94 protein-coding genes, 1 other RNA gene and 2 pseudogenes (2 of these 97 cut by a window edge) are annotated in these 114,366 nt (G+C 72.7%); 51 read left to right on the plus strand and 46 right to left on the minus strand.

Going from position 1 to position 114,366, the window contains the following annotated elements; translation table 11 throughout:
* Positions 1-311 carry the 3' portion of a hypothetical protein gene (locus tag ACZ4EF_RS05390; RefSeq protein ID WP_467502866.1) on the plus strand. It extends 16 nt beyond the left edge of the window, so only the last 311 of its 327 coding nucleotides appear in the window; its start codon lies off the left edge, out of view; it ends in the stop codon at positions 309-311.
* 254 nt (positions 312-565) lie between these two features.
* Here the strand turns inward: ACZ4EF_RS05390 and ACZ4EF_RS05395 are convergent, their stop codons facing one another.
* From ACZ4EF_RS05395 to ACZ4EF_RS05405, 3 genes are all read right to left on the minus strand, one after another.
* A complete protein-coding gene (locus ACZ4EF_RS05395; RefSeq protein WP_467502868.1) occupies positions 566-1,126 on the minus strand; it encodes a hypothetical protein in 561 nt (186 codons plus the stop codon).
* Positions 1,127-1,212: 86 nt separating this feature from the next.
* Positions 1,213-1,677 carry an SRPBCC family protein gene (locus tag ACZ4EF_RS05400; RefSeq protein ID WP_467503066.1) on the minus strand — a complete coding sequence of 155 codons (465 nt, stop codon included), beginning with the start codon at positions 1,675-1,677 and terminating at the stop codon, positions 1,213-1,215.
* A 103-nt stretch (positions 1,678-1,780) separates the two neighbouring features.
* On the minus strand, positions 1,781-2,770 hold the full coding sequence (locus ACZ4EF_RS05405; RefSeq protein ID WP_467502870.1) for an SDR family oxidoreductase: 990 nt from the start codon (positions 2,768-2,770) through the stop codon (positions 1,781-1,783).
* A 226-nt stretch (positions 2,771-2,996) separates the two neighbouring features.
* Here ACZ4EF_RS05405 and ACZ4EF_RS05410 point away from each other — a divergent pair, with 226 nt between their 5' ends.
* Positions 2,997-3,557: a TetR/AcrR family transcriptional regulator gene (locus ACZ4EF_RS05410; RefSeq protein WP_401715201.1), complete on the plus strand. Its 561-nt coding sequence runs from the start codon at positions 2,997-2,999 to the stop codon at positions 3,555-3,557.
* 4 nt (positions 3,558-3,561) lie between these two features.
* Here the strand turns inward: ACZ4EF_RS05410 and ACZ4EF_RS05415 are convergent, their stop codons facing one another.
* Positions 3,562-4,236, minus strand: coding sequence for a response regulator transcription factor (locus ACZ4EF_RS05415; protein WP_355345359.1), 675 nt, complete (start codon positions 4,234-4,236; stop codon positions 3,562-3,564).
* 134 nt (positions 4,237-4,370) lie between these two features.
* Between ACZ4EF_RS05415 and ACZ4EF_RS05420 the strand changes: the two genes are divergently transcribed.
* Positions 4,371-4,736: a nuclear transport factor 2 family protein gene (locus ACZ4EF_RS05420; protein WP_355345356.1), complete on the plus strand. Its 366-nt coding sequence runs from the start codon at positions 4,371-4,373 to the stop codon at positions 4,734-4,736.
* Here ACZ4EF_RS05420 and ACZ4EF_RS05425 read toward each other — a convergent pair.
* Positions 4,729-5,223, minus strand: coding sequence for a hypothetical protein (locus ACZ4EF_RS05425; protein WP_467502872.1), 495 nt, complete (start codon positions 5,221-5,223; stop codon positions 4,729-4,731). The genes ACZ4EF_RS05420 and ACZ4EF_RS05425 overlap by 8 nt on opposite strands.
* A 72-nt stretch (positions 5,224-5,295) precedes the next feature.
* Between ACZ4EF_RS05425 and ACZ4EF_RS05430 the strand changes: the two genes are divergently transcribed.
* Entirely contained in the window at positions 5,296-5,964 is a 669-nt protein-coding gene (locus tag ACZ4EF_RS05430; RefSeq protein ID WP_467502874.1) for a PRC-barrel domain-containing protein, read from the plus strand.
* 361 nt (positions 5,965-6,325) lie between these two features.
* Positions 6,326-9,988, plus strand: a complete 3,663-nt coding sequence (locus tag ACZ4EF_RS05435) for a LamG-like jellyroll fold domain-containing protein (RefSeq protein WP_467502876.1) — start codon at positions 6,326-6,328, stop codon at positions 9,986-9,988.
* A gap of 27 nt (positions 9,989-10,015) precedes the next feature.
* Here ACZ4EF_RS05435 and ACZ4EF_RS05440 read toward each other — a convergent pair whose 3' ends face one another.
* Genes ACZ4EF_RS05440 through ACZ4EF_RS05450 form a run of 3 tightly spaced genes read right to left on the minus strand, consistent with a single transcriptional unit; the run spans position 10,016 to position 13,172 of the window.
* Entirely contained in the window at positions 10,016-11,404 is a 1,389-nt protein-coding gene (locus ACZ4EF_RS05440; RefSeq protein WP_467502878.1) for a sensor histidine kinase, read from the minus strand.
* On the minus strand, positions 11,401-12,132 hold the full coding sequence (locus tag ACZ4EF_RS05445) for an ABC transporter permease (RefSeq protein WP_355345344.1): 732 nt from the start codon (positions 12,130-12,132) through the stop codon (positions 11,401-11,403). The genes ACZ4EF_RS05440 and ACZ4EF_RS05445 overlap by 4 nt, the downstream gene beginning before the upstream one ends.
* Entirely contained in the window at positions 12,129-13,172 is a 1,044-nt protein-coding gene (locus ACZ4EF_RS05450; protein ID WP_467502880.1) for an ABC transporter ATP-binding protein, read from the minus strand. Before ACZ4EF_RS05450 ends, ACZ4EF_RS05445 begins: the two co-directional genes overlap by 4 nt.
* A gap of 302 nt (positions 13,173-13,474) precedes the next feature.
* Here ACZ4EF_RS05450 and ACZ4EF_RS05455 point away from each other — a divergent pair, with 302 nt between their 5' ends.
* The 3 genes from ACZ4EF_RS05455 (at position 13,475) to ACZ4EF_RS05465 (ending at position 16,509) form a co-directional block, all read left to right on the plus strand.
* Positions 13,475-14,350, plus strand: a complete 876-nt coding sequence (locus tag ACZ4EF_RS05455; protein WP_401304183.1) for a MaoC/PaaZ C-terminal domain-containing protein — start codon at positions 13,475-13,477, stop codon at positions 14,348-14,350.
* A 120-nt stretch (positions 14,351-14,470) separates the two neighbouring features.
* Positions 14,471-15,556 (plus strand): Zn-dependent alcohol dehydrogenase, encoded by a 1,086-nt coding sequence (locus ACZ4EF_RS05460; RefSeq protein ID WP_355345335.1) that lies wholly within the window; start codon positions 14,471-14,473, stop codon positions 15,554-15,556.
* A 14-nt stretch (positions 15,557-15,570) separates the two neighbouring features.
* Complete coding sequence (locus ACZ4EF_RS05465) at positions 15,571-16,509, plus strand: 3-oxoacyl-ACP reductase (protein WP_401304179.1); 939 nt, start codon at positions 15,571-15,573, stop codon at positions 16,507-16,509.
* A gap of 368 nt (positions 16,510-16,877) precedes the next feature.
* On the opposite strand, the gene ACZ4EF_RS05470 is transcribed toward ACZ4EF_RS05465, so the two are convergent.
* Entirely contained in the window at positions 16,878-18,347 is a 1,470-nt protein-coding gene (locus tag ACZ4EF_RS05470; RefSeq protein WP_401304176.1) for an MFS transporter, read from the minus strand.
* A 157-nt stretch (positions 18,348-18,504) separates the two neighbouring features.
* Between ACZ4EF_RS05470 and ACZ4EF_RS05475 the strand changes: the two genes are divergently transcribed.
* On the plus strand, positions 18,505-19,158 hold the full coding sequence (locus ACZ4EF_RS05475; RefSeq protein ID WP_355345326.1) for a TetR/AcrR family transcriptional regulator: 654 nt from the start codon (positions 18,505-18,507) through the stop codon (positions 19,156-19,158).
* An 844-nt stretch (positions 19,159-20,002) separates the two neighbouring features.
* Here ACZ4EF_RS05475 and ACZ4EF_RS05480 read toward each other — a convergent pair.
* Entirely contained in the window at positions 20,003-21,355 is a 1,353-nt protein-coding gene (locus tag ACZ4EF_RS05480) for a hypothetical protein (protein ID WP_467503068.1), read from the minus strand.
* A 359-nt stretch (positions 21,356-21,714) separates the two neighbouring features.
* Between ACZ4EF_RS05480 and ACZ4EF_RS05485 the strand changes: the two genes are divergently transcribed.
* From ACZ4EF_RS05485 to ACZ4EF_RS05495, 3 genes and pseudogenes are all read left to right on the plus strand, one after another.
* Positions 21,715-22,638 carry a Nif3-like dinuclear metal center hexameric protein gene (locus ACZ4EF_RS05485; RefSeq protein WP_467502884.1) on the plus strand — a complete coding sequence of 308 codons (924 nt, stop codon included), beginning with the start codon at positions 21,715-21,717 and terminating at the stop codon, positions 22,636-22,638.
* On the plus strand, positions 22,635-23,378 hold the full coding sequence (locus ACZ4EF_RS05490; protein WP_467503070.1) for a zinc ribbon domain-containing protein: 744 nt from the start codon (positions 22,635-22,637) through the stop codon (positions 23,376-23,378). Before ACZ4EF_RS05485 ends, ACZ4EF_RS05490 begins: the two co-directional genes overlap by 4 nt.
* 32 nt (positions 23,379-23,410) lie before the next feature.
* Positions 23,411-24,130 (plus strand): annotated as a pseudogene (locus tag ACZ4EF_RS05495) (histidine phosphatase family protein); the annotation flags it as partial.
* A 76-nt stretch (positions 24,131-24,206) separates the two neighbouring features.
* On the opposite strand, the gene eda reads toward ACZ4EF_RS05495, so the two are convergent.
* Positions 24,207-24,824: a bifunctional 4-hydroxy-2-oxoglutarate aldolase/2-dehydro-3-deoxy-phosphogluconate aldolase gene (gene eda / locus ACZ4EF_RS05500; RefSeq protein ID WP_467502885.1), complete on the minus strand. Its 618-nt coding sequence runs from the start codon at positions 24,822-24,824 to the stop codon at positions 24,207-24,209.
* 93 nt (positions 24,825-24,917) lie between these two features.
* Entirely contained in the window at positions 24,918-25,703 is a 786-nt protein-coding gene (gene yaaA, locus ACZ4EF_RS05505) for a peroxide stress protein YaaA (RefSeq protein ID WP_355345317.1), read from the minus strand.
* A 254-nt stretch (positions 25,704-25,957) separates the two neighbouring features.
* On the opposite strand from yaaA, the gene rnpB reads away from it, so the two are divergent.
* Positions 25,958-26,363, plus strand: an RNA gene (gene rnpB, locus ACZ4EF_RS05510) — RNase P RNA component class A.
* Positions 26,364-26,647: 284 nt separating this feature from the next.
* Entirely contained in the window at positions 26,648-28,804 is a 2,157-nt protein-coding gene (locus ACZ4EF_RS05515) for an ATP-binding SpoIIE family protein phosphatase (protein ID WP_467502887.1), read from the plus strand.
* Positions 28,805-29,041: 237 nt separating this feature from the next.
* On the opposite strand, the gene ACZ4EF_RS05520 is transcribed toward ACZ4EF_RS05515, so the two are convergent.
* Both ACZ4EF_RS05520 and ACZ4EF_RS05525 read right to left on the minus strand, forming a co-directional pair.
* Positions 29,042-30,208, minus strand: coding sequence for a beta-ketoacyl-[acyl-carrier-protein] synthase family protein (locus ACZ4EF_RS05520; RefSeq protein WP_467502889.1), 1,167 nt, complete (start codon positions 30,206-30,208; stop codon positions 29,042-29,044).
* Between the two features lie 492 nt (positions 30,209-30,700).
* The gene (locus ACZ4EF_RS05525; protein WP_467502891.1) at positions 30,701-31,906 is read right to left on the minus strand and encodes an MFS transporter; all 1,206 of its coding nucleotides are present in this window, start codon (positions 31,904-31,906) and stop codon (positions 30,701-30,703) included.
* Positions 31,907-31,952: 46 nt separating this feature from the next.
* Here ACZ4EF_RS05525 and ACZ4EF_RS05530 point away from each other — a divergent pair, with 46 nt between their 5' ends.
* A complete protein-coding gene (locus tag ACZ4EF_RS05530; RefSeq protein WP_355334659.1) occupies positions 31,953-32,708 on the plus strand; it encodes an AraC family transcriptional regulator in 756 nt (251 codons plus the stop codon).
* 15 nt (positions 32,709-32,723) lie between these two features.
* On the opposite strand, the gene ACZ4EF_RS05535 is transcribed toward ACZ4EF_RS05530, so the two are convergent.
* Positions 32,724-33,614, minus strand: coding sequence for a winged helix-turn-helix transcriptional regulator (locus tag ACZ4EF_RS05535; protein WP_401853139.1), 891 nt, complete (start codon positions 33,612-33,614; stop codon positions 32,724-32,726).
* A gap of 153 nt (positions 33,615-33,767) precedes the next feature.
* Between ACZ4EF_RS05535 and eno the strand changes: the two genes are divergently transcribed.
* Positions 33,768-35,060 (plus strand): phosphopyruvate hydratase, encoded by a 1,293-nt coding sequence (gene eno, locus ACZ4EF_RS05540; protein WP_402712219.1) that lies wholly within the window; start codon positions 33,768-33,770, stop codon positions 35,058-35,060.
* 278 nt (positions 35,061-35,338) lie between these two features.
* Entirely contained in the window at positions 35,339-35,938 is a 600-nt protein-coding gene (locus ACZ4EF_RS05545; protein ID WP_355334647.1) for a molybdopterin-dependent oxidoreductase, read from the plus strand.
* Between the two features lie 40 nt (positions 35,939-35,978).
* On the opposite strand, the gene def is transcribed toward ACZ4EF_RS05545, so the two are convergent.
* Complete coding sequence (def, locus tag ACZ4EF_RS05550) at positions 35,979-36,572, minus strand: peptide deformylase (RefSeq protein WP_355334644.1); 594 nt, start codon at positions 36,570-36,572, stop codon at positions 35,979-35,981.
* 76 nt (positions 36,573-36,648) lie between these two features.
* On the opposite strand from def, the gene ACZ4EF_RS05555 reads away from it, so the two are divergent.
* Positions 36,649-37,200, plus strand: coding sequence for a winged helix-turn-helix domain-containing protein (locus ACZ4EF_RS05555; RefSeq protein ID WP_467502895.1), 552 nt, complete (start codon positions 36,649-36,651; stop codon positions 37,198-37,200).
* A gap of 522 nt (positions 37,201-37,722) precedes the next feature.
* Positions 37,723-37,995, plus strand: a pseudogene (locus ACZ4EF_RS05560) (GNAT family N-acetyltransferase); the annotation flags it as partial.
* A gap of 76 nt (positions 37,996-38,071) precedes the next feature.
* On the opposite strand, the gene ACZ4EF_RS05565 reads toward ACZ4EF_RS05560, so the two are convergent.
* Positions 38,072-38,815 (minus strand): hypothetical protein, encoded by a 744-nt coding sequence (locus ACZ4EF_RS05565; RefSeq protein WP_467502897.1) that lies wholly within the window; start codon positions 38,813-38,815, stop codon positions 38,072-38,074.
* Positions 38,816-38,884: 69 nt separating this feature from the next.
* Here ACZ4EF_RS05565 and ACZ4EF_RS05570 point away from each other — a divergent pair.
* The 5 genes from ACZ4EF_RS05570 to ACZ4EF_RS05590 all read left to right on the plus strand — a co-directional run bounded on the left by ACZ4EF_RS05570 (position 38,885) and on the right by ACZ4EF_RS05590 (position 43,576).
* Positions 38,885-39,819, plus strand: a protein-coding gene (locus tag ACZ4EF_RS05570) for an IS5 family transposase (RefSeq protein WP_467502899.1) whose coding sequence is annotated in 2 segments (ribosomal slippage) — positions 38,885-39,262 and positions 39,265-39,819 — 933 coding nt in all. Because the reading frame shifts where the segments join, the coding sequence is not laid out codon by codon here.
* Between the two features lie 230 nt (positions 39,820-40,049).
* On the plus strand, positions 40,050-40,628 hold the full coding sequence (locus ACZ4EF_RS05575; protein WP_355334633.1) for a TetR/AcrR family transcriptional regulator: 579 nt from the start codon (positions 40,050-40,052) through the stop codon (positions 40,626-40,628).
* A gap of 6 nt (positions 40,629-40,634) precedes the next feature.
* Positions 40,635-41,849: a GDSL-type esterase/lipase family protein gene (locus ACZ4EF_RS05580; RefSeq protein WP_467344392.1), complete on the plus strand. Its 1,215-nt coding sequence runs from the start codon at positions 40,635-40,637 to the stop codon at positions 41,847-41,849.
* A 165-nt stretch (positions 41,850-42,014) separates the two neighbouring features.
* On the plus strand, positions 42,015-42,482 hold the full coding sequence (locus ACZ4EF_RS05585; RefSeq protein WP_467502901.1) for a hypothetical protein: 468 nt from the start codon (positions 42,015-42,017) through the stop codon (positions 42,480-42,482).
* A gap of 29 nt (positions 42,483-42,511) precedes the next feature.
* Entirely contained in the window at positions 42,512-43,576 is a 1,065-nt protein-coding gene (locus ACZ4EF_RS05590) for an MmyB family transcriptional regulator (protein ID WP_467502903.1), read from the plus strand.
* A 52-nt stretch (positions 43,577-43,628) separates the two neighbouring features.
* Here ACZ4EF_RS05590 and ACZ4EF_RS05595 read toward each other — a convergent pair whose 3' ends face one another.
* The gene (locus tag ACZ4EF_RS05595; RefSeq protein WP_467502905.1) at positions 43,629-44,549 is read right to left on the minus strand and encodes a phosphotransferase; all 921 of its coding nucleotides are present in this window, start codon (positions 44,547-44,549) and stop codon (positions 43,629-43,631) included.
* Positions 44,550-45,372: 823 nt separating this feature from the next.
* Here ACZ4EF_RS05595 and ACZ4EF_RS05600 point away from each other — a divergent pair.
* From ACZ4EF_RS05600 to ACZ4EF_RS05635, 8 genes are all read left to right on the plus strand, one after another.
* A complete protein-coding gene (locus tag ACZ4EF_RS05600) occupies positions 45,373-46,431 on the plus strand; it encodes a LacI family DNA-binding transcriptional regulator (protein WP_391043637.1) in 1,059 nt (352 codons plus the stop codon).
* A gap of 226 nt (positions 46,432-46,657) precedes the next feature.
* A complete protein-coding gene (gene araB, locus ACZ4EF_RS05605) occupies positions 46,658-48,334 on the plus strand; it encodes a ribulokinase (protein WP_467502907.1) in 1,677 nt (558 codons plus the stop codon).
* A gap of 75 nt (positions 48,335-48,409) precedes the next feature.
* Positions 48,410-49,267 (plus strand): L-ribulose-5-phosphate 4-epimerase, encoded by an 858-nt coding sequence (locus ACZ4EF_RS05610; RefSeq protein ID WP_467502909.1) that lies wholly within the window; start codon positions 48,410-48,412, stop codon positions 49,265-49,267.
* Positions 49,264-50,769, plus strand: coding sequence for an L-arabinose isomerase (araA, locus tag ACZ4EF_RS05615; protein WP_467502911.1), 1,506 nt, complete (start codon positions 49,264-49,266; stop codon positions 50,767-50,769). Before ACZ4EF_RS05610 ends, araA begins: the two co-directional genes overlap by 4 nt.
* A 453-nt stretch (positions 50,770-51,222) precedes the next feature.
* A complete protein-coding gene (locus tag ACZ4EF_RS05620; RefSeq protein ID WP_467502913.1) occupies positions 51,223-52,320 on the plus strand; it encodes a substrate-binding domain-containing protein in 1,098 nt (365 codons plus the stop codon).
* On the plus strand, positions 52,320-54,092 hold the full coding sequence (locus ACZ4EF_RS05625; protein ID WP_467502915.1) for a sugar ABC transporter ATP-binding protein: 1,773 nt from the start codon (positions 52,320-52,322) through the stop codon (positions 54,090-54,092). The genes ACZ4EF_RS05620 and ACZ4EF_RS05625 overlap by 1 nt, the downstream gene beginning before the upstream one ends.
* Positions 54,093-54,153: 61 nt before the next feature.
* Entirely contained in the window at positions 54,154-55,170 is a 1,017-nt protein-coding gene (locus ACZ4EF_RS05630; RefSeq protein ID WP_401853103.1) for an ABC transporter permease, read from the plus strand.
* Between the two features lie 400 nt (positions 55,171-55,570).
* Complete coding sequence (locus ACZ4EF_RS05635) at positions 55,571-59,713, plus strand: beta-galactosidase (RefSeq protein WP_467502918.1); 4,143 nt, start codon at positions 55,571-55,573, stop codon at positions 59,711-59,713.
* Between the two features lie 160 nt (positions 59,714-59,873).
* On the opposite strand, the gene ACZ4EF_RS05640 is transcribed toward ACZ4EF_RS05635, so the two are convergent.
* Both ACZ4EF_RS05640 and ACZ4EF_RS05645 read right to left on the minus strand, forming a co-directional pair.
* Positions 59,874-60,890 carry an acetylxylan esterase gene (locus ACZ4EF_RS05640; protein WP_355334600.1) on the minus strand — a complete coding sequence of 339 codons (1,017 nt, stop codon included), beginning with the start codon at positions 60,888-60,890 and terminating at the stop codon, positions 59,874-59,876.
* 53 nt (positions 60,891-60,943) lie between these two features.
* Positions 60,944-61,783, minus strand: coding sequence for a polysaccharide deacetylase family protein (locus ACZ4EF_RS05645; RefSeq protein ID WP_467502920.1), 840 nt, complete (start codon positions 61,781-61,783; stop codon positions 60,944-60,946).
* A gap of 199 nt (positions 61,784-61,982) precedes the next feature.
* Between ACZ4EF_RS05645 and ACZ4EF_RS05650 the strand changes: the two genes are divergently transcribed.
* A complete protein-coding gene (locus ACZ4EF_RS05650) occupies positions 61,983-62,867 on the plus strand; it encodes a class I SAM-dependent methyltransferase (protein ID WP_355334596.1) in 885 nt (294 codons plus the stop codon).
* 18 nt (positions 62,868-62,885) lie between these two features.
* On the opposite strand, the gene ACZ4EF_RS05655 is transcribed toward ACZ4EF_RS05650, so the two are convergent.
* The gene (locus ACZ4EF_RS05655) at positions 62,886-63,746 is read right to left on the minus strand and encodes a PhzF family phenazine biosynthesis protein (RefSeq protein ID WP_391160075.1); all 861 of its coding nucleotides are present in this window, start codon (positions 63,744-63,746) and stop codon (positions 62,886-62,888) included.
* A 67-nt stretch (positions 63,747-63,813) separates the two neighbouring features.
* The gene (locus ACZ4EF_RS05660) at positions 63,814-64,569 is read right to left on the minus strand and encodes an SDR family oxidoreductase (RefSeq protein WP_467502923.1); all 756 of its coding nucleotides are present in this window, start codon (positions 64,567-64,569) and stop codon (positions 63,814-63,816) included.
* An 86-nt stretch (positions 64,570-64,655) separates the two neighbouring features.
* Here ACZ4EF_RS05660 and ACZ4EF_RS05665 point away from each other — a divergent pair, with 86 nt between their 5' ends.
* Entirely contained in the window at positions 64,656-64,976 is a 321-nt protein-coding gene (locus ACZ4EF_RS05665; protein WP_355334587.1) for a 4a-hydroxytetrahydrobiopterin dehydratase, read from the plus strand.
* 156 nt (positions 64,977-65,132) lie between these two features.
* On the opposite strand, the gene ACZ4EF_RS05670 is transcribed toward ACZ4EF_RS05665, so the two are convergent.
* A complete protein-coding gene (locus ACZ4EF_RS05670; RefSeq protein ID WP_355334584.1) occupies positions 65,133-66,149 on the minus strand; it encodes a Gfo/Idh/MocA family protein in 1,017 nt (338 codons plus the stop codon).
* 103 nt (positions 66,150-66,252) lie between these two features.
* Between ACZ4EF_RS05670 and ACZ4EF_RS05675 the strand changes: the two genes are divergently transcribed.
* The 3 genes from ACZ4EF_RS05675 to ACZ4EF_RS05685 all read left to right on the plus strand — a co-directional run bounded on the left by ACZ4EF_RS05675 (position 66,253) and on the right by ACZ4EF_RS05685 (position 68,964).
* On the plus strand, positions 66,253-67,557 hold the full coding sequence (locus ACZ4EF_RS05675; RefSeq protein ID WP_401714899.1) for a multidrug effflux MFS transporter: 1,305 nt from the start codon (positions 66,253-66,255) through the stop codon (positions 67,555-67,557).
* Between the two features lie 71 nt (positions 67,558-67,628).
* The gene (locus tag ACZ4EF_RS05680) at positions 67,629-67,898 is read left to right on the plus strand and encodes a hypothetical protein (RefSeq protein ID WP_355334759.1); all 270 of its coding nucleotides are present in this window, start codon (positions 67,629-67,631) and stop codon (positions 67,896-67,898) included.
* Positions 67,864-68,964, plus strand: coding sequence for a serine hydrolase domain-containing protein (locus tag ACZ4EF_RS05685; RefSeq protein ID WP_391160066.1), 1,101 nt, complete (start codon positions 67,864-67,866; stop codon positions 68,962-68,964). Before ACZ4EF_RS05680 ends, ACZ4EF_RS05685 begins: the two co-directional genes overlap by 35 nt.
* A 138-nt stretch (positions 68,965-69,102) precedes the next feature.
* On the opposite strand, the gene ACZ4EF_RS05690 is transcribed toward ACZ4EF_RS05685, so the two are convergent.
* Both ACZ4EF_RS05690 and ACZ4EF_RS05695 read right to left on the minus strand, forming a co-directional pair.
* Positions 69,103-70,380, minus strand: a complete 1,278-nt coding sequence (locus ACZ4EF_RS05690) for a YncE family protein (protein ID WP_355334581.1) — start codon at positions 70,378-70,380, stop codon at positions 69,103-69,105.
* A complete protein-coding gene (locus tag ACZ4EF_RS05695; protein ID WP_467502927.1) occupies positions 70,380-71,204 on the minus strand; it encodes a polysaccharide deacetylase family protein in 825 nt (274 codons plus the stop codon). The genes ACZ4EF_RS05690 and ACZ4EF_RS05695 overlap by 1 nt, the downstream gene beginning before the upstream one ends.
* A gap of 445 nt (positions 71,205-71,649) precedes the next feature.
* On the opposite strand from ACZ4EF_RS05695, the gene ACZ4EF_RS05700 reads away from it, so the two are divergent.
* Complete coding sequence (locus tag ACZ4EF_RS05700) at positions 71,650-72,351, plus strand: CDP-alcohol phosphatidyltransferase family protein (protein WP_467503072.1); 702 nt, start codon at positions 71,650-71,652, stop codon at positions 72,349-72,351.
* Here ACZ4EF_RS05700 and ACZ4EF_RS05705 read toward each other — a convergent pair.
* Positions 72,329-72,787 (minus strand): FAD synthase family protein, encoded by a 459-nt coding sequence (locus tag ACZ4EF_RS05705; RefSeq protein ID WP_355334575.1) that lies wholly within the window; start codon positions 72,785-72,787, stop codon positions 72,329-72,331. The two genes, ACZ4EF_RS05700 and ACZ4EF_RS05705, sit on opposite strands and share 23 nt — an antisense overlap.
* Before the next feature lie 218 nt (positions 72,788-73,005).
* Between ACZ4EF_RS05705 and ACZ4EF_RS05710 the strand changes: the two genes are divergently transcribed.
* From ACZ4EF_RS05710 to ACZ4EF_RS05720, 3 genes are all read left to right on the plus strand, one after another.
* The gene (locus ACZ4EF_RS05710) at positions 73,006-74,322 is read left to right on the plus strand and encodes a glycosyltransferase (protein ID WP_467502929.1); all 1,317 of its coding nucleotides are present in this window, start codon (positions 73,006-73,008) and stop codon (positions 74,320-74,322) included.
* A complete protein-coding gene (locus tag ACZ4EF_RS05715; protein WP_467502931.1) occupies positions 74,319-76,034 on the plus strand; it encodes a P-loop NTPase family protein in 1,716 nt (571 codons plus the stop codon). The genes ACZ4EF_RS05710 and ACZ4EF_RS05715 overlap by 4 nt, the downstream gene beginning before the upstream one ends.
* Before the next feature lie 209 nt (positions 76,035-76,243).
* Positions 76,244-77,494: an MATE family efflux transporter gene (locus ACZ4EF_RS05720; RefSeq protein WP_355334747.1), complete on the plus strand. Its 1,251-nt coding sequence runs from the start codon at positions 76,244-76,246 to the stop codon at positions 77,492-77,494.
* On the opposite strand, the gene ACZ4EF_RS05725 is transcribed toward ACZ4EF_RS05720, so the two are convergent.
* Positions 77,463-78,977 (minus strand): O-antigen polymerase, encoded by a 1,515-nt coding sequence (locus ACZ4EF_RS05725; protein ID WP_355334566.1) that lies wholly within the window; start codon positions 78,975-78,977, stop codon positions 77,463-77,465. The genes ACZ4EF_RS05720 and ACZ4EF_RS05725 overlap by 32 nt on opposite strands.
* Before the next feature lie 152 nt (positions 78,978-79,129).
* Here ACZ4EF_RS05725 and ACZ4EF_RS05730 point away from each other — a divergent pair, with 152 nt between their 5' ends.
* Entirely contained in the window at positions 79,130-80,275 is a 1,146-nt protein-coding gene (locus tag ACZ4EF_RS05730; protein WP_467502933.1) for a glycosyltransferase, read from the plus strand.
* Positions 80,276-80,396: 121 nt separating this feature from the next.
* Here ACZ4EF_RS05730 and ACZ4EF_RS05735 read toward each other — a convergent pair whose 3' ends face one another.
* The 4 genes from ACZ4EF_RS05735 to gmd form a co-directional block, all read right to left on the minus strand.
* A complete protein-coding gene (locus tag ACZ4EF_RS05735; RefSeq protein ID WP_467502935.1) occupies positions 80,397-81,221 on the minus strand; it encodes a glycosyltransferase family 2 protein in 825 nt (274 codons plus the stop codon).
* 50 nt (positions 81,222-81,271) lie between these two features.
* Positions 81,272-82,024: a hypothetical protein gene (locus tag ACZ4EF_RS05740; RefSeq protein ID WP_467502936.1), complete on the minus strand. Its 753-nt coding sequence runs from the start codon at positions 82,022-82,024 to the stop codon at positions 81,272-81,274.
* Entirely contained in the window at positions 82,021-84,243 is a 2,223-nt protein-coding gene (locus tag ACZ4EF_RS05745) for a LamG-like jellyroll fold domain-containing protein (protein ID WP_391043679.1), read from the minus strand. The genes ACZ4EF_RS05740 and ACZ4EF_RS05745 overlap by 4 nt, the downstream gene beginning before the upstream one ends.
* Before the next feature lie 119 nt (positions 84,244-84,362).
* Positions 84,363-85,376 (minus strand): GDP-mannose 4,6-dehydratase, encoded by a 1,014-nt coding sequence (gene gmd, locus ACZ4EF_RS05750; RefSeq protein WP_188285703.1) that lies wholly within the window; start codon positions 85,374-85,376, stop codon positions 84,363-84,365.
* Positions 85,377-85,471: 95 nt separating this feature from the next.
* On the opposite strand from gmd, the gene ACZ4EF_RS05755 reads away from it, so the two are divergent.
* Complete coding sequence (locus tag ACZ4EF_RS05755) at positions 85,472-86,434, plus strand: GDP-L-fucose synthase family protein (RefSeq protein ID WP_355334550.1); 963 nt, start codon at positions 85,472-85,474, stop codon at positions 86,432-86,434.
* On the opposite strand, the gene ACZ4EF_RS05760 is transcribed toward ACZ4EF_RS05755, so the two are convergent.
* Positions 86,431-87,927, minus strand: a complete 1,497-nt coding sequence (locus ACZ4EF_RS05760) for a sugar transferase (protein ID WP_391043682.1) — start codon at positions 87,925-87,927, stop codon at positions 86,431-86,433. The genes ACZ4EF_RS05755 and ACZ4EF_RS05760 overlap by 4 nt on opposite strands.
* Positions 87,928-88,222: 295 nt before the next feature.
* Between ACZ4EF_RS05760 and ACZ4EF_RS05765 the strand changes: the two genes are divergently transcribed.
* On the plus strand, positions 88,223-89,209 hold the full coding sequence (locus ACZ4EF_RS05765; RefSeq protein ID WP_467503075.1) for a small ribosomal subunit Rsm22 family protein: 987 nt from the start codon (positions 88,223-88,225) through the stop codon (positions 89,207-89,209).
* Between the two features lie 4 nt (positions 89,210-89,213).
* On the opposite strand, the gene corA is transcribed toward ACZ4EF_RS05765, so the two are convergent.
* The 6 genes from corA to ACZ4EF_RS05795 form a co-directional block, all read right to left on the minus strand.
* A complete protein-coding gene (gene corA / locus ACZ4EF_RS05770) occupies positions 89,214-90,377 on the minus strand; it encodes a magnesium/cobalt transporter CorA (RefSeq protein ID WP_391043687.1) in 1,164 nt (387 codons plus the stop codon).
* The gene (locus ACZ4EF_RS05775) at positions 90,374-91,951 is read right to left on the minus strand and encodes a phytoene desaturase family protein (RefSeq protein WP_467502940.1); all 1,578 of its coding nucleotides are present in this window, start codon (positions 91,949-91,951) and stop codon (positions 90,374-90,376) included. The genes corA and ACZ4EF_RS05775 overlap by 4 nt, the downstream gene beginning before the upstream one ends.
* Positions 91,952-92,098: 147 nt before the next feature.
* Positions 92,099-92,920, minus strand: a complete 822-nt coding sequence (gene ddaH, locus ACZ4EF_RS05780) for a dimethylargininase (RefSeq protein ID WP_391043693.1) — start codon at positions 92,918-92,920, stop codon at positions 92,099-92,101.
* A 669-nt stretch (positions 92,921-93,589) separates the two neighbouring features.
* Positions 93,590-94,420 (minus strand): heme ABC transporter ATP-binding protein, encoded by an 831-nt coding sequence (locus tag ACZ4EF_RS05785; RefSeq protein ID WP_355334538.1) that lies wholly within the window; start codon positions 94,418-94,420, stop codon positions 93,590-93,592.
* Entirely contained in the window at positions 94,417-95,673 is a 1,257-nt protein-coding gene (locus ACZ4EF_RS05790; protein WP_467502943.1) for a FecCD family ABC transporter permease, read from the minus strand. The genes ACZ4EF_RS05785 and ACZ4EF_RS05790 overlap by 4 nt, the downstream gene beginning before the upstream one ends.
* 8 nt (positions 95,674-95,681) lie before the next feature.
* Entirely contained in the window at positions 95,682-96,716 is a 1,035-nt protein-coding gene (locus ACZ4EF_RS05795) for a heme/hemin ABC transporter substrate-binding protein (RefSeq protein WP_401304064.1), read from the minus strand.
* Between the two features lie 562 nt (positions 96,717-97,278).
* Here ACZ4EF_RS05795 and ACZ4EF_RS05800 point away from each other — a divergent pair.
* Together ACZ4EF_RS05800 and ACZ4EF_RS05805 are read left to right on the plus strand one after the other, a co-directional pair.
* Entirely contained in the window at positions 97,279-98,769 is a 1,491-nt protein-coding gene (locus ACZ4EF_RS05800) for an HtaA domain-containing protein (RefSeq protein WP_467502945.1), read from the plus strand.
* A 208-nt stretch (positions 98,770-98,977) separates the two neighbouring features.
* Positions 98,978-100,540, plus strand: a complete 1,563-nt coding sequence (locus tag ACZ4EF_RS05805) for an HtaA domain-containing protein (RefSeq protein ID WP_467502947.1) — start codon at positions 98,978-98,980, stop codon at positions 100,538-100,540.
* A 154-nt stretch (positions 100,541-100,694) separates the two neighbouring features.
* On the opposite strand, the gene ACZ4EF_RS05810 is transcribed toward ACZ4EF_RS05805, so the two are convergent.
* Entirely contained in the window at positions 100,695-101,393 is a 699-nt protein-coding gene (locus ACZ4EF_RS05810) for a biliverdin-producing heme oxygenase (protein ID WP_391044249.1), read from the minus strand.
* Positions 101,394-101,614: 221 nt separating this feature from the next.
* Between ACZ4EF_RS05810 and ACZ4EF_RS05815 the strand changes: the two genes are divergently transcribed.
* Positions 101,615-102,355 (plus strand): bifunctional DNA primase/polymerase, encoded by a 741-nt coding sequence (locus ACZ4EF_RS05815; RefSeq protein WP_355334526.1) that lies wholly within the window; start codon positions 101,615-101,617, stop codon positions 102,353-102,355.
* Between the two features lie 65 nt (positions 102,356-102,420).
* On the opposite strand, the gene ACZ4EF_RS05820 is transcribed toward ACZ4EF_RS05815, so the two are convergent.
* Complete coding sequence (locus tag ACZ4EF_RS05820) at positions 102,421-103,395, minus strand: SCO2278 family lipoprotein (protein ID WP_401853055.1); 975 nt, start codon at positions 103,393-103,395, stop codon at positions 102,421-102,423.
* The gene (map, locus tag ACZ4EF_RS05825; protein ID WP_355334521.1) at positions 103,392-104,249 is read right to left on the minus strand and encodes a type I methionyl aminopeptidase; all 858 of its coding nucleotides are present in this window, start codon (positions 104,247-104,249) and stop codon (positions 103,392-103,394) included. The genes ACZ4EF_RS05820 and map overlap by 4 nt, the downstream gene beginning before the upstream one ends.
* 81 nt (positions 104,250-104,330) lie before the next feature.
* On the opposite strand from map, the gene ACZ4EF_RS05830 reads away from it, so the two are divergent.
* Entirely contained in the window at positions 104,331-104,588 is a 258-nt protein-coding gene (locus ACZ4EF_RS05830; RefSeq protein ID WP_391160044.1) for a hypothetical protein, read from the plus strand.
* A gap of 25 nt (positions 104,589-104,613) precedes the next feature.
* On the opposite strand, the gene ACZ4EF_RS05835 is transcribed toward ACZ4EF_RS05830, so the two are convergent.
* Positions 104,614-105,903: an MFS transporter gene (locus ACZ4EF_RS05835; RefSeq protein ID WP_355334515.1), complete on the minus strand. Its 1,290-nt coding sequence runs from the start codon at positions 105,901-105,903 to the stop codon at positions 104,614-104,616.
* A 294-nt stretch (positions 105,904-106,197) separates the two neighbouring features.
* Positions 106,198-106,800: a hypothetical protein gene (locus tag ACZ4EF_RS05840; RefSeq protein WP_467502952.1), complete on the minus strand. Its 603-nt coding sequence runs from the start codon at positions 106,798-106,800 to the stop codon at positions 106,198-106,200.
* An 82-nt stretch (positions 106,801-106,882) separates the two neighbouring features.
* On the opposite strand from ACZ4EF_RS05840, the gene npdG reads away from it, so the two are divergent.
* The gene (gene npdG / locus ACZ4EF_RS05845) at positions 106,883-107,596 is read left to right on the plus strand and encodes an NADPH-dependent F420 reductase (protein ID WP_355334512.1); all 714 of its coding nucleotides are present in this window, start codon (positions 106,883-106,885) and stop codon (positions 107,594-107,596) included.
* Between the two features lie 184 nt (positions 107,597-107,780).
* Complete coding sequence (locus ACZ4EF_RS05850; RefSeq protein WP_355334509.1) at positions 107,781-107,984, plus strand: hypothetical protein; 204 nt, start codon at positions 107,781-107,783, stop codon at positions 107,982-107,984.
* A 2-nt stretch (positions 107,985-107,986) separates the two neighbouring features.
* Here the strand turns inward: ACZ4EF_RS05850 and ACZ4EF_RS05855 are convergent, their stop codons facing one another.
* Positions 107,987-108,778 (minus strand): site-2 protease family protein, encoded by a 792-nt coding sequence (locus ACZ4EF_RS05855; protein WP_391160037.1) that lies wholly within the window; start codon positions 108,776-108,778, stop codon positions 107,987-107,989.
* 343 nt (positions 108,779-109,121) lie between these two features.
* Here ACZ4EF_RS05855 and ACZ4EF_RS05860 point away from each other — a divergent pair, with 343 nt between their 5' ends.
* Positions 109,122-112,841 carry an AfsR/SARP family transcriptional regulator gene (locus ACZ4EF_RS05860; protein WP_467502955.1) on the plus strand — a complete coding sequence of 1,240 codons (3,720 nt, stop codon included), beginning with the start codon at positions 109,122-109,124 and terminating at the stop codon, positions 112,839-112,841.
* Between the two features lie 33 nt (positions 112,842-112,874).
* On the opposite strand, the gene ACZ4EF_RS05865 is transcribed toward ACZ4EF_RS05860, so the two are convergent.
* Together ACZ4EF_RS05865 and ACZ4EF_RS05870 are read right to left on the minus strand one after the other, a co-directional pair.
* On the minus strand, positions 112,875-113,708 hold the full coding sequence (locus ACZ4EF_RS05865; RefSeq protein WP_188280623.1) for an ABC transporter permease: 834 nt from the start codon (positions 113,706-113,708) through the stop codon (positions 112,875-112,877).
* Positions 113,705-114,366, minus strand: partial view of an ATP-binding cassette domain-containing protein gene (locus ACZ4EF_RS05870; RefSeq protein ID WP_467502958.1) — the 3' portion only. The gene runs 391 nt beyond the window's last position; the window shows 662 of its 1,053 coding nt (coding positions 392-1,053); its start codon lies off the right edge, out of view; it ends in the stop codon at positions 113,705-113,707. Before ACZ4EF_RS05870 ends, ACZ4EF_RS05865 begins: the two co-directional genes overlap by 4 nt.

Below are 114,366 nucleotides of genomic sequence, written 5' to 3' on the forward strand. Positions count from 1 at the left end.
TGGCGTCGGCGGCCTCCCTGAGCAAGGACACCGAGTTCCCCCTCATAGGCGGCATTCGGGCGAGCAAGACCCTGGCCATCGCCGTGAACTGCAAAGGCACCGGGACACTCACCGTCGCCATCGAACCTTCCGGGCTCAGCTTCCCCCTGCGCTGCATCCCAACGCAGGTGACGCCGACCGTGAACGAAATACGGTTCGCCTCCACCAGCAAGCAGGCACAGATCACGTTCACGCTGTCACCCATGTCCGACCTGGCCTGGTCGTACTCCGCCGGGTGGGACCCGCATCCGGCTCAGCTCGACCAGAGCTAGACCCGCGCCCCGCCCGGCCTCCGTCGATCGTCACAGTTCGGAGGCACCGGAGAGCATCTTCTTGCGCCCCTGCATATGCGTCACCGTGCCCGCCGGATTCACCTTTCCGGTGGGCACGGTCACGTCCCGAACCCGAACCGCGGCCCAAAGACACCACCCCGCGGCGGCTCGGCACGACGGACTCGACCCTGACGTTGTCTGCCCTGACGCAACGGGCGACGGCGTCGTTCGTGTACGCGAGATGCCTGCCCTGGCTACCGCCCGCGGGCGGACGTCGTGTGCGGGAGGCCGCGGATGTAGGGGGCGAAGAGCAGGGACCAGTTGCCCACGGCGTGGTGGGCGCGCAGTGTCTGTTCGGCCTCTTCCGCGTCGGCGGGGAGGTCGGCGGGGACATCGGCCGGGAGGCCGGCTGCTGGGAGGTCCGCGGGGGCGTGGCCGTCCCATTCGGTGGCCGCGTCGAGCAGGTACAGCAGGTGTCCGGCCGCCGGGCCCGCGTCCCCGGCCTCCAACGCGCTCGTGGTGAAGGCGCGCTGTTCGTCGCGCCACACCAGGTCCGAGCTGTCGACGGCGGACGCGACCAGCTCCGCCCAGTACGCCTCGTCGTGGGCGCCGGTGCGCTGCCGCATGTGCCGCGCGGCGAACCGCGCCATGGCTCCCGCGTCGTCGATCAGCGGGGAGAGCACCTGGTCGGAGGTGAAGTCGAAGCCGAACCAGAGGCGGCGGCCGTCGAGGACCAGCGATTCGATCCCGCCGACCACCTCGGTACGCCCGGCCAGCCCGGCCTCCGTATCCGCCGCCGCGCCCTCGACCGCCATGGTGGCCCCCTCATCGCTCGTTCCCGCTACCGCCGGAGTCTGTGAGAAGTTGTCTATCGCACGGCACTGACACCCGCGGGGGCGCCTTACGGCCGTCCGGCCGCTTCGAGCAGGCTCTTGAGCCGGGCCAGGTCGGCGGTGACGGACGCGGCGTCGCGCCGGAATTCGTCGTCGCTCGTCTCCGGCTGTCGCCGAAGCGTGAAGACGACCTCGCTGGCCGGGCCGTCCGCGATCACCCGGACCGGGTTGGAGACGGTCCGCCCGGAGGGCAACGTGACGTCGTGGTCGAGCACGCCCCACTCGTTGGCGGGCGAGAAGGCGACGGTCACCCGCCCCAAGGGGGCGGATCGCGCGACCCATTGACCGTCGATCTCCTCGATCGAGCCGCCCAGCCCGTGCGCCCACTCCGGCAGATTCGCCGGGTTCGAGGCGTAGTCGTAGACGTCCTTGACGGGACGGTTGATACGGATGCCGAGGTGCCGGGATTGCCTGCCTGCGCCCTTCCTGCTTGAGCCGTCCCTGCCTGCGCCGTCCCTGCCTGTGCTGTCCATGCGTGTGCTGTCCATGCCGTTGCTGTTGTCCATGACCGCGACGCTACGGCCGACCGGCGCCGTTTTCTTGAACGAATCGGACATCGCGGGAATCCCGCGGCGCTCAGCCGAAGTAGTGGCCGTCCTTCAGGTCCGCGAGCAGGCCGGGGCGGGTCGGCCGCCAGTCGAGCAGATCGCGCGTGATCCGCGCGGAGGCGGGGCCGTCGACGGCCCAGAAGCGGCCGAGCCAGCCGACGTACTCCCCGGCCTGCTCGGCCGTGACGGAGACGGCGGGGACGCCGAGATGCGCGGCGAAGATCTCGGCGACCTCGCGGATCGGTACGCCCTCGTCGGCGACCGCGTGCAGCACGGAACCGGCGGGCGCGGATTCGAGCGCGAGGCGGAACAGCCGGGCGGCGTCGTCGCGGTGGACGGACGGCCAGCGGTTGGCGCCGTCGCCGACGTAGGCCGCGGCGCCCTTCTCGCGCGCGAAGCCGATCGCGACCGGCATGAACCCGTTGTCGCCGGTGCCGTGCGTGGCGGGCGGGAGGCGTACGACGCTGGAACGGACGCCGTGGCCGGCGAGGGCCTGCACGTAGTGGGCGTTGCCGATCCGGCCGCCGGAGCCGCTGATCGGGGCATCGGTGCTGTCAGTGGCACCGGTGCCGTCACCGCCGTCGGTGCTATCGGTGTCGCCCTCCGTGCTCGCAGCCCGCGCGAGACCGTCGCGTTCGGTGGCGACGACGCCGGGCGCCAGCCCGAGCACGCCGAGGATGCCGGAGGCGATGACGAAAGGCTTGTCCGTACCGGTCAGGGCCTCGCCGAAGGTCTCGATCGCCGCGCGGTCGGCGCCAGTGGCACCGGCGAAGTCGCCCGCGAAGGCGATGTCGTGCTTGAACGCCAGGTGGACGACCCCGTCGGACGACGCGGCGGCATCCCGCAGCGTGCCGAGGTCGTCGAGCGACCCCGGCAGGACCTCGGCGCCCGCGGCCCGCAGGGTCCGGGCGGCGGCATCGGAGCGGGCGAGCCCGACGACCGAGTGACCCGCGGTGATCAGCTCGGGTACGAGCCCGCGGCCGACCCAGCCCGACGCTCCTGTGACGAAAACGCGCATGGGGAACCTCCAGAAAGGGGCGCGCCCGTCCGGCGAATCCGTAGCGGGCGGCCTTGCGGTCACCCTCTATTCTTTGTACGGTCGTGCAAGAAAAGTCAAGCGGTGACGGCGGCCGGTGCGCGAGGGAGGATGGACGACGGCGGACCGCGACGAACAGGACGGACCGCGACGGTCGCGACGGACCGCGACGATCACGAACGACCGCGACGATCAACCGGAGGCAGCGATGGCGGGGCGCCCCGTCGACCACCAGCGGCGCGCGGAACTGCTCGACGCGGTGGTCGACTACACGGTCGAGCACGGCTTCTCCGAGGTGTCGTGGCGGCCGGTCGCCGCCGCCCTCGGGGTGTCGCCCACGACCCTCGTCCACCGCTTCGGCACCAAGGAGCAGATGCTCCAGGCCGTCCTCGGGCGCCTGCGCGAGCGCATCTTCCAGGCCACCAACGAGACGGCCGGACACCAGCCAGATCTGGCGACGTCCGTACGCGCCGTCTGGCGACGCGCCTCGGACCCGCGCCAAGGCGCCGAGTTCCGGCTCTTCTTCGCCGTCTACGGGCGGGCGCTCCAGGCGCCCGAGCAGTTCTCCGACTTCCTCGACCACGTCGTCACCGACTGGATGAACGCCCTGTGCGCCGCCCAAGGGCCCGACGTATCACCCGAGTCGGCAGTGCGTACGGCCACCCTCGTCATCGCCACCGTTCGCGGCCTGCTCCTCGACCTCCTCGCCACCGGCGACCGCGCCCGCGTCGACGACGCGGCCGAAGCGTTCCTCGCCTCGCTGGCGTGAGGGGTCAGAGCCAGCCGTTCTGGCGCGCGTGGCGTACGGCTTCGATGCGGTTACGGGTGCCGGTCTTGCCGATGGCCGCGGAGAGGTAATTGCGCACGGTGGACTCGGAGAGGAAGACGCGGGCCGCGATGTCGGCGACGGTGGAGCCGTCCGCGGCGGCGTTGAGCACGTCGCGCTCACGCGGGGTGAGCGGGCTGGGCCCCGCGCTGAGCGCTGCCGCGGCCAGCGCCGGGTCGATGACGCGCTCGCCGCGCAGGACACGGCGGATGGCATGGGCCAGTTCCTCGACGGGCCCGTCCTTGACCAGGAATCCGGCCGCGCCCGCTTCCATGGCGCGCCGCAGATACCCCGGCCGGCCGAACGTGGTGAGGATGAGCACCTGGCACGACGGCAGCCGCTCGCGCAGCTCCGCAGCCGCGTCGAGCCCGCTGCGCCCCGGCAGTTCGATGTCCAGCAGCGCGATGTCCGGCCGCGCCTCCAGCGCCTCCGCCACGATCCGGTCCCCGGCGGCCACCTGCGCGACGACCTCCAGGTCGTCCTCCAGATTCAGCAACAACGCGAGCGCGCCCCGCATCATCCCCTGGTCCTCCGCGAGCAGCACCCGCGTGAGCGCCCCGTCCCGCCGATCGCCGTGCTCGCCGCCCCGCTCCCCGCCCTGCCCTGTCTCCCCGTCGGTCATCCCCCCACCCTAGACAGCCCTCGCCCTAGGCAGCCGCCACCCTAGACAGCCCCCGCCCGCGCGGTCCGCCCGCCGTGTCCGGGACATGGCTCGCACGGCGACTATTGCCGCGAGTGGGCTGGTACTACTGGTACATGCATGAAGAGACCGCGCAGTCCGCGATCGACACGTTCATCTCCGCGTTCAACGCGTCGGACGACACCTATGTGACCGGGCTGCTCTCCCAGGCCCTGACCTCGGATGTCCTCTTCTGGGGGCCGTTGGGACGCAGCGAGGGGATCGAGGCGGTCGAGCGCTTCGTGCTGGACATCCGGCGCCATCCGGCGGGGGCCGGCACGATGGAGCGCTGCTCGGCGGTGGACATGCCCGACGAGTGGGCCCGGTACGAGTGGGTCTTCACCACTCCCGACGGAGGCCCCCGCCTGACGGGAACCGACGTCGTCCATCTGCGGAGGAGCCTCATCGACCAGGTCATCGTCTTCGCCGGAGAGATCAAGTAGGCCGATTCCCCCGCCGCCCCCGAGTTCCCCACGACGTGACCTCGGCGAGGATGTCGTGCCAGGGGAGGGCACCGGGATCGGCCGTCTCGCCGGAAGAAGCCGCCTCGCCGGAAGCCGCCTTGGAGGGGCGCCCGGACCAGAGCCGTACTCCCGACCGCGCCTCGGACGCGCGGACCGGCTCCCGGGAGTCCACCGAGAACACTCCGGCGAGCTCGTGCACGGCGATGAAGCCGGCCACACCGCCCTCGGAGTCCGTGCGGTCCGGGCGCTCGGTGAGGGCTTGCCACAGGATGTACACGTTCGGCAGCCGCACCTCGGGCCGGAACCGGTACGCGAGGCGTTCCCGCCTGATCGAGCCGATGCGCGGCAGCCGCACCCGGGCGAGCGGGACGACCTCGCGCGCAGATCCGATGATCTGAAAGAAAAGCCCTAGGTGTCCCGCCACGGGGTAGCGGTCGGGATGGGAGAAGGTGGCCTCGTCGGGCACGCGGTTCGCGGGAGGACGGTGCCGCACCTTTTCCGGTTGGGCCGCAGGCACGTCGTAGAGGAGTGAATTCGTATGACGGATGACGTCTTCGGGAGTTCCGAGGCATTGAGGGAACTGACGATCCACGACCGGCACGGGCAATTCATCGGCCGGGTCAGCCATGTGTACGTGGACGACTGGGACCGTCGGCCGCAGTGGGTGACGGTGAGGACCGGGATGCACGGCTTCGAGGAGACGTTCGTCCCCTTGGCCGGCGCCGAGCACGAGATCGGGCGCGACACGGGCGGCGGCGTGCTGCGGGTGGCGTACGACCTCGACACGATCAAGGCCGCGCCGCGCGAGGACGCCGAGCAGCACCTCGGACTCGACCAGGAGCAGGAGTTGTACGCCCACTACGGGCTCCTCCCGCCGGAGGGCCAGGCGTCCGGCGCCCCGGGCGTGGGCGCCGACCGCCCCACCGCCCCCCTCACCGGCCACGACGAGGGCATGGACGACATCCAGGAACTCTCCGACGACCCGGCCCCCGCCCCCACCCGCTCCCGTCTCCGCAAGGCCACCCCCGCCGAAACCACCCCACCCGCATCCACCCCCTCCGAGCCCCCCACCCCTGCGGAGCCCGCCGCCTCCTCCGAGCCCCCCACCCCCTCGGAGCCCACCGCCTCCTCCGAGCCCCCCACCCCGACACCCGAGGCGACCCCCTCCACCCCTCCGCCCCCTCCCGCCCCCGACGACAGGTCCTAGAGATCGACCCCGTTCTTCACCGGCGGCGGCTACGCGTCCGGGGTCGGGGCGCGGGGTGGGCTGGATTGGGCGGGGGTTGTGGCGGCGGACTGACCGGAGGAAAAGCGGATAAAGGGGCTGCGGGGGGAATTCGTCCCGGAATCCGGTCGGCGCAAAGGGTGGCGGGAAAAGGCTGTACGTACCTCGGGGTTCGTGAACCCCGAGGTACGTATCGGAGCAGGTGGCGGCAGGTGCAGAAGGCGGGATTCCACTTAATTTTTTCCTGAAAGGATTGACGCGCTTCGTTAGATGGACACAGAATCCACTTCGCTCATAGGGGAGTTCGGGTGGAACGGGGTGGGGGCGGACTGTGAATATTCGTATGCGGCGCAGAGCGCGGAAGCTGGCGTGGCGGGGGGTCGCGGTGGGGGCGGCGGCCACGGTGGCGTGGGCGGGGCTGACGCCCCTGGACGCGACGGCGGACCCCGCGCCCGTGCCGCAGACCGAGGCACAGCGGGACCTGGACCAGGCGCAGGCGTCCGGGCAGCCGGTGGAGGTGGTGGGGGCGCGTACGGAGAACACGACGACGTACGCGAATCCCGACGGAATCACCATGCGGCTCGACCAGTTCACGGCCCCGGTACGGGTCGCGCGGGCGGACGGCTCCTGGGCCGAGCCGGACGCGACCCTGGCCAGGAAGGCCGACGGGAGCCTGGCTCCGAAGGCGGCCGTGGTGGATCTGGCCTTCTCCGGCGGCGGCACCGCCCCGTTGGTGACGATCGGGCGCAACGGCCGCACGCTGGCCTTCAGTTGGCCCGGCACGCTGCCCGCCCCGACGCTGGACGGCGAGAGCGCCGTGTACGCCGACGTGCTGCCGGGTGTGGACCTGCGCATGACGGCGACCACGCAGGGCTACCGCGAGGTGCTGGTGGTCAAGACGCCGACCGCGGCGGCCAATCCGGCGCTGAAGCGGATCGAGTTCGGGATGCGCGCCTCCGGCCTGGACGTCAGCGACACCGCGAGCGGCGGCCTGAGCGCGGTCGGCCCCGACGGGCAGGAGCTGTTCACGTCCTCGGCCGCCCAGATGTGGGACTCGCTCGGTACGGCGTCCGACCCGGTCGACAACCCGGCGGCGCCCACGGCGAAGACGGCGCCCTCCACAAAGGCCGCGCCCTCCGCGAAGACGGCGCCCAGCGCCGAGGCCCTCGCCCCCGAAGACGGCCCGGCCCCCGGCGCCACCACCGCCACCACCCCGCTGGACGTCACCGGCACCTCCGTCGCCGTCGTCCCCGACCCCCACCTCCTCGCGGCCAAGGACACCGCCGCGTACCCGCTGTACATCGACCCCGACGTGTCGCTCGCCTCGGGCGCCCCGCAGCGCACGCTCCTGCGCAGCGACGGCTACAGCAGCTACGGCTGGGGCAACGGCACCAACGGAGAGGGCGACGGCCACTGCGGCTCCTGGAACGGCTACTACTGCGGTCCCGGCTACACGCAGCGGCTCTACTTCCAGTTCACCCCCGGCGCCCTCAAGGGCAAGAAGGTCCTGAAGGCGACCTTCCGCGTCACCTCGCCCTGGGCGTTCCAGTGCGACGCGCGCTGGACGGACCTGGAGCGCACGAACAACTTCTCGTCGTCCACGACCTGGTCGTCACGCCCCAAGGAACTCGACCTGATGGTCGACCGCTCCTTCTCGGCCGGCCGCGGCTCGACCTGCGACCCCAACTCCCCTGACGCGCCGATCGAATTCGCCGACAACCCGGACGAGACGAATGAGAATCTGACGCCCACGGTCGCGGACTTCGCCGCGGGCAAATTCGCCAAGCTCACCCTCGAACTGCGCGCGCACGACGAGTCCGACACCTCCGCGTGGAAGCGGTTCAAGAACAACGCGGCGCTGTCCGTCAACTACGTGGCCAACCCCGCGCTCCCGACGAAGATCGGTCTGGTCACGGGCAGCGGCGTGGTGTGCTCGACCAAGAGCGCCGACCCGTCGGTGATCTCCGACCCGACGCCCGCGCTGTCGTCGGTGCCGCAGACGGCGGCGGGCGGCGAGTCGGGCGCGCGGCTGCGTTCGGTCTTCAGCATGGACAAGTACACGGCGTCCAGCGCCACCTGGTCGAGCGCGTTTAGCGACATCGTGCGGCCCGCGACCGGATTCGTCGGCGACAACGTCTCACCCGGCGTCGCCACCGCACCGACCCTGACCGACGGCACGCTGTACCGGTACCGCACATGGACCCGTTCGTACTACGACAACCAGAGCAGCTATCTGGCGGGACCGTCCAACGGCTCGACCACCGGCTGGTGTTACTTCAAGGTCGACTCCACCGCCCCCAAGGCGCCGACGGTCACCTTCGCGCGGACCTACAGCGAGTGCCTGCCCAACACCTGTGTTCCGGCGGGCGGTCCCGGCGTGGAGGGCAAGGTCGTCTTCGGGCCCGCGTCCGGTGACACCAACACCGCCTACGAGTACAAGCTGTCCTCGTCCGACGCGTGGATCGCGCTCGCGGCCGGGGTCACCAGCGCGACGATCACCCCGCCCGCCTCCGGCACGTACCACCTGGACGTCCGCGCCAAGGACGTCGTCGGGCGGTGGGGCGCGGAGACGGTGAAGGACTTCCTGGTCGCGGCCGGTGCGGGCCCGGTCGGGCAGTGGAGCTTCGACGAGAGCGCCGGCCAGGCCGTCGACACCTCGACCACCGTGGCGGCGCAGCAGCACAACGCGACGCTGTCCGGCACCGGCGCGGTCCGCGACGCCAACGGCCGCCGCGGCGACCTGCCGGACGGCAACGGCGGCAGCACCCCGGACAAGGGCCTGCACCTGGACGGGACGTCGGGGTACGCCTCGACGGCGGGGCCCGTACTGGAGACCCGCTCGGCGTACACCGTCTCGGCGTGGGTGAAGCTGGACACCACCACGCCCAACGGCATCGTGCTCTCCCAGGACGGGGTGACGTACAGCCCGTTCATCCTCGCCTACGACCACGGCCTGGGCACCTGGTTCTTCGGGGTCAAGCAGCAGGACGCCAACACCGGCACGGCGTACTACGGAGTGGCGGCCAAGTCCCCGCCCAGGACCGGGGTGTGGACCCACCTGCTGGGCAGCTACGACCCGGCGACCTCGCAGAGCGCGCTGTACGTGAACGGCGTGCTCCAGGGCACCGCGACCACCACCGGCTCGTGGTCGGCGACCGGCGCCTTCCAGATCGGGCGGTACAAGTGGGGGACGTACCAGTACAACTTCCCCGGCAGCATCGATGAGGTGAAGGTCTGGCAGCGGACGCTGACCTCGCAGGAAGCCTCCGACGAGGCGCGGCTGCTCGGCACCGACGGCAAGGCCCAGGTCGAACTGACCGCGGCCTGGGACCCGTCGGGCGCCTCCGGCACCACCCTCGCCGACACCGCCTCCGGTTACGGCCGCACCCTGACCACCTCGGGCGGCGCCACCCTCGACGGCGACACCATCGCCCTCGACGGCGCCACCGGTTCGGTCTCCACGCCCGGCTCCGTCGTGGACGACACCGGCTCCTTCACGGTCACCACCCGCACCCAGCTCGACGCGGCGGCCCTGGTCACCCACCCCGTCGGCTACACCGAACAGATCGCGGGGCAGCGCTCGGCCGACGGCTCCTCGTGGGGCGTGTGGTTCAAGTACACCGGCACCACCACCACACTGGACGACGACGGCAACGTCATCACCGTCCCCCAGGGCCAGTGGCTCTTCGGCCGGGTCGCCACCGACGGCACCTTCACCGGCGCCGTCTCGCCCAACGACGACCCCAGCGGCGGCAGCGCCGACGGCACCGTCCAGGTCACCGGCGTCCTCGACGCCCAGTCCGGCACGGTCAGCCTCTACCTCGGCGACAACCTCCAGGACACCCAGCCCTTCACCGCCGTCCAGGGAGCGGGCGACTTCACCGGCGGCCGCGCCTACGTCGGCGCGACCTGGGGGCACTACCTGGCGGGCCAGATCGAGGACATCCGCGTCTGGTCGGGCGCGATGACCGACTCCGACCAGATCACGTCGGTCATCGACGGCTGACCCCGGTCGGACGGCGGCCCCGGCCGGTCAGCGCGCCGACACGGCGTGACCGGCCGGGGCCGCGTCCTCCTCCACCGGGAGGGCGGCCGTCAGGCGGAAGCCGCCGTCGGCGGCCGGGCCCGAGGTGAGGGAGCCGCCGGCGGCGGCGAGGCGTTCGGTCAGGCCACGCAGGCCGGTACCGGTGCGGGTCCTGATGTCGCCGTCCTGACCGGACGGCGGCGGACAGGACCCGCGGCCGTTGTCGCTGATGGTCAGATGGGCCCGGCCGCGCCCGGTGGCGAGTTCGATACGGGTCAGCGTCGCGCCGCTGTGCCGGACGACGTTGGTGACGCCCTCGCGGACGACCCAGCCGAGCAGCGCCTCGGTCTGCGGGGGCAGGGGCGGGCCCGACTCCTGGACGACGACCTCGATGTCGGAGGCGGTCAGGACGGACCGGGCCCGGTCGAGTTCGGTGGACAGGCTGCCCTCGCGGTAGCCGGTGACGGCCTCGCGGATCTCGGTGAGCGCCTGGCGGCCGACCGCCTCGATGTCGGCGACCTGGGCGAGCGCCGCGTCGATGTCGCGCGGCGCGATCCGGCGCGCGGCCTCGGACTTCACCACGACCACCGACAGGGTGTGCCCGAGCAGGTCGTGCAGGTCGCGCGAGAACCGCATCCGCTCCTGGGCGACCGCGCTGCGCGCCAGCTCCTGCCGGGTCTCCCTGAGCTGGGCGACGGCGTAGGAGAGCGTGATGATCACCGAGACGACCAGGCCGGACAGGAAGGTGCCGTACGCCAGGCCCGCCGTGCCCCAGAAGCCCTGGCCGTGCGTGCTCGCGGTGACTCCGGCGGTCGCGCTCAGCGGCGTCAGCATCAGGCCGAGGCCGCGGCGGGTGGAGGCCACGGCCCCGACGCTCAGCGAGACCAGCGTGTACAGCAGCAGGAAATTCCCGCCGTAGGCGATGGCCAGCGTGACCGTACAGACGGCCAGCGCACCCAGCAGACGGTACGGGACCGGCCCCCCGCGCCACCGCTCGTGGAAAGCCGAACGGACCGTGAACACGTACAGGAGGCAGAACAGCGCGAGGCCGCAGCCCGCGAGCCAGGGGGCGGGGACCTGGCCCTGGGCGATGTCGGTGCCGGGGCCGATGACCATCAGCAGCCAGGGGTAAAGCGCGTTGCCGTCGGGAGACTTGATGTGCTCGATCTCGCGGGCGAAGTCGTGCGGTGTGCCGCGCCGCCACCAGGCCCTGCCGCACGGCTTGTCCGTGCTCTCGACCGGGTGGTCCGCCCCGCCGGCCGGGTGGTCCGCCCCGCCTGCCGGGCGGTCGGTCACGCCGTCGGCCATGCCGCTGTTCGCCGTCATGGCGGTCACCGTCCCCGTTCGGTACGCGCTGTACGTGTCCCGGCGGGAGGTCGCCTGCCGCGTCGTCGTCATGCGGTCCGCGCACCCCGCCGGTAGGAGAGGACGGCGTAACCGGCGAAGACGACCAGCCATCCGCCGAGCACGGCCACCGTACCCGCGCCGGGCGCGTGCCGGTCAAGCACGCTCCAGCCGAGCTGGCCGAAGCGCTGGGCGGGCGTCCACTGGGAGATCCGGGCGAGCCAGCGCGGGAAGGCGTCGACCGGAATCCACAGGCCGCCGACGATCGACAGGCCCATCATGCAGGCCATGCTCGTGACGCCGGTGGTCTGCGCGGTCAGCCCGTAGCCGTTGCCGAGGCCGAGCAGGGTGAAGGGGATCGTGCCCACCCACAGCAGCAGGGCGGTGGCGACCCACTGCCACGCGGCCAGGTGCACGCCGTTCACCAGCGCCCCGGCCAGCAGGACGGCGCAGATCGCGGGCAGGACGGTCACCCCGGCGGTCAGCGCCCGGCCGACCACCACACGGAACGGGCTGAGCGGCGTGACGCGGAGCTGCCGCAGCCAGCCCAGACCCTTGTCCTCGGCGACGCCGGTCCCGATGCCCATCGACGCGCCGAGCGCGCCGTACGCCGCCATGCCGACCATGTAGTACCGCGCGTAGTCGATCTTGTCCTGGCCGTCGCCGCCGACCCCGAGGTTGGTGAAGAGCAGGTACATCAGCACGGGCATGGCGAAGCCCATGACGATGAAGCCGGGGTCGCGCAGGGCGCGCCGGACTTCGAGCTTCACGTACTCGGTCATCGGACGGCTTCCTTCTGGAGGGGGTGGGCGGGGGTGGAGCGCGGCGCCGGGGATTCGGCGGCCGGGGTCCTGGTCGCCGGGTGAGGTGCGGTCAGGGTCAGGAAGGCGTCCTCCAGGCTGGCCGGGACGACCTCCAGACGGCGGACGCGGTCGCTCGCCGCGAGGGCGACGACGGTGGCGTCGGAGTCGGAGGTACGCAGCAGGGCCCGGTCGCCGCGGATCTCGACGGCGGTCACACCGGGCAGCGTGCGCAGGCCCGCGGAGCCGGACCCGGCGAGGTCGAACGAGACGAGCGTGCCGCCGACGGCCTGTTTGATCTGCTCGCCGGTGCCGTCGGCGACGGTACGGCCCTGGTCGATCACCAGGATGCGGTCGGCGTGCTCGTCCGCCTCCTCCAGGTAGTGCGTGGAGAACAGCACGGTGTTGCCGCGCGCCGCGTAACCGCGCATCGACCGCCAGAACACCCGCCGCGCCTCCACGTCGAGGGCGGCCGTCGGCTCGTCCAGCACGATCAGCTCGGGGTTGCCCGCGACGGCCAGAGCGAAGCGGAGCCGTTGCGTCTGGCCGCCGGACAGCTTGTCCACGCGGCGGCCCGCCAGCTCCGTGATCCCGGCCAGCGACAGCGCCTCGGCGACGGGCATCGGCCGCGGATACGTGGCCGCCACGAACGTCACCAGCTCCTTGACGGTGGCGCGCGGGATCGGCCGCCCGTCCTGGAGCATCGCGCCGACCCGCCCGGCCCTGACCGCCTCCTGCGGCGGGCCGCCGAACAGCCGCACCTCGCCAGTGTCCGGCCGGTCCAGGCCGAGCAGCAGGCTGATGGTGGTCGACTTCCCGGCTCCGTTACGGCCGAGCAGTGCCATCGTGCCGCCGCGCGCGATCTCCAGGTCGATCCCGGCCACGGCCCTGACCGGTCCGAAGCTCTTGTGGACGGCGGTGAAGCGAACGGCGGGCGAGGTGTCGGACGGGGTGCTTGGCGAGCCGTCGGGCGGGGTGTCGGGCGGGGTGTCGGGCCGGGGCGTGGACGGGGTTTTCTCCATGGCCACGACGCTACGGAGGGGGGAGGGGCGGCGGGCAGAGGGGAATGTCCGCAGGGGGGCAGGACAAATGTCACGGGTGCGGTGCCCCGGCGGGCGGGGCGGCCGGGAATCCGCCGCGTCGGCGGGCGGGAAGGGCAGGGAATCCCTCTAGCTGACGATGTGTCAGCTCTTCTCACTTCCTGGGCTTTGCGTTATACAGGGGCCATCTCTAGAACATGTTCTAGCCAGCGTCCCGGAAGTACCCGTCACCGGAAGTACCCGTCACCGGAAGTAGCCGCCACCGGAAGTGCCCCGGAGGGACCATGCCCATCGACGTCGCCAAGGCCCTCGCGGCCGAGCCGCGCCGCACCGAAATCGCCTGGAACCACAAGGACGTTCTCCTCTACCACCTGGGGATCGGCGCCGGGCGCCCGGCCACCGACGCGGACGAACTGCGCTACACGCTGGAGAGCCGGCTGCACGTCCTGCCGAGTTTCGCCACCGTCGCGGGCGGCGGGCCCGGTTCGGTGGACGGCTCGATCGGCCCCGGCATCGACGTGGACCTCGCCGCCGTCCTGCACGGCGGCCAACGCCTCGTACTCCACCGGCCGTTGCCGGTGAGCGGCCGTGCCGTACGGACCGGATCGGTCGCCGCCGTATACGACAAGGGCAAGGCCGCCGTCATCGTGCTGCGCTCCGAAGTGGCCGACGACGACGGCCCGTTGTGGTCCTCCGACAACGAGATCTTCGTCCGCGGCGAAGGCGGCTTCGGCGGCGAACGCGGTCCCTCCCGCCGCCCGGAACCGCCAACCCGCGCCCCCGACAAGGCCGTTGACGTACCCGTCCGCGAGGACCAGGCGCTGCTCTACCGGCTGTCGGGCGACTGGAACCCGCTGCACGCCGACCCCGAATTCGCCGCCACCGCCGGATTCGACCGCCCGATCCTGCACGGACTGTGCTCGTACGGCGCCACGCTCAAGGCCGTCACCGACACGCTGCTCGGCGGCGACGTCGCCCGGATCCGTTCGTACGCGACGCGCTTCGCGGGCGTCGTCTACCCCGGCGAGACGCTGCGGGTACGGATGTGGGCGGACGGGGACGGCGGCGGCGCGGGTTCCGGCCGGATCGTGGCCGCGGTGTCGGCCGTGGAGCGGGACGAGGCGCCGGTCCTGGCGGACACCGTCATCGAGCACACCTGAGCCCGTGGGGCACACCGGGCCGCGCGCCCGGCGGCTCTCGGCTCAGCAGCTTTCGGCCCGGTCGTCGGCCGGGCCTCCGTAGCGACCACCGTCTTCGCACCATCCGAGGGGAGCCGTACCGTGCGCGCAGCCATCCAGCAGGAGACCGGCCAGGACAAGCTCGAAGTCGTCGACGACATCGAGACCGCGGGCTTCGGGCCCGGCAAGGTACGTATCCGCGTCAAGGCCACCGGACTGTGCCACTCCGACCTGTCCGCGATGAGCGGCGTCCTGCCGCAGCCCGCGCCCTTCGTGCCGGGCCACGAGGGCGCGGGCGAGGTCGCCGAGGTCGGCGAGGGCGTCACGTCCGTCACGGCGGGCGACCGCGTCCTGGTCTGCTGGCTGCCCGCGTGCGGCGAGTGCGCGTCCTGCAAGCGCGGCCAGACCGAGCTGTGCATCGCCGGATTCCTCAACGCGGGCACCGCCAACTACCGTCGCCCCGGCGCCGCTTCACCCGACGTCTTCGGTTTCGCCGGGACCGGCACCTTCGCCGAGGAGGTCGTGGTCGACGCCAGGTGCGCGGTGCCGATCCCCGACGACGTGCCGTACGAGATCGCCGCGCTGATCGGCTGCGGGGTCACCACCGGTATCGGCGCCGCCCTCAACACCGCCCAGGTGGAGGCGGGTTCGTCGGTCGCCGTGATCGGTTGCGGCGGCGTCGGGATCAGCGTCATCCAGGGCGCGCGGGCCTCGGGCGCCGCCGAGATCGTCGCCGTCGACCCGGTCGAGTCCCGCCGCGAGGCCGCCGTCCGCTTCGGCGCCACCGAGTCCGTCGACCCCGACGGCCTCGCCGACGCCAAGAACCGGCTCACCGCGGGCGAGGGCTTCGACTACGTCTTCGAGGTGGTCGGCAAGTCCGCGACGGCGCGCGCCGCGTACGACGCCACCCGGCGCGGCGGCACCCTGTGCATCGTCGGCGCGGGCGCCATGGACGACAACCTCCAGATCAACATGTTCGAGCTGTTCTTCGACGAGAAGCGCATCCTGCCGTCCCTCTACGGCGGCGGCGACGTCCTGCGCTCCTACGACCGCGTCATCCGGCTCTGGCGCGCCGGGCGCATCGACCTCGAAGGGCTGATCACGCACCGCGTGCGACTTGAGGACATCAACGAGGCGATCGACCAGATGCGGACGGGCGTCGCGCTGCGTACGAGCATCACGATCTGATGGGGGATCAGCCAATGCCGAACGGTGAACTCCCGCTCGCCGGGCGGACCGCCGTCGTCACCGGGGCCGGGCGCGGACTCGGGCGCGCCGAAGCGCTCGAACTCGCCCGGCTCGGGGCGCACGTCGTCGTCAACGACTTCGGCCAGCCCGGCCGTGACGGCTCCGGCGCCTCCTCCGCCACCCCGGCGCAGGAGGTCGTCGCCGAGATCGCCGCCGCCGGCGGCAGCGCCGTCGCCCACCACGGCGATGTCGCCGACCACGAACAGGCGTCGGAACTCGTCCAGTTGGCCGTCGAGCACAACGGGCAGCTCGACATCCTCGTCAACAACGCCGGGATTCTCCGCGACCGCATGGTCTTCTCCATGACCGAGGACGAGTGGGACTCCGTCATCCGGGTGCACCTCAAAGGCCACTTCAACACCATTCGGTTCGCCGCCGCGCATTGGCGCTCGCGCGCCAAGTCCTCCGGGGCTCCGGTCTTCGGGCGCATCGTCAACACCGCGTCCGAGGCGTTTCTCGCCGGGTCGGCCGGACAGCCGAATTACGCCGCCGCCAAGGGGGGCATCGTCGGGCTCACGACGTCCACGGCGGAGGCGCTTCGGCGGTACGGGGTCACCGCCAACGCCATTTGTCCGCGGGCGCGGACGCGGATGACTCTTGATGTGTTCGGCTCTGCCGAGCCCGGGGGGCTCGATCCGCTGGCCCCCGAGCATGTCGCTCCGCTGGTCGGGTACCTTGCCGGGCCCGCTGCCGCCGGGGTGTCCGGGCAGGTTTTCGTTGTGCACGGGGGGATGGTGGCCGTTCTGCAACGGCCGGTGGTGGCGGCGCGGTTCGAGACGGCGAAGTCGGTGTTTTCGTATGGGGAGCTTGATGGGGTGTTGACGCCGTATTTCGAAGGGGGTGAGCGGGGCTCTTTCGCTGCCGTTGAGGTGTTGGGGCTGCGTCGCTCGTAGTTTTTCTTTGCCCGCCCGCCCACCCGTGCGGGTGTTTTCTTCGTCTGCGGGTGCCGCTTGTGCCTGGTCGGTGCCGGTCCGGGGTACCTCCTCGAAATCCGTCTCACCTGGTCCTGGGGATTCGGTGCCGTTCCTGTTGACGTATTTCTGCGGGGGCACCCCGGCCCGTCCCCTTCCGGTACGTCGGCGTCCGCCTGTCCGGTGGGGGTGCCGGGAGGGGGGTGGGTGGGCTGAGGTGCGGGGGCGGCCGTCGGTCCGCTGCGGTGCCGGGGCGGGGGTGGGTGGGGGGTCGGCTCGGGTGCGTCGGCGTTCGACGGGCCGCTGTGGTGCTGGTTGCTGCTGGTCGCTGTCGGTAGGGGGCTGGGGGGTCAGGCGGGCGAATCGGTGGGGGGGTCTTCGAGGGTGTGGGAGTTGGTGAGGGTGAGGGCGCCGCCGGCGGCGATGAGGCCGACGAGGAGGGAGAGGAGGGCGTAGGTGACGCGTTCGCCGTGGAAGAAGGAGGCGACGAGGTCGCTGCTCCAGGTGCCGGGCGGGAGTTGGGTGGTGACGAGGGCGGCGATGAGGGTGCCGACCATGGCGGTGCCGACGCTGGAGCCGACTTCTTGGGCGGTGTCGTTGAGGGCGGCGCCGATGGAGGTGCGGTTGCTGGGCATGGCGTCGACGAGGGCGACGGCGCAGATCGTCATGACGGTGCGCAATCCGATGGTCATGATCACCATGCAGACGGCGATGGCGGCGTAGCCGTGGTCGACGCCCCAGGAGAGACCGGCGAGGGCGCCGGCCAGGCAGGCAGCGCCGACGAGGCAGGCGATGCGGTGGCCGAACCGGCGGGCGAGCCATTCGGACAAGGGGGTCGCGGCGAGCATGGTCACGATGATCGGCAGGTTGGCGAGTCCGGCGCGTACCGGGCTCCAGCCGTAGGCGTACTGGAAGTGGAGGATCAGCCCGAACATCACGCTGGCCATCGCGATGGACGTGCCGATCTGGGCGATGGCGGCGCCGCGGACGGTGCCGTTGGAGAAGAGGCTGAGGTCCAGCATGGGCGCCGGGGTGCCGCGCTCGTGGCGGACGAAGGCGATCGCGGCCACGACGGCGCCCGCGATCGACGCGAGGGTGATCGCGGAGAGCCAGCCGTGCTCGACGCCGCTGGTCAGGGAGTAGCAGGCGAGCCCGATGGCGGCGACGCTCAGGACGGCGCCCGGCAGGTCGAGCTTGTCGTGGGTCAGGTCCTCCGGCCGGTCGGCCGGGACGCCGAGCCGGACGCCGACGCACGCGATGACGGCGATGGGGGCGTTGACGACCAGCAGCCATTCCCAGCGCACATGCGCCAGCGCGGTGCCGCCGAGCAGCGGTCCGAGGACGAAGCCGGACATGCCGACGACGATCATCACCGTCATCGCGCGCATGCGCAGGGCCTTGTCGTCGAACAGCCGGAAGACCAGTGAGTTCGTGATCGGCGCCATCGCCGCGGCGGCGACGCCGAGCGCGGCCCGCAGGGCGATGAGTTGGCCCGCCGTGGTGACGAGGACGACGCACAGGCTCAGCGAGCCGAACACGGCGAGTCCGACCAGCAGCACCCGGCGGCGCCCGAGCCGGTCGGCCATCGACCCCGCCGTGAGCAGCAGGCCGCCGAAGGTCAACGAGTACGCCCCGGTGACCCACTGAAGCGCGGTCGTCCCGCTGCCGAGGTCGCGGCCGATCGTCGGCAGCGCGATCGACAGCAGCGTGTTGTCGACCATCTCGACGAAGAAGGCCAGGCAGAGGGCGGCCAGCGGAATCCACGCCGCGCTCAGGGACGGGTAGGTATGTGACGTTTTCTCAAGCGTGGGAGTGGTCATGGCAGTCCTCCAATCGAACGTCATTCGGTTATCGAACAACGTACGATCCGCTACGATAGAACAACGTTCGATACGACGCAAGATCGCGATGGGGATGTGAGCCATGGCACGCCTGCAAGACCGCTCGACCCAGGGACGCCGACGGGCTTCTCACTCGATGGAGTCCGTCCTCACGGAGGCCGTGGCCCTCCTGGACGAGGCCGGGGCGCCCGGCCTGACCTTCCGCGCCCTCGCGCAGCGCCTCGGCGGCGGCGTCGCCAGCATCTACTGGTACGTCGAGAGCAAGGACGAACTACTCGACCGCGCCACCGACCACGCGATGGGCGCGATCCTCGCCGACGTCGAGGCCCTTCCGCGGAGCGACGACCCGATCGACGACCTTCGCGCCATGGCCCTGCGCCTCTTCGACGCGATCGTCCGCCGGCCCTGGCTTGGCGCCTACTTCATGCGCAACACCGACGTGCAGGCCAACTCCCTGCTCGTCTACGAGAAGCTCGGCGAACAGACCCTCCGCCTCGACCTCACGGCCCGGCAGCGCTTCCACGCCGTCTCCGCGATCGTCGGCGTCGTCGTCGGCTCCGCCGTCGACCTCGGCCAGGAACCTCCGCCGGAAGTCCTCAACGGCGCCGTCAACCGCGACGAATTCCTCGGCCGCTTCGCCAAGACCTGGCGCGAACTCGACCCCGCCGACTTCCCCTTCGTCCACGAAATCGTCGACGAATTCGACGGCCACGACGACATCGACCAATTCCGCGCCGCCCTAGACCTCACCCTGACCGGCCTCCGCCTCCAAGCCAAAGCCAAAGCCTGAGTCGGCCCCGCCCCCGAGCATCGAGGACGGCTCCCATAAGCCTGCGGCCCCCCACCCCCGGCCGCCGACCGCCGACGTACCGGAGCCCCTCTCCCGCCTACGCGGGCGGGCCGACGGCGGACAGGCGGAGCGGAGCCCACCCCCTCCCGGCACCCCCACCGGACAGCAGGCCGCCGACGTACCGGAGCCCACCCACCCCCGTCCCGGCAGCACAGCGGACCGCCAGACGCCCCCGTACCGGAGCCCACCCACCCCCGCCCCGGCGCCGCAGCGGACCGTCGGCCGCCCCCGTACCCCAGCCCACCCACCCCCCTCCCGGTAACCCCCACCGGACAGGCGGACGCCGACGTACCGGAAGGGGACGGGCCGGGGTGCCCCCGCAGAAATACGTCAACAGGAACGGCACCGAATCCCCAGGACCAGGTGAGACGGATTTCGAGGAGGTACCCCGGACCGGCACCGACCAGGCACAAGCGGCACCCGCAGACGAAGAAAACACCCGCAGGGGTGGGCGGGCGGGAAAGAAAAACCCGCTAATCGTCCGAAGGACGCCGATGCTTCCCCTGAGGCTGAGCCTCCCCCTCCTCAGAGGAAGAAGCAGGCCCCCGGTGGCGCCCCGAGCTGTCCCCGGACCCCCCGTGGTCGTGAGAGGAACGCGCGTCGGACGTCATCTTCTTGAATCTCCCCGAAATCCCCGTGGAACAACGAACCGGCCTACGCCGAAAGCGCGCGAACAAACTCGACCCGGACTGCGGCGAAGCCGCCCCGCGGTGGTCACGCGGAGTGCCCGGATGCGCGGCTTCGGGTGAGTCTACTGGCGGGGTCGACGTCACGGTCATGGGGGTCACCCCGCCTTGGCGGCAGCCAGCGGCGCCTGCTGAAGCGGCAGCACCCGCCAGGGCAGCCGCGTCGGCGCGGGCAGAGCCGCACCGGAAGAGCCGAGGCCGGCGGAAGAACCGAGGCCACCGGAAGAGCCGAGGCCGGCGGAAGAACCAGGCCCGGGCAGAGCGGCGGGCACCGCACCCCGCCCACGCCGAGACCCCGAAGCCCCGGCCGCAGGCCGCACCCGTGGCGCCTCGTACGGCGCCACCCCGCAAGGCCACTCCGGCACCGAACACGGCAGCCGCAGCAAATCGTCGGCCCCCCAGTACCCCGTCGCCCCCAGCCACCCCGGAGGGGACGCCCGCCAGTGCAGCCGCCGCTCACCCGGCCGCCACAGCGCCAGTGACTCCGCCCCGCCCGGCGCCTCCGCGCGGAGCGCGACCACCGCCGCCTCGGGCATCAGGATCTGCCCCGGTTGCGCGGCGACCGGCGTGAGCAGGATGCCCGGCACCTGGAGCGCGTCGGGGAAACGTACCGGCCGACGGCTGCCGAGGACGCCCCAGCCGAGCCGCGCCTCCCCGGTGGCGTCGCTGCGCAGGAGCAGCAGCCCGCTGTCGGGTTCCGCGAGGACGAGCCGGTCGTCGCTGTCCTCGGTGATCTGGAGGAGCGGGCTGGCCTCGCCGAGTCGCAGGTCGACGGCGACGGCCTTGGTGCGGCCGGCGAGCGTACGGTCGACGGCGAGCAGCCGCCCCGTACGGTCGAGCCAGACGCCGCCGGTGCAGCGGCCGGGCACGCGCATGACGGCGACGGGCCCGTCCTTCCCGGCGCCGTACACCTGCCAGACGGTCGTGACCCCGTCCCCCTCAGCAGAGTCCCCCTCGCCGGAACCCCCATCGGCGGACCCCCCCTCGCCAGAGCCCCCACCAGCGGAGCCCCTCTCGCCGGAACCCCCCTCGTACACGAGCGCGAAAGCCGCCCCACCCAAGGGGCACGGGGGAAGAAGCGTTACTGCATCCCCGCCGAGCGACCCGATCGGCACCTCCCCGGTACCGGCCCCCGCCGGATACAGCAGCGCCAGGTCGTGGCGGTCGGCGACCCGCCGCCGGATCAGGACGCGCCCGTCGGGCAGCGGTACGACCTGCGTCCCGGCCTCCTCCGGCTGGGCGCCGGGCAGCGGCACCGCGTACGGCTCGGGCCCGAGCGTCCACCGCTCGGGGAACCAGCCGCTGACGCCGCCCCCGCCGTACTCGTCCCCGTCCCCGTCCCCCTCCGGCGCGGGTACGCGAGCCTCGGCGAGGCAGGCCGCGTACGACCCGTCCGCGGCGATCGTGAAGCCCGACCGGCGCAGTACGCGGACGGCCGGGGGGATCTCCATGGCACGGGCACTGGCATCTGTACTGGCGCTCATATGACTCACCCACCTCCGGCACAGGACCGTAGTTTTCATTTTTCCGGACGATCAACGCGACTCGGTGCGGTTCACACGTAAGAGTGCGGGTTTTCCCGTTCTGCTCCGCGCGAAGGGGCAGATGTGCTCCGCCCGGCGAGCGGTCGCGCTCCCCGCGGACCTTGGATGCGCCCCGCGCGCCCTTGACTCACGGGTGCCGAACGGGTGCCGAACGGGTGCCGCACGGGTGACGGACCGGCCCGCGCACCCGTTGTGGCACCCCCCGGCACCCGCGGTCACGGCGTACGGCATCCGGCGGACACGGGCGGCCAGGTAACCTTCCTACCGTGCCCACACTGTCCGACGTCATCGCCGCGCTCGACGCCCTCTGGCCCCCGGAGCTGGCCGAGGCGTGGGACGCCGTCGGCCTGGTCTGCGGCGAGCCCGAGGCCGAGGTCGGACGCGTGCTGTTCGCCGTCGACCCGGTGCGGGAAGTCGTCGACGAGGCGGTACGGATCGGCGCGGACCTGCTGGTCACGCACCACCCGCTCTATCTGCGCGGTACGACGACGGTGGCGCCGACCGGCCCGGCCGGTTTCAAGGGCCGCGCCGTCCACGACCTGATCAGGAACGGGGTCGCGCTGCACGTCGCGCACACCAACGCCGACCGCGCCGACCCCGGCGTCTCGGACGCCCTGGCCGCCGCCCTCGGCCTGCGGATCACCGGCCCGCTCGTACCCGACCCCACCGACCCCGCGGGCCGCCGCGGCCTCGGCCGGATCGGCGAGACCGCCGCACCCCTGACGCTGGCCGAATTCGCGCAGCGGGCGGCGCGAGGGCTGCCGCGTACCGCCACCGGGCTGCGGATCGCCGGCGACCCGCAGGCCACGGTCCGTACGGTCGCGGTCTGCGGCGGCTCGGGCGACAGCCTCTTCGCCGAGGTCCGCGCGGCGGGCGTCGACGCGTACGTCACCGCCGACCTGCGCCACCACCCGGTCTCCGAGGCGCGCGAGTCCGGCCCGCCCGCGCTGGTCGACGCCGCGCACTGGGCCACCGAGTGGCCGTGGTGCGAGCAGGCCGCCGCGCAGCTCGACGAGATCTCCGACCGGCGCGGCTGGGCGCTGCGCACCCATGTCTCGTACGCGGTCACCGACCCGTGGACAGCGCACGCCGTCGCCCCGGAGCGCTCGGACACCCCGGAATTCCGGGGCGGCCGGGAACTCCCGCAATCCACTTCCCGCCCTTCCAGCCGCACAGGAGCCCCCCGCTGAACGCCGAGCCCGCCGACCAGATCCGACTTCTCGAAGTCCAGGCCCTCGATTCGCGTATCGCGCAACTCGACCACAAGCGCAAGACCCTGCCCGAGCACGCCGAGCTGGAGCGGCTCGGCGCCGACCTCGCGCAGCTCCGTGACCTGCTGGTCGCCGCGCAGACCGAGGAGAGCGACACCGCGCGCGAGCAGACCAAGGCCGAGCAGGACGTCGACCAGGTACGCCAGCGCTCCGCCCGCGACCAGCAGCGTCTGGACTCCGGCGCGGTCACCTCGCCGAAGGACCTGGAGAACCTCCAGCGCGAGATCACCTCGCTCGCCAAGCGGCAGGGCGACCTGGAGGACGTCGTGCTGGACGTCATGGAGCGCCGCGAGGGCGCCCAGGAGCGCGCCACCGAACTGGCCGCGCGCGTCGAGTCCGTCCAGGCCAAGGTCGCCGAGGCCGAGTCCCGCAAGTCCGCCGCCATCGAGAGCATCGACGCGGAGGGCTTCACGGCGGCCAAGGAGCGCGAGGTCATCGCCGGGACCGTGCCCGACGACCTGATCAAGCTGTACGACAAGCTCCGCGGGCAGCAGGGCGGCGTCGGCGCGGCGCGGCTCTACCAGAAGCGCTGCGAGGGCTGCCGCCTCGAACTCAACATCACCGAGCTGAACGAGGTCAGGGCCGCGCCCGCCAACACCGTCGTACGGTGCGAGAACTGCCGCCGGATCCTGGTGCGTACGGCCGAGTCCGGCCTGTAGTGGCGTTGGTTCACGAGGGTGCGGCGCCCGGCATGGCGGCGCCCACCACCTTCGTCCTGCTGCGGCACGGTGAGACCGCGCTGACGGGGGAGAAGCGGTTCTCCGGGAGCGGCGGAAGCGATCCGTCGCTGTCGGCCGCCGGGCGGCGCCAGGCCGAACGGGCCGCGGCGGCGCTGGCCGTACGCGCCGAAGGGCCGGTGCGCGCCGAGGAGTCGGTGCGTGCCGAAGGACCGGTGCGCGCCGAGGAGTTGGTGCGCGCCGAGGGGCGACTGAGCGAAGGCCACGGCATCGAGGCCGTCGTCAGCTCGCCGCTCGCCCGCTGCCGGGAGACCGCCCGGATCGCCGCCGACCGCCTCGGCCTGGACGTCCACCTCGAAGAGGGCCTGCGCGAAACGGACTTCGGGGCCTGGGACGGCCTCACCTTCGCCGAGGTACGGGACCGGCAGCCCGCCGAACTCACCGCCTGGCTCGGCTCACCCGACGTCCCGCCGCCCGGCGGCGAGAGCTTCACCGACGTCGCCGCCCGCGTCGCCGCGGCCCGCGACGCGCTGCTGACCGCCCACCGCGGCCGTACCGTACTGCTCGTCAGCCACGTCACCCCGATCAAGACGCTCGCGCGCCTCGCCCTGGACGCGCCGCCCGAAGCGCTCTTCCGCATGTACCTCGCCCCGGCGTCGCTCTCGGAGGTGGCGTACTACGCGGACGGCAACGCGTCGCTGCGGTCGCTGAACGAGACGGCCCACCTGCGGTGAACGGGCCTTTCCCGTACGGGCCTTCTCCGTGCGGGCCTTTCCCGTACGGGCCTTCTCCCTACGGCTGTTGAGGGCGTCAGCCCCGCAGCGCCGCCGCCTCGCGCGCCAGGCTCTCCACGAGATCCCACCGCCGGGACCGCACCGCGTCGCCCGGCACCATCCACGTACCGCCGACGCACCCCACGTTCGGCAGCGCCAGGTACTCGGGCGCGCGGGCCGCGTCGATGCCGCCCGTCGGACAGAAGCGGGCCCGGGGGAGCGGTGAGGCCAGGGAGCGGAGGTACGCGACGCCGCCCGCCGCCTCGGCGGGGAAGAACTTCATGTCGGTGACGCCGCGTTCGAGCAGCCCGAGCGCTTCCGAGGCGGTCGAGACGCCCGGCAGGAACGGCACGCCCGCGCCGCGCATCGCGTCGAGGAGGCGGTCCGTCCAGCCGGGGCTGACCAGGAAACGGGCCCCCGCGCCCACGGCCGCGTCCGTCAGCTCGGGCGTCAGCACCGTGCCCGCGCCGACCACCGCGCCGGGGACGCCGTCCGCGACGGCCCGGATCGCGTCCAGGGCGGCGGGCGTCCGCAGCGTGATCTCGATCGCGGGCAGCCCGCCCGCGACCAGCGCCCGCGCCAGCGGTACGGCGTCCGCCGCGTCCTCCAGGACGACCACGGGGATGACGGAGGCGAGGCCGAGCACGGAAGTCATGCCCGTCATCCTGCCTGGCGGGCGCCAGCGTGCGCAACGGCCGTTGCGCACGGTGCAACGAGGGTCTTGCTCCGTACCGTCGCGCCGCGCGCCTCAGTGGATCTCGCGCACCAGGACGTCGAGCCGACCCGTACCCGGCTGCTCCTCCACCGTGAAACCCAGCTTCCGCAGCGTTCGCGCGAGGCCCTTGGGGTCCTTCGGCCGGGCGCCGGACTCCAGCAGGGCGCGGACCAGACGGCCCTTGGTGGCCTTGTTGAAGTGGCTGACGACCGTCCGCTTCTCGACCCCGCCGACCACCGTCACCTGGAGCACGCGGACCGTCGCCGTACGCCCGGCGACCTCCCCGGCCGGCTTCCAGGCGCCCGCGTACGACGACGAGCGCAGGTCGAGCACCAGGCCGTCGCCCGCCTCGGCCGGCAGGACATCGGCCATCTGCCGCCGCCAGTACGCCGCCAGGCCGCCGACGCCGGGCAGCTTCACGCCCATCGAGCAGCGGTAGGAGGGGATGCGGTCGCCGAGCCGTACCGCGCCCCACAGCCCGGAGAACACCAGCAGCGACTCCTCGGCGCGGCGGCGCGCCGCCCGTCCGAGCGTCGCCAGGCCCAGCGCGTCGTACAGCACTCCGGTGTACAGCTCCGCCGCGGGCATCGCGGGCGCCGTCCGCAGCGCCGCGTTCTTGGCGACCTCGCCGCGCAGGCCGGGGCTGAGCCCCAGCACCTCCGCCGCCTTCTCCTCGTCGCCCGAGCACAGCTCCACCAGCTCGTCGAGGACCGTCGCCCGCGCCTCGTTCAGCCCCGGCAGCGACAGCGAGTCCAGCGCGACCGCGGCCCCCGTCCCTCCGGTGGCCTTCCCCTCGGACGGCGGCAACAGGACGAGCACGGCATCTCCTTCATACGGTTCTTGCGGTTCGTACGGTCCAGGCGGTCGTACGGTGCGCGGGGTCGTACGGCTCGCGCTCGGGCCGCCCGCGCCTGGTCGGGGGGCCCGCACCAGAGTAGGACCTGGGCGGGCCGCCCACGGGACCTGTCCGGCCGCGCCCGGCCGGACTGCCCCGGCGGGCGGCCGTACGCTCGCCGCCGACCCCGCGGTGCTCTTCGCCCCCGCGCAGCCACTACCATGGTCCACACGGCAGACGAGCCGAGCGGACGGCCGCGTGGAGCCCTTTCGGGGGCTTCCCGAGGAACGTCCGGGCTCCACAGGGCAGGGTGGTGGCTAACGGCCACCCGGGGTGACCCGCGGGACAGTGCCACAGAAAACAGACCGCCGGGGATCTCGGTCCCCGGTAAGGGTGAAACGGTGGTGTAAGAGACCACCAGCGTCCAGGGTGACCTGGACGGCTAGGTAAACCCCACCCGGAGCAAGGTCAAGAGGGCGTCGTAGCGATACGGCACCCGCGCGGACGTTCGAGGGCTGCCCGCCCGAGTCCGCGGGTAGACCGCACGAGGCCGGTGGCAACGCCGGCCCTAGATGGATGGCCGTCTCCCGGCCGGCCGCGAGGCCGCCCGGCGACAGAACCCGGCGTACAGCTCGACTCGTCTGCCGCCACCGCCCCCTTGGGCTCGCCCGGGGCGCGAGCACGGTCGGGTGAGCCGCGTCGTGCATCGTTGATGCGCTCCTGGGTGCCGCGAGGGCTCTTGCCGGGACGCGGTCCTGGACCGCAGGTGGGGGCGTGCGGGTCCACCGGGAGGGGCTGATCGCGCGGCCCGTACACCGTGTGAGTCATGGTGAACAAAGAGTCGCTTTACCTGCTCTTTATGTTTTTATTGGCTAATTGTCCGTAATGTCTGAAATCAACCGTTGGCGGATGATCGGACTTTGCCGTGATGACCAGCCCCAACTCCAGCCACGCTTCTTCCGAGGGTGCGTCCGGTGCGGGCGGCCGGGTCGGTGCCGTGCTGACGGAGATGATTCCGCAGCAGCCGCCCAGTGCGCTGAGCGCGCCGTCGGGGGCGGGGTCGGACGACACGCTCGGCATCATCGTCGTCGACGAGCGGCTGACCGTGCTGGAGGCCGATCTGGCCGGGACCTGGCTCGACGGGGTGGTCGACGGATCGGGCGCGCGGGCGACCGACCTCTTCCCGACCGAGGACGCGGCGGCGATCGCCGCCCGGGTGGAGCGGGTACTGGCCACCGGCCGCCCGCTGCTGGCGCGGGTCCAGCGCATGATCCGGCCGGACGGAACGCCCGCGGTGGTGTCGCTTTCGGTCCTCCCGGCGGCTCCGGGCCGGGTGGTGATCAGCCTGATCGACGTCAGCGCCCAGCTCGACGTCTTCGCCGCCTCCTCGACCCTGGGCACCTCCCTGGAGATCGAAACGACGGCGCGCCAGCTCGCCGAAGGGCTGCTGCCCTGGGGTGACGCCGTCACGGTGTCGCTGGCGCAGTGCCTGTGGAGCGGGGACCTGCCCGATCGGACCGAGCCGCGGTGCCGCGCCGCGTACGCCCGCGCGGGGAACCGGCCGTGGCCGCGCGGCTTCCTCCGCCTGGGCGAGCGCCTGCCGGACCTGCCCGCCCACCCCGCCTCCGACACCACCGGTCACCCCGGCGTCACCGTGCTGCCCGACCGCGCCGCCATCGAGCGGGCCCTGGGCGACGACCCGGACCTGATACGGGCCCTGGTGCCGGACCACGGCCCGCTCGCGGTGGCCTTCGCGCCGCTGACCGTCCCCGACGCCGACCGGCGGCAGCGCGTACTCGGCACGGTCGCGGTCTGGCGGCGTGAGGACAACCCCCGCGGGGCCTTCGACGGCGACGACCAGCTCGCCGTCCAGGAACTGGCCTTCCGCGCCGCGATGAATCTGGAGCACGGGCGCCGTCATCAGCGGGAGCACCGGCAGGTCCTGGCGCTCCAGCGCAGGCTGCGCCCGCCGCACTCGCCGAGCCGGGCGATGCACACCGCGGGCGCCTACCGGCCCGCCGCACCCGACAGCGCCGGCCTCGGCGGCGACTGGATGGACGTCATCGGCCTGTCGGGCGGCCGGATCGCGCTGGTGATCGGCGACGCCGTCGGACACGGCCTGGCAGCCGCCGCCGTCATGGGCACACTGCGCCAGGCCGCCCAGACCCTGGCCGCCGCCGACCACCCGCCGGTCGAGGTGATGACCCACCTGGACACCCTCGTGGGGAGCCTGCACGCGACCGCCGAGACCGACGGCGAACTGGGCGCCGCGGCGGCGGCGCTGGGCACGACCTGCTGCTACGCCGTGTACGACCCGGCCGCCCGGCGGCTCACCGTGGTCAGCGCCGGGCACCTGCCGCCGGTGCTGGTCCACCCGGACGGGGCCGCGGAACTGCTCGCCCCGCCGCTGCACCCGCCGCTGGGCACGGCCCGCGAGGAACCGTACGAGGCCCTGGAGGTCACCGCCGAGCCGGGCGCCCTGATCGGGCTCTACACCGACGGCCTCGTGGAGCACCCGGGCCGCGACCTCGACGACGGGATGACCGCCCTGCTGGAGGCACTGTCCTGGCACTACGCGACCGGCGACCTGAGCGCCGTCGTCGGCCCGGTCGTCGACCACGTCACCGGGCCGCCGCCGCAGCACGACGACCTCACGCTGCTCCTGGCGCGCATGGACGGCCTGCCCGCGGCCGACATGCCCGCACTCCGCCTGCCCGCGGGCGATCTCACGGCGGTCGCCCGCGCACGGGCGTGGACCGGCGCCCGCACCGCCGAGTGGGGCATCGCCGACCCCCACGGCCGCAGCGCCCTGGTGGTGTCCGAACTCGTCACCAACGCCCTGCGGTTCGGCACCGGCGACCCGGTGACCCTCCGGCTGCTGCACCTGTCCGACCGTCTGATCTGCGAGGTCACCGGCCCCTCGCACGGCAGGCCGCGGGCCGCCCGCCCCGCGGTGTCCGAGACCAGCGGACGCGGGCTCCTCGTCGTCCAGCACACGAGTGCCGCGTGGGGGACGCGGCTCGGGGAGACCGCGGGGGAGCGCACGGTGTGGGCACAACTGGCCGTCACCGGCGGGCAGTTGTGACCAGGGCCGACTGTCGGCGGCGGGTGGGCGTGATCCGCACTGACGGTCGGCGGCGGGCAGCTGTGCCCCGGGCTGAACGCTGGCGGCGGGCAGCTGTGCCCCGGGCTGAACGCTGGCGGCGGGCAGCTGCGCCCCGGACTGAACGCTGGCGGCGAGTAGGTGTCACCCGGACTGACCGTCGGCGGCGGGCAGTTGGGCCCGGACCGGCCCTGTGATCCGCGCGTCCCGGACGGCGGGCTAGAGCCACACTCCGTCCATCGCGGTGGCCGTCAGTCCCGGCGCCGCTCCGTACAGCACGGTCCGGGCTCCGGCGGGTACGCCCGCGCTGAGGGCGCGGTCGAGGACGTCGAATACGGCGGCGCCGCCACGGTTGCCGGTGACGATGCTGCTCCAGGAGTGGTCCAGCAGGTGGTCGGGCCAGGGCCCCGGGACGTCGGGCCAGGAGCTCGGGACGCTCTCCTGGATGAGTTCCAGGACGCGGGTGCCGCCCGGGTGGGCCACCAGCAGGTCCGGGTGCCAGTCCGGGTCGGTGTGACGGCCGCGCACCCACTCCCACATCGGCGGGAGCGTCGACTGCACCCACTTGGGCCCCGAGCGGTCCATCTCGTAGTGCACCCCGTCGGCGCGGGTGTGCAGCCGGTGGATGTCGGCGGTGCCGGGCACCGTGCGGTGCCACGCGGCGTCCAGCCGCAGGAACGCGCCCTGGTCCGGCCGGCCGCGGACGACGGCGGCGACCGCGGTGTCGGCGAACAGCAGCCGCATCAGCAGCGAGTCGATGCCGGTGTCGTCGGGCTGGTAGGTGGTGCTCAGCGCCTCCGCGATGACGATCAGCACCGTCGCGCCGGGGTCGGCGGCCAGCAGTTTCGAAGCGGCGGCCAGCGACCGGGTACCGGCGATGCAGGCCCACTGCGAGAACGGCAGCAGCAGCACGTCCTCGCGCAGCCCGAGCCGGTTGAACAAGGCGATGTCCAGGCCCGGCAGGGCGGGGGTGGTCGAGTTGCTGGTGACCACGTAATCCACCTGGTCAGGGGTGACTCCCGCGGTCTCCAGCGCCTGGCGGGCCGCCCGCTCCGCGCAGTCCTGGACCGTCCCCCACACCGACGCGGTGCGCTCCTCGACGGTCTGCGGCACCGGCGGGCCCGCCTCGGCCGGCGTGCCGGTCTCACCCGTCCCGCCCGCCGCTGAGGCCGCGGGCCCGGGGAAGCCGCTGCGGCTCGGCGCCGTGATCGCCTCCAGGGGCTGCATCCACCGCCGCTCCCCGATCCCGGTGTTCTTGGCCATCCCGTCCGCGCGCTTCAGCCAACTCGCCCCCGGGTGACGGCCGTTGACCTCGGCGAGGATCTCCTCGGTAGTGATGGTGTACGGCCCCGGCACCACGGCGGGAGGCCACATGTACCCGCTCATCCCGCACCCCCTTCCCGGCGCCCGGACGGCGCCGTATCACCGTATTGTCCCTCTCCCCGAAACGGAAGTCCGGATTCCACATTGACCGTTTCGACCTCTATGTCGAGGAATTCGCCGATCTGACCGGTCAACTCGACCGGATTCAGCGGCCCGTGCGGACCGGCCGTTTCCGTGGGTGCGGGGATATGTCTAGAACAAGGGGAGTTGGCCGGGAAAGTCGGGGATGGTGTAGCCGTCCAGGGTGCGTTGGGCGGCGGTGGGGGCGGCGGGGGATTTGGAGCCGGGGCAGGAGACGAGGGTGGCGGTGCGGGGGCCGGGGGGTGGGTCGTGGGGGGGGGGGGGGGGCCCCCCCCCCCCCCCCCCCCCCCCCCCCCCCACGACGGCGATCTCTCGGCCGCACTGGGGGCAGCGGCGGCGGGGGGATGACATGGGGACAGTCTGGTGGGCCGTGGCCCGGGGGCGCGGGAGGCGGCCCGGTCGACGTGTCGCGGATTAGCCCGCGAGGGCGGGGTCGGTGGCCGCGTCCTCCGGCGCGGCGGCGGGGGACGAACGGGGCGCGGTGGGCTCGGGGAGGGACCGGAACAGCAGCCAGCTCAGGGCGGGCATGACGATGAGCGGGGCGAGAGCGGTACGCAGCGAGGTGGCGTCGGCGACCGCGCCGATGACGGGGGTGGCGAGGCCGCCGATGCTGACGGTGAGCCCGAGCGTGATGCCGCTGGCGGTGCCGACACGGGTGGGGAGGTAGTCCTGGCCGAGGGTGACCTGGAGGGAGAAGGGGACGTAGAGGCCGATCGAGGTGAGGGCGACGAAGAGGTAGAGGGCCGGTCCCGGGACGAGGACGACGCCCGCGACGGACGGGATCGAGACCAGATACGACCAGCGGGTGACGGTGACGCGGTCGTAGCGGCCGGCCAGCGAGCCGCCGAGGACGGAGCCGATCGCGCCGCCGATGTAGAGGACGAACAGCGCGGCGGTGCCCGCCACTTCACTGCCGCCCATGCGCTGCTTGGCGTACAGCGAGATGAAGGTGCTCAGGCCGATGAAGACGATCGAGCGGAAGACCACGGCCACGGAGAGCTTCACGAAGGACGCCCTGTCGTCGCGCCCGGCGGCGACGGCGGCCGAGGTCCCGGTGGAGCGCCGCCGTTCCAGCTCGCGCAGCACCGGCAGGCACAGCACGCTGCCGACGAGCGCGGGCAGCACCAGCAGCGGGGTGAGGCGCAGGCCGCCCGTCGCGACGACGGCGGCGACCATGAGCGGGGCCAGCGCGAAGCCGATGTTGCCGCCCACCGAGAACCACCCCATCGCGCTGTGGCTGCCCCCGCTCGCGAGGCGGGCGACGCGCGCGGACTCCGGGTGGTACGCGGCCACGCCGACGCCGGAGACCGCGACGAAGACGAGCGTGAGCGCGTACGAGCCGCTGACGCCGCTGAGCGCGATGCCCGCACCGCCGAGGACGGTGCTCACCGGCAGCAGCCACGGCATCGCCCACCGGTCGGTGAGCAGGCCGAACAGCGGCTGGGCCACGGAGGACAGGACGGACGCGGCGAGCACGATGCCGGAGGCGGCGGCGTAGCTGTAGGCGCGTTCGGCGACGAAGTAGGGGACGAGGGCCGCGACGGCGCCCTGGTAGATGTCGACGCAGGCATGCCCGAAGGACAGCAGCGTGATCGAGGTGTTTTTCGGCACGTCACCCATGGTCTTCAGGCGGTGATATGTCGGGCTTCCGATAAACTGCCAACCAATGACGAAAATCCGCCATGAGCCGGTCGCGCCGACCCGTACCGAGCGGCTGGCCCCCGGCGCGGAGATCGACCCGCACCGGCACGACGACCACCAGATCGTCTACGCCGGACGCGGAGTGCTGGCCATCACCACGAGCGCGGGCTCCTGGGTCGCCCCCGCCACCCGCGCCATCTGGGTCCCCGCCGGTACGGTCCACGCCCACCAGGCCCACGGCGAACTCGAACTCCACCTGGTCGGCCTCCCGGAGAACGAGAACCCGCTCGGCCTCGACACCCCGACCGTCCTGGCCGTTGCCCCCCTGCTGCGCGAACTGCTCCTCGCCCACACCCGCACCCCCGACGACGGCAGCCCCGAACGGGCCCGCCTGCGCGCGGTGTTGCTCGACGAACTGCGCGCCTCACCGCAGCAGCCGCTCCACCTGCCCTGGCCGGCCGCGCCCCAACTCCGGTCCCTGTGCGCGATCCTGCGCGCCGACCCGGCCGACGACCGTACGCTGACCGCCCTCGGCCGCCAGGTCGGCGCCAGTGACCGTACGCTGTCCCGGCTCTTCAAGAGCGACCTCGGCATGACCTTCCCGCAGTGGCGCACCCAACTCCGCCTCCACCACGCCCTGGTGCTGCTCGCCGAGAACACACCGGTCACCGCCGTGGCCCACCGGTGCGGCTGGTCGTCCGCCAGCGCCTTCATCGACGTCTTCCGCCGCACCTTCGGCCATACGCCGGGCGCCCACCAGTCGCGGGACCAGGCCGGATAGTTCCTGCGCGGACGGTCAGGGACCGGCCGTCGCCAGGCGCAGCGTCTCCTCGACGGCCGCCGGAATGTCCTCGACGGGGAAGAGGACGTGCCGCACGGTGCGGTCGGGGGCGAGGACGAGGATGAGCCGTTTGAGGCGGAGCCGCCCGGCCCCGCGGAAGGTCGGCAGCCGCAGGGCGGCGGCCAGACGCTGCTGGGCGTCGGAGAGCAGCGGGTACGGGACGGCTTCGGCGGTGGCGAAGGCCGCCTGTTCGTAGGGGAGTTGGGTGCTGACGCCGTGGACGGCGACGTCGGCGCGGCGGAAGTCGGCGTAGGCGTCGCGGAAGAGCCGGTTCTCCAGTGTGCAGCCGGGCGCGCCGGGGATCGGGTCCTCGCCCCAGTCGACGCCGGTGCCGGGGTAGGTGAACAGGACGGTGGCGGCGGCGTCCGGCGCGACGACGGGGCGCTCGGCACCGTCGCTCGCGGGCAGTCGGAGATCCGCGGGCAGCCGCGCGCCCGTACCCGTACCCGTATCGGTACCGCCGCCCGCCAGGGCGTGTACGCGTGCGTGCTCCGCCCCGTCCGGCGGCGCGGTCGCCGTGGCCGACCCGTCGCCGAGGACCCAGCGGTCGCCCCAGTCCTGCATCGCCACCAGCAGCGGGAGCAGGGCGAGTCCCGAGTCGGTGAGCAGGTATTCGTAGCGGACCGGGCGGCGCTGGTAGAGGCTGCGCCGCAGGACGCCGCGGGCGACGAGCGCGCCGAGCCGTTCGGTGAGCACCTTGCGGGAGAGGCCGAGTTCGGAGGCCAGGGCGTCGAACCGCACGTGGCCGCGCGCGATTTCGCGCAGCACGAGCACGTTCCACCAGTCGGCCATCACCACGGCGGCCTGGGCGATCCCGCAGTCCTCGTCGGCGTTGTGCATCCTCATCCGCACAGAGTACATTCACTTTCTGAACTCACTTTGTTCTCGTTCGGAACTTAATCGTCGCCGTCCGTGTCGTCGCCGTCCGTGTCGTCGCCGTTCGCGTCGTCGTCGTCCGCGTCGTTGTCGTCCGCACCGCACGTGAGGAGCACCACCGCCATGGCCGCAAGGAACACCATCACCCGCGTCGTCGCCCGCGAGATCATCGACAGCCGGGGCCATCCGACCGTCGAGGTCGACGTCGAGCTGGCCGACGGTTCCACCGGCCGCGCGGCCGTACCCTCCGGAGCCTCGACCGGCGCCCGCGAGGCGGTGGAACTGCGCGACGAGGACCCTGCCCGCTTCCACGGCAAGGGAGTTCGGCGGGCCGTCGACGCCGTCAACGAGTCGATCGTGGACGTCGTCGTCGGCCTGGAGGCGGAGGACCAGGCCGCCGTGGACGCGGCGCTGATCGAGCTGGACGGCACGCCCGACAAGTCCCGGCTCGGCGCGAACGCGATCCTCGGCGTCTCCCTGGCCACCGCCAAGGCCGCCGCGCACGCGCACCGGCTGCCGCTCTACCGCTACGTCGGTGGCGTGGACGCCCGGCTGCTGCCGGTGCCGATGATGAACATCGTCAACGGCGGCGCGCACGCCGACAATCCGCTGGACTTCCAGGAGTTCATGATCGCGCCGATCGGCGCGGCCACCTTCGCCGAGGCCGTACGCATCGGCTCCGAGGTCTTCCACACCCTGCGCGGCGACCTGCTGGCCGCGGGGCACAGCACCGCGGTCGGCGACGAGGGCGGCTTCGCCCCCGACCTGCGGACCGCCGAAGAGGCGCTGGACTTCGTCGTACGCGCCGTCGAGCGCAGCGGGTACAAGGCCGGCACCGACATCACCGTCGTCATGGACCCCGCCGCGTCGGAGTTCTTCCGCGACGGGGTCTACGACTACACCGGCGAGGGCGTACGCCGCAGCGTCGAGCAACACGCCGAGTACCTGGCCCAGTTGGTGGCGAACTACCCCGTGGCGTCCATCGAGGACCCGATGGCCGAGGACGACCGCGACGGCTGGCGGCTGCTCATGGCGCGCCTCGGCGACCGCTGCCAGCTCACCGGCGACGACGTCTTCTGCACCAACGAGACGCTGCTGCGCGAGGGAATCCGCGACGGCGTCGCCAACTCCGTTCTGGTGAAGGTCAATCAGATCGGCACGCTCACCGAGACGTTGGCGACCGTCGGCACCGCGCACCGCGCGGGCTACACCGTCGTGATGTCGCACCGCTCCGGCGAGACCGAGGACACCACCATCGCCGACCTGGCCGTCGCGACCGGCTGCGGCCAGATCAAGACGGGTTCGCTGTCGCGCTCCGACCGCACCGCCAAGTACAACCAGCTCATCCGGATCGAGGAGGAGCTGGGGACGCAGGCGCGGTACGCGGGCCGCGAGGCGCTCGGGCTGCGGCGCTAGGGCGTGTCCGGGGGCGAGCGGGTCCAGGGAACGGTTTTCGTGGGGCGCCCGGCGAATGCGAGGCGAAAGGGCCGGATGCCGCCGCATGTGATAATCGTTAACGGTGTCTGGCCTCGCATGAGCGGACGCCTGATCTCCCCGCACCACCGGATTCCAGCGCGCCACTGGATCTCCACCGCACCACCGGATTCCAGCGCGCCACTGGAACTCCACCGCACCACCGGGACCGCCGCCGTGCCATCGACCCGCATCGACCCGCAGGGAAGGACGATCACCCAGTGGGAAACGACGAGCTTCCCCCGGGACAGCGCAAGGTCAGGGGCTGGCCCGTCTCGCACTACGGACCCGTGCCCAGATTCCGGGCGGACCGGTGGAGCCTGAAGGTGTTCGGCGCCACCGCCGCCGGCGGCGAACACACGTGGTCCCTTGAGGAGTTCAGCGCGCTGCCGCGCGCCACGGTCGCCGCCGACCTGCACTGCGCGTCCGGGACGACCTCGACCGGCCACGAGTGGTTCGGCGTCACCGCCCGCACCCTGCTGGACCTGGCGCCCCCGGCGCCGCACGCCACCCACGTCATGGCCTGGGCGGAGTACGGCTACAGCGCCAATCTCCGGCTCGCCGACTTCACCGCCGACGGCACCCTGCTGGCCACCCACCACAACGGTGACCAGCTCACCGCGGAACACGGCTTCCCCGTACGCCTGGTCGTACCGCATCTGTACAGCTGGAAGGGGCCCAAGTGGCTCCGTGCCATCGAGTACATGACGACGGACCGGCGCGGCTTCTGGGAGGAGCGCGGCCACCACAACCTCGCGGACCCCTGGAAGGAGCAGCGCTACACCCACCAGGAGGAGGACGGCGACGGCCCGGCGGTGTGACGACCGGCCTGTCGCGTCCCCCGAGCCCCGTGCGCGGAGGTCAGCGGCCCAACTCGGCGGCCCTGGCCGCGCGCAGGGCGAAGACGTGTTCGCGGCGGTCGGCCATCTGACGCAGCGCCTCGCGCCGGTCGCGCCGTGAGAGGCGGTCGAGGTAGAGGCGGCCGTCCAGGTGGTCGGTCTCGTGCTGGAGGCAGCGCCCGAACTGGCCGTTGCCCGCGATGACGACCGGCTCGCCGTACTGGTCGAAGCCGCGCGCCACGGCGTGGTCGGTGCGCGGCACGTCCACCGTCGCGCCCGGCACCGACAGACAGCCCTCGGCGTCGTCGACGAGCCGCCGGTCGGCAGGCGCGGGTTCGTCGAGCACGGGATTGACCAGGTGCCCGGTGTGGTGGACGCCGTCGTCGTCCCAGCAGTCGTACACGAACAGCCGCAGGCCGACGCCCACTTGATTGGCCGCCAGGCCCGCGCCGTCGGCGACGTGCATGGTGAGCACCATGTCCTCGATCAGCTCGGCCAGTTCCGTGGTCCCGAATTCGGTCACCTCGCGGCAGGGGCGGTGCAGGATGTCGTCGCCGGTGACGGTGATGGCGCGCACGACGGCGCGCTCGGACACGTCGAAGGGGCGGGAGACCAAGGGGCTCACTCTCCTCGGAGCGGTGGCGTCGGCCAGGAGCTTGCAAAGCTCTTTGCAAAGTAGCAGGCTTTGCAAAGTGACAGAAGAAGAAGCGGAGACCGGAACCTCGGCGGACAGCGGTCTGCCCGACCACGACGTACGCCGCGACCTGCTCGGCCTGCTCGCCGAGGTCGGTACGGTCACGGCCACACAGGCGGCCGGGCGGCTCGGCTACAGCTCCGGCCTGTGCTCGTTCCATCTGCGGCAACTCGCGCGCTACGGCTACATCGAGGAGGCCCCGCACAGCGGTGGCCGCGCCCGGCCGTGGCGGATCCGGCAGGCGGGGGAGCCGGCGAAGGGGGAGGGTCCCGCGACGGAATTCGGGGAGCTGGCCCGCGGGTTGGAGGACGAGAGCTACCGGCGCTGGCAGACCCAGCGCGACAGCGCTCCCGCCCCGTGGCGGCAGGACGAGGCGTTCAGCGCGGTCGCGTATCTGACCCCGGAGGAGATGGCCGCCGTGGCCGACGCGATCCGGCAGAGTCTCGCCCGCTACCGCGACCGGGAGCCGAATCCGGCGGCCCGCCCCGCCGCGGCCCGTCCGGTCGCGGTCGTCGCACGGCTCTTCCCGCTGCTGCCCGACGAGGGCTAGGGCCTGAGGTCGCAGGGTGTCGATGCGGGTGTACGGGGGCCGGCGCGGGAGAACCGGCGTCGGTCACAGGGCGTTGCGCGCGCCCCAGCGTCCGCGGCGCCTTCTTGTGCGGGCCGCCGAGGTGGCCCAGCAGCAGGAGCGCCGGCTGTTCTGAGCGGGAAAGCGGCGGCCGGAGCGGGCCATTGACCTCACCCATGGCGACGTCTCGTTCACGGACGCCTTTTGACGTCGTCCGCGCGGTGAACCGCACAGAAGACAGGCGGTGTTGCGCTCGGGAAGCGACCGGGCGATCCCGGCGCCTGCGGTGACGTCCACGCGGGCCGTCCACGCCGTGAGGAGGACAGGGAGCACCCCGTCAGAACCGGCCTTCACGGGTTCCACCTCCTCGCCTGGTGTGACGGTCCTGCGGACGCTACCAACGGCGCATCGCCCGCCCAACCGGTTTTACGGCCAAGCCCGCCCCGGCTCCGGCGCGTCGGTGCGGCCGGAACGGATGGACAGGCTCCCCGCTTGGACGCCCGCGTGGACGCCCGCGTGGAGATCGTCCGGGAGATCAGCCCGGAGACCGGTCAGGAACTCGGCGACGCCTTCGCCCGGCTGCTGCCGCGGCTGTCCGCGACGGCGCGCCCCCTCGACGCCGCGCCGATCGACCGGCTGGTGGCGTGCGACGCCCACACGCCGCTCGTCGCCCGGACGGTGGATCTGACGTCCCGCCCCGACCGCGCCGCCGCGAACCGGCTCTACGAGCGGCTGGGCTTCCGGGCCCGCGAGTCGACGGTCTACCGCTTCCCGATCGACGAGGGCCTGTCCGGCCGATCATGGGCTTCCGTCCGGAGGTGCCGGGCCGATCTCTACGAGTGCGGCCCGCGGTTCAGCAGTGACAGAGGAGGTCGAGGACGACGGCCTCTGCGTCGAGGTCGTTAAGGTAGCGGTTGGCCTGATCCCAGTAGTCGTCGTGGTCGGCGTTCATCCATGAGCCATCGAGGCTGATCAAGGCTGCGCCGGGCACGGCGCACCGTACCGACCACGACTTGGCGGCCTGGTGTTCCTGCGCGAAGTACGCGACTGGGTCGTTGAGCAGGAACGAGGTGTCGAAGTAGGGGTCTCCCTCGGCGGCCCGCTGGGCCACGTCCTGCACCAGCGGCTGGGCCAGGTGCTCTCGCTTGGCGTCGGCAAGGGAGTATCTGCCAGGCTCCGCCTTGTGGCGAGCGACGAAGTCGGTGAGCGGGTGGGCCGGTGGGTGCACGGCGGTCAGCTCACTCCAGACGCCGAACAGGGCGTCGTACTTGCTCGCCGCTCGGGTGCGCATGGCGTCGAAGTCGAGCAGACCCCGGGGTCCGCCGTAGCATTCCAGTGGCCCGAGGGCATCGAGTTCGGCCTTCCCGCGTGGCACGGTTGAGGCCGTGAGGAGTCGGGGGTCGCCGTCGTGCGTGGGCAATACGAGGTAGGCGTTGTTCGCGGTGGAGTGGATGGTCCACCAGTCCCAGTGGCCACCCGGATTCCAGCCCTCGGGGTGGAGGTTGAGGTCGTAGGGCGCCATGGCTGCGGCTATCGCCTGTGGAACCTTCCGTGGTGTGGTCGGCGGGAGGCACACCGTGGCGAAGAACTTGGTCATGCTCAGGAGCGTAAGCCAGGGAATTGTCGGCTCGTGTGACTGTCACCCCCTCGGATCGTTGTCTGGGCCATGGGGCGGGGCGATCTGACGGACACGGAGTGGGAACGGCTGCGGCCGTTCCTGCCGGTGGGAAATGGTCGGTGCGGGCGGTGGCGGGATCACCGGCAGGTGATCGACGGGATCTTGCATCGGGTGCGGACCGGCGTGCACTGGCGTGACCTGCCCGAACGCTTCGGCCCGTGGAAGACGATCTATGAGCGGCACCGGCTGTGGTCGGCGGACGGAACCTGGGAGCGGCTGCTCCAGCGGGTGCAGGCCGCGGCCGATGCCGCAGGTGAGCTCGACTGGGACATGGGTGTGGATTCCACGGTAGTGCGCGCACACCAGCATGCGGCGGGAGCCCGCATCACCCCGCCGCCCGCGCCGGGCGAGCCAAAAGGGGACGCGGGCGTGGAACACCAGCGCGAACCGCCGTGGCGAAGCCTTCACGCCCGCCTGGTGGAGGTGGTGAAGCAGGTGAGGGCCTGGGCCGCTCCCGGGGTGGCTTCACCACCAAGCTCCACCTGAGCGCCGAGGGTCGGTGCCGGCCGCTGTCCCTGGTCATCACGCCCGGGCAGCGGGCCGACTGCACCCAGTTGGAGCCGGTGCTCGACAAGATCCGAGTGCCGCGCACCGGGCCGGGCAGGCCCCGCAAGAAGCCCGACAGCCTCGCCGCGGACAAGGCTTACAGCAATGGGCCCTGCTGGGACAGCCTGCGCCGACGGAACATCCGGCACACCATCCCGGAGAAGACCGATAGCCAGGCCACTCGTCACCGCAAGGCGTCACGCGGCGGACGACCACCAGGCTTCGACAAGCAGCGCTACAAGAAACGCAACACCGTCGAGAGGGCCATCAACAAGCTGAAGCAGCCCCGGGCCGTGGCCACGCGCTACGACAAACGCGGCTATGTGTACCTCGGCACCGTCACCGTCGCGGCCCTCGTCATCTGGCTCCGCACATGATCGACCGGACAGCTCCGAGCCGGGCCCCGGGCTTTTCTGTCCCACGGCGAGCGGGCTCTACGGCGAGCGGTCCCCGCGGTGAGCGACACCGCACCGAGCGGTGCCACACCGCGCGGCCTCACGGCGGCGGTACGACCATGAGCAGGGTCCGCCGTTACATCGGGCTGCGGTCATTTGCCTAAAGGCTTTAGGTATGTGCATGATGGACTTAGGTAATGAGGAGGACGGCTGTGGTGCGCGTAGGGCTGACACGGGAGCGTTTGGTGCGGGCGGGGGCGGAGCTGGCCGACGAGGTCGGATTCGACGCGGTGACCGTCTCCGAGCTGGCCAGGCGGTTCGACGTGAAGGTCGCGAGCCTGTATTCGCACGTGCGGAATTCGCACGATCTCCAGACCGGGATCGCGCAGCTCGCACTGGCGGAAATGGCCGATCGCGGTGCCGCCGCCCTGGCGGGCCGGGCCGGGAAGGACGCGCTCGCCGGACTGGCGAACGTGTACCGCGACTACGCCCGGGAGCACCCCGGACGGTACGCGGCGGCCCAGTTCCGCCTCGATCCGCAGGCCGCCGCCGCGAGCGCGGGCGGGCGGCACGCGGAGATGACACGGGCGATCCTGCGCGGCTACGACCTCGACGAGCCGGACCAGACGCACGCGGTGCGGCTGCTCGGGAGCGTGTTCAACGGCTACGTCGGCCTGGAGATGGGCGGCGGGTTCAGCCACAGCGCGCCCGACACCCAGGACACCTGGGAACGCGTCATCGACGCCCTCGACGCCCTGTTGAAGAACTGGCCGGAAAAAGACGGAAGTTGAAAAGCAATGCCTACCGAGAACGACGCACGGACCGAACACGGCGACTGGACCACGACCCTGTTCACCACGCCCGAGGGCGCGGAACTGGTGCGCGGCGCACTGGAGTTGGAGCCCACCGGACACGGCGTACTACCGCACCGGCTGCCCGCGCGGGCCCGCGCCCAGTGCGCCGACGCCCAGCTCGCCATGGCCGAGTCCCAACCCTCCGGCGTACGGCTGGTGTTCCGCACCCGCGCCACCACCGTGGAGCTGGACACGCTGCCCACCAAGCGCGTGTACGCGGGCGCGCCGCCGCGCCCCGACGGCCTCTACGACCTGCTGGTCGACGGCCGCCCCGCGGGCCAGGGCAGCGTGGCCGGCGGCCACACCCTGACCGTCGACATGAGCACCGGAACCGCCGAGCACAAGCCCGGCGACCCCGGCACCCTCCGCTTCGCCGAACTGCCCGACGCGGACAAGGACATCGAGATCTGGCTGCCGCACAACGAGACGACCGAGATCGTCGCGCTGCGCACCGACGCGCCCGTCGGGCCGGTCCCCGACCGGGGCCGTAAGGTCTGGCTGCACCACGGCAGTTCGATCAGCCACGGCTCCGACGCGGCGAGCCCCACCACCACATGGCCCGCCCTCGCGGCCTCCCTCGGCGGTGTGGAACTGATCAATCTGGGCCTGGGCGGGAGCGCACTGCTCGACCCGTTCACGGCCCGCGCCCTGCGCGACACGCCCGCCGACCTGGTGAGCGTGAAGATCGGCATCAATATCGTCAACGCCGACCTGATGCGGCTGCGCGCCTTCGGCCCCGCGGTGCACGGCTTCCTCGACACCATCCGCGAGGGCCACCCGGACGCCCCGCTGCTGGTCGTCTCGCCGATCCTGAGCCCGATCCACGAGAACACCCCGGGCCCCGCCGCCTTCGACCTCGAAGCGCTCAGCACCGGAAAGCTGCGGTTCCGCGCCACCGGCGACCCGGCGGAGCTGGCGGCGGGCAAGCTGACCCTGACCGTCATCCGCGCGGAGCTGGAGCGGATCGTCGCCGAGCGCGCGGCCACCGACCCGCACCTGTACTACCTCGACGGCCGCGAACTCTACGGCGAGGCGGACTACGCCGAACTGCCGCTGCCCGACGAGCTGCACCCGGACGCCGCCACCCACCGGCGTATCGGCGAACGCTTCGCCGAGCGGGTCTTCGCGGAGAGCGGCGCCTTCGCCGCGAGCCGGTAGCAGTACCCCTGAACAGGGCGGATGTGCGTCCGGGACCCCTCCCGGCGCAGGTGGGGACAATGGGCGACGGCCGCCGCCCACCGCCCGACGAAGGGGACCGAGAGGAACCACCCGCCCCAGGCCGCACCGGACCCCGAGCCCTGGCACGTATCCGAACAGGACGGCGTGCCGAAGCCGCCGCCGGGGCCCCCGCCGGGTTATCTGCCGGGGCGGCGTCCGGGCCTCGTTGACGGGAACGGGGACGGCTGCGCGGGCCGGGCCGTCACCGGAGCCGTCAGGGGCGCGGGCGACGGCGGGCGCTCGCGCGACCCGCTGGCCGTCGCCCTCGCCAACGCCTCACTCCTCAGCGCCGGTTACCTGCTGCTCGGCCGCCGGGGCCCGGTCCTTCGGCAGCGGGTGATCGCGCTCGCCGTCCTCCTGCCGATGCTGCTGGTCGCGGGGCTGCTGCGGCTCGACGCCTCGCGGACCGAGGGCAAGGTGGCCGCCGCGCGCCGGAGCGGCGACTGCGCCCAGGCGTTGCGCGCCCAGGACGGTCTCTGGTTCGGCCCCCGCGTGGCCGACGCGCCGCTGACCGCGAGCGGCGACCGTACGGTACGGCCTGCCGCCGGCTCGGCGCGGCGCAGCACGAGCTGACCACCGGACTGAGCGGTGACACCCACGCGTTGACGGCGGGCTTCGACGGCCTGGCCGCCGTACTCGCGGATCTGCCGGGCCACGAGAAGATGGTCGACACCGTGCTGAACGGCTTCCTCGGCCGACTGCCCACCAAGGTGCCCTGCGACACCGTCACGGTCACCGACTGGCTCCGCCAACACAATTCCGTCCAGGGCGACTTGGACCGGGCGGCGGCCGTCGTCCCGAAGACCGCGCCCGCCGCGCTCGTCGGCTGCGGTGACGACCTCATGGAGGCCAAGGAGTGGGCGAAGGCCCGCGACCGCTACCAGCAGCAGCTCGACCAGTACCCCGGCGACCGGCTCGCCGCCGAGGCCCGCAGCGGCGTCGAGCAGGCCACCTTGACCATCGAGCTGGACAACGTCCGTACGCTGCTGGGCACTTCGCCCGACACCGAGCCCGACTACTGCTCGAAACCGCCGAAGTACAGCGCCGCCGCCCCCTACCGCAAGGGCACCCACCACGCGCTGTTCTACGGCGACGACGAGTTCACCCGCGAACTGCCCGGCTCCTGGTCGGCCGATGACGTCACCAAGGCGGTACTCGTGGTCTGCGTCGGCGACAAGGACTACGGCACGACGGTCACGACCTGCCCGTACGAGAACAAGCTGCTGCCCGACTTCCCCCGCGAGGTGAAATTCCGCAAGATCGCGATCCCGGTGAAGGTGTTCGAACTGCGCACCGGCAAGCTCGTGTCGAGCCGTACCGTGCAGATCGGCGGCGGGAGTTGCCCCGGCTCCCTGTCGTACACCACCTACGGCACCATCGACACCGGGCCGCCGTCCGAGGTGTACGTCACGCCGTCCACGTCCGACATCCGGTCCGCGTTCAGACCGCTGCGCTGTACGCGGACTGGTCGCGGAATCGCCCGCGAGTGCGTCGCGGCGCTGCCGATGGACACGGGCCGCGATCCCGACGATCCCGAGGTGGCCGCGCTCATCGGTGAACTCAGCCTCCGGGAAGTGGACTTCCGGATCTGGTGGGCGAGCCACCAGGTCCGCGGGTCCCGGCAGCCGGGCGGGCGGCGCGACGACGAACCGGCAGACCGGGCGTAGGCGTACCGGGGCTGGTCGACCGGTCCTGGTCAACCGGACTGGTCAACCGGGCCTAGACGTCGGCCAGTACGCGCTCCAGGGCCGCACGCCCGGCGACTCCCCAGGTGGGCTTTCCGCCGGGCAGGCCCTTCTCGGCCCCCTGGCCGACGCTGATGAGACCGAGCGTGGCCCGGACCGCGTAGCCGCGGGCGCGGCGGATCGTGGCCGGGTCCGTACGGCCGTAGGCGGCGAAGAAGCGGGGCGCCGCACCCGCGGGCAGGAGCAGCCAGGCGGCGGCGAGGTCGTTCGCCGCGTCGCCCGCGCACAGCTCGCCGAAGTCGATCACGCCCGCGAGGGTGCCGTCCGTGACGACGACGTTCGCGGGGTGGAGGTCGCCGTGCAGCCACGTCGGCGGGGCGGTGCTCTCGGGGGCGGCGACGGCGTCCGCCCAGACCCGCCGGGCGCCGTCGGCCAGGCGTGCGTCGAGGCCGCCTTCGGCGAGGGCGGCCACGCCCTGGTCGAACCCGTCGGCCAAGGACTTCAGCGGGACACCGCGGTCCGGGTTGGCCGGTGCGTCGACGGGTGCCTCCCGGTGCAGCGCCGTGAGGAACCCCACGAGCGCGTCGGCCGCGTGCTCGCCCCGGCCGATCGGCGTGAGGTCCGCCGGACTGCCCGGCACCCACCTCGTGACGGCCCACGGCCGCGGGAAGCGCGCGGACGGCTCACCGTCGCGTACCGGCGTCGGAACCGGCAGCGGCAGGCGCGGCGCCAGCAGCGGGAGCCACCGCCGCTCCTTCGCCAGCAGCGCCGGTGCGCGCGGCGTACGCGGCAGCCGTACGGCCAACTCCTCGCCCAACCGCCACAGTTGGTTGTCCCAACCGCCGTCCACCGGACGCAGTTCCAGCTCCGCCAGGTCCGGGTGCTGCTCCCGCACCAGCCACCGCACGACCTCCGCGTCGGCCGTCACGTGCCCGTGCCCGTCCACTTCCACCACGCGCCGTCCCGCCTCTCGCCGTGAGGTTCCCTCTGTGACCGTATCCCCACAGTCGCGCCGTCCGCGCCGCCCGCCCCCTCCGGCGGGTGGTGAGGCGCGGGACCCCGCGCCCCTGAAAAGGTCGGCTCGCCGTCCGGGCGAGAGACGGTGCCCGGTCAGGGGCGCGGGGAACTGCGCGGGTAACCCATCACCGGCCGGTGGTCCGGGGGCAACCGGTTTGCCCCGTTGGGGCGGGTGGTGAGGTGCGGGAGCGCTTCGGCTGAGCGCGCAGTTCCCCGCGCCCCTGAAGAGCAGGCCCTGCGCCAGTGCGGCGCGCCTTCCCCGTGCGCCCGGGGCCCGCGCCCCCACCGGCGGGTGGTCCGGGGACGGCCGAAGTGCCCCGCTGGGGCGGGTGGTGAGGCGCGGGACCCCGCGCCGCTGAAAGGATCGGCTCGCCGTCCGGGCGAGAGACGGTGCCCCGTCAGGGGCGCGGGGAACTGCGCGGGTAACCCACCACCGGCCGGTGGTCCGGGGACAACCGGATTGCCCCGCTGGGGCGGGTGGTGAGGTGCGGGAGCGCTTCGGCTGAGCGCGCAGTTCCCCGCGCCCCCTAAAGGCAGGCCCTGCGCCAGCGCGGCGCACCTTCCCCGCGCCCCTGAAGAGCAGGCCCTGCGCCAGCGCGGGGCGCCTTCCCCGTGCCCCTCAGGGGCCCAAGCCCTTGGGAGGGTCGCCCCCGGCGGGGGGCCTGGTAAAGGCCCGTCTTCCTCCGCCAAGCGCGAGCGTACGGCCTTGACGGATGGGACTGTGAGCGCTAACACTTAGCAGCATCACGGAACGGAGAGCCATGTCTCGCACCGCGGACCCGGCAGCGCCCCGCAGGGCCCCCACCATGGCGGATGTCGCCCAGGTGGCGGGCGTCTCGCATCAGACGGTGTCGCGGGTGCTGAGCGATCACCCGAATGTGCGGGACACCACGCGCGCGGAGGTGCTGCGGGCGATCGAGGCGCTGGGGTACCGGCGCAACTCGTCGGCGCGGGCGCTGGTGACGCGGCGGACGCTGACGCTGGGGGTGGTGGCGTGCAATCCGACGCTGTTCGGCCCGGCGAGCACGCTGTTCGGGCTGGAGGAAGCGGCGCGGGACGAGGGCTACATGGTCTCCGCGGTGACCCTGCGGCGGCACACCCCGAAGGCGCTCGCGGACGCGATCGACCACCTCAGCGACTGGGGGGTGGAGGGCATCGTCGTGATAGTGCCGGAGCGGGAGGCCGTCGCCGCACTGGCCGAGCTTAAGCTGCCGTTCCCCGTCGTCACGGTGGAGGGCGGGCACGGCCTGCCGATCCCCGGCGTCTCGGTGGACCAGGAGCTGGGCGCGCGGCTGGTCACGGGCCATCTGCTGGCCGGCGGCCACCGCACGGTCTGGCATGTCGCGGGCCCGCAGAACTGGCTGGAGGCCGAGGCCCGCGTGCAGGGCTGGCGCGCCACGCTGGAGGAGGCGGGCGTCGAGGTGCCGTCGCCGCTGGTGGGGGACTGGACGCCGCTGTCGGGCTACCGCGCGGGACAGGAGCTGGCGGGCCGGGTCTCGGCGGGCTCCGGGCGCCGCGGTTCACCCGAGGTGTCGGCCGTCTTCGTCGCCAACGACCAGATGGCGCTGGGGGTGTTGCGGGCCTTCCGCGAGGCCGGTCTCTCGGTGCCGGGCCAGGTCGCCATCGCGGGCTTCGACGACATCCCTGAAGCCGAGTTCTTCGCGCCGCCGCTGACCACCGTCCGGCAGGACTTCACCGCGGTCGGGCAGGCCAGCATCCGGCTGCTGGTCGACCAGTTGGAGTCCGGCACCACCCGCGGCGGCGAACGCGTCGTCATCGAACCGCGCCTGATCGTCCGCAGCAGCAGCAACCCGTCCTGAGGGCGGCGGTCCGTACGGGCGGCGCACGGCACCGCGGCACGGATCGCAGCACGCGTCACCACAGGTCCGGCCACCGGACCGGCACCGAGTCCGGCAGGAAGCCCGGCAGCACATCCCGCAGCACGTCCCGCAGGACAGAACAGGACCGCACCGCCGCAGAGTTCACACCGCAGGGCAATCGGTACGCGACCGGCTGCCGGAGCCCCCGGCGCATGGGGAGACACGCATGATGACCGATCCTCCCGCCGTCACCGTCGGCATCGATTTCGGCACGCTGTCCGGGCGCGCCCTGATCGTGGCGGTCGACGACGGCAAGGAACTGGGCAGCGCCGTCCACGAGTACACCCATGGGGTGGTGGACGGCGCGCTGCCGAACGGCCGTGAGCTGCCGCCCGATTGGGCGTTGCAGATTCCGCAGGACTGGCGGGACGTGCTGCGCTTCGCCGTGCCGCGCGCGCTGGAGGCCGCCGGGGTGCGGGCGGAGCAGGTCGTGGGGGTGGCGACGGACTTCACCGCCTGTACGGTGCTGCCCGCGACGGCGGACGGCACGCCGCTGTGCGAGCTGCCGGACATGGCCGAACGCCCGCACGCCTACCCGAAGTTGTGGCGGCACCACGCGGCCCAGCCGGAGGCGGAGCTGATCGTGCGCCGCGCCGGGGAGTCCGGGCAGCCGTGGCTCGGCCGCTACGGCGGGCGGATCTCCAGCGAGTGGCAGTACGCCAAGGCGTTGCAGGTGCTGCGCGAGGACCCGGAGGTCTACGCGGCGGCCGACCGGTGGATCGAGGCGGCCGACTGGATCGTCTGGCAGTTGACCGGGGCCGAGAACCGCAATCCGTGCACGGCCGGTTACAAGGGCATCCACCAGGACGGGGGGTATCCGGACGCCGCGTTCCTGGCCTCCCTGCACCCGGACTTCGCCGGCTTCACGGCGAAGCTGGACCACCCGCTGTCCCAACTGGGCACCGCCGCCGGGGGGTTGAGTGCTTCGGCCGCCGCGCTGACCGGGCTGCGCGCGGGCACGGTCGTGGCGGTCGGAAACGTCGACGCGCATGTCACCAGCGCCGCCGCGCGGGCCCTGGACCCCGGCCATCTGCTGGCGATCATGGGGACCTCGACCTGCCACATCATGAACTCCGACGTGCTCGCCGAAGTGCCGGGCATGTGCGGGGTGGTCCGCGACGGCGTGGTCCCCGGCCTGTGGGGCTACGAGGCGGGCCAGAGCGGGGTGGGGGACATCTTCGCCTGGGCGGTGCGGACCGCGACACCGCAGCCGTACGCGCTGGAGGCCCGGCAGCGCGGCATCAGCCCGCACGAGCTGCTGACGGAGAAGGCCGCCGCCCAACCGGTCGGCGGACACGGGCTGTTGGCGCTCGACTGGCACAGCGGCAACCGCTCCGTGCTGGTGGACCACCACCTGTCGGGGCTCCTGGTGGGGCTGACGCTGGACACCCTCCCCGAGGACATCTACCGGGCGCTGGTCGAGGCGACGGCCTTCGGCACGCGGACCATCGTGGAGGCGTTCGAGGGCGCGGGGGTGCCGGTCACCGACTTCACGGCGGCGGGCGGCCTGCTGAAGAACACCTTCCTCATGCAGACCTACAGCGATGTGCTGAACCGGCCGGTCAACGTGCTGTCCTCGGAGCAGGGCCCGGCGCTGGGCGCCGCGATCCACGCGGCCGTCGCGGCGGGGGCCCACCCCGACATCCGCACCGCCTCGGCCGCGATGGGCCGCCTGCGCCGCAACGCCTATCTGCCCGACCCCGCACGCGCCGCCGCCTACGACGACCTCTACGCCGAATACCGCGCCCTGCACGACCACTTCGGCCGGGGCGGCAGCGATGTCATGCACCGCCTGCGGGCGCTCCGAGGGCGGGCGCAGGCGGACACCCCGGCTCAGCCGTAGGGCGGCGTCTCGTGGCACCGCTCTTTGTTAGCGCTCACCCAGAATGTTAACGCTCACTCCCCGCCGAGGTCCCGTATGAGCAGTCACCCCTTTCCGCACCCTGCCGCAGAGGCCGTCGTACGCCTGCGACAGCAGGTCAGCGACCTGCATCAGGAGCTGGTCCGCTACCGGCTGGTCGTCTGGACGGCGGGCAATGTCTCGGCGCGCGTGCCGGGGCACGGCCTGTTCGTGATCAAGCCGAGCGGTGTGGACTACGACCGGCTGACACCGGACGCGATGATCGTGTGCGACCTCGAAGGGCGGGTGGTGGAAGGCGACTTGTCGCCGTCCTCGGACACCGCCGCGCACGCCTACGTCTACCGGCACCTGCCGGAGGTCGGCGGGGTGGTGCACACCCACTCGACGTACGCGTGCGCGTGGGCGGCGCGCGGCGAGCCGGTGCCGTGCGTACTGACCGCGATGGCCGACGAGTTCGGGGCCGAGATCCCGGTCGGGCCGTTCGCGCTGATCGGTGACGACTCGATCGGCAGGGGCATCGTGGAGACGCTGGCCGGGCACCGCTCGCCGGCGGTGCTGATGAAGAGCCACGGGGTGTTCACCATCGGCAAGGACGCCCGCGCGGCCGTGAAAGCAGCGGTGATGTGCGAGGACGTGGCCCGTACCGTGCACATTTCCCGGCAGTTGGGCGATCCGCTGCCCCTCACCCGCGCCGACATCGACCGGCTCCACGACCGCTACCAGAACGTCTACGGGCAGCAGGCGGCGGCCGATCGCGCCGATGCCGCCGATAGCGCCGATTCCGGCGGCCCCGCCGGGCCGCCCCCCGCCGGCCAGGAGCCGCAGGCCGTCGTGCGCGACGGTCCGGCCGCCCCCGTTGACACCGCCGATCCCGCGGATACCGCCGCCCCCGCCGACCGAGGAGCCCTGGCATGACACCGTCCGACGAGCGCGAGGTCTGGTTCCTCACCGGCAGCCAGGGCCTGTACGGCGAGCAGACGCTGCGGCAGGTCGCCGAGCAGTCGCGCGCCATCTCCGACCGGCTCGCCGCCACCCCCGGCGGCCCGGTGCGGATCGTGTGGAAGCCGGTGCTCACCGACGCCTCCGGCATCACCGGCACGGTCGTCGACGCCAACTCCAGCCGGGCGTGCGTGGGTCTGATCGCGTGGATGCACACCTTCTCGCCCGCGAAGATGTGGATAGCGGGCCTCGACCTGCTGCGCAAGCCGCTGCTGCATCTGCACACCCAGGCCAATGTCGAACTGCCGTGGTCCACCATCGACATGGACTTCATGAACCTCAATCAGGCCGCCCACGGCGACCGCGAGTTCGGCTATCTCCAGGCCCGGCTCGGCATCGCCCGCAAGACGGTCGCGGGCCATGTCTCCGATCCCGCCGTCGTGGCCCGCGTCCACACCTGGATGCGCGCCGCCCTCGGACACGACGCGCTGCGCCGTCTGAAGGTGGCCCGCTTCGGCGACAACATGCGCGACGTCGCCGTCACCGAGGGCGACAAGGTGGAGGCGCAGTTGCGGTTCGGCGTCTCGGTGAACACCTACGGCGTCAACGACCTGGTGGCAGTCGTGGACGAGGTGGACGACGCGGCCGTCTCGGAGGTGGTCAAGGAGTACGCGAGCGCCTACCGGCTGGCGGGCGAGCTGGCGGCGGGCGGCGAGCGCCACGACGCGCTGCGGTACGCGGCCCGGATCGAACTGGGTCTGCGCGCCTTCCTCACCGAGGGCGGCTTCTCCGCCTTCACGACCAACTTCGAGGATCTGGGCGGCCTTCGGCAACTTCCGGGCCTCGCGGTGCAGCGGCTGATGGGCGACGGGTACGGCTTCGGCGGCGAGGGCGACTGGAAGACGTCGATGCTGCTGCGCACCGTGAAGGTCATGGGGGCCGGTCTGCCGGGCGGCACCTCCTTCATGGAGGACTACACCTACGACCTGACGCCGGGCGGTGAAGTGATCCTGGGCGCGCACATGTTGGAGGTCTGCCCGACGATCGCGGCGCACCGGCCCTCGTGCGAGATCCACCCGCTGGGGATCGGCGGCCGGGAGGACCCGGTACGGCTCGTCTTCGACGCCCGGCCGGGGCCCGCGGTCGTCGTGGGACTGGCCGACATGGGCGACCGCTTCCGGCTGGTCGCCAACGAGATCGAGGTCGTCGCGCCCGCGGAACCGCTGCCCCGACTGCCCGTGGCCCGCGCGGTGTGGCGGCCCGCGCCCGATCTGCGGACCTCCACCGAAGCCTGGCTGACCGCGGGCGGCCCGCACCACACCGTGCTCTCCAGCGCCGTCGGCGCCGAGGAACTGGCCGACCTGGCCGACATGCTCCGCACCGAACTCCTCCTCATCGACCACGGCACCCAACTGCGCCGCTTCACCCAGGAGATCCGTTGGAATCAGGCGTATTACCGCCTGGCGGGCGGCCTCTGACTGACCGTCGGAGCTGCCCTCGCCCCCGCACCCGCCCCGCGCCGTACGGCCGACCGCGTCCGCGGGTGCGGCCCTGTCCGCGCGCCCCGCCGCGGGGGGAGCCGTACCGCGACGGCCACCGCGCCGGAGGCGGGTTTTTCTCTGTGCAACGTCTTGACGACCGATCAGTGAGCGCTAACACTCATAGGCGACAGCTGACGGCGCGCCTGGCGATCGGGTCAGTGGGTCCGGCCTGTTCAGCGGCGCGCTCAGCGGCCGGAACACCCGTTGGTGCCGTAAGAGATCGGCGAGTTACCGCGAGGAGAGAGCAGATGTCCCGCTCTGCGTGATTCTGTTCCTCACTATTTGTTAGCGCTCACAAAACTGGCTGAGAGGCCACTGCCCGAACAGGATGCAGCCATGCGCGACGCCCGAAAGGCCCTTGCCCGCCACGGACGATGGGGAGCCGCAGCGGTGACGCTGGCAGTGGCCCTGTCCGCGACGGCGTGCAGTAAGAGCGGTGCCGGTGACTCGTCCGCGGCCGACGCGGCGAGCGGCGGGAGCCCTGCGGCGGTGACGATCAAGGGCGACATCGCGTTCAACGACGCGAATCTCGCGAAGCTGGACGCGGCGCTGAAGGCCGCGCTGGCCGGGAAGGACCTGTCGAAGCTGCACGAGGCCATGGTGGTCAACGTGGCGGTCGACTACTGGAACGCGGGCAAGTCCGGCTTCACCAAGAGCCTGGCCGACCTCGGTGTGAAGGGCGTCTACCAGGCGCCCGCCAACGGCCGTCTGGACCAGCAGCTCTCCCTCATCCAGACCCTGCGCGGCCAGGGCATCACGGGCTTGAGCGTGTCGGCGATCGACCCGACGGCGATCAAGGCGCCGATCGCGTCCGCGAAGAGCGCCGGCATACCGGTGCTGGCGATCGACTCCCCGCTGCCGCCGGAGGACGGCGCGGACCTGTATTTGGGCACGCCCAACTACCAGGCGGGCCAGAAGGCCGGTGAGGCCATGAAGCAGGCGCTCGGCGGCAAGGGCCAGGTCGTCGTCCTCGTCGGCTCGCTGACCACGTCGAACGCGGTGGAGCGGATCCAGGGCTTCGAGGACGCGCTCAAGGGCACCGGCATCAAGGTCGCGCAGAAGCTCAGCGACGGCATGGACGCGGCGAAGGCGCTCACCAACGCGCAGACCGCGATCCAGACCAACCCGAACATCAACGGCCTGTACGGCGTCTACTCCTATGACGGACCGTCAGCCGGGCAGGCGGTGCAGGCCGCGGGGAAGTCCGGCCGGGTGAAGATCATCTCGGACGACAGCGACCCGCAGACGCTGAAGTTCATCAAGTCCGGTGTCATCCAGGCCACCGTCCTCCAACAGCCCTACCAGCAGGGCTACACCGGCGCCTATCTGCTGGCCGCGTTCAAGGTGCTCGGCAAGGACGCCACCCTCCGGATCGTCAAGCCGTATCTGGAGTCGGACGGCACCACGCTCAGTTCGGGCGTCGGCCTGGTCACCCAGGCCAACCTGGCCGCGTACCAGACCAAGCTGACCGACCTGGGCATCGGCTGATGGCTTCGGGTCCGGCCCCGTACGAGGCTCCGCGGTCCCCGGCCCCGGCTCAGACCCCGGCCGCCGCCCCGGCCGCCGCCCCGGCCTCCGCCCCGGACGGGGCCCCGGCACCCGAGGTCGCCGTCCGGCTGCGGTCGGTGAGCAAGTCGTACGGGCCGGTGAAGGTGCTCGACATCCCGAGCCTGGACCTGGCCCGTGGACAGATCGTCGCGGTGGTGGGGGAGAATGGCGCGGGCAAGTCCACCTTGATGGGCGTGCTGTCCGGCACCGTCACGCCCACCACCGGCAGCATCGAGATCGCCGGTACGCCGCTCCACGCCGGACGGCCCGACCACTCCAAGGAGTTGGGCGTCGCCCTGGTGGCCCAGGAGTTCCCGCTCGTCGGGCAGTTGAGCGTGGCGGAGAACCTGCTGCTGGGCCGCCGTCCCGCGCGGGCGGCGTCCCGCACCCTGGGCCGGGTCGTCTACGACCGCGCCGGTACGAGGGCGGAGGCGCGCGCGCTGCTCGCCGAAGTCGGCGTCAGCGGGGTGGACGTGGACCGGCCGGTGGAGCGGTTCCCGGTCCCCGTACGGCAGATGATCGAGATCGCCAAGGCGTGGGGCCACCATCCGCTGGTGCTGATCCTGGACGAACCCACCTCCTCGCTCGGCCCGGTCGAGGCCGAGCGCGTCCTCGGCCTGGCCCGTACGCACGCGGCGGCCGGCGGGGCGGTGCTGTTCATCGGCCACCGCCTGGACGAGGTCCAGGCCGTCGCGGACCGGGTGATCGTGCTGCGCAGCGGCCGGATGGTGGCCGATCTGGCCCCGGCGGAGGCGAGCGAGGAGCGGATGATCCGGGAGATGGTCGGCAGTGAGCTGGCCCGCGCCGACCTGGCCCCGCCGTCCTCCGTCGAGCGCACGACGACCCTGTCGGTACGCGGGCTGACCGCGGACGGCCTCGGGCCCGTCGACCTCGACGTGAGGGCGGGGGAGATCGTCGGCGTGGCCGGGCTCATGGGCTCGGGGCGCAGCCGCCTGCTGCACACGCTGATGGGCGCGCAGCCGCGTACCGGTGGCACGGTCGTCTTCGACGGCGCCGACTTCCGCCCGCGCCACCCCGCCGACGCGGTGGAGGCGGGGATCGGACTGGTGCCCGAGGACCGCAAGGTCCAGTCGCTGCTCCCGGCGCACTCGGTGCGCTGGAACGTCACGCTGGCCACGCTGCGCCGGATCAGCGCACGTGGAGTCCTGCGGCCGAGGGCGGACAAGGCGCACGCGGCCAGGATCGTCCAGGACCTCGGGGTGCGGCTGCGCAGCCAGGAACAGCTCATCTCGGACCTGTCGGGCGGCAATCAGCAGAAGGTGGTGTTCGGGCGCTGGCTGGCGACCGAGCCCCGGCTGCTGCTCCTGGACGAGCCGACCCGCGGCGTGGACGTCGGGGCCAAGGCGGAGATCTACAGCCTCATCGACACCGCGGCGCAGGACGGCCTCGCGGTGCTGGTGGCCTCCTCTGAGCTGGAGGAACTGCTGTGGATCTGCCATCGGATCGTGGTGATGGCGCACGGCCGGGTGGTCGCCGACCTCCCCCGCGACCGGTTCGGCAAGGAAGCGATCATGACCGCCGCGGCCGGTACGCGGAACGGCGCGCCCGGTACGCGCGAGAGGGACGGGGCGCGGGACGGAACCGGGGAACAGGCCGGGCAACAGGCCGGGCAACAGGCCGGGGCGCTCGGGCCGCGGACCGGCGCCGGCGCCGGCGCCGGCGCCGACCGTCAGGGCAAGGCACGCGCATGAACGACAACAGGCCCCTGCCGATGACCGCCGTCGGCGTCGGCACTCATGGGAAGGCGAGGCCATGACCACCAGCACCGCACCGATCGAGGCCACGGAGGACGCCGCGAGCGGCGGCCGTACGTCGCCGGTCCGCCGCCTGGCCGAGACGCCCGAGGTCGGCGTGGTCGCGGCCTGCGTCGTGGTCTTCGTCGCGCTCGCGCTGGACAAGTCGACGTTCGCCAGCGCCGTCAACCTCCAGGGCATGGGCTTCGACCTGTCCCAGTACGGGCTGATCGCGATCGGCGAGTCCCTGGTCATCCTGACCGGCGGCATCGACCTGTCGGTGGGCGCGCTGCTGGGCACCAGCGTCATCCTGATGTCCTGGTTCAACGTCCGCGCGGGACTGCCCGCGCCGCTCGCGATCCTGCTCACGCTGGCCGTCACCGGCACGGTCGGCCTCGTCCACGGCCTCGCCGTCACCCGGCTGAGAATGCCGCCCTTCGTCGTCACCCTGGTCACCTACACCGTCGCGCAGGGCGTCACGCTGGCCATCACCTCCGGCACCTCCATCACCGGCATCGACGGCGCTTTCGGCGACCTGGGACAGACGTACGTGGCGCAGATCCCCCTCCCGCTGATCGTCTTCGCGGTCGTGGCCGTGGCGGCGTGGTTCTTCCTGGAACGCACCTACACCGGCCGCCAGGTGTACGCGGTCGGCGGCAATCCCGAGGCGGCCCGGCTGGCGGGCATCCGCGGCGACCGCCGCATCGTCTCGATGTACGTGACCAGTTCGCTGCTGTCCGGCTTCGCCGGGATCTTCGTGCTCGGCCGGATGGGTGTGGGCTCGGCCAGCGGCGTCGGGGTCGGGTGGGAGCTGTCGGCCATCGCCGCGGCCGTCATCGGCGGGGTGAGCCTGGTCGGCGGACAGGGCCGGATTCTCGGCATCGTGGCGGGCACGATCCTGCTCGAACTGATCAACAACGGCCTGACGACGCTTCAGATCAACTCCAACTACACGAATATCGTGCTGGGTTGTGTGCTCGGGCTGGCCATCACCGCCGACCGGCTGCGGGCGAGAAGCGTGGCCCGCCGCGGCTGACCCGGCATCCAACCGACCGCTGACCGGCCACCGCCCCGCCGCTGACCGCCCGCAGTCGGGCCACTGACCGACCGCCGCCCGCCCGTCGCCGGGCCACTGGCCGCCCGTCGCCGGGCCACTGACCGACCGCCGCCCGCCCGCCGGTCAGCCGCCGATCAGGGACTGTTCCGCCCCCGGACGCACGGCCGTCCGGGGGCCGCGCCGCGTGGCGCCGCCCTCCTTCGAATCCGGCTGAATCGTTTCGGCCCGAATGGTTGCGTTACCCATCGGAGACTGCGACACTTCCCGTCGCTATGCGACTCGTTCGCACATATATCAACAGGGAATCTGCTCTTTCCTGGCTGTTCATGAGCGACCGCTGAAGCTCGCGACCACTCCCGCACGTGACGTGGAGGTAGGAATGGCTGTTCATCGCACGTACCGATGGGTGCTGCGGCGCTGTCTGGCCCTGGGGGTCACCGCCGCGCTCATGGTCGGTCTCGGCGTCGGCGTGGGGGCCGCCGCCGAACCGCCGGCGCGGGCGCCGGGCACGGCGCACGCGGGCGCCCCGCACGCCACCCACTCGGTCACCTACGACGGCTATTCGTTCATGATCGACGGAAAGCGCACCTACCTGTGGGGCGGCGAGTTCCACTACTACCGGCTGCCGAGCCAGGATCTGTGGCTGGACGTGCTCCAGAAGATGAAAGCGGCCGGATTCAACGCCGTCTCCCTCTACTTCGACTGGGGCTATCACTCGCCCGCCCCGGGCGTCTACGACTTCACCGGCGTCCGCGACGTGGACAAGCTCCTCGACATGGCCGACGACCTCGGCATCTACGTGGTCGCCCGACCCGGCCCGTACATCAACGCCGAGGTGGACGGCGGCGGTTTCCCCGGCTGGCTCTCCACCAAGGCGGGGGACACCCGCACCGGCGACCCGGCGTATCTGAAGTACAGCGACGAGTGGCAGACGCAGATCGACCGGATCATCGCCCGGCACCAACTCACCGACGGCAAGGGCTCGGTGATTGAGTACCAGGTCGAGAACGAGTACTACAACGGCAGCGCGGCGGGCCGCGCCTACATGAAGCACCTGGAGGACAAGGCCACCGCGGACGGCATCAAGGTGCCGCTGGTCGGCAACAACAACGGCACCTTCAACTCCGGTGACGCCGAACTGGCCGTCGACGCGGCCGACTCCTACCCGCAGGGCTTCAACTGCTCCAACCCCACCCGGTGGAACGGCGTGCCCGACATCAGCTACGACCACGTCCCGGGCAAGCCGCTGGCCACCGCCGAGTTCCAGGGCGGTGCCTTCGACCCGTGGGGCGGCCCCGGCTACGACAAGTGCGCGCAGCTCATCAACGACCAGTTCGCGGACGTGTTCTACAAGCAGAACATCGCCGTCGGTGCCACCTCGCAGAGCTTCTACATGCTCTACGGCGGCACCAACTGGGGCTGGCTGGGCGAGCCGCAGAACTACACGTCGTACGACTACGGCGCCGCGATCCGCGAGAACCGGCAGCTCGACCCGAAGTACGACCAGGACAAGCTGATCGGCTACTTCACACAGGCGCTCGCGCCGCTCACCAAGACCGACGCGCTGCCCGCCACCCCGACCGACAACGCGAAGATCGTCGACACCGCGCGCCGCAACCCCGACACCGGCACGCAGTTCCACGTGCTGCGGCACTCCGACTCCACCGCGACGACCACCGACAGCGGGCACGTGACGATCGACCTCGGCGCGCACCCCGGCTACACGTACGACGACGTCGACCCGGCGCTCGCGTACACCGGCGCCTGGTCGCACGTCGGCGCGGAACAGAACTACACCGGCGGCGACTACCAGCACACCGAGTCGTTCTCCGACACCGCGGGCGACAGCGTCTCGGTCGGCTTCACCGGCACCGGCGTGAAGTGGGTCACCAACCTCGACGGCAACCACGGCATCGCGGACGTCTACCTCGACGGCGCCAAGGTCAAGACCGTCGACCTGTACGGCGCGACCAAGCAGAACCAGTACGTGGCCTACCGGGCGACCGGGCTCGCCGCCGGGGCGCACACCCTGAAGATCGTGGCCACCGGCACCAAGAACACCGCCGCGTCAGGGCAGTTCGTCACCATCGACGCGATCGACGTCGACAACGGCCAGGGCTCCACCGCCCCCGTCTACACCGTCCCGCAGCAGCCCGGCACGGCGCTGACCCTCAACGGCCGCCAGAGCAAGATCATCGTCGCGGACTACAGCCTCGGCGGTAACCAACTCCAGTACAGCACCTCGGAGATCATGACGAACGCCACCATCGGCGGCCGTGATGTCGCGGTGCTCTACGGCGACCACGGCTCCGACGGTGAGACCGTCCTGCACTACGCGACCCGCCCGACGGTCACCGCCACCGGCGGCGCCGTCACCTCCGCCTGGGACCCGGCCACCGGCGACCTGCGGCTCAACTACGCCCACACCGGCCTGACCCGCGTGCGGATCAGCGGCGGCGCGCACCCGCTGCTCCTGCTGCTCGCCGACACCGACACCGCCAAGACCTTCTGGCGGCAGGACACCGCCGCAGGGCCCGTGTTGGTGCGCGGCACCCACCTGCTGCGCGGCGCGGTCTCGAACGGCTCGGCGCTCGCCCTGACCGGCGACGTCGCCACCGACGGCGCGATCGAGGTCTTCAGCACCGCCGACTCCGTGACGTGGAACGGCAAGAGCGTCCGTACCGCCACCACGGCCACCGGCAGCAGGACCGGCACCGTACCGACAGCGGCGGCCGTCAGCCTGCCCGCCCTGACCGGCTGGAAGCACATCCAGGAGTCGCCCGAGTCGGCCGCCGGCTTCGACGACTCGACCTGGCAGGTGGCCGACAAGACCACCTCGAACAGCCGCACCACGCCCGCCACCTTGCCGGTGCTGTTCGCCGACGACTACGGCTTCCACACCGGAAGCACCTGGTACCGCGGCCGGTTCACCGCCACGGGCAAGGAGACCGGCATCACGCTGTCCGCGCAGAGCGGCGGCGGCGCCGCGGCCTCCTCGGTCTGGCTCAACGGCACCTTCCTCGGCAGCGCGACCGCGGACGGCCAGAAGACGTACGCGTTCCCTGCCGGAGTGCTCAGGACGACCGGCGACAACGTCGTCTCGGTGCTCACCGTCAACATGGGCCACGAGGAGGACTACAACCCGCCCAACGGCAACAAGGCCGCCCGCGGCCTGACCGGCGCCTCACTGGCCGGCGCGCCGCTGGACACGATCACCTGGCGGCTCCAGGGCGTACGCGGCGGCGAGACCCCCGTCGACACCGTGCGCGGCCCGCTCAACTCCGGCGGCCTGTACGGCGAGCGTGCCGGATACCCGCTGCCCGGCCACCCCACCGACGGCTGGACGCCGGTCACCCTGCCGACCACCGACACCACGCCCGGCGTCTCCTGGTACACCACCGACGTCAACCTCGACCTCCCCAAGGGCCAGGACACCTCGCTCGGCCTCACCTTCACCGACGACCCGTCCCGCAAGTACCGCGTCGAGATCTACGTCAACGGCTGGAACATGGGCAACTACGTCAACTACGTGGGCCCGCAGCACAGTTTCCCGCTGCCCAACGGCGTCATCGACCCGCACGGCAGGAACACCGTCAGCCTCGCCGTGTGGAATCTCGACGGCACGACCGGCGGACTCGGCAAGGTCGCGCTGACCGACTACGGCAGCTACGCCTCCTCGCTGACCGTCGCCCGGAACCAGAGCCCCCGCTACGACAAGGCCCGTTACGCGATGCCGGGCGCCCCGGCCTCCGCGGTCTCCCTCCAGGTCCCCGGATCGGTGGGCGGCGGCGCGACGTTCACCGCGACCGCGACGGTCACTGTCCCCAAGGGCGGCCCGACCGCCACCAAGGTCACGGCGGCACTCGACGTACCGCCGGGGTGGACCGTGAGCCCGCGGTCAGCGCCCGCCGTCGTCGACCGGATACGCGGCGGCTCCTCGGCCGCCTTCACCTGGAAGGTCACCGCGCCGCAGAGCCCCGCCAAGGTCAACTCCCTGACGGTGAAGGCCCGTCTGACGCAGGGCCGGTCCACCACGGCCCCGCGTGACGTACGGATCGTCGGGGCGGTGCCCGCGCCGCCGCCGGCCGGGGACAACCAGGTCAGCGACCTGGAGTTCCTGTCCGCGACCAACGGCTGGGGACCGGTGGAACGCGACCAGAGCGTCGGCAACACCGCGTCCGGCGACGGCACCCCGCTGAAGCTGGGCGGCGTCACCTACGCCAAGGGCCTGGGCACCAACTCGCCCAGCGACGTGCAGATCTACCTCGACGGGCGCTGCACCAGGTTCACCGCCCTGGTCGGCGTCGACAACGGCGATCCGGGCACGGTCACCTTCTCCGTGACCCTCGACGGCAAGGCGCTCACCACCACGCCCGTGCTGAACGGCGGTTCGGCGCCGGTCGCGATCGACGTGCCGGTCACCGGCGGCCAGGTCATCGACCTGGGCGTCGGCGACGGAGGCGACGGCAACGGCAACGACCACGGGGACTGGGTCAATCCGACCCTGACCTGCACGGGCTGACCGCGGCCGACAGCGGCGACGACGAGCCCGCGCCACCGCGACCGCGGTGCGCGGGCTCGTCGTCGCGCTGCCTCTTCTCCGTGGAGCGGCTACTCCTCCAGCGGGCCGAGGTCCGGGGTGTCGCGCAGGGCGTCCTCCTGCGCGCAGTTGAGGCGAGGATTCACGGCCCCGACGGGGCGGGGTTCCCGTCCTCCGAGGCCGGGTGGCGGGGGGTGAGGTGGTTGGGGAGCCAGTCGAGGCGGGTGGCCTCTTGGTGAGGACCACCGCCCTCGTGACCGTTGAAGTCGTAGATCTCGATCTGCTTGTCGGCGTGCGCGTAGGCGTTGAAGGCGGCGAAGACGGTGGACGGCGGGCACGTCTGGTCTTCGAGCGCGGTGGAGAAGAGGGCGGGGGCGTTGGCGCGGGCCGCGAAGTGGACGCCGTCGAAGTAGGACAGCGTCCGGGTGACCCGGTCGACGCTCGCGCGATGGGTGTTGAGGTAGCGGCCCACCTCGCGGTACGGGTCGCGGTCGGTGAGCCGGATCGCGCGCGGGAAGTCGCACAGGAAGGGGACGTCGGGGGCGACGGCCGCCAGGTCCGGTACGAGGCCCGCGACGGCCAGCGTGATCCCGCCGCCCTGGCTGGTGCCGAGCGCGACCGTACGCGCGGCGTCGGTCAACGGGTGCGCGCGGCCCGCCTCGACGGCGCGCACCGCGTCGGTGAACACCCGGCGGTAGTAGAAGGATCGCGGGTCCTCGATGCCACGGGTCATGAAACCGGGGACGGCGGGCCCGCTGCCCGCCTCGTCGGGGGTGTCACCGACGGACCAACCGCTGCCCTGGCCACGGGTGTCCATCACCAGGTGCGCGAAACCGGCCGAGGCCCACAGCAGATGGGTGTGCGGCAGGCCGCGCCCACCGCCGTAGCCGACGAACTCGACCAGCAGCGGAAGGGGTTCGGCCGCGTGGGCGGGCGCCACGAACCAGCCCTTGACCGGCTGGCCGCCGAAGCCCGCGAAGGTGACGTCGTACACGTCGACCGTCGAGAGCCCGGTCCGTACCGGCTCGAACCGCGCCTCGAGCGGGTGCGCGCGGGCCTCCTCCAGGGTCTGCGACCAGAAGGCGTCGAAGTCGGCGGGCTCCGCGGACCGGCTGCGGTACGCGCGGAGTTCGTCGAGGGGCAGGTCGAACAGGGCCATCGGGTCCGCCTTCGTCAGTCAGGGCTTCGCTGTGAACGTCGTTCGGGGCGTGGCTACTTGTAGACCTTGCCGGGCTGCGGTGTGCCCGGCGCGAGGAGTTGGGAGACGGTGACGAAGGTGTAGCCGCGGGCCTGGAGCGTGGAGACGATCGGCGCGATCGAAGCGACCGTGCCGTTGTAGCCCTTGTTCGTCGGGTCGACCAGATCGTGCAGCAGGATGATGCCGTCCGGCTTGGTCTGCTGGAGGATGCGCTTGGCGATCAGCGCGGAGTCGGTGGTCCGGTAGTCCTGGCCGTTGGCGCTCCACACCACCTCCGCCATGCCCAGGTCCCGCGCGATGGCCGTCACCTTGCTGCTCGTACGGCCCTGCGGCGGGCGCAGCAGCATCGGCCGGACGCCGGTCACCTTCTGCACCGCGTCCCGCCCCTCGGTGATCTCCTTGCGGATCTCGGACGAGCTGATCTTGGTGAGGATCTGGTGGGACCAGGTCAGCGTCTCCACCTCGTCGCCCTGCGCCACCATGTCCCGCACCATCTGCGGGTGCTTCATCACGTGGTTCTTGCCGAGCGTGAAGAAGGTCGCGTGCACGTGGTACTTCCGCAGAATGCTCAGGATCTGCGGCGCCCGCACGCTCGGCCCCGCGTCGAAGGTCAGCGCCACGCACTTCGCCTTCCGGCAGTCCACGGGCCCGTCCGCACCCTGCGCGAAGGCGGCCGTCGTGCCGTCCGCCGCCACATGCTTGCGCGCGGCCGACGGCGACGTGCTCTGGTACCCGTTGCACCCGGCCAGCCCGAGCCCCAGCGCCGCCGTGACCACGACCGCGGCCCCGAGCCGCACCCGCCGCCCGGCCTCGGCCCCGATTCCGGCCCTGCGTGCCCCGGTCGTGCTGCGCATGCGCGAGTTCCCCCTCGTCGTGACGGACGCCCGCTCGCGCGGACCGTCCAGCACTCTATCCACGCCGTATCCGCCCACCTCACGGCCCCCCGGCCCGGACAGCGCGGGCGGCAGGGGCGGCGGAGCAGGCCGGTGCAGGCCGCGGTGGCCGGGAATAATCGGGCGCGGCCGTCCCGGGGATCGGGTTAGCGTCCGGCGCGTGAGCAATGACGACGGACACGACGACGGACACGACGACGGACATGACGACGGGTACTTCGGCGAAGACGTGGCCGGGCGGTACGACGCGGACACGAGTGAGGAGTTCGATCCGGGCGTGGTGCGGCGGACGGTGGACTTCCTCGCGGACCAGGCCGGCGGCGGGCGGGCGCTGGAACTGGCCATCGGGACCGGCCGGATCGCGGTGCCGCTCGCCGAGCGCGGTGTGCCGGTGGCGGGCATCGACATGTCGCGCGCGATGGTGGCCCGGCTGCGGGCCAAGCCCGGCGGACGGGACATCCCCGTCACGATCGGGGACATCGCGACGACGACGGCGGAAGGGTACGCGGCGGGGACCGCGGACGGGAACGCGAGCACGGACGGGATCGCGGGCGGGAACGCGAGCACGGACGGGACCGCAGACGGGAACGGGAACGGTGACGGCGGCGGATACGCGCTGGCCTACCTGGTGTTCAACACCGTCATGAACCTCGCCACGCAGGAGTCACAGGTCGCCTGCTTCCGCAACGCGGCGGCGCACCTGCGCCCCGGCGGCCGGTTCGTCGTGGAGGTCATGGTCCCCGAGCTGCGGAAGATCCCGCACGGACAGAACGTCGTGCCCTTCCACACCGGCCCCGACGGCTGCTCGTACACCGTCTACGACACGGTCACGCAGGACGCGACCTGCCACTACGTGACGGTCACCGAGGACGGCAGGGGACAGGTCACCTCGACGCCGTTCCGCTACGTCTGGCCCGCCGAGCTGGACCTGATGGCCCAACTGGCGGGCATGCGGCTGCGGGAGCGGTGGGCGGGCTGGTCGCGCGAGCCGTTCACGCAGGACAGCACCCGGCACGTCTCGGTATGGGAGAAGGAAGCGGTCTGACCCGCCGGGACGGTGGCCTTACGCCGGGATCGGGACGGCCGTGCCCGTGACCTGGATGTACGGGGTCGCGGGCGGCGGGACGGTGACCGTGAGGGTGGCCGGGCGGCCGAGGTCGTGGCCCTGGTGGAGGGTGAGGGTGGCCGGCGGGGCGACCAGGCCGAGGTCGCGCAGGTACGCGCCCAGGGCCAGCGCGGCGGCGCCGGTCGCCGGGTCCTCGACCACACCGCCGACCGGGAACGGGTCGCGGACGTGGAAGACCGACGGGCTCTCGCGCCACAGGAGTTGGACGGTGGTCAGGTCCACGGCGGTCATCAGCGCGGCGAGCCGGTCGAAGTCGTAGGCGAGGTCGGCCAGCCGCTCGCGGGTGGCCGCGGCCAGCACCAGATGCCGGGCGCCCGCGTACGCGACCCGGGGCGGGAAGGCCGGGTCGAGGTCGGCGGCGGGCCAGTCGAGGGCGGCCAGCGCCTCGGCGAGGGCGTCGGACGCGATGTCCTCGACGTACGGCTCGACGCTGGTCATCGTCGCCAGCGGCGTACCGTCCGGGCCGGTCGAGACGGTGACCGGGACGTCGCCCGCCCGGGTGCGGAACAGCAGGTCGCCCGCGCCGAGTCGGTCCGCCACCGCCACGGCGGTGGCGAGGGTGGCGTGGCCGCAGAAGGAGACCTCCGCCTTCGGGCTGAAGTACCGCACGGTCAGCGTGCGGCCGTCCGTCGCCGTGACGAAGGCGGTCTCGGAGTAGCCGACGTCGGCGGCGACGGCCAGCATGCCGGGGGCGTCGAGCGCCGAGGCGTCGAGGACGACCCCGGCGGGGTTGCCGCCTTCGGGGTCGTCGGAGAAGGCCGTGTAGCGCAGGATGTCGGGCCCCGTGGGTGTCGTCATGACCGCTCCAACCCGGCGCCGTCCCGCGCGTATTCCCGTGGCTGTCGCCGCCGGGCGCGGCGCGCCCTCAGCCGCGTCCGATGAACGGCATCGTCGTCGCCGTCACCGTCGCGAACTGCACGTTGGCCTCCAGCGGCAGCTCGGCCATGTGCCGCACCGTACGGGCCACGTCGGCGACATCCATCACGGGCTCGACGGCCGTGGTGCCGTTCGCCTGGAGAATCCCGGTCCGCATCCGGGCCGTCATCTCGGTCGCCGCGTTGCCGATGTCGATCTGGCCGCAGGCGATGCGGTACGGGCGGCCGTCCAGCGACAGCGACTTCGTCAGGCCGGTCATGGCGTGCTTGGTCGCGGTGTACGCGATGCTGTGCGGGCGCGGGACGTGGGCCGAGACGGAGCCGTTGTTGATGATCCGGCCGCCGGACGGGTCCTGGTCCTTCATCCGCCGGAACGCCGCCTGCGCGCACAGGAACGCGCCGTGCAGATTCACGTCCACGACGGCGCGCCACTCGTCGTACGACAGGTCCTCGACCGGGACCGGCGGGCCGAACATTCCGGCGTTGTTGAACAGCAGGTCCAGGCGGCCGGGGGCGGTGTCCCACGCGAACAGCCGCTCCACGTCCTCCGGACGGGTGACGTCGGTCGGTACGGTCAGTGTCCGTCCGGGGCCGGCCGCCGCCAGCTCCGCCGTCTCGGCCAGCGCCTTTTCGCGGCGGCCCGCCAGCAGTACCGTCCAGCCCGCCGCCGCCAGTTCCACCGCGACGGACCGGCCGATGCCCGAACCCGCACCCGTGACGACCGCGACTCGCTCGTTCTCGCTCATGGCACCGCAGGTTATGCGCTGGGCGGTGCGAGGATGAATTCGCCCGCCCGCCCACCCGCCCGCCCCTTTTCCGTGGAGGCCCCCGGATGCCCTACGCCGAACCGCTCTCGTCCGACCAGGTGGCCGCGCGGCTCGCCGGGCTTCCCGGCTGGGAGGTGCTGCCCGGTGGTGACGGGGCCGCCTCGCTCCGGCGGGTCTACCGGTTGGCGCACCTTCCCGCCGCGATCTTCGCGCTGCACATCGCGGGGATCCAAGCCGAGCTCGACCATCACTCGGAACTCACCCTCGGCTACGACACCTTGACGGTGGCCCTCACCACCCACGCCGCCGGTGGGCGCCTCACCGCCAAGGACTTCGACCTCGCCGCCCGCATCGAGGCCATCGCCCCGGCCCACTCCGCCGCCTGAGCCGCGGCGCTCCCGCGGGTCACCACCCGCCCCGGCGGGGCAGTCCGGTGGTCTCCGGACCACCCGCCGGTGGCGGGTTGCTCGCGCGGTTCCTCCCCCGGCCTTCGGCCGGGAGGCGCCCCCGGCGCCCGTGACGGGGCACGTCCCGGACAGGCCCTAGTCGATGCCGGGGTAGGTGACGCCGGTGTGTTCGCGGATGGTGTCGAGGGTTCGCATGATGGAGAGGGAGCCGGCGAGGGGGACGAGGGGGGACTCGAGTTCGTCGGCGCGGAGGCAGCGCATGACTTCGGCGGCCTCGTAGGCCATGGTGCCGCGGGTGAGGCCGTCGGCGACGACGTCGGAGAAGAGGACGGTGCGGGGCTCCTCGCCCTGGCGGTGGACGACGAAGCGCTCGGGGTTGAAGAAGCCCTCGGGAAGCTCGATGCGGCCGGCGCTGCCGGTGACGACGGCGCGGGCGCCGGTGTCGGCGGTGATGGAGCAGGTCAAAGTGGCGACGGCGCCGTCGTTCCAGCCCAGGACGATGCCGGTGTTGTCGTCCACGCGCTCGGGCGTGAGGTGGGACCACGCCCGGACCTCGTCGGGCTCGCCGAGCAGGAGCTGGGCGAAGGAGACCGGGTAGACGCCGAGGTCGAGCAGGGCGCCGCCGCCCTGGTCGGGGTCGCGCAGCCGGTGGGTGGCGGGGAAGTCCCCGGAGAAACCGAAGGCGGCCGAGACGTCCCGCACCTCACCGATCAGGCCCTCGGCGATGAGCGCGAGCATGTGCCGGATCAGCGGGTTGCAGTACATCCACATGGCCTCCATGAGGAACAGGCCGCGGTCGCGGGCGAGGTCCACCAGCTCGTGCGCCTCACGGGCGTTGATGGTGAACGCCTTCTCGCACAGCACGGCCCGCCCGGCCTCCAGACAGATCCCGGTCGCCTCGCGGTGCGCGGAGTGCGGCGTGGCGACGTACACCACGTCGACCCCGTCGTCCGCGGCCAGCTCCGCCCAGGAGCCGTACGCGCGCGCGATCCCGTACCGCTCGGCGAACGCCTTCGCGCCCTCGAGGGTGCGCGAGCCCACGGCGACGACCTCCGCGTCCGGCAGCGTCAGCAACGCCTCGGTGAAGGTCGCGGCGATCCCGCCGGTCGCCAGGATGCCCCAGCGGATGGTCCGTACGCCGTCGTCGCTCATCGGTCGGTCTCCCACTCGTCGGTCAGGGTCAAAACGTGGTCTCGGTCGTGCGCGATCACTGGAAGGATAGAGAACGGTTCAACTACCACCTACGGAGAGTGCCGTGCAGGACGCCGGGCCGCCCATACCCGCGCACACCGCTGACATCACCGATGTCACCACCACCCACACCACCACCCCTACCCCGACCATCGGCACGCAGCGCCGTACCGGCCTGCTCGTCACGCTCGTTCTCGGCGGCCTCACCGCGGTGCCGCCGTTGTCGATGGACATGTATCTGCCCGCGCTGCCCCAGGTCACCGACGCCCTGCACAGCACCGCGGCGACGGCGCAGCTCACCCTCACCGCCTGCCTCGCGGGCATGGCGCTCGGCCAGCTCGTGGTCGGGCCGCTCAGCGACCGCTGGGGACGCCGCCGTCCCCTGCTGACCGGCATGGTCATCTACATCCTCGCCACCGCCGTCTGCGCCTTCGCGCCCTCGGCGGGCCTGCTGATCACCTTCCGGCTGATCCAGGGCCTGGCGGGCGCGGCGGGCATCGTCATCGCCCGCGCGGTCGTCCGCGACCTCTACGACGGCGTGGAGATGGCCCGCTTCTTCTCCACTCTGATGCTGATCTCCGGCGTCGCCCCGATCGTCGCCCCGGTGATCGGCGGCCAGATCCTGCGGATCACCGACTGGCGCGGCGTCTTCGCCGTCCTCACCGTGATCGGCGTCCTGCTCACCCTGGTGGTGTGGCGCTGGCTGCACGAGACGCTGCCGCCCGAGCGCCGGCACTCCGGCGGGCTGCTGGGCACCTTCGGCGCGGTCAAGCGGCTGCTCGGCGACCGGATCTTCACCGGGTACGTGCTCTCGGGCAGCTTCGCCTTCGCGGCGCTGTTCACCTACGTGTCCGCGTCCGCCTTCGTCATCCAGGACATCTACGGCGCCTCGCCGCAGACCTTCAGCCTGCTGTTCGGGCTGAACTCCATCGGCATCGTCGGCGTGGGCCAGCTCAACGGCAAGGTGCTGGTCGGCCGGGTCGCGATGGAGAAGATCCTCACGATCGGGCTCGCGCTGATCACCGCCGCCTCGGTGGCCCTGGTGCTGCTGACCACCGGCGTCTTCGGCCGGGCGGGACTGCCCGCCGTCTCCGCCGCGCTCTTCGTGCTGATGGCGTCGATGGGCCTGACCCTGCCCACCGCGAACACGCTGGCGCTGCTGCGCGTCAAGCGGGACGTGGGCTCGGCGTCCGCGCTGGTGGGCACCTCGTCCTTCCTGATCGGCGCCCTCGCGTCGCCGCTGGCCGGAGTGGCCGGTGACGGCACCGCGGTGCCGATGGCCCTCGTGCAGTTGACCTGCGCACTCGTGGCCGTCGCCTGTTTCGTCGGGCTGTGCGTGCGCGGGCGTCGTACCGTGGAGGGACCCTAGGCGGCACGCGGGCCATCAGGCGGCTCGCGGCGCGGACCATCAGGAGGCCCGCGGGCCATCAGGAGGATGCGATGTCCGATACCGCGGACGAGAGCCCCGGAAAGAGCGTGGGCGCGCGTACCGACCGGCTCGCCGAGCCGGGCGACGACGAGCGCACATGGGCGTTCAAGAGCGCCGACAGCTCCCTGCGCACGGGCGCGGAGGGGGCGGCCGACGGCTCGGTGAGCCCGGAGGACCTGGTACTGCTCTCCGGCCGTGAGCCCACGCCGGAACGGATCGAGAAGGCCCGCAGAGCACTGGAGGAACATGGCGCCGCCGCTGTCGAGAGGTACCTGCCCTGAGGCGGGTCTCGACGCCGCAGAGCTGAGCCGTATCGTCCCCGCGCTGGCCGCGTACACGCGCCCGGCGCCCGCGCACCCCTGGTGCGCGGGCGCCGTCGTGCTGGCCGGCCGGGGCAGGACCGTCGCGTTGCACGAGGCGGTCGGCTGGGCGGTGCGCTACGGCGCGTACGACGAGAGCGCGGACGTCGGCGTCGAGCTGCCGCCCGGGCAGTGGGTGCCGATGCGCGAGGACACCGTCTTCGACCTGGCCTCGCTCACCAAGCTCTTCACGGCCACCGTCGCGGCCACCCACCTCGACCAGGACCGGGAGGTCGCCGCGTACGTGCCGGAGTTCGGCGCGGCGGGCAAGGGCGCGATCACCGTACGGCAGCTCCTCGACCACACCTCGGGCCTGCGCCCCGAACTGCCCTTCTACGACCGGCCGACGGCGCAGGGCCGGGCGCGGATGCTGTGGGACGAGGAGCCGGTGCACCCGCCGGGCACCCTGCGGGTCTACTCCGACCTGAACCTCATCGCGGTCCAGTACGCGCTGGAGGCCGCCACGGGCCGCCCGCTCGCGGTGCTGATCAGCGAGGAGGTCACCGGCCCCCTCGGCATGCTCGACACCGGCTTCAACCCGCCGTCCGCCGCGCTCTCGCGGATCGCGGCCACCGAGGACCAGCGGCGGCCGTGGGGCAGGCTCGACCGCGGCATGGTGCGCGGGAGCGTGCACGACGAGAACGCGTACGCGATGGGCGGGGTCAGCGGGCACGCCGGGCTGTTCTCGACGGCCTGGGACCTGGCGCTGTTCTGCCGGGCGCTGCTCGACCGGGGCGGGCCCTGGGGCGGCTTCGAGACCGACCAGGCGTGGTTCATGGGCGAGTTGGCCGGGCGCGGCGCGTACGGGCACACCGGTTTCACCGGTACGAGCCTCGTGGTCGACCCGGAGAGCGACAGCTTTCTCGTGCTGCTCGCCAACTCCGTCCACCCGACCAGGACCTGGCGCGACGGCAGCGCGCCACGCGCCGCCGCCGCGACCGGACTGGCCAGGGCGATCCTCAAGGCCGGAACCGCGGGGCCGGTGTAGCGGGCCTGCTCAACGCGGGTCGCCCGTGCGGCCGTTGAACATGAGACGCCCGTGCGCCCGTGCAACGCAGTTCGCGCGTGCGGCCGTCCAACGCAGTGCGCCGTGCGGCCGTTCAACGGACGACGCCCGTGCGGCCGTTCAGCGGAAGATGCCGGTGTGGCCGAGCGAGTAGCGGCCCGGCTGCGGGTAGACGGCCAGGCCGTGCGGACCCGAGCCGACCGGGATCTTCGCCAGAGTGCGCCCGTCGGCGGTGTCGATCGCGTACACCTCGCCGTCGTACCGCCCGGACAGCCACAGCACCTTGCCGTCCGCGGACACCCCGCCCATGTCGGGGCTGCCGCCGCCCTCGATGTGCCACTTGCGGACCAGCTTGCCGGTGGCGAAGTCGAGCAGCGAGATCGAGCCCTCGCCGCGGTTGGAGATGTACATCACCTTCGAGTCGCGCGAGACGTACAGGCCGTGCGCGCCCTTGCCGGTGCGCAGCAGCGTCGGCTTGGAGAAGGTGTCGCCGTTCATCACCCACACGCCGTCGGCCATCATGTCGGCGATGTACCAGGTCTTGCCGTCCGGCGAGATCTTCACGTCCTGCGGCATCGCGCCCTCGAACGGCAGCCGCTGCTGGCCGACGACCTTCATCTCCGCCGTGTCGACCTTCAGCAGCTCGCCGGAGAACTCGCAGGACACGATGAAGTACCGGCCGTCGGGCGAGAAGTCCGCGTGGTTCACGCCGTAACAGCTCACCGGCACGGTCTTCTTGACCGCCATGGTGTGCGCGTCACGGAAGACCAGCTCGCGGTCGAGCGACGCCATCACCACCGCGTACTTGCCGTCCGGCGTGAAGTACAGGTTGTACGGGTCGTGCACGTCGACCGTCGGACCCGCCTTGCCGGTGGCCGGGTCGAGCGGGGTGAGGGTGTTGCCGACGTCGTTGTTGACCCACAGCGTCTTCAGGTCCCACGACGGCACCACGTGCTGCGGCTGCTCGCCGACCGGGATCGTCTCGATGACCTTGTACGTCTTCGGGTCGATGACCGAGACCGTGTTGGAGTCGGTGTTCGGCACGTAGACCCGCGAAGGGAAGTTCCGCACCACGGGGGACAGCGCGTTCGGCCGGTCGGCGGCGTAGACGTCCTTCGGGTCGAGCGGCGGCGGCATGCCCGGCAGGCCCTGCCCGGCGGCCGGGACGCGCGGCGCGGACTGCGGTGTCGCCCCGGCGGCGGCTTTGGCGGCCTTGGCGGAGGCGGTCGCGTGCGGGTGCCCGCCGGTGGCCGTCGTACCGCAGCCCGCGGTGAGCACACCGCCCGCGAGTACGGCGACGGTGGCGGCGCCCGCCACGAGGAGCGTGCGGGCGGAGACCGCGGGCGGCCGGGAGTGGCCGGGGGCCGGGTGCGGGGAACGGAACGGGATGCGGCGCATCAGGTCAGCAGCTCCGAGGTCGTGACCGCGCGGAGGCCCCGGCGGTGCAGGTCGTCGAGGATCCCGGGCAGCGCGGCGACCGTGCCGGAGTGCCCGAAGTGCAGGGAGACCACCGAGCCCGCGCGTGCCTGGGCGGCCACCGCGGCGCGCACCCGGTCGGCCCCCGGATCGGTGTAGTCGAGCGGGTCGACGTCGTACGACAGCACGTGCGGGTAGCCCGCCTCGCGGGCGAGTCTCACCACGAGCGGGGTCGCCATCCGCGCCTGGGACGGGCGGAACCAGCGGCCCCGCGAGCCCGTGAGCTCGGTCAGCCGCCGGGCGCAGCCCTCGATCTCCGCGGTGGCCGCGGCGGCGTCCATCGCGCCGATGTCGCCGTGCGTCTGGGTGTGGTTGCCCAGTTCGTGACCGCCGTCCAGAATCCGGCGGGCGAGCCGCGGATACGTGTCGAGCCAGGCGCCGACCGCCAGCACGGTCACCCGCGCCCCGGCCTTCTCCGCCTCGGCCAGCAGCGCGGTGGCCAGCGCCGGTTCGCCCTGGCCGTGGAAGGTGAGGGCGAGCCGCTCGCGGTCGCGCGGGCCGTGCTCGATCTGGTCGGGCAGGCCGGGCGGCAGCGGCGGCGGCGCGGACGTGGCGGGCTTCCCTGCGGGCGCGTGCGGCGGGGACGAGGGCGCGCCGGTGGAGGCGGGGGACGCGGGGGACGAGGGCGAGGACGACGTGCCGGGCGCGGGGGCGGGTGCGGCGCCGGACGGACGGCCGTCGGAGCACCCGGCCAGCAGCGCCCCGGACGCGGTCACTTGCAGCAGATTTCGGCGGGAGATGGACATCGGGCATCACCTTATGACGTAACGCCACTTTCGGCCCATGTCGCCGGGCCCGCGTCGCGCGGAGTCGCACGGATGAGTCAGTCCGCTGGGCCGCCTGCCATCATGGGCCGACGAAGGCACCGCGCCGCGGTGACCGGGGGGTGGACCGCGGGTGACCGCGAAGAGGTGCGTGGGGGGCTGCGTGGCCGGGACAACGGCGGGGACGGGTGCCGGGACGGACGACGGCACGGATGCCCGTGCGGGCGACGGCGCCGACACGGGCGCCGGTAGCGGCGCCGGCATGGACGCGGGCGGCGCCCCGGGCGCCGGGACGTCCCCGGGGACATACGGCGACGCGGGCGAAGGTCCGGCCTCCGGGACGGACGGCGGCGCGGGCCCGGTGGTGGCGCGCGGCACGCGTACCGCGCCTGTCCGCGACGCCGGATTCCTGACCGCCGTCCGGCGGCTGCGCGCCGCGCAGAAGACCGCCAAGGGCGTGTCGCTCTACTCCCGTTACGTGAACCGGCCGGTCGGCCGGGTGCTCGCCGCGGGGGCGTACCGGATCGGACTGACGCCCAATCAGGTGACCCTGGTCAGCGCCGTGTTCAGCGGCGCGGCCGTCGCCGCGCTCGCGCTCGGCCGCCCCTCGTGGCCGCTGGCCCTCGCCGTGTGGGCGGGCCTGGTGGTCGGCTTCGCCTTCGACTCCGCCGACGGACAGCTCGCCCGGCTGCTCGGCGCGGGCAGCCCGGCGGGGGAGTGGCTCGACCACGTCGTCGACTGCGCGAAGATCACCGCCGTGCACGCGGCCGTGCTGATCACCTTCTACCGGCACTTCGACCTGCCGGGCGACGGCTGGCTGCTGCTGCCGCTGGGCTTCCAGCTCGCCGCCGTCCTGATCTTCTTCGGTGGCCTGCTCACCGACAAGCTCAAGCCGAAGGAGCCGAAGGAGCCGAAGAGCCAGGGGGCGGCCCCCGCGCCGTCACCCCCGCCCTCACGGCTGCGCGCGGTCGCCCTGCTGCCCGTCGACTACGGCGTCTTCTGCCTGGTCTTCCTGCTGCTCGGCAGCCAGAGCGCCTTCAGGACCGGATACCTGGCCCTCTTCGCCGTGCACGCGCTCTTCCTCGCGGCCTTCCTCACCAAGTGGTTCAGAGAGCTTCGGAGGGTCTGACCGAGGGCTGCGCCGGCTCGGTCAGCACGTCGAGCGCCTTGCGGAGCTGGGTGCTCGACGTGTGCACGGTGTACGGGAAGTAGACGATCTCCACGCCCACCGTCGCGAAGTCCCGCTCCAGACGGCGCCCCTTGTCCGTACCGCGCCAGTCGTCGCCCTTGAACAGCACGTCGAAGCGGACCTGCTGCCAGGTCTCCAGCTTGTCCGGCACCGTCTCGACGAAGGCCGCGTCCACGAAGCGCACACTGCGGACGATCTCCAGCCGCTCCACCAGCGGCACCACAGGACTGCGGCCCTTGGCGAGCTGCGCCATCTCGTCCGAGACGACGCCCGCGACCAGGTAGTCGCACTGGCTGCGGGCGTGCCGCAGGATGTTGAGATGCCCCACGTGGAAGAGGTCGTAGACCCCAGGCGCGTAACCGACCCGATGTGACATAAAACGACCCCCCGGTCGTACGGTGAGCTGTGCGACGCTCCCCAGCGTCGCGGAGTCTCAGACGATAGCCGTGCCGTGTTGCGGTCAAGCGGCGATTAGCGAAAGTACAACCGATGGTAAGCGGGCGTGTGCTCTCCTGGTGAACAGCTAGGGTGGGCACTTGTTCGTCATTGGCGGTCTCTGGGGGGTCTGGGGACGCCGGGGGAAGGGAACACTCCGTGGCTGAGTCCGGCGCGCGCCGCCGTCTGCTGCTGGTCTCCACGAATTACGCGCCTGAGCACGCCGGGATCGGTCCGTACGCGACCCAGATCGCCGAGCACTGGGCGGCGAACGGCGACGAGGTGCACGTCCTGGCCGGTATGCCGCACTACCCGGCCTGGCGGCTCGACCCGGAGTACGCCCGGGTGTGGCGCACCGAGGAGCGGCGCGCCGGGGTCAGCGTGCACCGCCGCAAGCACCTCGTGCCGCCGCGCCAGAGCGCCGTCACCCGCGCCCTGTTCGAGGCCACCGTGCTCGGCCACGGCCTGCTCGCGCCGCCCGCGATGAACCGCCCCGACGCGGTGGTCGCCCAGATGCCCAGCCTCGGCGGCGGCCTGGTCGGCGCCCGGATCGCCCGGCGGCACGGCGTCCCGTACATCCCCGTCGTGCAGGACCTGATGGGCGCGGCGGCGGCGCAGAGCGGCATACGCGGCGGCGGCAGGGCGGCCTCCGCGGCGGGCGCGGTCGAGGCGTACGCGCTCAAGCGCGCCACGCTGGTCGGCGTCATCCACGAGAGCTTCGTCGCCAAGGTCGCCGCGATGGGCGTGCCCGAGGAGCGAATACGGCTGGTGCCCAACTGGTCGCACGTCAAGCGCCCGAGCAGGCCGCGCGAGGAGATGCGCGCCAGGCTGGGCTGGCGTCCGGGCCAGACGGTGCTGCTGCACTCCGGGAACATGGGCCTCAAACAGGGCCTCGAAGTGCTCGTCGAGGCCGCGCGCCTCGACCCGGCGCTGCGCGTGGTGCTGATGGGCGACGGCAACCAGCGCGAGCACCTGCGCTCGCTGGCCGGCGGCCTGCCCAACCTGGAATTCGCGCCCCCCGCCGATGACGACGACTTCCCCGACATGCTGGCCGCCGCCGACGCGCTCGCGGTCACCCAGCGCGCCTCCGTGCTCGACATGAGCATCCCCTCCAAGCTCACCTCCTACTTCGCCGCCGGGCGGCCGGTCGTCGCCTCCGTCGCGGCCGAGGGCGGCACCGCCCAGGAAGTGGAACGCTCGGAGGCGGGAATCGTCGTCCCGCCGGAGGATCCGCGTGCACTGCTGGACGTAGTACGCGCTCTGGCCGATGATCCTGGTAGGGCCGACGCGCTGGGGGCGCGCGGGCCCGAGTACGTGGACGCGCATCTCAGCCGCGAGGCGGGTCTCGCGCGGATCGACGCACTGCTCGCGGAGGCGCTGGGGGCGCCCCGCGAGACGCCTCCTGAGGACGGGGAGGCCCGGGAGCCCGGGACGGCCGGGGGAACCGGGGAGATCGAGGGGGCAGTGGGCAAGTGAGCGACACGACGCGCGCCACCGAGGCGCAGGACGAACCGGATCTGCTCCGCGACCAGTTCCGCCAGCTCATCCGCTACCGGGCGCTGATCGTGGCCGGTGTGCTGGTCGGCCTCCTCGGCGGCGCCTGGCTCGCGCTGACCGGCGCCGACTCCTACGCGGCCACCAGCGAGGTACGGATCAGGGCCGCCACCGTCGACCCGTTCGCCACCGGCGCCTCCGCCGACAAGGGCATCGACATCGGCTCCGAGCGGCAGACCGCGGTCAGCAGCACCGTCTCCGACGCGGCGGCGAAGATCGTCAAGGCGCCGGCCGACGCCATGGAGCACTGCCTCCAGGTCACCAACCCGCCCAACACCCTCGTGCTGCGCTTCACGTGCAGCACCGGGAACGCGGCCAAGTCCGCGCTGTGGGTCAACGCCTTCACCAAGGCGTATCTGGAGAACCGGCAGGCGCAGACCAAGTCCACCATCAACACGATGGTCAACGGCTACAAGGCCCAGCTCGACCCGCTCAACAAGCAGCGCGACGACCTGCTCAAGCAGATCGACAACACCGTCAACGCCCAGGTGATCAGCGCCCTGACCACCCAGCAGACCAACCTGCTCTCGCGCATCCTCGAACTCAACGGCAACATCAGCGGCCTGCGCGCCCTGGACACCACGCCCGGCTCGATCATCAGGCCCGGTGCGGCGCCCAAGGCCCCCGCGGGTCCCGGACTGCCGATGATGCTCGGCCTCGGCGGCGGCGTCGGTATCGCGCTCGGGCTGCTGGGCGCCTGGGTCAGGCTGGTCTTCGACCCGACCGTCCGCTCCGAGGGCGAGGTCACGCGCACGCTCGGCGCCCCGGTGCTCGGCACGCTGCCGCGCGGCCGCCGCCGGCGCGGCAGCGGCCCCGCGTCGCTGCTCGCCGAGGGGCAGAGCGGCGGACGGCTCGCCGAGGAGTACCGCGCGGTCGGCTTCCGGCTCGCCCACGACAAGCGCTTCGCCGACCGGCGGCGGCTGCTGGTCGTCGCCCCGCGCGGCAGCAGCGACACCGCGGCGGGCGTCGCGGTCAACCTGTCCGCGTCCTTCGCCGAGATGGGCATGGAGGTGCTGCTGGTCGAGGCCGATCTGCGCACCCCGTCGCTGTCGGCCCGGCTGCGCACCGCCGACGGCGGCGCGCGCCCCGGCTGGGCCCGCTCGCCGGGCCTCGGCGAGGGCGGCTGGCCCGCCGGGCTGCAAGTCTCCATCGACGCGGGCGAGTCCGGCTCCTTCGACCTCGTGCCCGGCCGCCGGGTGCGCAATGTGGCCCGCGCGCTCACCTCGGCCCCGGCCACCAGGCTCTTCTCCGAGGCCGACACCCCCGGCGCCGCCGTGGTCGTACTGGCCCCCGCGGTCCTCGCCTACGCCGACGCGCTGGCGCTCGCCGACCGGGTCGACGGCGTGGTCGTGGTCTGCGACCCGCGCGAGGTGCACCGCGCCGACCTCGTCCGCGTCCGCGAGCTGGTCAACGCGGCGGGCGGCGCCGTACTCGGCGTGGTCCTGCACTCGGCCGCGGAGACCGGCGGCGGGCGCCGCTTCCGCCTCGGCCGCCGCAGGGCCGCCACCGGCCGCACGGGGAGCGGCGGTTCCGGCGGTGGCGGCGGGATACCGCAGCAGCCCCGGCACCACGACGGGGAGCCGTCCGCCCAGTCCCACAGCCCGGCCGCTCCGGAACGACACCCGGTCCCTTGACGGGCCCCGACCCGCGGCGCCCCGTCACCCACCCGGTCACGACGGCGGCCGTGGGCCCCGGGGCCGAGTTCGCGTACGGCGGCCCGCCCGATCCCCCGGGCGGCTCAGCGCCGTCCGGCCCGACCGACGCGTCGGCGGACGGCGAGGACGAGTCCGGCGACCCGGCCGGGTCCGGCACGTCCAAGGGCGGGCCCGGCACCAAGGCCGCCATCATCAGCTCGGTGGCCGACCAGGGCGTCGCCGCCTTCACCAACATCATCGTGCTCGTCGTGGCCGCCCGGCTGTCCAGCGCCGCCGGATTCTCCGTGTTCTCCATGGTCTACATGGTGTTCACGGTGCTGCTGGGCGTCGGCGTCTCCTACGTGGGACAGGCGCTGGTGCTGGAGCGCGGCGCCGCGCAGGTGCGGGCGGCCTGCCGCAGCGCGGCCACCTTCACCGCCGTGGCGTCCACCGTGATCGGCTTCTCGATGGCCGCGGGGCTCGCCTTCGTGCCCGGCGGCACCGCGCGCGGCCTCGCGGTCCTCGGCCTGGTGCTGCCGATCGTGCTCACCCAGGACGGCATGCGGTACTGCTTCTCCGCCCTGCGGCTGCCGCACTACGCGCTGGCCGCCGACACCGTACGACTGGCCGTCGCCGTACCGGCGCTGGCCATGCAGCCGCACGGCGCGGGCGCGGTCCGGCTCGTCGCCGTCTGGGGCGTGTCCGCCGTGCCCGCGCTGCTCGTGGGCGCCGCCCTGCTGTGGCCGAAGGTCAAGGGCGCGCCGGTGGACCTGCGTAAATTCGTCCGCCGCGGGCACCTCGGGCAGCGCTTCGTCATCGAGTTCGGCGTCGGCAACGCCACCAGTCAGCTCGCGGTCGTCGGCCTCGGCCTGTTCGCCGCGCCGCTGGCCGTCGGCGCCCTGCGCGGCGCCACCACGCTCTTCGGCCCGATGAACGTGCTCTTCAACTCCGCGACCGCCTTCGGGCCGCCGCTGCTCAACCGGGTCCGCGGCTCCGACGACAAGGTGCGCGCGACCGCCGTCCTCGCCACCGTCCTCGCCTGGATCGCGGTGTCCTGGACGGTCGTGCTGATGCTGCTGCCCGCCCATGTGGGCCGCCAACTGCTCGGTGACACCTGGGCGTCGTCGTCCGCGCTGCTGGCCGCCTCCGGCAGCCAGTACGCGTGCATCGCGCTGGGCACCAGCGCCCTGCTGACGCTGCGCGTGCTGCGGCCCCGCGCCACGCTGCCGATCCAGGTGGTCTTCTCGCTCGCGTCCGTGGTCTTCATGCTCGCCGGCTACCAGTGGGACGGCGTGATGGGCGCCGCCTGGGGCCTGGCCCTGGGCTCCGCGCTCAAGGCGGTGGCGCTGTGGCTGCGGATCGTCGCCGTCAAGCGCGCGCCCGCCGCCGCCACCGACCCTCAGGCGCCGGACGCCTCCGCCGAGGGCGTCACCGCAGGATCTTCCGCCGGTCCGCGCTGAAGGTCGTCACCAGCAGCAGGCACACCGCCGCGATGCCGATCCGGCCCGACGCCTGGAGCAGCGGGCCGCGCAGCAGGATGAAGGAGTAGCCGCACACCAGCGGGATCACCACGGCCATCACCGTGCCGGGGCGGCCGTCCTCCAGCGTGCGCTGGGCGTATCTGCGGTCGCCGCGGGCGCAGAAGTAGCCCAGCAGCAGGAAGCCGCCGGTCATGCCGACCGGGCCGAAGTCCAGCCACAGCTCCGCCCACAGCGGCGACGACAGATTGGTGTTGGTCATGCCCATCCACTGGCCGACCTGCACACCGGAGTCCAGCGGCTTGCCGTGCCAGATCGAACGCGGCACGAAGAAGAAGACGTCCGCCGCGAGCTGCCGCCCGTGGGAGTGGCCCTCGCCGGACTGCACGAAGGTGATGGTGTTCGCGAACATCCCGATCTGGTCGTAGTCCTTGAGCGTCAGCGGCTCCAGCGCCGACGTCGTCTCCACCGGGTGGTAGCCGCCCGAGTCGTACCGGAAGCGGTCGAGGAACGGGAAGAGCAGCAGCGCCGCCACCACGCCCGTCACCAGGGCCGTGCGGTACATCACCGGGCTCTTGGGGAAGGCCGTGAACAGCAACGAGAACACGACGGTCAGGAACCAGTACCGCGGGTTGGAGATCGGGTTGTTCACGATCACGTTGATCAGCACCAGGCCGGTGAGCGCGGCGATGGCCAGCGGCCTGCGGCGGGCGATCCGGGACGTGATCATCCAGCGGATCAGGAAGAGCATGGCCAGCAGCGCCGGTACGGTGCCGAAGCCGCGGATGAAGGCCGAGCCGACATGGCTGTCGCCGCCGCTGCCCGCGAGACCGCTGGCCTGCACCGACTCGCTGATGCCCTGACGGCTGGAGAAGAAGACGGTCGGGCCGCCGAGCTTCATGATGCACAGCGCGCTGCCGAGGTACGCGACCACGATCAGCAGCCACAGGCGGCGCCGCGACACGGACGCCTGCGGGCGGGCCTTGCGGATACGGGCCGCCGGGCGGTGCCGGGCCAGCAGCGCGCCGACGTCGAAGGCCACGCAGCCGATCAGGACGAGCGTGATCGCCGTCGTCGTGTCGGAGCGCGGGCCCACCACCGGCGTCGGGACCTGCCCGATGACCGCCTGCGCCAGCGGGGCCACGCCCATCGCCACGTACACGAACAGCCAGAACGCGCCCTGGATCAGCCGCCGTCGCCGGGTCAGCACCATCGCCGCCAGCCGGCCGCCGCCGTACACCGTCAGCGTCAACTGGAGCCAGTACGCGGTGTCCCGCACGCCCGTGCCGGGCTGGGCCGCCACGTACGCGGGCAGGAACCCCACCAACGCGATGACCAGCGGCACCGCCAGCGCCCGCGACAGCGCCGCCCGCGGCACCGACGTCGTGGCCTGCGCCTCGTCCGGGCCGGGCCGCTCCAGCGGCCCGCCCGCACCGGCCTGGTCCTGTGCCACGTCCAGGGCCATGGCCCACCCCCTTCATGCTCCCCGCGCCGAGTCTATGGCCTCCGGCCGGGAGGATCAGGGCGTCCGGGGCCGGAAGTGCCCCGATGAGGGTTCGGTGTCGATAATGTGAACCCGAGGCGCGGGGGCGCCGAAAAACAGGGGTGGGGAGTCATATGAAGGTGCTGCATGTCGTCACGCTGCATACGCCGACGAACGACTTCGGCGGCCCGACACGGGTGGCGCTGAATCTGTCCAAGGGCCTGCGGGCCCAGGGTGTCGACGCCCGGATCGCGACGCTGGGCGACGGCTTCACGGGCCCGCTGCCGACGGAGCTGGAGGGCGTGCCGTCGTTCGTGCACCAGGCGCGCCACGTGCTGCCGTTCGAGGTGAGCGGCATCACGTCGCCGGGGCTGCTGGCGAAGGCGCGCCGGATGGTGAAGTCGGCGGACGTGGTCCATGTGCACCTGATGCGGGACCTGATCACGCTGCCGTTCGCGCTGGTCGCGCTGGAGGCCGGGGTGCCGCTGGTGATCCAGACGCACGGCATGATCGACCCGACGGAGAAGCTGTTCGCGAAGGCCGTCGACGTCCTGGGCATGAAGCGGGTGCTGCGCAAGGCGGACGCGATCTTGCACCTGACGCGGATGGAGCGCGACGGTGTGCAGGCCGTGGTGCCCGACACTCCGCTGACCACCTTCCACCGGCTGGTCAACGGCGTGACGTTGCAGGACCGCAGGCCCGCGCGGGCCGACCGCCCGCCGACCGTGCTCTATCTGGCGCGGGTGCAGAAGCGCAAGCGCCCCGAGGACTTCGTGTCGGCGATGCCCGTGGTGCTGGCCAAGTACCCGGACGCGCGCTTCGTGCTGGCGGGCCCCGACACCGGCGATCTGACCGGCCCCATGCGGGAGCTGGCGGCGAAGCTGGGCGTGGCGGACTCGCTGGAGTGCGTCGGCGCGCTCGGCCACGAGCAGGTGCTGGAACAGCTCAGGAAGTCCGATGTGTACGTGCTGCCGTCGGTGGTCGAGCCGTTCGCCGTCTCGATCCTGGAGGCGATGTCGGTCGGCCTGCCCGTGGTGGTGACCCGGACCGGTGGCCTGTCGCCCGACGTCGAGGCGGCGGGCGCGGGGCGGATCACCGACAGCGACCCCGACGCGGACAACGGCCCGCTGGTCGGCCAGGCCATCCTGGAACTGCTCGACCCGGCCGCCAACGAGGAGGCGTCGGACGCCGCCTGGCGGCTCATCCGCTACCGCTTCTCCATCGGCGCCGTCGTCGACACGCTCATGGAGGTGTACGGGGGCGTCACCCGCGCCGGGTGACGCCCCCGCGTGCGCTTCCGGACCCCGGGTCCCGGAGCGCGGTCCGCGGGCCGGCCCCGGGAGGACCGGGGCCGGCCTCGGGCGGCGCGATCAGCGGCCGCGGGTCACGGCCGACCGCGGGTCAGGGCTTGCGCCCCTCCCGCGTCTTGAGGCCGATCTGCCAGCGGTAGAAGCTCATGGCGAGCGCGTAGTCGAAGCCCGCCCGGCCGTCGAGGAAGCCGCGCTTGTAGACGTAGGCGTAGGTGAAGGACACCAGCGGCTTGAACGGCGCCTTGTGGAAGAGCTGGCCCTGACGGGTCTTGACCTGCCGGATCTCCTCCTTCACCCGGGGGTTCAGCTCCAGCCACGCCTCCCAGTCGGAGTAGCGGTTGTGCCGGTCGAACCAGGTGCGCACCGGGTCGAGATCCTCGTGCTCGATCGGTGAGCGCAGCCGGGCGGCCGACGGCGCGACCGGCTGGTAGTGGCCCTCCTGCTCGCCCATGCCGGGCGCTTCGAGGTCGCCGACCTCGGGAAAGTGGCAGCGCGTGCGGTCCAGCAGCGCGCGCTTGACGATGGTGTAGCCGTGCCGCAGCCGCCGCCCCGCGAACCAGTAGCCCAGCGGGATGTCGAAGGCGGCCACCGACGGCGGCCCGGCCGCGAAGGCGGCCTTCAGCTCGGCCAGCAGCTCGGGGCTCGGCGTCTCGTCGCCGTCGAGGAAGAGCAGCCAGGGGATCTCGGTGCGCACATGGTCCAGACACCACTGCTTCTTCTTGGGGTACTTGCCGTCCCACGCGTACTCGACGATCTCCGCGCCGAGGCCCTCGGCGATCTTGCAGGTGTCGTCGGTGCTGGCCGAGTCGACCACCACCACGGCCTCGACGTGGTCGATGACCGACGACACCGTACGGGCGATGTTCTCCGCCTCGTTCTTGGTCGGTATCGCCACCACGATCGGGAGCTTGCTCATGCGGTCCCTCCGTTCATCTCGGTCTCGTCCTGCGGCTCACGGCGCATCGCTCACCCCGTGCCCGCGAGCCACACGTAGCAGCCGCTGGAGGTGACGCCGCGCGCGGCGGCGGGGACTGTCATCCGGGCGCCGCTGCCGGCCGACAGGGTGCCGTTCGAGCTGGTCACCCGCCAGGTGCAGTGCGTCGACGGGTGCGGCGCGCGGTAGGTGCCGGGCGCGACCGACGTGCCGGGGACGGCCTTCGCCGCCACCGTGAACGTCCCGTCGGCGAAGCCCCGCGCGGCGGCGTCGATCACCGGCTGCTGGTCGGGGCAGAGGCTGCGGACGGCCGCCGCCGCGCCGGACCCGCTGATGTCGCCGGTGACGATCGCCCCGGCCGCCGCGTCCTTGTCGATCTTCGCGGTACGGGTCAGCCGGTCGCAGATCTCCTGGCCGCCCTCGAGGACGGCCACCGGGTCGGTGCCCTTGGGCACCCGCCCCGACAGATACGACTTCTGGGGCTTGCTGAAGGTCCCGCCGCCGGGCGGGGTGAGCTGCGCGTCCGGCACCTTCGGGGCGTCGGCCGCGGACCCCGGCGCCTCGGTGCTGTCGTCCGAACCGGCACCGGCGTCGGGGCTCGTGGTCGCGGACGGTCCCGAAGTGCCGCCCGTGGCCGTCGCGGAGACGCCGGGCGACGCCTTCGCGTCGTTCCTCGCCGTGTCGTGACCGCCTCCGCCACCCCCGCCGCCGCAGGCGCCGAGCAGCACCGCCGCCGCCGTCACGAGGACGGCGGCGGCAGTGGCGGAGCGGTGTTTCCGGGTCACCCGGCGGTCCCGAGCGCGTACTGGTTCGCGATCTGGGCCGGGCTGAGGACCGTCGGGAAGACGGCCGCCTCGTCGATCGAGCCCGCGAAGAACTGGCTCTTCGGCTGGGAAGGCCAGCCGTTCAGGTTGTCGCCGCCGACCCGCCAGAAACCGTCGTAGTTCTGGCTGGTGGTGACGGTGGCGTCACTGCCCTTGAGGACGCCGTCCACGTACAGCCGCATCCCGTTCGCCCCCTGCGTGGCGACGACCTGGTGCCAGTTGCCGTCGTTGTAGCCGCCGGTGGGCGTGGAGACGATGCGAGTGCTGCCGGTGTAGGCGCCGAAGATGAGCTGACCGCTGTCGGTCATGTAGACGTGCTTGTCGTAGTTGCCGCTGGTCTCGGTCGCCAGGTTCCCGAAGCCGATCAGCTTGCCGCCGGAGGTCGTGGTGGTCTTGAACCACGTCTCGACGCTGTACGCGGACGGTGTGGGGTGCGAGCGGTCGCTGTACGTCCACTGGGTGGAGCCGTTGAAGGTGTACGCCTTCGAGCCGGGCACCGCGCCCGGCGAGACGGCGTGCACCGGGCCGCCGACGCTGATCCCGCTGTCGTCGGCCGCGGAGGCGTCCGCGTTGTACGAACCGGCGGCGGCGTCGTAGCGCCAGTACAGATTCGCGCCGTCGGCGAGGACCTGCGTGGCGTACGGCTCGGCCGTGGCCGGGACGGTGGCCGCCGCGTTCGGCGACTGGGCGCTGGTGTTGACGCCGTCACTGGCCGACACCCGGTAGGTGTACTTCACGCCGGGCGTGACATTGGTGTCGGTGAACGTGATCTGCGGGCGGATCCAGGGCTTGGAGTCGCCGCTGACCGTGTAGACGGGGGTGGCCGCGCCGTTGCGGTACACGTTGTAGATCAGCGTGCCGTCGTCGTTGTCGGTGCTCGACTGCCAGGTCACCTTCACCGCACTGGGGTCGATGCTGCTCACCGCGGTCTGCGGCAGCGTCGGGGCGCCGGTGTCGGGGCCGTCGGCGAAGCGGGTCAGGCCCTGCTGCGCGCCGCCGTTGACGGTGGTGAACTCGCCGCCGACCCACATGTAGTCGTGGCCGCCGGACGACGAGATCGCCATCACGCGCGGGCCGATCTTCTCGCCGATCCCGTCGTTGGTGTCGGGGTACCACGACAGCAGGTGCGGGTCGGTGACCGACTCGGCGACCAGGTGCTTGCGCGTCGAGTTGGGGAATTCGCCCATGCTGGAGCAGTCGTGGGCGTGCGAGCCGCTGTAGAGCACGGTGCCGTGGACCACCAGGCTCTGCGTGGCGCCCAGGCAGGTGTCCCGCCAGATCTGGTTGAAGTCGGTGAGGCTGAGCGCCACCCGGCCGTCGAACACGCCGCCGCCGGTGCCCTCGTTGGCGGTGTAGAAAGCGTTGCTCGCCGGGTCCACGATGATCGACTTCGTCACCGAGGTCGCGTCGAGGAACCCGGGCGGGTACGCCTTGGTCAGCGCGCCGGTCGTGGTGTCGACCACGGCGAGCGAGTGCGAGTAGGTGCCGCCGACGTAGTTGAAGTCACCGCCGATGATGGCGTTCTGGCCGTCCGGGGTGATCGCCAGCGCCCGGCCCGGCAGGTCGGCGTTGGGCGACCACGGCAGCAGGGCGCCCGCGGTGTTCACCGCGGCGAACTTGCCACGGGACTGGCCGCCGACCGACGTGAAGTCGCCGCCGAAGTACACGGCGTCCGAGGTCGCGGCGATGGTGCGCACCGTGCCCGAGGCCGCCGGGTGGAAGGTCGTGCTGACCGCGCAGGTGGCCAGGTTGATCGCGGCCAGGCTGCTCACCCCGACGCCGTTGACCGCGCCGAAGAAGCCGCCCGCGTAGAGCGTCTGGCCGTCGGGCGAGACGGCCAGCGCGCGCACGGTGGCGTTGTTGGAGCCCACCGTGAAGTTGAGCTGGCAGCCGGTGGGCGCGCCGGTCGCGGCGTCGAAGGCCGCGAAGTTCGCGACGGACGTCTCGTTGGTCCCGGCCGCGGACCCGGCGGGCCGGATCGCGGAGAAGGTGCCCCCTGTGTAGACCACGCCGTTCGCCTGGGCCATGGCCCACACGATCCCGTTGGTCTGGTACGTGCTGAGATTGTCGGCGGTGATGCCGACCGGTGGTTGGAGCGCGGTCGCCGATGGCGACGACATCACTCCCAGCGTCGCGGCTGCCAGCAATATGGCAGCCGAGAACACCGGCAATTTACGCATGAGTTGCCCCCCAGGCCCCTGATGTGTTGCAACGGCCGATACGGCCGTCGTGATGCACGGCAGAGTAGGGGGTTCCGCTTAGCCCGGTCTGCCTTTTTGACGAATAAAGTGACATCACATCATCTGTCGATGCGAATCGTGGCCCCCGACAACTGGTCCGCCACCTGTCGGATGTCCGCGTCGACCATGATCCGGGCCAGCTCCGCCACCCTGACCTGCGCCTTCCAGTCCAGCAGGTCCCGTGCCTTGCTCGCGTCGCCGATGAGCGCGTCGACCTCGCTGGGCCGCTCGTATTTCGGGTCGTACCGGACATGCTCGGCCCAGTCCAGACCCGCGTGCTCGAACGCCACCTCGAGGAACTGCCGTACGGTCGCGGCCTCGCCGGTCGCCACCACGTAGTCTTCCGGCTCGTCGCGCTGGAGCATCCGCCACATCGCGTCCACGTACTCCGGCGCGTAGCCCCAGTCGCGCACCGCGTCCAGATTGCCCAGGTAGAGCCGGTCCTGGAGGCCGGCCTGGATACGCGCGATGGCGCGGGTGATCTTGCGGGTGACGAAGGTCTCACCGCGGCGCGGGGACTCGTGGTTGAACAGGATGCCGTTGACGGCGTACATCCCGTACGCCTCGCGATAGTTCACCGTCGCCCAGTAGGCGAAGACCTTCGCGCAGCCGTACGGGCTGCGCGGGTGGAACGGGGTGCGCTCGTTCTGCGGCGGCGGGGCGGCGCCGAACATCTCCGAGGACGACGCCTGGTAGATCCGCGCCTCGATGCCGCTCGCCCGCAGCGCCTCCAGCAGCCGCAGCGCGGACAGCCCGGTGACGTCCCCGGTGTACAGCGGCGCGTCGAAGGAGACCCGCACATGGGACTGCGCGCCCAGGTTGTAGATCTCGTCCGGCCGCAGGTCACGCAGCAGGCTCACCAGCGCGATGCCGTCGGTGAGGTCCGCGTGATGCAGCACGAAGGAGCGGTTCTTCTCCTGGGGGTCCTGGTAGATGTGGTCGATCCGTTCGGTGTTGAACGTCGACGAGCGGCGCACGAGGCCGTGCACGGTGTAGCCCTTGGACAGCAGCAGCTCCGCGAGATACGAGCCGTCCTGGCCGGTGACGCCGGTGATGAGCGCGGTCTTGCCCATGTGAGTCCCCCCAACTGGTCGGGTTGTGCTGTATTTCGTACGTAAAGATGGGTTGGCACCCGATCGGGTGAAGTGTGCTGGCAGAATGCCGTTCCATGACAGACCTACTGCCGGACGCGGCCCGGATCTTCGTCGCGGGCCACCGCGGCCTCGTCGGCTCCGCCGTGGCCCGCCGCCTCACCGCCGACGGCCACCAGGTGCTCACCCGGGGCCGCGCGGAACTGGACCTGCGGGACGCGGCGGCGACCGCCGCGTATCTGCGCGACATCCGGCCCGACGCGGTGGTGCTCGCGGCGGCCAAGGTCGGGGGGATCATGGCCAACTCGACCTACCCCGTGCAGTTCCTGGAGGACAACCTCCGGATCCAGCTCAGCGTCGTCGCCGGGGCCCACGAGGCGGGCGTCGCCCGCCTGCTCTTCCTCGGCTCCTCGTGCATCTACCCCAAGCTGGCCCCGCAGCCGATCCACGAGGACGCGCTGCTCACCGGCCCGCTGGAGCCGACCAACGAGGCGTACGCGCTCGCCAAGATCGCCGGCATCGTCCAGGTGCAGTCCTACCGCAAGCAGTACGGCGCCTCGTACATCTCCGCGATGCCCACCAACCTCTACGGCCCCGGCGACAACTTCGACCTCGCCACCTCGCACGTGCTGCCCGCCCTCATCCGCCGCTTCCACGAGGCCGAGCGGGACGGCGCGGCCGAACTGACCCTGTGGGGCAGCGGCACACCGCGGCGCGAATTCCTGCACGTGGACGACCTCGCGGCGGCCTGCGCGCTGCTGCTGCGGGTCTACGACGGCGCCGAGCCGGTCAACGTCGGCTGCGGCGAGGACCTGACCATCCGCGAACTGGCCGAGACCGTCAGGGACGTCGTCGGCTACCGCGGCACGATCGGCTGGGACACCACAAAACCCGACGGCACGCCGCGCAAGCTGCTCGACGTGTCCCGTCTTCAGGCGCTCGGCTGGCGGCCGGAGATCGCGCTGCGGGACGGGATCGCCGCGGTGTACGCGGACTGGCGGGCGACCGCCGGGTCTGTGGCCGGAACAGTGACTCACTAGTACGCCCCGCGTCCGTCGACCACGGCCCGCAGGGTGCGGGCCATCACATCCGCGTCGCCCGAGAGCGACCAGTTGTCGACGTACCGCAGATCGATCGCGAGGGTCTCGTCCCAGGACAGCTCCGACCTGCCGCTGACCTGCCACAGACCCGTGATGCCCGGCTTGACCGCGAGGCGCCTGACCTCCACCTCGTTGTACCGCGCCACCTCGTCGGGCAGCGGCGGACGCGGGCCGACCATCGACATCTCGCCGCGCAGCACGTTCACGAGCTGCGGCAGCTCGTCCAGCGACAGCCGCCGCAGCAGCCGCCCGACGCGGGTGACCCGGGGGTCACGGCGCATCTTGAACATCAGGCCGTCGTTCTCGTTCGACCCGTGCAGATCGGGCTTGCGCTGCTCCGCGTCGACCACCATCGTGCGGAATTTCCACATGGTGAACGGCACACAGCCCTGCCCGTACCGGATCTGCCGGTGGAAGGCCGGGCCCTGCGAGGTCAGCCGGACCGCCGCCGCCACCAGGCCGAAGACCGGGGAGAGCAGCAGGAGTCCGAGCCCCGCGCCGACCCGGTCGAGGGCCGACTTGAGCACCGGCTGGACGCCGCGCCTGGACGGCGGGGCGATGTGCAGCATGGCCAGGCCCGCGGGCGCGTCCAACTGCACCCGGCGCACGGCCACATCGATCAGCCCCGGCAGCACCGCGAGCGGCAGGCCCGCGTCGTGCAGGGACCAGGACAGCCTGCGCAGCCGTTCCGCGGACAGCCGCGGTCCCGGCGCCACCAGGACCAGCTCCGCCCCGTGGTCGCGGGCGGCGCCGAGCACGATGCCCGCGTCCTCGGCGAGACCGGACGGCGCGACCGCGCCGAGCCGTGCGGTGACCGGGGCCCCGCACTCCAGCTTGGCGTTGCCCACCGGGACCACCCCGACCACCACATACGCGTGTTCGGTACGGGCCGCGAGGTGGCCCACCACATGGTCGGCGGAGCTCGGCTCGCCGATGACCAGCACCCTGCGCACGGCGTGGGCCTCACGCCGGGCGGCGATCAGGTGGTGGTGGGTGAGCATCCGGCAGGCCGCCGTCAGCACGGGACCGGCGGTCAGCCCGGCCAGCGCGTACGACGGTTCCGCCACCTGATCGAAGGCGGTCCTGAGCACGGCGAGCACCCCGAGCAGCATCAGCCAGTCCCGGAGCACCGCCCCGGCGCCGCGGTGCTCGCCGAGGACGTCCGCCGCGTAACGCCGCCTGACCGCCTGGACACCGACCCAGGCGAGCGCCGCCACGGCGGCGCAGACCAGCGGGTGCGGCTGGCCGGTGGCATGGAAGATCGCCGCGACCGGGAAGGCGATCCCGAGCACGTCGACGGTGAGCGCGAGCGGCAGATACCACCGCGCCTTGTCACTGAACCTGCCGTGCCCGCCGTAAGGGCCGGGCGCGGCGAGGGCACCGGTGGAACCCGATGCCCTCCTGCCGAACGCGTGCGCGGCTTTCGCGCGCACGGGTCTCGTATCGGCACTCATGGGTATGACCGGTAGAACCCGGTTTGCTTCGACACGCCGCATGGACCCCCCTGGCACATCGCGACCGACGAGGCGCTCTACCACTTCCCCAAGGGGTAGTGCGCCTGGATAAAAGCGAACGCTAGGCCAACACGAGGGCTTTCCGCTGCGGTTTACGCAGATTCGAGCCGTTGTTATGACCGAGTTAACACAAGTATGGATATCGAATGGCCACAGAGTGTAAGGAGGCCGTTACGGGTGTGCACGACCCTTACCCTTGGGACTTGTGTCCACTGTGCACCTACCCGACGACCTGCGTACAGCCCTGTCGGCGCGACTGAGCGCCACGGCCCCCACCAGGGCTTCCGCCGAGGTGGAACGCCTCATCGAAACATATCGTGGCAAGTCGCCGACGTCAGCGCCCATTCTGCGGGACGCGGCGTCGGTGGCGGCTTACGCGGCCTACCGTATGCCCGCCACGTACGCGGCCGTCAGGGCCGCGCTCGAGGCATTCCGTTTGCAGGCCGGGCAGTGGTCGCCCGCGACCCATCTCGACCTCGGCGGCGGGACCGGCGCGGCGACGTGGGCGGTGGCCGACGCGTTCCCGGGCGATCCCTCGGCGAGCGCGCACACCTCCACCGTCCTCGACTGGTCGCAGTCCGCCCTCGACCTGGGAGGTGAACTGGCGCGCACCGCCGAGTCGCCCGCCCTGCGCGCCGCGCGCTGGACCCGGTCGCCGCTCGGCGGCGGACCCGCGCTGCCCGCCGCCGACCTGGTCACCGTCTCGTACGTGATCGGGGAGTTGACCGCCGCCGACCGCACCGCGCTGATCGACGCGGCCGCGCTGGCGGCCACCGGGGCGGTGCTCGTCGTCGAGCCCGGCACCCCCGAGGGGTACGCGCGCACGATCGCCGCCCGCGACCGGCTGCTCGCCGCCGGGCTCACCGTCCTCGCGCCCTGCCCGCACGACGCGGCCTGCCCGGTCACCGGCGACGACTGGTGCCACTTCGCCGCCCGCGTCCAGCGCAGCTCGCTGCACCGGCAGGTCAAGGGCGGCTCACTGCCCTACGAGGACGAGAAGTTCAGCTACGTGGCCGCCGCGCGGTTCCCCGCGGCCCCCGCCCCCGGCCGCGTCGTGCGCCACCCGCAGATCCGCAGGGGCCTGGTCCTGCTCGACCTGTGCACCGCCGACCGCGGCCTGGTCCGCGACACCGTCAGCAAACGGCACGGCGACACCTACCGCGCGGCCCGCGACGCCTCCTGGGGCGACCCCTGGAGCTAGCGCCCTACAGCCAGCCGTAGCGGTGGAAGGCGCGGTAGCACAGGAAGGACAGCGTGGCCATCACGCCCACCATCAGCGGGTAGCCGAAGGACCAGCGCAGCTCGGGCATGTGGTCGAAGTTCATGCCGTAGAAGCCCGCGATCATCGTCGGGACGGCGAGGATCGCGGCGCCCGCGCTGATCCGCCGCATGTCGACGTTCTGTTGCACGGCGAGTTGGCTGAGATTGGCCGCCAGCAGACCGTCGACCAGCTCGCCGTAGCCCACCAGCCGCTCGCGGACGTGGGTCAGGTGGTCGGCGACGTCGCGCAGATAGCGGGCGACCTCGGCGCCGATGAGCCGGTCCGGCTCCTCGCTCAGCCGCTGCAAGGGCCTGGCCATCGGGTGCACGGCCCGCTTGAACTCGATGAGCTCCCGCTTGAGCTGGTAGATCCGCTCGGCGTCGTCGCGGTGCGAGTCGGCGAAGACGTCGGCCTCCAGGTCGTCCACGTCCAGCTCGACCTCGTCGGCGACGTCCAGGTAGTCGTCCACGACCTGGTCGACGATGGCGTGCAGGACCGCCGAGGGGCCGTGCGCCAGCATCTCCGGGCTGCTTTCGAGGGCGTGCCGTACGCGGGTCAGCCCCGGCGCGCTGCCGTGCCGCACCACCACGACGAAGTCCGCGCCGAGGAAGATCATCAGCTCACCGGTGTCGACCACCTCGCTGGTCGCGGTCAGCTTCTCGTGCTCGACGAAGACGATCGTCTTGACCACCATGAACAGCGAGTCGCCGTACCGCTCCAGCTTGGGCCGCTGGTGCGCGGTCACCGCGTCCTCGACCGCCAGCGGATGCAGCCCGAACACCTCGGCGATCTCGGTCAGATGCTCCGCCTCCGGCTCGTGCAGCCCGATCCAGGCGAAGCCGCCGGTGTGCTTCCTGGCCTCCGCCAGCGCCTCGCGCGGCGGCAGCGACGCCACCCGCGAGCCGTCCGCGTACACCGCGCAGTCGACCACCACGTCCGCGGTGCGGCGGCGCTGCTCGGGCACCGTGCCGTCCTCGCCGAGGGTGTGCCAGGTGCCGCCGCGCCGCCACTGCCTGCGGCCGCCCGTGCGGCGGGCGAGCCGCCTGGGGTCGATCAGCCGCGGGTCCAGACGCCGGCCAGGGGTGATGCCGCGTTCGTCGGTGGTCATCGTGCCTTCTCCAGTACCGCCATGGCCGCGTTGTGCCCGGGAACACCGCTCACCCCGCCGCCGCGGGCCGCGCCCGCGCCGCAGAGGAAGACGTTCTCATGCGGGGTGCCGACGCCCCAGCGGCCTGTGGCGTACGTCACCTGGTCCGCGTCCGGTGCGGCGTACGGCCACGACAGGTCGCGGTGGAAGATGTGGCCGCCGGGCAGGCCCACCTCGCGCTCCAGGTCCAGCGGCGACTTCGCCTCCAGACACGGCTGGCCGTCGCCGTCCAGCAGCAGGCAGTCCGCCAGCGGCTCGGCGAGCACCGCGTCGAGCCGCGCCAGTGTCGCCTCCAGCAGCGCGTCCTTCGCCCCCGCCGGGTCCGCCGCGAACAGCCGCGCGGGCGTGTGCAGTCCGAACAGGGTCAGCGTGTGGACGCCCCGCCCGGCCAGTTCCGGCGAGAGGATCGACGGGTCGGTCAGGCTGTGGCAGTAGATCTCCGACGGCGGCGCGTCCGGCAGGCGCCCCGCGGCGGCCTGCTCGTACGCGGTCGCCAACTGCTCGTAGCCCTCGGCGATGTGGAAGGTCCCGGCTAACGCCTCGCGCGGGTCCACCGAGGTGTCGCGCAGCCGCGGCAGCCTGCGCAGCAGCATGTTGACCTTGAGCTGCGCGCCCTCGGGTGCCGGACCCGGCGCCGCCTCGCCCAGCAGCCCGGCCAGCGTGTGCGGCGCCGCGTTGACCAGCACGTCACGCGCCCCGACCGTCACCTGCCGCCCGTCGCGCTCGTACGTCACCTCCGCGCGTACGCCGTCCGCCGCGATGCCCGTGACCTCGGCGCCGGTGACGATCTCGGCGCCCGCCGCGCGGGCCGCGTCCGCCAGCGCGTCGGTGAACGCGCCCATCCCGCCCACCGGCACGTCCCAGTCGCCGGTCCCGCCGCCGATCACGTGGTAGAGGAAACAGCGGTTCTGCCGCAGCGACGGGTCGTGGGCGTGCGTGAAGGTGCCGATCAGCGCGTCGGTGAGGACCACGCCCCGCACCAGGTCGTCCGCGAAGGCCGCCTCCACCGTCTCGCCCAGCGGCCGCTCGAACAGCGCCTCCCAGGCCGCGGAGTCACCGATCGCGCTCTCCAGCGCGGCCCGCGAGGGCAGCGGCTCGGTCAGCGTCGGGAACACCGCCTCCGCGACCCGCCCGGTCATCGCGTAGAACCGCTGCCACGCCTCGAAGTCCCGGTCGTCGCCGGTCAGCGCCGCGAACTGCTCCCGCGTACGGGCCGCGTCGCCCGCGTCCACCAGCAGGCCGCCGGTGCCGCGCGGGGTGTACGAGGAGATCCGGCGGCGGCGCACCGCGAACCGCAGCCCCAGCTCGTCGGTGATCCGCGCGGGCAGCAGGCTCACCAGGTAGGAGTAGCGCGACAGCCGCGCGTCCACCCCGGCGAAGGCCCGGGTCGACACGGCCGCGCCGCCCGTCGCGGGCAGCCGTTCGAGCAGCAGCACCCGGCGGCCCGCGCGGGCCAGATAGGCGGCGGCGACCAGCCCGTTGTGGCCGCCGCCGACGATCACCACGTCATGCCGTGCCCCGCTCGAAACGTCCATCCCCGCACCCTATGACGCGGCGGCGCACGGCATGGGGCGGTCGGGACCGGGCGGTTCAGCTGGTCGGCGGCCGAGCCGCCACCACGCCGAGGCCCCCGGCCGGGAGGACCCGCGGCGTGGCGTGCGCGGGCTCGGGCCGCGCGCCGGTCAGCCGACGGCCGGGCGCAGCTCCATCGTGCAGCACTTCACGCTGCCGCCGGCCTTGTGCAGCTCCGACATGTCCACCGGGACCGGCTCGAAGCCCCGGTCGCGCAACGGCCCGAGCAGGCCGGTGGCGGTACGCGGCAGCAGGACGTTGCGGCCGTCGCTGACCGCGTTGAGGCCGAGCGCGGCGGCGTCCTGCGCCGTCGCCAGCAGCGCGTCGGGGAAGAGCCGGGCCAGCACGGCGCGGCTGCCGGGGGAGAAGGCGCCGGGGTAGTACATGATCTCGTCCCGCGCGTCGTCGAGCACGGCCAGCGCCGTGTCCAGGTGGTAGTAGCGCGGGTCGGTCAGCTCCAGGCCGATCACCGGACGGCCGAAGAACTCCTGCGCCTCCGAGTGCGACAGCGGGCTGCTCCGGAAGCCCTGGCCCGCCAGGATCCATGTCGCCGTGACCGCGAAGTCGCCCTCCGCCTCGTTGATGTGCACCGGCTCGCGCGGATCGGGAAAGCCGTTGCTCCTGAACCACGCCAGGTGCGCCGGGGCCTCGGCCTCGCGCTCGGGGTTCGCGAACCTCGCGCCCAGCACCTTCCCGTCCACGACGGTCGCGCCGTTCGCCGCGAACACCATGTCCGGCAGGTCCTCCACCGCGTCCAGCAGCTCCACGGTGTGGCCCAGCGCCCGGTACCTGTCGCGCAGGTCCTCCCACTGGAACAGGGCCAGTGCCGGGTCCACCGGCTTCGTCGGGTCCATCCACGGGTTGATCGAGTACGTCACTCGGAAGTGCGCCGGTGGACACATCAGGTACCGGCGGGGTGTCGCAGTGCGCAAAGAGGGCTCCTCGGGGGGTGGTGAAGGGCCGCCTCCGGCGGACGGTCGGCCCCCCGGAGTTCGTACGTACGCCCCGATTCTGCGCCTCCCGCTGGGGTCCCGCACCACCAAGTACCCCAAAGGGTTCCCCCCTTTCCCCCCGCCTTTCCCGGAGGCGGACCCCTCCGAGCGCGTGAACCCCGTACGGTTCCTTCGCGTCGGGCGGCGCGCCGATCTTTTAGGGGCGCGGGGAACTGCGCGCTTAGCCACGATGCTGCTGCGGGTCACCACCGGCCCCGGCGGGGCAGTTCGGTTGTCACCGGACCACCGGGCCGGTGGGGGCGGGCCGCGCAGTTCCCCGCGCCCCTGACGGGGCACCGTATCTCCTCCGGGCGGTGAGCCGATCCTTTAGGGGCGCGGGGAACTGTGCGCTCGGCCACGATGCTGCTGCGGGTCACCACCGGCCCCGGCGGGGCAGTTCGGTTGTCACCGGACCACCGGCCCGGTGGGGGCTGGCCGCGCAGTTCCTCGCGCCCCTGGCGGGGCGGGCCGTCTTTCGTCGGGGCGGTGAGCCGGTCTTTTAGGGGCGCGGGGAACTGCGCGCTCAGCCACGATGCTGCTGCGGGTCACCACCGGTCCCGGTGGGGCAGTTCGGTTGTCTCCGGACCACCGGGCCGGTGGGTGGGGGGGTCAGCGGAGGGGGAGGATCAGGGGGGTGCCGCTGCGGGGGTGGGGGAGGACTTCGACGGGGTGGCGGTAGACGGCGGAGAGCCGTTCGGCGGTGAGCACCGCCGCAGGCGAACCGTTGGCGGTGACGCGGCCGGAGGACAGGACGGCGACACGGTCGGCATGGGCGGCGGCGAGACCGAGGTCGTGGAGGACGACGACGACCCCGCGCCCGAGAGCGGCCTGCTCGCGGCAGACGCGCAGGACGAGCTCCTGGTGGTGAAGGTCAAGGGCGGCGGTCGGCTCGTCGAGCAGAAGCAGCGGCGCGCGTTGGGCGAGCACCCGCGCGAGCGCGACGCGGGCCCGCTCGCCGCCCGAGAGCGCGGGATAGGCCCGCTCGGCGAAGCCCGTGACCTCGGTGGCGCGCATGGCCGCCGCCACGGCGGCCTCGTCCTCGTGGGCGAGGACGGTCCCGGCCCACGGCGCGCGCCCCATCCGTACGACCTCGTCGGCGGTGAAGGGGAAGGCGAGCGGCGAGGACTGCGGGAGCACGGCCCGGCGCAGGGCGAGCTGCCGGGCGGTCCAGCGGCCGAGGGGCGCGCCGCCGACCCGCACCTCACCGGAGTCGGCGGGCACGTCACCGGCCAGCGCCCCCAGCAGCGTGGACTTGCCCGCGCCGTTGGGCCCGACCAGGGCGAGCACTTCGCCCGCGTGGACGGCGACGCCGACCCCGTCGAGCACGGGGCGCCCGCCGAGCCGTACGACCAGGTCGTGGGCCTCGGCCAGGACGTCGCCGGGGGCGGGCGGCGGCGGGAGGGACGTACGGGCGCGGCGTCGTACCGCGAGCGGCCTCATGCCCAACCCCCCTGCCGGCCGCGGGTCCTGCGCAGCAGCCAGAAGAAGAAGGGGCTGCCGACGAGGGCGGTCAGCACGCCCAGCGGCAGCTCCGCGGGCGAGGCGAGCGTACGGGCGGCGAGGTCGGCCGCGACCAGGACGAGCGCGCCGCCGAGGGCGCTGCCCGGCACCAGGAAACGGTGTCCCGGCCCCGCGGCCATCCGCAGCAGATGCGGCACGACGAGCCCGACGAAGGCGACGATCCCCGCGACCGCGACGGCCGCCGCCGTCAGCAGCGCCACGATCAGGATCACCGCGATCCGCATCCGTTCGACGTCCACGCCGAGGTGCTTGGCCTGGCGTTCGCCGAGCGCCAGCAGGTCCAGGCGGCGGGAGAAGAACGGCGCCACGGCGAGACCCGCCAGCGCGCAGGGCAGCACCGCGAGCACTTTCGGCCAGCTCGCCTGGGCCAGCGAACCGAGCTGCCAGAAGGTGATCTGGGTGAGCTGCGAGTTGTCCGCGAAGAAGACGAACAGGCCGATGAGGGCGCCCGCGAAGGCGTTCACCGCGATGCCGGTGAGGACGAGGGTGACGACCTCCGTCCGGCCGCCGGACCGGGACAGGCCGTACACGAGGAGGACGGTCAGCAGCCCGGCGACGAAGGCGCACACCGTCACCGACCAGGTGCCCGCGAAGGTCAGGCCGAGCGCGATCGACCCGACGGCGCCCACCGCGGCGCCGGACGAGATCCCGATCACCCCCGGCTCGGCCAGCGGATTCCCGAACACGCCCTGCATCAGCGCCCCCGCGCACCCCAGCGAGCCGCCGACCAGCAGCGCCAGCACGATGCGCGGCAGCCGTACGTCCCACAACACCGACTCCGCCACCCGGTCCAGCCGGTGGCCCCCGAGGCCGCAGCGGTGCGCCACCGACGCCAGCACGTCCCCCGCCGGAATCCCGTACGCCCCGATCCCGGCCGACACGACGCTCAGCACGACCAGCCCCGCGGCCAGCACCGCGATCAACACGGTTGCCCGGCCACGCCGGTTGGCCTGACGGCCGGTCGGCCGCGGCCCGTCGTCCGCGATCCCCCCGGGGCCGCTCGCTTCCTTGGGCCCCGTGCGCGTATGCGCCGCGTCATCGTGCGCCGGTACGGAGTCCTGGGCTCCTGGGCCGGCGTCCCGAGCGGGAGCCGCAGTCGTGGTCGGCCGGGTGTCGTCGTCCGTCCCGGCGGGCGCGGTGTGTTCCTCGTTCGGGGAGGCCGTGGTCGTCATGGGCCGGGTCACCGGGCCTTTTGGTGGATGCCGGTGGTGAGCCGGCGCAGGACGGAGTCGGTGCGGGGGCCGAAGTTGAGGAGGGTGCCGTCGTCGATGGCGACGACACGGTGGTCGAGACCGGCGGGGGTCTGGGCGACGCCCGGGACCTTTTCGAGGCCGCTGACCCCGCCGACGGAGTCGAGCCCCTTGGTCATGACGAGGATGACGTCGGGCGCGGCCTTCACCAGGGCCTCGCTGGTGATGGGGGTGAAGTCCTTGTCGAGGCCGGAGGCGGTCCCGGCGTCGACGCCGCCCGCCGCCGCGATGAGGGAGTCGGCGCCGGAGCCGCGCCCGCCGATCAGGTAGACCGACGCGGTGCCGCGCAGGTAGAGGAAGGCGACGCGCGGCTTGTCGGACGTGCTCGGAATCGTCGCGCGGACGGCGTCGATCCGTTGCGCCGTACGCGCGCGCAGCGTGTCACCCGCGGCCTTCACGCCGAGCGCGGCGGCCACGGCATCGATCCGCGGGCCCACGTCGTCGAGCGAGGTCGCCGTCTTGACGACGACGAGCGGGACGCCCGCGTCGCGGATCTGGCGGATCGCCTCGGCCGGGCCCGTGGTGTCCTCGGCGAGGACGAGGGTGGGGTGCAGGGACAGGACGCCCTCGGCGGAGACGTCGTGGGCGCGGGTCACCACCGGCAGCTTCGCCGCCTGCGCGAAGGTCGCCGTGATGTCGCGCGCGACGACGTTCTTGCCGAGGCCCAGCGTGAAGACGATCTCGGACAGCCCGCCGGTGAGCGGCACGATCCGGTCGGCGGCGGTGACGGTGACCTTCCGGCCGTCCGCCGAGGTGACGGTGGCGGGCAGTACGGGCACGGGCGCCGCACCGGCCAGCGGTTCGATCCGGTCGGCGTCCGCTCCCGCGCTCGACGTCGCCCCCGAACCGCTCGCGGACGGCCCCGCCTTCCCCGCCGAGCCGCCGCACGCGGTGAGCGCGAGCGCCAGCAGCCCGCCGAGCAACGAGAAGGCCACACCCCGCGCGGCGCACGCGTTCCGCCGCACGGAAGCGCGGTGCCGCGAGCGACCGCGCCCCGAGCCGCCGGCTTCCGGGGCGGCCCGGACGGCGGTCGGTGGTGAACCGGCGGGGGACGAAGGCGGGGTTGGTGACGCGGCGAGGTCCGGGGCGGCCCGGACGGCGGTCGGTGGTGAACCGGCGGGGGACGAACGCGGGGTTGGTGACGCGGCGAGGTCCGGGGCGGCCCGGACGGCGGTCGGCTGTGGACCGGCGGCCGGTGGACGGTTGGGTTCCGGCGCGGTGCGGTCGCCCAAGTCGGCCTGGGCATGCCCGCGTTGCGGAGTGTCGGCGTCCGGGGCGTCCAGGGAGCGCCCGGCCTGCGAGGCCGTCGTCGGGAAGCCCGCGGCATGCGGCTCGGCATCCGCTCGGTCGGGACGTCGTTCGGAACCTGTTCGCACTGCCAACCCGTCCCTTGCCGTGGTGCCGTCATGTCGTGATGCCGCTGTGCCCGCGCGCCAGCGCGTTCGGCGACGTCGCGGGAGGGTTCCCCGCCGGTCGGTGATTAGCTTAGGTTAGCCTTACCTGAGTTTGCCAGTCCTGGAGGGGTCCATGCCGTTGTTCCGTCATGCCCGCGTGCGCCGTACCGGCGGCCGGGCCGTCTCGCTCACGGCCGTGAGCACCGCGTTGCTCGGCGCGGTCGCGCTGACCGCGCTGACCGCGGTGCTGCCCGCGTCAAGGGCGGACGCCGCGACGAGCCGTACGGTCGCCGGGGGACGGCTGGACTGGGGAATCAAGGCGTCGTTCCAGAGCTATGTCACCGGGCCCATCGCGAAAGGCAGTTGGGCGATGACCGGTGGCGCGGGCACCTTCGGCAGCAACCAGTTCCGCTTCCCTTCGGCGCGGGGCTCGTACGATCCGGGCAGCGGCGCGCTGACCGCCGCCTTCGCGGGCGGCGTCCACTTCCTGGGGCACCGGCAGGCCAGCGGCGCCTATCAACTCGACCTCACCATCAGCCGTCCCACCGTCAAGATCTCCGGCGGCCACGGCACGCTCTACGCCGACATGCGCAGCAAGGACAAGAACACCGGTCGGGTCACCACCACCGCCCAGGTGCCGCTCGCCTCGCTCGCCGTCGGCGGCGTCAACACCCGCGGGGTCACCGGGCCGCAGATCACCCTCAGCGGCATCCCGGCCACCCTCACCTCGCAGGGCGCCCGCGCCTTCGCGGGCTACTACACCACCGGCACCCCGCTGGACCCGGTCAGCCTCTCGGTCGACCTGCGCGCACCCGCCTCGCCGACCACCGCCCCGCCGCGGACCCCGACCGGCGGCGCGAGCGACAAGGCGTCGGGGAAGCCGACCGCCACCTCGACGGCCGTGCCCGGCACGGTCGTTGACGCCGCCGCCGACTGGGGCGTACGCCGTACCTTCCGCGAGTACGTGACCGGCGACATCGCCAAGGGCCGCTGGACGGTGGCCGACGGCGCACGGGACGGCGGCGCCCTGTTCCGCTTCGGCGCGGGCCGCGGCACGTACGACGCCTCGCACCACTCGCTGGACGCCCGGTTCGGCGGGACGGTGCGCTTCGTCGGGATGAAGGCGGCGGACGGCACGTACGGGCTCGACCTGTCGATCAGCGCGGTCCGCGTCACGGTCACCGACGGCAAGGGCACGCTGTACGCGGACGGCGAGCCGTTCATCACCTTCGCCGCGCCCGCCGCGCTCGCGCCGAAGAACGGCCTGATCTCCCTGACCGAGGTCCCGACCACGCTGACGGCGCAGGGCGCCAAGGCGTTCAACGGCCTCTACACCGCGGGTACTTCGATGGACCCGCTCACCCTCTCCGTCGCCCTCGACAAGGCGGCGGCCCTGCCCGCGCTGCCCGACATCGGCTCCGACCCCACGGCGTCCGCCACCCCGGCGGCGTCCCCGGCGCCGAGCACCGCACCCGCCGCGCCGCGCACCGAGTCCGCCGCGGACAGCTCGCACGACGGCGCGCCGGTCGGCCTGCTGGCCGGCGGTTCGGCCGCGGTCCTCGCCGCGGCGGCGGTCGTCTTCACCGTCGTACGGCGCAAACGCCGTACCGAAGACGGTGGCTGACGGCGCGTCACCCAGACGTCGGCTGACGGTGCGTCACCTCCCCCCGCACCTCGCACCACCCGCTCGAACCGCAGCACCGCAGGACGCGTACGGCCGCACGCAGCGTGCGGCCGCAGGGCCCGTACGCCCTCCGTACGGCCGCATGCCCGCACCGGGCACCACCGCACCGAGCACCACCTTCCGAGGAACACAAGGAGCACACCACCCCATGACCGCCCGCCTCAGCTCCCGCGCGCTCGCCCTGGCCATAGCCACCGCCACCGCGGGGGCGGCCACCGCCCTGCTGGTCCCGGCGTTCGCCGCCGCCGACTCGCCGTCGTCCCCGGCCGTACCGCTCACCGGCGGCACCTTCGACTGGGGCGTCAAGCAGTCGTTCCGCTCGTACGTGACCGGCCCCGCGGGGGGCACCATCACCACCGCGGACGGCGCGACCGCCAACTCCAACGGCACCTTCCACTTCACCAACGGCCAAGGCTCGTACGACACGTCGACGCACGGCGTGACCGTCGGCTTCGACGGCAGCGTCGAGTTCGCGTCCACGCTGCACGGCTTCGACATCAAGCTGGCCGACCTCAAGGTCGTCACCGTCGGCACCACGGGCAGGATCACCGCCGACGTGACCGCCGCGGGCAGCACGTCGAACGACGTGGAATTCGCCACGCTCGACCTGTCGAACGTCAGGCCCGGCGGCGGCGCGGGCGGTGCGATGACCTTCAACGGCATCCCGGCCACGCTGACCGCCGACGGGTCGAGCGCCTTCAACGGCATGTACCAGCCCGGTACGGCGCTGGACGCAGCCGACCTGTCCGTCACTCCGGGCGCCGCCCCGACGACGACGCCGCCCACCACCCCGCCGACCACCGCCCCCACCACGCCGCCGACCACCGCGCCGACCACCAACCCGCCGACCGGCGAGCCCACCGGCGAGCCCACCGGCGAGCCGACCGCCACGCCCACCACGACCGCGCCCGGCGGGCCCGCCGCCGTCGTGGACGGCAACCTCGACTGGGGCGTCAAGCAGTCCTTCCGCTCCTACGTCACAGGACCGATCGCCGACGGCAAGGTGGAGCTCACCGACGGCGCCACCGGCACCGCCTCCGGCTACCGCTTCCCCAAGGGCGCCGGCACCTACGACGCCGACACCAAGACCCTCAACGCCTCCTTCTCCGGCGGCGTCCGCTTCCTCGGCCACCTCCAGCAGGGCACGTACGCGCTCGACCTGAAGTTCGGCAACTTCACGGTGGCCGCCAAGGGCGCCACCGGCACCCTCACCGCCGACGTGTCGGCCAAGGACATGGCCTCGGGCAAGGTCACCGACTACAAGGGCATCGCCGTGGCCACCCTGAGCGGTGTCGCGCCGACCGCCGACGGCGACGTCGTCACGGTCTCCGGCGCCTCCGCCGTGCTCACCGAGGACGGCGCGAAGGCGTTCAGCGGCTTCTACAAGGCGGGCGACGCGCTCGACCCGGTGACGGTCGCCGTCTCGCTGGACGACAGCGCCACCCTGCCGACCGGTTCGCCGAGCCCGTCGGCCGGTTCGTCGGGCGGTTCCTCCGACGGCGGTACGACGGGCGGCTCCACCAGCGGCGGTACGACCGGCGGTTCCGGCAGCACGGTCGGCGGCACCGGCAACGACTTCACCACCGACGGCGAGCTGGCCTCCACCGGCTCCGGCACCCCGTCCGCCGCGCTGCTCGCCGCCGCGGGCGCCCTGCTGGTGACCGGCGCCGCCGCGACCGTCACCGTGGCCCGCCGCCGCAACACCGTCTGACGCAACACCGTCCGACGCGAAGACGCCTGACGCGGCACCGTCTGACGCGGCACCGTCCGCCGCGAAGACCTCAGGCACAGCCGAAAGCCGGGCGGCCCACCGTGAGTTCAGGTGGGCCGCCCGGCTTCGCGGGGGTCGTACGGACAGCGCGCCCTCACGCGGAGAGCGGGAAGGCGTCCCCCAGCTCCCGGAAGACCGCGATGTTCAGCGCGAAGGCGGTCCTGCACTCCTCGACCACCCGCTGCTTCTCCAGGTCGTCGACCGCGAGGCCGTCCAGCAGTTCGCGGTACTCGCGCTTGAAGGCGGCCGGGTTGTCGATGCCCTCGAAGACGTAGAAGCGGACACCGTCGCCCTTGCGGGCGAAGCCCCAGGTCTTCTCCGCGACACCGCGGACGACCTGGCCGCCGGAGAGGTCGCCGAGGTAGCGGGTGTAGTGGTGCGCGACATAACCGGCGGGCCACTCGCGGGCGACCTCGGCCACCCGGGCCGCGTACCGGGCGGTGGCGGGCAGCGCGGTCGCGCGGTCCTTCCAGCCCTCGCCGAGCAGGTGGTCGAGGTCCTGTTCGAGGGAGGCGACGCGCAGCAGCTCGGTGCGGGTGAAGGGCGCGGCCACCGAGTCGTCGGCCAGCAGGTGCGCGCCCTCCTCCAGCGCCCGGTACACGAACCAGAGCTGCTCGGTGTAGCGCGCGTACGCGTCCACGCCGAGCCGCCCGCCGAGCAGGTCGTCCATGAAGGTCGAGTCGTGCGCCTCCTGGTGCTGAGCCCGGGTCGCGGCGCGGATCACGGCGGAGAAGGGGGATGCGGCGGACGGTGCGTCCGGAGTGGCCGACGTGTCCGAAGTGGCCGACGGAATCGACGTGGTCAAAGGAACCTCCTGGTCAAGGCTGTGCGCCGACCTCGATCCTCCCAACTTAGGCTTACCTAAGTCAATAGGTTGCCGACATGATGTCGGAAACGGCCGCCAGGGGAACACTTCCACCCCGGGTGGGTGTTCATTCCTGGCAAGAGGGAGGATGTGCTCCACCGTCCGCGTACCGTGGTCCGCGGGACGGGAGTGGCGAGGAAAGGAGCCCGATGGCAGGCAAGAGCAGGGTGTCCGACTGGTTGCGCCGCCGTACGGAGAGCGCTTCGGGCAACAGCCGGGCGGCCAGGGCGGCAGCCGCCGCTGCCGCCGACGACCTGCGCCGTGACGAGCTGATCCAGGCGGCCGTCGCCGCCTCGTATCCCGTCGCACCGGCCGTGCACCCCGAGGGCTTCGGCTGTTCGTGCGACCGGATCGGCTGTCACATCCCCGGTGTGCACCCCGTCTCGCAGGCGTGGCAGACCCAGGCGAGCACCGACCCGCAGCGGGTCGCCCAGTGGCTCAGCGGCCAGCCGCTCGCCAACTTCATCACCGCCACCGGGCTCAACCACGACGTCCTCGACGTCCCCGCGGAAGCGGGCCGCGTCGCGCTGGAACGGCTGACCGCCGACGGCGCCACCATCGGCCCGGTCGCCCTCCAGGGCGAGGACCGGATGCTGTTCTTCACCGCCACCCGCGGCACCCCCGCCGACGAGGACGAGTGGTGGCCCTGCGCCCTCGACTGCAACCCGGAGACCGCCGACGAGCACCCCGGCATCCGCTGGCACTGCCGCGGCAGCTATGTGCTGCTGCCCCCGGCCCGGCTGCCGTCCGGCGGCACGGTCGTCTGGCTCCCCGACCTCGGCCCCGACCTCCCGCTGCCCGATCCGCTCCCCGTCCTCGACATCCTCACCGACGCCTGCGCTCAGTTCGCCTACGAACCCGAGCCGGAACCGGTCGCCCGCACGCGCTGAGCCCGTCCCCGCAGAGCCCGTTTCCGCTGAGGCCCGTCCCCGCAGAACCCGTCCCCGCTGAGTCCCTACGCGCCCGTCGCCGAGACCAGGCCCGCCAGGCGGCTGAGGACGGTCGTTTTCGCGTCCGGTCCCGCGCTGCGGGCGGGGACCGTGGCGGCCTGCTGGGACATGCGGGAGAGGGTGACGGAGGTGCGGGGGGTGCCGGTCATCAGGGCCTTGGTGTCCTGGTCGATGCTGAGCTGGTAGCCCTCGCGGTACGTGGCGCGGGTCTGATGGCGACTGGCGAACAGCACGAGCGCGCCGCCGGACCTGGTACGCAGCGCGACCGGGGTGAAGTCGCCGCCGTCGGCGGGCTGATCGGCGTACTGCGTCACGGAGTTGGCCGTACGCCGGTTCTTGTCGCGCCCGGCCAGCAGCTCGGAGGTCGCCGGACCGTCGGCGAACGCCGGTGCGGCGGGAGCCTGTTGGAGATACGAGGTGTACGCCGTGCTCAACCGGCCCGGCTGCACGAGCAGATCGGTGCCCGCGGCCGGCAACGCCTCGACCAGACCGTCCTTGTCGGTGGCGAGGGCGGGCAGCGCGTCCGGTGCCATGACGGCAAGGAAGGACGCCTTCCACGGGTCGCCCGCGGTGAACCGGCGGAAGACCAGCAGCCACCGCGAGTCGCCGCCGCGGTTGGTCGCGGTGTCCGCCACGAAGAACTTCGGCCAGCCGCGCTGCCTCGGCACCAGGAAGCGCGAGTCGGAGAAGGCCAGCGGCGTGAACGACGCGTTGCCCTCGGGGTGGTTGGCGTGCTTGGCCCGCACCCCCGCCTCGTCGATGGCGCCCAGCGCGCCCGACTCGATCTCGGCGACCAGTGACTCGTCGTACGCCTTCGTCGCCGCGTTGTTGACCTTCGCGAAATTCGCCAGCACCTCGGCCGCCTCCGCGGGCCGCACCGACGCGATGTCCGCGCGCTCACCGTGCACGGTGACACAACCGGCCAACGGCACCGCCAGCGCGGTCGCCGCCGCCGCCAGACACAGGCTCCGACGGTTCATGGCAGGGTCAGCACCTCCGCGCCGTCCGCCGTGACCACCAGCGTGTGCTCGAACTGGGCGGTGCGCTTGCGGTCCTTGGTGACCACGGTCCAGCCGTCGTCCCACATGTCGTACTCGTGCGTGCCCAGCGTCAGCATCGGCTCGATGGTGAACGTCATGCCGGGCCGCATCACCGTCGTCGCCCGCGGGTCGTCGTAGTGCGGGATGATCAGCCCCGAGTGGAACGCGGTGTGGATGCCGTGCCCGGTGAAGTCCCGCACCACGCCGTACCCGAAGCGCTTCGCGTACGACTCGATGACCCGGCCGATCACATTGATCTGCCGCCCGGGACGTACCGCCTTGATCGCCCGGTCGAGCGACTCCCGTGTGCGCTCCACCAGCAGCCGCGACTCCTCGGCGACGTCGCCCACGAAGTACGTGGCGTTGCAGTCCCCGTGCACCCCGTGGATGAACGCGGTCACGTCCAGATTCACGATGTCGCCGTCGCGCAGCACCGTCGAGTCCGGGATGCCGTGGCAGATCACCTCGTTCACCGACGTGCACAGCGACTTGGGGAAGCCGCGGTAGCCCAGGTCAGAGGGGTACGCCTGATGGTCCACCATGTACGCGTGCGCGATCCGGTCCAGCTCGTCGGTCGTCACCCCCGGGGCGATGGCCTTCGCGGCCTCCTCCATCGCGCGCGCCGCGATCCGCGAGGCGGTCCGCATCTTCTCGACCGTCTCCGCGTCCTGCACCTCGGGCCCGGTGTACGGCGCCGGCCCCGGCCTGCCCACGTACTCGGGGCGCGGGATCGAGGCCGGCACGTGCCGGGTGGGGGAGAGCTTGCCGGGAACGAGCAGCGACTGACCAGACATGCCGACGAGTGTATCCGCGCCCGATCGGGGAACATGGCCGCAGGCGGCCACCCGCGGCACCCCCGACCACAGGAGACGATCATGGCGCTGTTCAGGGCGAAGAAGCCGGCCGGAAAGCCCGGCGAATGGTTCTACTGCATCGAGCACCACAAGGTCGAGGAGGGGCCCGAATGCCCCGCCAAGGACCGCTTCGGCCCCTACTCCACCCGCGAGGAGGCGCAGCGGGCGATGGACACCGCCGCCGAGCGCAATCTCCAGTGGGACACCGACCCGAAGTGGCACGACACCGCCGACGGTGACGGCCAGGACGCCGGGAACGACAGGCCGGGGGCCTCCTGACGGAGCAGTCGGGCGGAGCCGGTCGTCAGGACGCGGTCGCGGGTGCCGTTTCCGTACCGCTTTCCGTGCCGCCTTCCGCTCCGCTCTCCGTCCCGCTCTCCGTCTCCGCCGCCGCCGGGTGCTGCCGCGCGTCGTACGACATCAGCTTCGGGAGAGCGGCGGCCAGGGCGACGACCGCCGCCGCGCACGCGACACCGCCGGTCCAGACGGAGGTACGGGCGGTGGTGAGGGCGGCCACGCCGCCGCTGCGGAGCTGACCGAGCTGCGGGCCGACCGAGTACGACAGCAGCTCGATCCCCGCCAGGCGTCCGCGCAGCTCGTCGGGGATCGTCTGATTCCACATCGTGGAGCGGCCGACGCCGCTGATCATGTCGCAGCCGCCCGCCGCCGCCAGGCACAGCAGTACGAGCCAGATCCGGCCCGTCCAGCCCGCCGCGGCCATGGCCAGGCCCCAGCCCACGGCCGCGTACACCACCATCCGGCCGTGCCGGTGGATCCGGGTGGTCCAGCCGCTGGTCAGGCTGACCGCCAGGGAGCCGACCGACCCGGCCGCGTACATCAGGCCCAGCGACCACGGCGCGTGCAGGTCGTCCGCGAGGAACGGGAAGATCGCCGCCGGGTACGCGAAGAACATCGCCGCCAGGTCGATCGCGTACGTGCCGAGGAGTTCCTTGCGGCTCCACGCGTAGCGCGCGCCCTCCGCGATCGAGCGCAGCGAGGGCGGCTTCGCGTCGTGCGCGGCCGGTGAACGGCTCAGCCCCAGGCCGAGCGCGACGGAGAGCGCGAAGGTCGCCGCGTCGGCCGCGTACGCCCACGAAAGGCCCGCGTACGCGATCACCAGGCCCGCGACGGACGGGCCCGCGATGGCCCCGACCTGCCAGCGCAGCGCGTTGAGCGCCGCAGCGGCGGCGAGTTGGTCGCGCCGGACGATCCTGGGCACGATCGCGTCCAGGGCGGGCCGCTGGAGTCCCGTCAGCGCGCTCGACAGCGCCGCCACCACGTACAGCGGCCACACCACCGGGTGCGGCACCACCGTGTTGACCAGCAGCCCCAATGCCAGCAGGCCCTGCGCCGCCTCGGTCGCGTTGATCAGCAGCTTCCGGTCCATCGCGTCCGCGAGCGCCCCGCCGTACAGCCCGAACACGATCAGCGGCACCAGCTCCACCGCGCCGATCGCTCCCACCGCGACGGCCGAGCCCGTCAGCTCCTTGATCTGCACCGGCAGGGCCACGAACGTCAGGAAGCTTCCGAACGTCGTGATGGCTCCCGCCAGCCACATTCGCCGGAAGTCCGCCGAGGTGCGCCACGGCGTCATGTCGGGGAGCAACGCCCTCTTCCGCTTCCGCGGGGGTGGGGGGTCATCGGTCACGGTCACTGTCACGTAGGGCGATGCTCCCCGGCCCGGCCTCCCCCCGCAAAGCCTTTTCCTCCCGCCCGGCCCGCCCCCCACCGGGCCGGTGGCCCGGCGACAACCGAATTGCCCCGCCGGGGCGGGTGGTGACCTGCGGGAGCGCGGTGGCTGGGTGCGCCCACGCGGCGGCAGCCGAGAACCGCACCGGGGCCGCGCCCCCGGGGGCACCCACCTGGGCGAGGTGAACGGGGGGTGGGGTTACCAGCGGGGAGGAGGGGTGGAGAGGTGGTCGGCCAGGCGGGAGAGGGGGTCGCGGAAAGGGGGGCGGCGAGGGGCCGTGGCCTCACCCGCAGCGGAGCTGACAAGGTGCTGGAGGACGTCGAGGGAGAGCGCGGGCGCGTCGGGCGAGGGCGGGCTCAGGACGTCGTGGGCGACGCCGTCGAAAGGGTGACCCTCCGCGGAAGCGGACAGGGCGAGGACGGTGGCGCCGGAGCGCCTGGCGTCGTGGACGCGTTCGAGGATGCCGGCCCCCGGCCGGTCGGGGGCGACGAGCAGCACGGTCTCGCCGCGCCCGGCGGCGGCCAGCCGCCGCAGACCGACGGCGAGATGCGGCGGCGCGCCCGGCGGCACGCGGAACCGCAGGAGCGTGGGGGAGAGTTCGGGCACCCCGCTCCAGGCGGCCTCGTCGTCGAGGTGCGCGGCGAGATGCCACGGCTCGTACGCGTCGGTGCCGACGAGCAACAGCGGTCCCGGCCCGCGCTGGACCGCGGTTCTGAGCGTCCCGCCGAAGGCGCGGGCGGCGCGCGGCCACTCCGTTCCGGCGAGCACTTCGCGCAGCAGCGCGACCCGTACGGCGTCCATGGCACGGCATCCTTGCGCCCCCGGAGTGATCCGCGCCACCGAACGCCGTCGAACACCGCCCGCACCTGGCAGGATCGCCGGTATGACTACCCCTGAGGACGTGAAGACCCCGGCCAAGGCACCGGCCAAGGACCCCTGGGAGCTGCCCGACGTGTCGGGCCTGGTGGTGGGAGTGCTCGGCGGCACCGGTGACCAGGGCCGCGGGCTCGCCTACCGGCTGGCCAGGTCGGGCCAGAAGGTCGTCATCGGCTCCCGCAACGCCGAGCGCGCGCAGACCGCCGCCGCCGAACTCGGCCTCGGCGTCGAGGGCGCGGACAACGCGGAGTGCGCCCGCCGCAGCGACATCGTGATCGTCGCGGTGCCGTGGGACGGCCACGCCAAGACCCTGGAGTCACTGCGCGAGGAACTGGCGGGCAAGCTCGTCGTGGACTGCGTCAACCCGCTCGGTTTCGACAAGCAGGGCGCGTACGCCCTCAAGCCCGACGAGGGCAGCGCCGCCCAGCAGGCCGCCGCCCTGCTCCCGGACTCGCGGGTCACCGCCGCCTTCCACCACCTGTCGGCGGTGCTGCTCCAGGACCCGGAGATCGCGGAGATCGACACCGATGTGATGGTCCTCGGCGAGGCCCGCGCCGACACCGACATCGTCCAGGCGCTCGCCGCCCGTATCCCCGGCATGCGCGGTGTCTTCGCGGGCCGGCTGCGCAACGCCCACCAGGTCGAGTCGCTGGTCGCCAACCTCATCTCGGTCAACCGCCGTTACAAGGCCCACGCGGGCCTGCGCCTCACCGACGTCTGAGCCGCATCGAGCCGTAGCCGCGCCGCATCCGAGCCGTATAGCCGGGCCGGCCACCCAGGCCGGCCACCCGGGCCGGCCACGCGAGCCGTACGTCCGAGACGTACGAGCCCGTCCCGAGCGGTCCGGGGCATGGGGGACAATGGCGGACGACCGTACGCGTCCGCCCGGACAGGAGCCGCACCCCATGCCCCGCCTCGCCCTCTACGCCCTCATCGCGTGCCTGCTCGCCGTCGCCGCCGCGGTGGTGTCCTTCGCGCACGGCAGCTTCCTGGGCATCGTGTGGGTGCTGCTCGCCGGGCTGACCAGCAACATGTGCTGGTACTACTTCCGCAAGGCGAAGATGGACGCCGCCGCTGCCGCCGACGCGACGGGCCAGCCGCAGAGCTGACGTCACTTCCGCCAGAACTGGAACAGCGTGTAGCCGTAGTCCACGTAGTCGCGCGGCACGTGCAGCCAGCCCATCACGGTGTCGATGGCGTGGAAGAACTTCACGTTCACCGCCGGAATCCACAGCACACCGAAGACCGCCAGCAGGCCGAACTGTGAGAAGGGCTCGAACTGCCGGCGGGCGGCGGGCGAGAGCCACGGCTCGATGATGCCGTAGCCGTCCAGGCCCGGGACCGGCAGCAGGTTCAGGATCGCGGCGGTCACCTGGAGCATCGCCAGGAAGGCGAGCGCGCACAGGAACTCGGTCGGCCAGGAGTCCAGCGCGCCGAGCGCGAACGGCAGCATCAGCAGCACCGCGAAGGCGACGTTGACCAGCGGGCCCGCCGCCGAGATGAGGCTGTGCCGCCAGCGCCCCTGGATGCGGCCGCGCTCGATGAAGACGGCCCCGCCGGGCAGGCCGATGCCGCCCAGGATCACGAAGACCACCGGCAGCACGATGGACAGCAGCGCGTGCGTGTACTTCAGCGGGTTGAGGGTCAGATAGCCCTTCGCGCCGATGGAGATGTCACCGCTGTGCAGGGCGCTGCGTGCGTGCGCGTATTCGTGCAGACATAGGGAGACGACCCAGCCGGACACGACGAACAGGAAGACCGCGAAGCCGTGGTCGGAGGCGAACTGGCTCCACACCGCCCAGCCGGACACGGCCATCACCGCGACGATGGCGAGGAAGACCGGGCTGATCCTCCGGTCGCTGTCGCCGCGACGGTCGGCCCTGCGGATCGATGTGACGCTCATGGACGGGCTCCTGGCGTGGGCGGTGGGGCGCTGAGGCTACGGGAGGTCGTGCGCGGGCCCCGCGGCCCGACGGTGGGGGGACCGACGGTGGTGGGGACGGACGCGGCCTGAGGCAGCCGCCCGATCATGCCATCCGGGACGGAAACGACACAGGCCGTGCCCGGGAAACGTCCGGCGGCGTGACCAGGTTCCAACGCCGCGTCACCCCGGGCCACCGCTGTACGGAGGCGCGCGAGCGGACGCCACGCCTCCGCCCCCGCGTGGACCGTACGCCCTCGCCGCCGCGGGCGGACCGGGGCCGACCGGGGCGCGGTGACCGTGCGGGCTCCGTAACAATGGGGCCGTGCGATACGCGATTCTCGGCACCACCCAGGCTCTGCGCGACGACGGCACGCCCGCCGCACTGGCGGGCGGTCGGCTGCGCGCGCTGCTGACAGCGCTCGCACTGCGGCCCGGCCGGGTGATCGGCGCGGACGCGCTCATCGACGAGGTGTGGGACGGCGACCCGCCCGCCGGGGCGACCGGCGCGCTGCAAGCGCTGATCGGTCGGCTGCGCCGGGCCATCGGCCATGACGCGGTCGGCTCGGTCGACGGCGGCTACCGGCTGGAGGCGGTGCCCGAGGACGTGGATCTCTACCGGTTCGAGCGGCTGGCCGACGAGGGGGCGCGGGCGCTGGCCGACGGCGACCCGGTCAAGGCCGCCGGGCTGCTCGGCGACGCGCTCGCGTTGTGGCGCGGGGCCGCGCTCGCGGACCTGCCCGACCGGGACACGGCCGCCGTCCGCAGCGAGGCGCTGCGCCGGGACGCCCAGCGGCAGCGGCTCACCGCGGAACTGGCCCTCGGCAGGGCAGGTCCGATCCTCCCCGAGCTGGCGGAGCTGGCCGCCGCGCACCCCCTGGACGAGCCGCTGCGCGCCCTCCACATCCGCGCCCTGCGCGCCGCGGGCCGTACCGCGGACGCCCTGGCCGCGTACGAGTCGGTCCGCCGTGACCTCGCCGACCAGCTCGGCGCCGACCCCAGCCCCGAACTGCGCGCCCTGCACGCGGAACTGCTGAACCCCCCGCCGCTGCCGGGTGACCGTCCGGTCGGGACTCCGCCCGGCCCGGGCGGTTCCGCGGCCGGAAGGGCGCAGAGCCGGGCCCGCGGCACCCGAACGCCCACCCCCGGATCCGACACCCGCGGCCCGACCGCGGCCCCCGGCCCACGCCCGGCCGATCACGGACAGGTCGGCCAGGACCACCGGACCGGACCCGCTTCGGGCGGAGACGGGCAGGGCGGCCCGGCCGAGTACGGCCCCGGCGGGGCCGTCATGGGCGCCGCCGCGGGCGAGGCGGCTGACGGCGGTGCGTTCGGGCGTCGGGGCGCGGCCGTTGCGGGCGGGGCCCGGCCCGTACCGGGGAACGCCCGCGCGCGGCTGACCAGCTTCGTCGGCCGCGAGGCCGACCTGGCCGCGGTGCGCGGCGACCTGTCGCGCGCCCGGCTCGTCACGCTCACCGGACCCGGCGGCACGGGCAAGACGCGGCTGTCGCAGGAGGCCGGTGACCTGGTGGCGCCGCGCTGGAAGGACGGCGTCTGGTACGTCGAACTGGCGCCGGTCAGCGATCCGCGGACGGTGCCCGAGGCGGTGATCAGCTCGCTGGGGCTGCGCGAGACGCTGCTGCACTCCGGCAGCGCCACCGAGGCCGCGCTGTCCGTCGAGACCAAGACCAAGGACCCGGCCCGGCAGCTCACCGACTACTGCGCGAGCCGCGAGCTGCTGCTGGTGCTGGACAACTGCGAGCACGTGATCGGCGCCGCCGCGACCCTGACCGAACAGCTCCTCGCGCACTGCCCGGGCGTCTCGGTGCTCGCCACCAGCCGCGAACCCCTGGGCGTACCGGGCGAGTTGGTACGGCCGCTGGACCCGCTGCCGGACCCGACGGCGCTGCGGCTGCTCGCCGACCGGGGCGCGGCGGCCAGGCCCGGCTTCTCGGTGGACGAGGACCCGGTGGCCTGCGCCGAGCTGTGCCGCCGCCTGGACGGGCTGCCGCTGGCCATCGAGCTGGCCGCGGCCCGGCTGCGCAGCCTCTCGCCGCGCCAGCTCGCCGACCGCCTCGACGACCGCTTCCGCCTCCTGACCGGCGGCAGCCGTACGCTGCTGCCCCGCCAGCAGACGCTGCGCGCCGTCGTGGACTGGAGCTGGGACCTGCTGGACCCGGCCGAACGCGTCCTGCTCCGCCGCCTGGCCGTCTTCCGCGGCGGCTGGACCCTGGAGGCCGTCGAGGCGATCTGCCCGGACCCCGAAGGGACCGACCCCGACGAAGCCGACCCGGCGAAAGCGGCGGACGGCGCCCGCGAGGGCGTCCGCATCGACGCCCTCGACGCCGCTGCGCTGCTCGCCTCCCTGGTCGACAAGTCCCTCGTGCTGGCCGACCTCACCGACGACGGCGTACGCCACCGGATGCTGGAGACGATCTCGGAGTACGCGGCCGAGCGCCTGGAGGAGTCCGGCGAGCGCGCGGCCGTCGAGCGGCGGCACCTCACGTACTTCAGGGAGTACGTGCGCACCGCCGACCCGATGCTGCGCGGCGCGGGGCGCGGTCAGCACCGGGGCGCGGGCGAGGAGGGCGTGGGCCAACTCGTATGGCTGGAACGGCTGGAGCGCGAGCACGAGAATCTGCGGGCCGCGCTGCGCCGGGCGGTGGAGACCGGCGACGAGCAGGACGCGCTGCTGCTGGTGCTGAGCTGCTGCTGGTTCTGGGAGGTCCGCAACTACCAGTCGGAGCGCCGCCATTGGCCCGCGGCGGTGGCCGCGATGGGTCCCGACCCGTTCGGGACGCCGCCCGCCCTCGAACCGCTGGACCGCGGCCCGCTGGACGATCCGCCGCCGCTGGAGGGCGAGCGGCTGCTGGAGGCCAGGCGCTGGGTGCGGATCGAGGACATGGCGTCCATGCAGGGCGAGACCGACTGGTGGGAGCACCCGAAGCTGGCCCGTATCGGCCGCGCGCTGATAGAGACCTACCCGCCGCATCTGCCGCAGTCCGCCCGCTTCCCCGGCATCCTGCGGCCCTACGGCGCCTTCTTCTCCGGCGACTTCTCCCGGCTCGGCCCGCTGATGGACGAGACCGTGGAGAGCTGCCGCGTCCACGGGCGGCAGTGGGAGCTGGCCTTCGCGCTGCAACTGCGCGCGAAGATCAACAACGACATCAGTGAACGGCTCGCCGACGCGCTGGCCGACATCGCGGAGAGCCGCGGGCTCTTCCAGCGGCTCGGTGACGAGTGGGGCACCGCGGAGACGCTGTCCGCCGAGGCGGAGGCGGCCTCCAACGGCGGTGAGTGGGCGCGCGCCGCGCAATGCTGCCGCGAGGGCATCGCGCTGGCCCGCAAGATCGGCTCCCACCAGCACGTACCGGTGCTCACCGTCCGGATGGGCGAGGCGCTGTTCCACTCGGGCGAGGAGGACGAGGGCGAGCGGCTGCTGCGCGAGGGGGTCGCGGACGCCGACAAGTACGCGGCGGCCAGCGAGGGCGCGGGCTTCTTCGGCCGGGTGCTGCTCGCCCAGGTGCTCAGCCGCCGCGGCAGGTTCGACGAGGCGCTGGAGCTGATCGACGACGCCCTCGACGCGACGGTCCGCCACGCCAACGGTGTGCCCGGCTTCATCAAGGGGCTGCTGCACGCCATGCGCGGCTCCCTGATCGGCCGGGCCGGCGACCCGGAGACCGGGCTGCGGCTGATCGACGACGGTGTCGCGGAGCTCAGCCGCCACCCGCTGGCCACCGTCATCACCCCGCGGCTGGCGATCATGCTCTCGCCCGGGGTGGTGGATCTGCTGACGATGCTCGCCACCGCGGACGGCGCCGACCAGGAGCGCGCGGTGCGCAGGGCGCGCCGCGCGGTGGCGCTGCTCAACGCCAACGGCCGCCTGCGGCCGTCCGTGATGGCCCCGGCCGAGCGGCAGGACATGGAGCAGGCGGAGGGCCGGCTGCGGGAGTTGCTCACCGACGCCGGGTACGAGGCCGCGCACGCGGAGAGCGACGGCCTCACCCTGGAGGAGGCCGTCGCTCTCATGCGTGACGTGGACTGACGCGAACCGGTGCCGGGTGGCCCGGCGGCCGGGTCAGGTCTTCTTGCGGAAGCGCGCCACCGCCAGCGGCATCGTCACCGCGGTGATGCCGACCGACCAGGCCAGCGTGATCAGCACCGGGTGGGTGACCGAGCCGCCGTTGATCAGCCCGCGGGCCGCGTCGGCCAGGTTGGACAGCGGGTTGACCTTGGTGAAGCCCTCCAGCCAGCCGGGCATGGTGGTCGGCGGCGCGAAGATCGAGCTGCCGAACTGAAGGGGCATCAGCACCAGCATGGCGACGCCCTGGACCGCCTGGGGCGTCTTCATGGCCAGGCCCAGCAGGATGAAGATCCACATCAGGGAGGCGCCGAACACCGCCGACAGGGCGATGGCCCCGAACAGGTGCAGGACATCGGTGTGGATGGACAGGCCGAGCGCGAAGCCCATGCCCAGCAGGATCGCGATGGCGATCATCATCCGGCCCATCTCGACGACGATCTTCGCGATGAGCACCGAGGACCGCGCGATCGGCATCGTGCGGAAGCGGTCCATGACCCCCTTGCGGAAGTCGTCGTTGACTCCGCTGCCGACGGCCATGGAGATGTTCATGCCCATCATGGCCATCAGGCCGGGGATCACGTAGTTCACGTACTCCTGCTGGTTGCCCTTGCCCGCCACCGCGCCACCGAAGACGTACACGAACAGCAGGGTGAAGATGACGGGCATCAGGACCGCGTCGAACATCGACTCCGGGTCCTGCTTGATCTGGAGCATGTTGCGGCGCGCGAGCGCGCCGATGTGCCGGAGGTTGGCCCGCAGGCCGATCCGTCCCTCGCCGGTGGCCGCTGCCTTCGCGGGCGCGGTGACCGTCGCCGTAGCCGCGCTCATGCCGCGACCTCCACTTCGTTCTTGTCGTCGATCCGGGTGTCCTCGTCCGGCCGGGCGTCGGGCTGGCCCGCGCCGTCGTCGGACTTCTTGCCGGTGATGGCGAGGAAGACCTCGTCCAGGCTGGGCAGGTGGGTGCCGATGTGCGCGATGGAGAAACCGCGGGTGCCCAGCAGGCCGACCACGGCGGTCAGTTGCTCGTCGCTGAGGATCGGCACGCTCACCACGCCGTCCTCGCGGTCGGCGGTGGCGCCCGCCACCCCGTCGAGTCCGGCGCCGGAGATCGCCTCGGCCATCGCCGCCACCATCGAGGGCTCGCTCGGCCGGATCACCAGGGTGCGCCCGCCGACCTTCGCCTTCAGCTCCTCCACCCGGCCGTTGGCGATCACCCGGCCGCGGTCGATGACCGTCAGCTCGTTGGCGAGCTGCTCGGCCTCCTCCATGTACTGGGTGGTGAGCAGGACGGTCGCGCCCTCGGAGACCATCCGCTGGACCTCGGCCCACACCTCGTTGCGGGTGCGGGGGTCCAGGCCGGTGGTCGGCTCGTCCAGGTAGAGCACCGCCGGGTTGCCGATCATGCTGGCCGCCAGGTCGAGGCGGCGGCGCATGCCGCCCGAGTACTCCTGGGCCGGGCGCTTGGCGGCCTCGGTGAGCGAGAAGC

The sequence above is a fragment of the Streptomyces sp. NPDC025721 genome, assembly GCF_055558595.1.

Excerpts from the sequence above, each read along its gene's own strand:
- ACZ4EF_RS05395 (WP_467502868.1), bottom strand. The coding sequence starts at position 1,126 with ATGGCGGTCGAGGGCGCGGCGGCGGATACGGAGGCCGGGCTGGCCGGG.
- ACZ4EF_RS05400 (WP_467503066.1), bottom strand. The coding sequence starts at position 1,677 with ATGGACAGCACAGGCAGGGACGGCGCAGGCAGGGACGGCTCAAGCAGG.
- ACZ4EF_RS05405 (WP_467502870.1), bottom strand. The coding sequence starts at position 2,770 with ATGCGCGTTTTCGTCACAGGAGCGTCGGGCTGGGTCGGCCGCGGGCTC.
- ACZ4EF_RS05410 (WP_401715201.1), top strand. The coding sequence starts at position 2,997 with ATGGCGGGGCGCCCCGTCGACCACCAGCGGCGCGCGGAACTGCTCGAC.
- ACZ4EF_RS05415 (WP_355345359.1), bottom strand. The coding sequence starts at position 4,236 with ATGACCGACGGGGAGACAGGGCAGGGCGGGGAGCGGGGCGGCGAGCAC.
- ACZ4EF_RS05420 (WP_355345356.1), top strand. The coding sequence starts at position 4,371 with ATGCATGAAGAGACCGCGCAGTCCGCGATCGACACGTTCATCTCCGCG.
- ACZ4EF_RS05430 (WP_467502874.1), top strand. The coding sequence starts at position 5,296 with ATGACGGATGACGTCTTCGGGAGTTCCGAGGCATTGAGGGAACTGACG.
- ACZ4EF_RS05435 (WP_467502876.1), top strand. The coding sequence starts at position 6,326 with ATGCGGCGCAGAGCGCGGAAGCTGGCGTGGCGGGGGGTCGCGGTGGGG.
- ACZ4EF_RS05440 (WP_467502878.1), bottom strand. The coding sequence starts at position 11,404 with ATGACGACGACGCGGCAGGCGACCTCCCGCCGGGACACGTACAGCGCG.
- ACZ4EF_RS05445 (WP_355345344.1), bottom strand. The coding sequence starts at position 12,132 with ATGACCGAGTACGTGAAGCTCGAAGTCCGGCGCGCCCTGCGCGACCCC.
- ACZ4EF_RS05450 (WP_467502880.1), bottom strand. The coding sequence starts at position 13,172 with ATGGAGAAAACCCCGTCCACGCCCCGGCCCGACACCCCGCCCGACACC.
- ACZ4EF_RS05455 (WP_401304183.1), top strand. The coding sequence starts at position 13,475 with ATGCCCATCGACGTCGCCAAGGCCCTCGCGGCCGAGCCGCGCCGCACC.
- ACZ4EF_RS05465 (WP_401304179.1), top strand. The coding sequence starts at position 15,571 with ATGCCGAACGGTGAACTCCCGCTCGCCGGGCGGACCGCCGTCGTCACC.
- ACZ4EF_RS05470 (WP_401304176.1), bottom strand. The coding sequence starts at position 18,347 with ATGACCACTCCCACGCTTGAGAAAACGTCACATACCTACCCGTCCCTG.
- ACZ4EF_RS05475 (WP_355345326.1), top strand. The coding sequence starts at position 18,505 with ATGGAGTCCGTCCTCACGGAGGCCGTGGCCCTCCTGGACGAGGCCGGG.
- ACZ4EF_RS05480 (WP_467503068.1), bottom strand. The coding sequence starts at position 21,355 with ATGGAGATCCCCCCGGCCGTCCGCGTACTGCGCCGGTCGGGCTTCACG.
- eda (WP_467502885.1), bottom strand. The coding sequence starts at position 24,824 with ATGACTTCCGTGCTCGGCCTCGCCTCCGTCATCCCCGTGGTCGTCCTG.
- ACZ4EF_RS05515 (WP_467502887.1), top strand. The coding sequence starts at position 26,648 with ATGACCAGCCCCAACTCCAGCCACGCTTCTTCCGAGGGTGCGTCCGGT.
- ACZ4EF_RS05520 (WP_467502889.1), bottom strand. The coding sequence starts at position 30,208 with ATGAGCGGGTACATGTGGCCTCCCGCCGTGGTGCCGGGGCCGTACACC.
- ACZ4EF_RS05525 (WP_467502891.1), bottom strand. The coding sequence starts at position 31,906 with ATGGGTGACGTGCCGAAAAACACCTCGATCACGCTGCTGTCCTTCGGG.
- ACZ4EF_RS05530 (WP_355334659.1), top strand. The coding sequence starts at position 31,953 with ATGACGAAAATCCGCCATGAGCCGGTCGCGCCGACCCGTACCGAGCGG.
- ACZ4EF_RS05535 (WP_401853139.1), bottom strand. The coding sequence starts at position 33,614 with ATGAGGATGCACAACGCCGACGAGGACTGCGGGATCGCCCAGGCCGCC.
- eno (WP_402712219.1), top strand. The coding sequence starts at position 33,768 with ATGGCCGCAAGGAACACCATCACCCGCGTCGTCGCCCGCGAGATCATC.
- ACZ4EF_RS05565 (WP_467502897.1), bottom strand. The coding sequence starts at position 38,815 with ATGACCAAGTTCTTCGCCACGGTGTGCCTCCCGCCGACCACACCACGG.
- ACZ4EF_RS05580 (WP_467344392.1), top strand. The coding sequence starts at position 40,635 with ATGCCTACCGAGAACGACGCACGGACCGAACACGGCGACTGGACCACG.
- ACZ4EF_RS05600 (WP_391043637.1), top strand. The coding sequence starts at position 45,373 with ATGTCTCGCACCGCGGACCCGGCAGCGCCCCGCAGGGCCCCCACCATG.
- araB (WP_467502907.1), top strand. The coding sequence starts at position 46,658 with ATGATGACCGATCCTCCCGCCGTCACCGTCGGCATCGATTTCGGCACG.
- ACZ4EF_RS05610 (WP_467502909.1), top strand. The coding sequence starts at position 48,410 with ATGAGCAGTCACCCCTTTCCGCACCCTGCCGCAGAGGCCGTCGTACGC.
- araA (WP_467502911.1), top strand. The coding sequence starts at position 49,264 with ATGACACCGTCCGACGAGCGCGAGGTCTGGTTCCTCACCGGCAGCCAG.
- ACZ4EF_RS05625 (WP_467502915.1), top strand. The coding sequence starts at position 52,320 with ATGGCTTCGGGTCCGGCCCCGTACGAGGCTCCGCGGTCCCCGGCCCCG.
- ACZ4EF_RS05630 (WP_401853103.1), top strand. The coding sequence starts at position 54,154 with ATGACCACCAGCACCGCACCGATCGAGGCCACGGAGGACGCCGCGAGC.
- ACZ4EF_RS05635 (WP_467502918.1), top strand. The coding sequence starts at position 55,571 with ATGGCTGTTCATCGCACGTACCGATGGGTGCTGCGGCGCTGTCTGGCC.
- ACZ4EF_RS05640 (WP_355334600.1), bottom strand. The coding sequence starts at position 60,890 with ATGGCCCTGTTCGACCTGCCCCTCGACGAACTCCGCGCGTACCGCAGC.
- ACZ4EF_RS05645 (WP_467502920.1), bottom strand. The coding sequence starts at position 61,783 with ATGCGCAGCACGACCGGGGCACGCAGGGCCGGAATCGGGGCCGAGGCC.
- ACZ4EF_RS05655 (WP_391160075.1), bottom strand. The coding sequence starts at position 63,746 with ATGACGACACCCACGGGGCCCGACATCCTGCGCTACACGGCCTTCTCC.
- ACZ4EF_RS05660 (WP_467502923.1), bottom strand. The coding sequence starts at position 64,569 with ATGAGCGAGAACGAGCGAGTCGCGGTCGTCACGGGTGCGGGTTCGGGC.
- ACZ4EF_RS05665 (WP_355334587.1), top strand. The coding sequence starts at position 64,656 with ATGCCCTACGCCGAACCGCTCTCGTCCGACCAGGTGGCCGCGCGGCTC.
- ACZ4EF_RS05670 (WP_355334584.1), bottom strand. The coding sequence starts at position 66,149 with ATGAGCGACGACGGCGTACGGACCATCCGCTGGGGCATCCTGGCGACC.
- ACZ4EF_RS05680 (WP_355334759.1), top strand. The coding sequence starts at position 67,629 with ATGTCCGATACCGCGGACGAGAGCCCCGGAAAGAGCGTGGGCGCGCGT.
- ACZ4EF_RS05685 (WP_391160066.1), top strand. The coding sequence starts at position 67,864 with ATGGCGCCGCCGCTGTCGAGAGGTACCTGCCCTGAGGCGGGTCTCGAC.
- ACZ4EF_RS05690 (WP_355334581.1), bottom strand. The coding sequence starts at position 70,380 with ATGCGCCGCATCCCGTTCCGTTCCCCGCACCCGGCCCCCGGCCACTCC.
- ACZ4EF_RS05695 (WP_467502927.1), bottom strand. The coding sequence starts at position 71,204 with ATGTCCATCTCCCGCCGAAATCTGCTGCAAGTGACCGCGTCCGGGGCG.
- ACZ4EF_RS05705 (WP_355334575.1), bottom strand. The coding sequence starts at position 72,787 with ATGTCACATCGGGTCGGTTACGCGCCTGGGGTCTACGACCTCTTCCAC.
- ACZ4EF_RS05725 (WP_355334566.1), bottom strand. The coding sequence starts at position 78,977 with ATGGCCCTGGACGTGGCACAGGACCAGGCCGGTGCGGGCGGGCCGCTG.
- ACZ4EF_RS05730 (WP_467502933.1), top strand. The coding sequence starts at position 79,130 with ATGAAGGTGCTGCATGTCGTCACGCTGCATACGCCGACGAACGACTTC.
- ACZ4EF_RS05735 (WP_467502935.1), bottom strand. The coding sequence starts at position 81,221 with ATGAGCAAGCTCCCGATCGTGGTGGCGATACCGACCAAGAACGAGGCG.
- ACZ4EF_RS05745 (WP_391043679.1), bottom strand. The coding sequence starts at position 84,243 with ATGCGTAAATTGCCGGTGTTCTCGGCTGCCATATTGCTGGCAGCCGCG.
- gmd (WP_188285703.1), bottom strand. The coding sequence starts at position 85,376 with ATGGGCAAGACCGCGCTCATCACCGGCGTCACCGGCCAGGACGGCTCG.
- ACZ4EF_RS05755 (WP_355334550.1), top strand. The coding sequence starts at position 85,472 with ATGACAGACCTACTGCCGGACGCGGCCCGGATCTTCGTCGCGGGCCAC.
- corA (WP_391043687.1), bottom strand. The coding sequence starts at position 90,377 with ATGACCACCGACGAACGCGGCATCACCCCTGGCCGGCGTCTGGACCCG.
- ACZ4EF_RS05775 (WP_467502940.1), bottom strand. The coding sequence starts at position 91,951 with ATGGACGTTTCGAGCGGGGCACGGCATGACGTGGTGATCGTCGGCGGC.
- ACZ4EF_RS05785 (WP_355334538.1), bottom strand. The coding sequence starts at position 94,420 with ATGAGGCCGCTCGCGGTACGACGCCGCGCCCGTACGTCCCTCCCGCCG.
- ACZ4EF_RS05790 (WP_467502943.1), bottom strand. The coding sequence starts at position 95,673 with ATGACGACCACGGCCTCCCCGAACGAGGAACACACCGCGCCCGCCGGG.
- ACZ4EF_RS05800 (WP_467502945.1), top strand. The coding sequence starts at position 97,279 with ATGCCGTTGTTCCGTCATGCCCGCGTGCGCCGTACCGGCGGCCGGGCC.
- ACZ4EF_RS05805 (WP_467502947.1), top strand. The coding sequence starts at position 98,978 with ATGACCGCCCGCCTCAGCTCCCGCGCGCTCGCCCTGGCCATAGCCACC.
- ACZ4EF_RS05815 (WP_355334526.1), top strand. The coding sequence starts at position 101,615 with ATGGCAGGCAAGAGCAGGGTGTCCGACTGGTTGCGCCGCCGTACGGAG.
- ACZ4EF_RS05820 (WP_401853055.1), bottom strand. The coding sequence starts at position 103,395 with ATGAACCGTCGGAGCCTGTGTCTGGCGGCGGCGGCGACCGCGCTGGCG.
- map (WP_355334521.1), bottom strand. The coding sequence starts at position 104,249 with ATGTCTGGTCAGTCGCTGCTCGTTCCCGGCAAGCTCTCCCCCACCCGG.
- ACZ4EF_RS05830 (WP_391160044.1), top strand. The coding sequence starts at position 104,331 with ATGGCGCTGTTCAGGGCGAAGAAGCCGGCCGGAAAGCCCGGCGAATGG.
- ACZ4EF_RS05835 (WP_355334515.1), bottom strand. The coding sequence starts at position 105,903 with ATGACGCCGTGGCGCACCTCGGCGGACTTCCGGCGAATGTGGCTGGCG.
- ACZ4EF_RS05840 (WP_467502952.1), bottom strand. The coding sequence starts at position 106,800 with ATGGACGCCGTACGGGTCGCGCTGCTGCGCGAAGTGCTCGCCGGAACG.
- npdG (WP_355334512.1), top strand. The coding sequence starts at position 106,883 with ATGACTACCCCTGAGGACGTGAAGACCCCGGCCAAGGCACCGGCCAAG.
- ACZ4EF_RS05850 (WP_355334509.1), top strand. The coding sequence starts at position 107,781 with ATGCCCCGCCTCGCCCTCTACGCCCTCATCGCGTGCCTGCTCGCCGTC.
- ACZ4EF_RS05855 (WP_391160037.1), bottom strand. The coding sequence starts at position 108,778 with ATGAGCGTCACATCGATCCGCAGGGCCGACCGTCGCGGCGACAGCGAC.
- ACZ4EF_RS05865 (WP_188280623.1), bottom strand. The coding sequence starts at position 113,708 with ATGAGCGCGGCTACGGCGACGGTCACCGCGCCCGCGAAGGCAGCGGCC.